At 70.9% G+C, this 110,151-nt stretch carries 122 protein-coding genes (2 of these 122 cut by a window edge); 32 read left to right on the plus strand and 90 right to left on the minus strand.

Features of this window, described 5'->3' with window-relative positions; all coding sequences use genetic code 11:
* Positions 1 to 1,206: the 3' portion of a serine/threonine-protein kinase gene (locus QRX60_RS07400; protein WP_286000055.1), read on the plus strand. 417 nt of this gene lie to the left of the window's left edge; the window shows 1,206 of its 1,623 coding nt (coding positions 418-1,623); its start codon lies beyond the left edge, outside the window; the stop codon is at positions 1,204 to 1,206.
* A gap of 16 nt (positions 1,207 to 1,222) precedes the next feature.
* Positions 1,223 to 2,311: a serine/threonine-protein kinase gene (locus tag QRX60_RS07405; RefSeq protein WP_286000056.1), complete on the plus strand. Its 1,089-nt coding sequence runs from the start codon at positions 1,223 to 1,225 to the stop codon at positions 2,309 to 2,311.
* Here the strand turns inward: QRX60_RS07405 and QRX60_RS07410 are convergent.
* Entirely contained in the window at positions 2,308 to 3,210 is a 903-nt protein-coding gene (locus QRX60_RS07410) for a LysR family transcriptional regulator (RefSeq protein WP_286000057.1), read from the minus strand. The genes QRX60_RS07405 and QRX60_RS07410 overlap by 4 nt on opposite strands.
* A 104-nt stretch (positions 3,211 to 3,314) precedes the next feature.
* On the opposite strand from QRX60_RS07410, the gene QRX60_RS07415 reads away from it, so the two are divergent.
* Entirely contained in the window at positions 3,315 to 4,283 is a 969-nt protein-coding gene (locus tag QRX60_RS07415; protein ID WP_286000058.1) for a DMT family transporter, read from the plus strand.
* 3 nt (positions 4,284 to 4,286) lie between these two features.
* Here the strand turns inward: QRX60_RS07415 and QRX60_RS07420 are convergent, their stop codons facing one another.
* Entirely contained in the window at positions 4,287 to 4,955 is a 669-nt protein-coding gene (locus tag QRX60_RS07420; RefSeq protein ID WP_286000059.1) for a response regulator, read from the minus strand.
* 40 nt (positions 4,956 to 4,995) lie between these two features.
* Positions 4,996 to 6,297 (minus strand): ATP-binding protein, encoded by a 1,302-nt coding sequence (locus tag QRX60_RS07425; protein ID WP_408630216.1) that lies wholly within the window; start codon positions 6,295 to 6,297, stop codon positions 4,996 to 4,998.
* Between the two features lie 125 nt (positions 6,298 to 6,422).
* Here QRX60_RS07425 and QRX60_RS07430 point away from each other — a divergent pair, with 125 nt between their 5' ends.
* Positions 6,423 to 7,706 carry a PspC domain-containing protein gene (locus QRX60_RS07430; protein WP_286000061.1) on the plus strand — a complete coding sequence of 428 codons (1,284 nt, stop codon included), beginning with the start codon at positions 6,423 to 6,425 and terminating at the stop codon, positions 7,704 to 7,706.
* Positions 7,699 to 7,941 (plus strand): hypothetical protein, encoded by a 243-nt coding sequence (locus tag QRX60_RS07435; RefSeq protein WP_286000062.1) that lies wholly within the window; start codon positions 7,699 to 7,701, stop codon positions 7,939 to 7,941. The genes QRX60_RS07430 and QRX60_RS07435 overlap by 8 nt, the downstream gene beginning before the upstream one ends.
* A 70-nt stretch (positions 7,942 to 8,011) precedes the next feature.
* On the opposite strand, the gene guaA is transcribed toward QRX60_RS07435, so the two are convergent.
* Complete coding sequence (gene guaA, locus QRX60_RS07440; RefSeq protein ID WP_286000063.1) at positions 8,012 to 9,568, minus strand: glutamine-hydrolyzing GMP synthase; 1,557 nt, start codon at positions 9,566 to 9,568, stop codon at positions 8,012 to 8,014.
* A 126-nt stretch (positions 9,569 to 9,694) separates the two neighbouring features.
* Here guaA and QRX60_RS07445 point away from each other — a divergent pair, with 126 nt between their 5' ends.
* A complete protein-coding gene (locus tag QRX60_RS07445) occupies positions 9,695 to 10,240 on the plus strand; it encodes a DinB family protein (RefSeq protein ID WP_286000064.1) in 546 nt (181 codons plus the stop codon).
* 98 nt (positions 10,241 to 10,338) lie between these two features.
* Positions 10,339 to 10,809 (plus strand): hypothetical protein, encoded by a 471-nt coding sequence (locus QRX60_RS07450; protein ID WP_286000065.1) that lies wholly within the window; start codon positions 10,339 to 10,341, stop codon positions 10,807 to 10,809.
* Positions 10,810 to 10,840: 31 nt separating this feature from the next.
* Here the strand turns inward: QRX60_RS07450 and QRX60_RS07455 are convergent, their stop codons facing one another.
* Positions 10,841 to 11,449, minus strand: a complete 609-nt coding sequence (locus QRX60_RS07455; RefSeq protein WP_286000066.1) for a rhomboid family intramembrane serine protease — start codon at positions 11,447 to 11,449, stop codon at positions 10,841 to 10,843.
* Positions 11,450 to 11,523: 74 nt separating this feature from the next.
* Between QRX60_RS07455 and QRX60_RS07460 the strand changes: the two genes are divergently transcribed.
* Positions 11,524 to 12,558 (plus strand): zinc-dependent alcohol dehydrogenase family protein, encoded by a 1,035-nt coding sequence (locus QRX60_RS07460; RefSeq protein ID WP_286000067.1) that lies wholly within the window; start codon positions 11,524 to 11,526, stop codon positions 12,556 to 12,558.
* Between the two features lie 55 nt (positions 12,559 to 12,613).
* Positions 12,614 to 14,059, plus strand: a complete 1,446-nt coding sequence (locus QRX60_RS07465) for an aldehyde dehydrogenase family protein (protein ID WP_286000068.1) — start codon at positions 12,614 to 12,616, stop codon at positions 14,057 to 14,059.
* Here the strand turns inward: QRX60_RS07465 and QRX60_RS07470 are convergent.
* The 3 genes from QRX60_RS07470 to QRX60_RS07480 all read right to left on the minus strand — a co-directional run bounded on the left by QRX60_RS07470 (position 14,056) and on the right by QRX60_RS07480 (position 18,117).
* Positions 14,056 to 15,570, minus strand: a complete 1,515-nt coding sequence (locus QRX60_RS07470) for an FAD-binding oxidoreductase (RefSeq protein WP_286000069.1) — start codon at positions 15,568 to 15,570, stop codon at positions 14,056 to 14,058. The genes QRX60_RS07465 and QRX60_RS07470 overlap by 4 nt on opposite strands.
* A gap of 119 nt (positions 15,571 to 15,689) precedes the next feature.
* Entirely contained in the window at positions 15,690 to 16,400 is a 711-nt protein-coding gene (locus QRX60_RS07475; protein ID WP_286000070.1) for a maleylpyruvate isomerase family mycothiol-dependent enzyme, read from the minus strand.
* A gap of 10 nt (positions 16,401 to 16,410) precedes the next feature.
* Complete coding sequence (locus QRX60_RS07480) at positions 16,411 to 18,117, minus strand: GMC family oxidoreductase (RefSeq protein ID WP_286000071.1); 1,707 nt, start codon at positions 18,115 to 18,117, stop codon at positions 16,411 to 16,413.
* 164 nt (positions 18,118 to 18,281) lie between these two features.
* Here QRX60_RS07480 and QRX60_RS07485 point away from each other — a divergent pair, with 164 nt between their 5' ends.
* Positions 18,282 to 18,482 carry a DUF397 domain-containing protein gene (locus QRX60_RS07485; RefSeq protein ID WP_286000072.1) on the plus strand — a complete coding sequence of 67 codons (201 nt, stop codon included), beginning with the start codon at positions 18,282 to 18,284 and terminating at the stop codon, positions 18,480 to 18,482.
* On the opposite strand, the gene QRX60_RS07490 is transcribed toward QRX60_RS07485, so the two are convergent.
* The 3 genes from QRX60_RS07490 to guaB form a co-directional block, all read right to left on the minus strand.
* Positions 18,466 to 19,599: a GuaB3 family IMP dehydrogenase-related protein gene (locus tag QRX60_RS07490; RefSeq protein ID WP_286000073.1), complete on the minus strand. Its 1,134-nt coding sequence runs from the start codon at positions 19,597 to 19,599 to the stop codon at positions 18,466 to 18,468. The genes QRX60_RS07485 and QRX60_RS07490 overlap by 17 nt on opposite strands.
* A gap of 204 nt (positions 19,600 to 19,803) precedes the next feature.
* Entirely contained in the window at positions 19,804 to 20,331 is a 528-nt protein-coding gene (locus QRX60_RS07495) for a hypothetical protein (RefSeq protein WP_286000074.1), read from the minus strand.
* A gap of 186 nt (positions 20,332 to 20,517) precedes the next feature.
* Entirely contained in the window at positions 20,518 to 22,029 is a 1,512-nt protein-coding gene (guaB, locus tag QRX60_RS07500) for an IMP dehydrogenase (protein ID WP_286000075.1), read from the minus strand.
* Positions 22,030 to 22,158: 129 nt separating this feature from the next.
* On the opposite strand from guaB, the gene QRX60_RS07505 reads away from it, so the two are divergent.
* Entirely contained in the window at positions 22,159 to 22,554 is a 396-nt protein-coding gene (locus tag QRX60_RS07505) for a DUF5319 domain-containing protein (RefSeq protein WP_286003524.1), read from the plus strand.
* Between the two features lie 60 nt (positions 22,555 to 22,614).
* Here QRX60_RS07505 and QRX60_RS07510 read toward each other — a convergent pair whose 3' ends face one another.
* From QRX60_RS07510 to QRX60_RS07530, 5 genes are all read right to left on the minus strand, one after another.
* A complete protein-coding gene (locus QRX60_RS07510; protein ID WP_286000076.1) occupies positions 22,615 to 23,547 on the minus strand; it encodes an anti-sigma-D factor RsdA in 933 nt (310 codons plus the stop codon).
* Positions 23,548 to 24,120 (minus strand): sigma-70 family RNA polymerase sigma factor, encoded by a 573-nt coding sequence (locus QRX60_RS07515; protein WP_026468912.1) that lies wholly within the window; start codon positions 24,118 to 24,120, stop codon positions 23,548 to 23,550.
* 394 nt (positions 24,121 to 24,514) lie between these two features.
* A complete protein-coding gene (locus tag QRX60_RS07520; protein ID WP_003073605.1) occupies positions 24,515 to 25,111 on the minus strand; it encodes a response regulator transcription factor in 597 nt (198 codons plus the stop codon).
* Between the two features lie 131 nt (positions 25,112 to 25,242).
* Positions 25,243 to 26,100, minus strand: coding sequence for a hypothetical protein (locus tag QRX60_RS07525; RefSeq protein ID WP_286000077.1), 858 nt, complete (start codon positions 26,098 to 26,100; stop codon positions 25,243 to 25,245).
* A gap of 64 nt (positions 26,101 to 26,164) precedes the next feature.
* Complete coding sequence (locus QRX60_RS07530; RefSeq protein WP_286000078.1) at positions 26,165 to 27,109, minus strand: MerR family transcriptional regulator; 945 nt, start codon at positions 27,107 to 27,109, stop codon at positions 26,165 to 26,167.
* Between the two features lie 209 nt (positions 27,110 to 27,318).
* On the opposite strand from QRX60_RS07530, the gene QRX60_RS07535 reads away from it, so the two are divergent.
* The gene (locus QRX60_RS07535) at positions 27,319 to 27,621 is read left to right on the plus strand and encodes a WhiB family transcriptional regulator (protein WP_043792619.1); all 303 of its coding nucleotides are present in this window, start codon (positions 27,319 to 27,321) and stop codon (positions 27,619 to 27,621) included.
* 114 nt (positions 27,622 to 27,735) lie between these two features.
* Here QRX60_RS07535 and groL read toward each other — a convergent pair whose 3' ends face one another.
* Together groL and groES are read right to left on the minus strand one after the other, a co-directional pair.
* On the minus strand, positions 27,736 to 29,349 hold the full coding sequence (gene groL, locus QRX60_RS07540; RefSeq protein WP_286000079.1) for a chaperonin GroEL: 1,614 nt from the start codon (positions 29,347 to 29,349) through the stop codon (positions 27,736 to 27,738).
* 97 nt (positions 29,350 to 29,446) lie between these two features.
* Entirely contained in the window at positions 29,447 to 29,740 is a 294-nt protein-coding gene (gene groES / locus QRX60_RS07545; protein ID WP_004559922.1) for a co-chaperone GroES, read from the minus strand.
* A gap of 250 nt (positions 29,741 to 29,990) precedes the next feature.
* On the opposite strand from groES, the gene QRX60_RS07550 reads away from it, so the two are divergent.
* Positions 29,991 to 31,865 carry an N-acetylmuramoyl-L-alanine amidase gene (locus QRX60_RS07550; protein ID WP_286000080.1) on the plus strand — a complete coding sequence of 625 codons (1,875 nt, stop codon included), beginning with the start codon at positions 29,991 to 29,993 and terminating at the stop codon, positions 31,863 to 31,865.
* A gap of 22 nt (positions 31,866 to 31,887) precedes the next feature.
* On the opposite strand, the gene QRX60_RS07555 is transcribed toward QRX60_RS07550, so the two are convergent.
* Together QRX60_RS07555 and xrtP are read right to left on the minus strand one after the other, a co-directional pair.
* A complete protein-coding gene (locus tag QRX60_RS07555) occupies positions 31,888 to 33,264 on the minus strand; it encodes a glycosyltransferase family 2 protein (protein WP_286000081.1) in 1,377 nt (458 codons plus the stop codon).
* Positions 33,261 to 33,770, minus strand: a complete 510-nt coding sequence (gene xrtP / locus QRX60_RS07560) for an exosortase P (protein ID WP_286003525.1) — start codon at positions 33,768 to 33,770, stop codon at positions 33,261 to 33,263. Before xrtP ends, QRX60_RS07555 begins: the two co-directional genes overlap by 4 nt.
* Before the next feature lie 360 nt (positions 33,771 to 34,130).
* Here xrtP and QRX60_RS07565 point away from each other — a divergent pair, with 360 nt between their 5' ends.
* From QRX60_RS07565 to wecB, 3 genes are all read left to right on the plus strand, one after another.
* Positions 34,131 to 34,895 carry a choice-of-anchor P family protein gene (locus QRX60_RS07565; protein WP_286000082.1) on the plus strand — a complete coding sequence of 255 codons (765 nt, stop codon included), beginning with the start codon at positions 34,131 to 34,133 and terminating at the stop codon, positions 34,893 to 34,895.
* An 11-nt stretch (positions 34,896 to 34,906) separates the two neighbouring features.
* Positions 34,907 to 35,086, plus strand: a complete 180-nt coding sequence (locus QRX60_RS07570; RefSeq protein ID WP_286000083.1) for an LPXTG cell wall anchor domain-containing protein — start codon at positions 34,907 to 34,909, stop codon at positions 35,084 to 35,086.
* A 93-nt stretch (positions 35,087 to 35,179) separates the two neighbouring features.
* Positions 35,180 to 36,331 (plus strand): non-hydrolyzing UDP-N-acetylglucosamine 2-epimerase, encoded by a 1,152-nt coding sequence (gene wecB, locus QRX60_RS07575; RefSeq protein WP_286003526.1) that lies wholly within the window; start codon positions 35,180 to 35,182, stop codon positions 36,329 to 36,331.
* Positions 36,332 to 36,408: 77 nt separating this feature from the next.
* On the opposite strand, the gene tsaD is transcribed toward wecB, so the two are convergent.
* Genes tsaD through tsaB form a run of 3 tightly spaced genes read right to left on the minus strand, consistent with a single transcriptional unit; the run spans position 36,409 to position 38,596 of the window.
* Positions 36,409 to 37,455: a tRNA (adenosine(37)-N6)-threonylcarbamoyltransferase complex transferase subunit TsaD gene (tsaD, locus tag QRX60_RS07580; protein ID WP_286000084.1), complete on the minus strand. Its 1,047-nt coding sequence runs from the start codon at positions 37,453 to 37,455 to the stop codon at positions 36,409 to 36,411.
* Positions 37,455 to 37,934: a ribosomal protein S18-alanine N-acetyltransferase gene (rimI, locus tag QRX60_RS07585; RefSeq protein ID WP_286000085.1), complete on the minus strand. Its 480-nt coding sequence runs from the start codon at positions 37,932 to 37,934 to the stop codon at positions 37,455 to 37,457. The genes tsaD and rimI overlap by 1 nt, the downstream gene beginning before the upstream one ends.
* Positions 37,931 to 38,596: a tRNA (adenosine(37)-N6)-threonylcarbamoyltransferase complex dimerization subunit type 1 TsaB gene (tsaB, locus tag QRX60_RS07590; protein ID WP_286000086.1), complete on the minus strand. Its 666-nt coding sequence runs from the start codon at positions 38,594 to 38,596 to the stop codon at positions 37,931 to 37,933. The genes rimI and tsaB overlap by 4 nt, the downstream gene beginning before the upstream one ends.
* Positions 38,597 to 38,797: 201 nt before the next feature.
* On the opposite strand from tsaB, the gene QRX60_RS07595 reads away from it, so the two are divergent.
* On the plus strand, positions 38,798 to 40,225 hold the full coding sequence (locus QRX60_RS07595) for an acyl-CoA synthetase (protein WP_286000087.1): 1,428 nt from the start codon (positions 38,798 to 38,800) through the stop codon (positions 40,223 to 40,225).
* Positions 40,215 to 41,543 (plus strand): carboxyl transferase domain-containing protein, encoded by a 1,329-nt coding sequence (locus QRX60_RS07600; RefSeq protein ID WP_286000088.1) that lies wholly within the window; start codon positions 40,215 to 40,217, stop codon positions 41,541 to 41,543. The genes QRX60_RS07595 and QRX60_RS07600 overlap by 11 nt, the downstream gene beginning before the upstream one ends.
* Positions 41,544 to 41,575: 32 nt before the next feature.
* On the opposite strand, the gene tsaE is transcribed toward QRX60_RS07600, so the two are convergent.
* The 8 genes from tsaE to glmS form a co-directional block, all read right to left on the minus strand.
* Positions 41,576 to 42,034 carry a tRNA (adenosine(37)-N6)-threonylcarbamoyltransferase complex ATPase subunit type 1 TsaE gene (tsaE, locus tag QRX60_RS07605; protein ID WP_408630217.1) on the minus strand — a complete coding sequence of 153 codons (459 nt, stop codon included), beginning with the start codon at positions 42,032 to 42,034 and terminating at the stop codon, positions 41,576 to 41,578.
* A gap of 2 nt (positions 42,035 to 42,036) precedes the next feature.
* Positions 42,037 to 43,134: an alpha/beta fold hydrolase gene (locus tag QRX60_RS07610; protein WP_286000090.1), complete on the minus strand. Its 1,098-nt coding sequence runs from the start codon at positions 43,132 to 43,134 to the stop codon at positions 42,037 to 42,039.
* Positions 43,131 to 44,246 (minus strand): alanine racemase, encoded by a 1,116-nt coding sequence (alr, locus tag QRX60_RS07615; RefSeq protein WP_286000091.1) that lies wholly within the window; start codon positions 44,244 to 44,246, stop codon positions 43,131 to 43,133. Before alr ends, QRX60_RS07610 begins: the two co-directional genes overlap by 4 nt.
* A gap of 29 nt (positions 44,247 to 44,275) precedes the next feature.
* Complete coding sequence (locus tag QRX60_RS07620; RefSeq protein WP_286000092.1) at positions 44,276 to 45,367, minus strand: ABC transporter ATP-binding protein; 1,092 nt, start codon at positions 45,365 to 45,367, stop codon at positions 44,276 to 44,278.
* Positions 45,368 to 45,370: 3 nt separating this feature from the next.
* Entirely contained in the window at positions 45,371 to 46,801 is a 1,431-nt protein-coding gene (gene xylB / locus QRX60_RS07625) for a xylulokinase (RefSeq protein WP_286000093.1), read from the minus strand.
* Entirely contained in the window at positions 46,791 to 47,624 is an 834-nt protein-coding gene (locus QRX60_RS07630) for a DeoR/GlpR family DNA-binding transcription regulator (RefSeq protein WP_286000094.1), read from the minus strand. The genes xylB and QRX60_RS07630 overlap by 11 nt, the downstream gene beginning before the upstream one ends.
* Before the next feature lie 150 nt (positions 47,625 to 47,774).
* Positions 47,775 to 49,220, minus strand: a complete 1,446-nt coding sequence (locus QRX60_RS07635; protein WP_286000095.1) for an NAD(P)H-hydrate dehydratase — start codon at positions 49,218 to 49,220, stop codon at positions 47,775 to 47,777.
* 17 nt (positions 49,221 to 49,237) lie between these two features.
* Positions 49,238 to 51,100: a glutamine--fructose-6-phosphate transaminase (isomerizing) gene (glmS, locus tag QRX60_RS07640; protein ID WP_286000096.1), complete on the minus strand. Its 1,863-nt coding sequence runs from the start codon at positions 51,098 to 51,100 to the stop codon at positions 49,238 to 49,240.
* Between the two features lie 614 nt (positions 51,101 to 51,714).
* Here glmS and QRX60_RS07645 point away from each other — a divergent pair.
* On the plus strand, positions 51,715 to 52,539 hold the full coding sequence (locus QRX60_RS07645; protein ID WP_286000097.1) for a dienelactone hydrolase family protein: 825 nt from the start codon (positions 51,715 to 51,717) through the stop codon (positions 52,537 to 52,539).
* 42 nt (positions 52,540 to 52,581) lie between these two features.
* Here the strand turns inward: QRX60_RS07645 and QRX60_RS07650 are convergent, their stop codons facing one another.
* The 5 genes from QRX60_RS07650 to QRX60_RS07670 all read right to left on the minus strand — a co-directional run bounded on the left by QRX60_RS07650 (position 52,582) and on the right by QRX60_RS07670 (position 57,867).
* The gene (locus QRX60_RS07650; RefSeq protein ID WP_286000098.1) at positions 52,582 to 53,049 is read right to left on the minus strand and encodes a hypothetical protein; all 468 of its coding nucleotides are present in this window, start codon (positions 53,047 to 53,049) and stop codon (positions 52,582 to 52,584) included.
* A gap of 19 nt (positions 53,050 to 53,068) precedes the next feature.
* Complete coding sequence (locus QRX60_RS07655) at positions 53,069 to 55,615, minus strand: WXG100 family type VII secretion target (protein WP_286000099.1); 2,547 nt, start codon at positions 55,613 to 55,615, stop codon at positions 53,069 to 53,071.
* Positions 55,615 to 55,893, minus strand: coding sequence for a hypothetical protein (locus QRX60_RS07660; RefSeq protein WP_286000100.1), 279 nt, complete (start codon positions 55,891 to 55,893; stop codon positions 55,615 to 55,617). The genes QRX60_RS07655 and QRX60_RS07660 overlap by 1 nt, the downstream gene beginning before the upstream one ends.
* Positions 55,894 to 56,069: 176 nt before the next feature.
* Positions 56,070 to 56,333: an acyl carrier protein gene (locus QRX60_RS07665; protein WP_286000101.1), complete on the minus strand. Its 264-nt coding sequence runs from the start codon at positions 56,331 to 56,333 to the stop codon at positions 56,070 to 56,072.
* Positions 56,326 to 57,867, minus strand: coding sequence for a fatty acyl-AMP ligase (locus tag QRX60_RS07670; protein WP_286000102.1), 1,542 nt, complete (start codon positions 57,865 to 57,867; stop codon positions 56,326 to 56,328). Before QRX60_RS07670 ends, QRX60_RS07665 begins: the two co-directional genes overlap by 8 nt.
* A 30-nt stretch (positions 57,868 to 57,897) precedes the next feature.
* Between QRX60_RS07670 and QRX60_RS07675 the strand changes: the two genes are divergently transcribed.
* A complete protein-coding gene (locus QRX60_RS07675; RefSeq protein WP_286000103.1) occupies positions 57,898 to 58,776 on the plus strand; it encodes a cytochrome P450 family protein in 879 nt (292 codons plus the stop codon).
* Between the two features lie 35 nt (positions 58,777 to 58,811).
* On the opposite strand, the gene glmM is transcribed toward QRX60_RS07675, so the two are convergent.
* The 3 genes from glmM to rplM form a co-directional block, all read right to left on the minus strand.
* The gene (gene glmM, locus QRX60_RS07680) at positions 58,812 to 60,146 is read right to left on the minus strand and encodes a phosphoglucosamine mutase (RefSeq protein ID WP_286000104.1); all 1,335 of its coding nucleotides are present in this window, start codon (positions 60,144 to 60,146) and stop codon (positions 58,812 to 58,814) included.
* A gap of 187 nt (positions 60,147 to 60,333) precedes the next feature.
* Positions 60,334 to 60,891, minus strand: coding sequence for a 30S ribosomal protein S9 (gene rpsI, locus QRX60_RS07685; protein ID WP_286000105.1), 558 nt, complete (start codon positions 60,889 to 60,891; stop codon positions 60,334 to 60,336).
* Positions 60,892 to 60,905: 14 nt separating this feature from the next.
* A complete protein-coding gene (gene rplM / locus QRX60_RS07690) occupies positions 60,906 to 61,358 on the minus strand; it encodes a 50S ribosomal protein L13 (RefSeq protein WP_284745421.1) in 453 nt (150 codons plus the stop codon).
* Between the two features lie 275 nt (positions 61,359 to 61,633).
* Here rplM and QRX60_RS07695 point away from each other — a divergent pair, with 275 nt between their 5' ends.
* Together QRX60_RS07695 and QRX60_RS07700 are read left to right on the plus strand one after the other, a co-directional pair.
* A complete protein-coding gene (locus QRX60_RS07695; protein WP_286000106.1) occupies positions 61,634 to 62,527 on the plus strand; it encodes a hypothetical protein in 894 nt (297 codons plus the stop codon).
* Between the two features lie 29 nt (positions 62,528 to 62,556).
* A complete protein-coding gene (locus tag QRX60_RS07700) occupies positions 62,557 to 63,276 on the plus strand; it encodes a DUF4333 domain-containing protein (protein WP_286000107.1) in 720 nt (239 codons plus the stop codon).
* A 79-nt stretch (positions 63,277 to 63,355) separates the two neighbouring features.
* Here the strand turns inward: QRX60_RS07700 and QRX60_RS07705 are convergent, their stop codons facing one another.
* The 5 genes from QRX60_RS07705 to eccCa form a co-directional block, all read right to left on the minus strand.
* Positions 63,356 to 63,649 carry a WXG100 family type VII secretion target gene (locus QRX60_RS07705; RefSeq protein WP_286000108.1) on the minus strand — a complete coding sequence of 98 codons (294 nt, stop codon included), beginning with the start codon at positions 63,647 to 63,649 and terminating at the stop codon, positions 63,356 to 63,358.
* 62 nt (positions 63,650 to 63,711) lie between these two features.
* Entirely contained in the window at positions 63,712 to 64,035 is a 324-nt protein-coding gene (locus QRX60_RS07710) for a WXG100 family type VII secretion target (RefSeq protein WP_286000109.1), read from the minus strand.
* A 251-nt stretch (positions 64,036 to 64,286) separates the two neighbouring features.
* Complete coding sequence (locus QRX60_RS07715; RefSeq protein ID WP_286000110.1) at positions 64,287 to 64,643, minus strand: hypothetical protein; 357 nt, start codon at positions 64,641 to 64,643, stop codon at positions 64,287 to 64,289.
* Between the two features lie 76 nt (positions 64,644 to 64,719).
* Positions 64,720 to 66,735, minus strand: a complete 2,016-nt coding sequence (locus tag QRX60_RS07720) for a type VII secretion-associated protein (protein WP_286000111.1) — start codon at positions 66,733 to 66,735, stop codon at positions 64,720 to 64,722.
* Positions 66,736 to 66,847: 112 nt separating this feature from the next.
* Positions 66,848 to 70,858, minus strand: a complete 4,011-nt coding sequence (gene eccCa / locus QRX60_RS07725; protein ID WP_286000112.1) for a type VII secretion protein EccCa — start codon at positions 70,856 to 70,858, stop codon at positions 66,848 to 66,850.
* A gap of 808 nt (positions 70,859 to 71,666) precedes the next feature.
* Here eccCa and eccD point away from each other — a divergent pair.
* The gene (gene eccD, locus QRX60_RS07730) at positions 71,667 to 73,031 is read left to right on the plus strand and encodes a type VII secretion integral membrane protein EccD (RefSeq protein ID WP_286000113.1); all 1,365 of its coding nucleotides are present in this window, start codon (positions 71,667 to 71,669) and stop codon (positions 73,029 to 73,031) included.
* A gap of 20 nt (positions 73,032 to 73,051) precedes the next feature.
* Positions 73,052 to 74,698, plus strand: coding sequence for a S8 family serine peptidase (locus QRX60_RS07735; protein ID WP_286000114.1), 1,647 nt, complete (start codon positions 73,052 to 73,054; stop codon positions 74,696 to 74,698).
* A 15-nt stretch (positions 74,699 to 74,713) separates the two neighbouring features.
* On the opposite strand, the gene QRX60_RS07740 is transcribed toward QRX60_RS07735, so the two are convergent.
* The 3 genes from QRX60_RS07740 to eccB form a co-directional block, all read right to left on the minus strand.
* Positions 74,714 to 75,832 carry a WXG100 family type VII secretion target gene (locus tag QRX60_RS07740; protein ID WP_286003527.1) on the minus strand — a complete coding sequence of 373 codons (1,119 nt, stop codon included), beginning with the start codon at positions 75,830 to 75,832 and terminating at the stop codon, positions 74,714 to 74,716.
* Positions 75,832 to 76,149: a hypothetical protein gene (locus QRX60_RS07745; protein ID WP_286000115.1), complete on the minus strand. Its 318-nt coding sequence runs from the start codon at positions 76,147 to 76,149 to the stop codon at positions 75,832 to 75,834. Before QRX60_RS07745 ends, QRX60_RS07740 begins: the two co-directional genes overlap by 1 nt.
* Positions 76,150 to 76,215: 66 nt before the next feature.
* Entirely contained in the window at positions 76,216 to 77,793 is a 1,578-nt protein-coding gene (eccB, locus tag QRX60_RS07750) for a type VII secretion protein EccB (protein WP_408630218.1), read from the minus strand.
* Positions 77,794 to 78,104: 311 nt separating this feature from the next.
* Between eccB and QRX60_RS07755 the strand changes: the two genes are divergently transcribed.
* From QRX60_RS07755 to QRX60_RS07765, 3 genes are read left to right on the plus strand one after another with little or no spacing between them, the layout of a single operon-like run.
* Positions 78,105 to 78,503, plus strand: coding sequence for a hypothetical protein (locus QRX60_RS07755; protein ID WP_286000117.1), 399 nt, complete (start codon positions 78,105 to 78,107; stop codon positions 78,501 to 78,503).
* The gene (gene eccE, locus QRX60_RS07760; RefSeq protein WP_286000118.1) at positions 78,467 to 79,702 is read left to right on the plus strand and encodes a type VII secretion protein EccE; all 1,236 of its coding nucleotides are present in this window, start codon (positions 78,467 to 78,469) and stop codon (positions 79,700 to 79,702) included. Before QRX60_RS07755 ends, eccE begins: the two co-directional genes overlap by 37 nt.
* Positions 79,699 to 80,418, plus strand: a complete 720-nt coding sequence (locus QRX60_RS07765) for a hypothetical protein (RefSeq protein ID WP_284745407.1) — start codon at positions 79,699 to 79,701, stop codon at positions 80,416 to 80,418. The genes eccE and QRX60_RS07765 overlap by 4 nt, the downstream gene beginning before the upstream one ends.
* Before the next feature lie 54 nt (positions 80,419 to 80,472).
* Here the strand turns inward: QRX60_RS07765 and QRX60_RS07770 are convergent, their stop codons facing one another.
* The 42 genes from QRX60_RS07770 to QRX60_RS07975 all read right to left on the minus strand — a co-directional run bounded on the left by QRX60_RS07770 (position 80,473) and on the right by QRX60_RS07975 (position 106,780).
* Positions 80,473 to 80,820, minus strand: coding sequence for a DUF6355 family natural product biosynthesis protein (locus QRX60_RS07770; protein WP_286000119.1), 348 nt, complete (start codon positions 80,818 to 80,820; stop codon positions 80,473 to 80,475).
* A gap of 70 nt (positions 80,821 to 80,890) precedes the next feature.
* Positions 80,891 to 81,721 (minus strand): tRNA pseudouridine(38-40) synthase TruA, encoded by an 831-nt coding sequence (gene truA, locus QRX60_RS07775; protein ID WP_286003528.1) that lies wholly within the window; start codon positions 81,719 to 81,721, stop codon positions 80,891 to 80,893.
* 65 nt (positions 81,722 to 81,786) lie between these two features.
* On the minus strand, positions 81,787 to 82,461 hold the full coding sequence (gene rplQ / locus QRX60_RS07780; protein ID WP_286000120.1) for a 50S ribosomal protein L17, sunset domain variant: 675 nt from the start codon (positions 82,459 to 82,461) through the stop codon (positions 81,787 to 81,789).
* Positions 82,462 to 82,502: 41 nt separating this feature from the next.
* On the minus strand, positions 82,503 to 83,573 hold the full coding sequence (locus QRX60_RS07785) for a DNA-directed RNA polymerase subunit alpha (RefSeq protein WP_004558887.1): 1,071 nt from the start codon (positions 83,571 to 83,573) through the stop codon (positions 82,503 to 82,505).
* Positions 83,574 to 83,676: 103 nt separating this feature from the next.
* Positions 83,677 to 84,282 carry a 30S ribosomal protein S4 gene (gene rpsD, locus QRX60_RS07790; protein ID WP_286000121.1) on the minus strand — a complete coding sequence of 202 codons (606 nt, stop codon included), beginning with the start codon at positions 84,280 to 84,282 and terminating at the stop codon, positions 83,677 to 83,679.
* A 23-nt stretch (positions 84,283 to 84,305) separates the two neighbouring features.
* On the minus strand, positions 84,306 to 84,713 hold the full coding sequence (rpsK, locus tag QRX60_RS07795) for a 30S ribosomal protein S11 (RefSeq protein ID WP_004558885.1): 408 nt from the start codon (positions 84,711 to 84,713) through the stop codon (positions 84,306 to 84,308).
* Between the two features lie 18 nt (positions 84,714 to 84,731).
* Complete coding sequence (locus tag QRX60_RS07800) at positions 84,732 to 84,917, minus strand: hypothetical protein (protein ID WP_086681363.1); 186 nt, start codon at positions 84,915 to 84,917, stop codon at positions 84,732 to 84,734.
* Entirely contained in the window at positions 84,914 to 85,294 is a 381-nt protein-coding gene (rpsM, locus tag QRX60_RS07805) for a 30S ribosomal protein S13 (protein WP_034285908.1), read from the minus strand. Before rpsM ends, QRX60_RS07800 begins: the two co-directional genes overlap by 4 nt.
* A 206-nt stretch (positions 85,295 to 85,500) precedes the next feature.
* Positions 85,501 to 85,614, minus strand: coding sequence for a 50S ribosomal protein L36 (gene rpmJ, locus QRX60_RS07810; protein WP_004558882.1), 114 nt, complete (start codon positions 85,612 to 85,614; stop codon positions 85,501 to 85,503).
* Positions 85,615 to 85,651: 37 nt separating this feature from the next.
* The gene (gene infA / locus QRX60_RS07815; RefSeq protein ID WP_004558881.1) at positions 85,652 to 85,873 is read right to left on the minus strand and encodes a translation initiation factor IF-1; all 222 of its coding nucleotides are present in this window, start codon (positions 85,871 to 85,873) and stop codon (positions 85,652 to 85,654) included.
* A gap of 280 nt (positions 85,874 to 86,153) precedes the next feature.
* Entirely contained in the window at positions 86,154 to 86,930 is a 777-nt protein-coding gene (gene map / locus QRX60_RS07820; RefSeq protein ID WP_286003529.1) for a type I methionyl aminopeptidase, read from the minus strand.
* Between the two features lie 44 nt (positions 86,931 to 86,974).
* Entirely contained in the window at positions 86,975 to 87,529 is a 555-nt protein-coding gene (locus QRX60_RS07825) for an adenylate kinase (RefSeq protein ID WP_286000122.1), read from the minus strand.
* Complete coding sequence (gene secY, locus QRX60_RS07830; protein WP_286000123.1) at positions 87,526 to 88,833, minus strand: preprotein translocase subunit SecY; 1,308 nt, start codon at positions 88,831 to 88,833, stop codon at positions 87,526 to 87,528. The genes QRX60_RS07825 and secY overlap by 4 nt, the downstream gene beginning before the upstream one ends.
* 256 nt (positions 88,834 to 89,089) lie before the next feature.
* A complete protein-coding gene (locus tag QRX60_RS07835) occupies positions 89,090 to 89,713 on the minus strand; it encodes a LysE family translocator (protein WP_408630262.1) in 624 nt (207 codons plus the stop codon).
* Between the two features lie 52 nt (positions 89,714 to 89,765).
* A complete protein-coding gene (locus tag QRX60_RS07840) occupies positions 89,766 to 90,872 on the minus strand; it encodes a hypothetical protein (protein ID WP_286000125.1) in 1,107 nt (368 codons plus the stop codon).
* 57 nt (positions 90,873 to 90,929) lie between these two features.
* Positions 90,930 to 91,547 carry a hypothetical protein gene (locus tag QRX60_RS07845; RefSeq protein WP_286000126.1) on the minus strand — a complete coding sequence of 206 codons (618 nt, stop codon included), beginning with the start codon at positions 91,545 to 91,547 and terminating at the stop codon, positions 90,930 to 90,932.
* Positions 91,548 to 91,646: 99 nt separating this feature from the next.
* Positions 91,647 to 92,093, minus strand: coding sequence for a 50S ribosomal protein L15 (gene rplO / locus QRX60_RS07850; RefSeq protein WP_286000127.1), 447 nt, complete (start codon positions 92,091 to 92,093; stop codon positions 91,647 to 91,649).
* Positions 92,090 to 92,275 (minus strand): 50S ribosomal protein L30, encoded by a 186-nt coding sequence (rpmD, locus tag QRX60_RS07855; protein WP_286000128.1) that lies wholly within the window; start codon positions 92,273 to 92,275, stop codon positions 92,090 to 92,092. The genes rplO and rpmD overlap by 4 nt, the downstream gene beginning before the upstream one ends.
* 1 nt (position 92,276) lies before the next feature.
* Entirely contained in the window at positions 92,277 to 92,924 is a 648-nt protein-coding gene (gene rpsE / locus QRX60_RS07860; RefSeq protein ID WP_155548876.1) for a 30S ribosomal protein S5, read from the minus strand.
* A 34-nt stretch (positions 92,925 to 92,958) separates the two neighbouring features.
* Positions 92,959 to 93,357 (minus strand): 50S ribosomal protein L18, encoded by a 399-nt coding sequence (gene rplR / locus QRX60_RS07865; RefSeq protein WP_167379724.1) that lies wholly within the window; start codon positions 93,355 to 93,357, stop codon positions 92,959 to 92,961.
* A 2-nt stretch (positions 93,358 to 93,359) separates the two neighbouring features.
* Entirely contained in the window at positions 93,360 to 93,899 is a 540-nt protein-coding gene (gene rplF, locus QRX60_RS07870; protein ID WP_286000129.1) for a 50S ribosomal protein L6, read from the minus strand.
* Positions 93,900 to 93,915: 16 nt separating this feature from the next.
* Positions 93,916 to 94,314 (minus strand): 30S ribosomal protein S8, encoded by a 399-nt coding sequence (rpsH, locus tag QRX60_RS07875; RefSeq protein ID WP_004558871.1) that lies wholly within the window; start codon positions 94,312 to 94,314, stop codon positions 93,916 to 93,918.
* A gap of 190 nt (positions 94,315 to 94,504) precedes the next feature.
* Entirely contained in the window at positions 94,505 to 94,690 is a 186-nt protein-coding gene (locus tag QRX60_RS07880) for a type Z 30S ribosomal protein S14 (RefSeq protein WP_004558870.1), read from the minus strand.
* Positions 94,691 to 94,694: 4 nt separating this feature from the next.
* Positions 94,695 to 95,258 carry a 50S ribosomal protein L5 gene (gene rplE, locus QRX60_RS07885; protein ID WP_155548872.1) on the minus strand — a complete coding sequence of 188 codons (564 nt, stop codon included), beginning with the start codon at positions 95,256 to 95,258 and terminating at the stop codon, positions 94,695 to 94,697.
* A complete protein-coding gene (gene rplX / locus QRX60_RS07890; protein ID WP_086675498.1) occupies positions 95,258 to 95,572 on the minus strand; it encodes a 50S ribosomal protein L24 in 315 nt (104 codons plus the stop codon). The genes rplE and rplX overlap by 1 nt, the downstream gene beginning before the upstream one ends.
* Positions 95,572 to 95,940, minus strand: coding sequence for a 50S ribosomal protein L14 (rplN, locus tag QRX60_RS07895; RefSeq protein WP_004558867.1), 369 nt, complete (start codon positions 95,938 to 95,940; stop codon positions 95,572 to 95,574). The genes rplX and rplN overlap by 1 nt, the downstream gene beginning before the upstream one ends.
* Positions 95,941 to 96,030: 90 nt before the next feature.
* Entirely contained in the window at positions 96,031 to 96,309 is a 279-nt protein-coding gene (gene rpsQ, locus QRX60_RS07900; RefSeq protein WP_285456195.1) for a 30S ribosomal protein S17, read from the minus strand.
* Positions 96,306 to 96,554: a 50S ribosomal protein L29 gene (gene rpmC, locus QRX60_RS07905; protein WP_247060522.1), complete on the minus strand. Its 249-nt coding sequence runs from the start codon at positions 96,552 to 96,554 to the stop codon at positions 96,306 to 96,308. The genes rpsQ and rpmC overlap by 4 nt, the downstream gene beginning before the upstream one ends.
* A complete protein-coding gene (gene rplP / locus QRX60_RS07910; protein ID WP_004558864.1) occupies positions 96,554 to 96,973 on the minus strand; it encodes a 50S ribosomal protein L16 in 420 nt (139 codons plus the stop codon). The genes rpmC and rplP overlap by 1 nt, the downstream gene beginning before the upstream one ends.
* 3 nt (positions 96,974 to 96,976) lie before the next feature.
* Positions 96,977 to 97,804 carry a 30S ribosomal protein S3 gene (rpsC, locus tag QRX60_RS07915; RefSeq protein WP_086842942.1) on the minus strand — a complete coding sequence of 276 codons (828 nt, stop codon included), beginning with the start codon at positions 97,802 to 97,804 and terminating at the stop codon, positions 96,977 to 96,979.
* Positions 97,804 to 98,220 carry a 50S ribosomal protein L22 gene (gene rplV, locus QRX60_RS07920; protein ID WP_125306112.1) on the minus strand — a complete coding sequence of 139 codons (417 nt, stop codon included), beginning with the start codon at positions 98,218 to 98,220 and terminating at the stop codon, positions 97,804 to 97,806. The genes rpsC and rplV overlap by 1 nt, the downstream gene beginning before the upstream one ends.
* 31 nt (positions 98,221 to 98,251) lie before the next feature.
* Complete coding sequence (gene rpsS / locus QRX60_RS07925) at positions 98,252 to 98,533, minus strand: 30S ribosomal protein S19 (RefSeq protein WP_003102083.1); 282 nt, start codon at positions 98,531 to 98,533, stop codon at positions 98,252 to 98,254.
* 18 nt (positions 98,534 to 98,551) lie between these two features.
* Entirely contained in the window at positions 98,552 to 99,388 is an 837-nt protein-coding gene (gene rplB, locus QRX60_RS07930) for a 50S ribosomal protein L2 (protein WP_086675502.1), read from the minus strand.
* 15 nt (positions 99,389 to 99,403) lie between these two features.
* Positions 99,404 to 99,715, minus strand: a complete 312-nt coding sequence (gene rplW, locus QRX60_RS07935) for a 50S ribosomal protein L23 (protein WP_003102087.1) — start codon at positions 99,713 to 99,715, stop codon at positions 99,404 to 99,406.
* The gene (rplD, locus tag QRX60_RS07940) at positions 99,712 to 100,401 is read right to left on the minus strand and encodes a 50S ribosomal protein L4 (RefSeq protein WP_286000130.1); all 690 of its coding nucleotides are present in this window, start codon (positions 100,399 to 100,401) and stop codon (positions 99,712 to 99,714) included. Before rplD ends, rplW begins: the two co-directional genes overlap by 4 nt.
* A complete protein-coding gene (gene rplC / locus QRX60_RS07945; RefSeq protein ID WP_286000131.1) occupies positions 100,398 to 101,054 on the minus strand; it encodes a 50S ribosomal protein L3 in 657 nt (218 codons plus the stop codon). Before rplC ends, rplD begins: the two co-directional genes overlap by 4 nt.
* Positions 101,055 to 101,085: 31 nt before the next feature.
* Positions 101,086 to 101,391, minus strand: a complete 306-nt coding sequence (rpsJ, locus tag QRX60_RS07950; RefSeq protein ID WP_003102098.1) for a 30S ribosomal protein S10 — start codon at positions 101,389 to 101,391, stop codon at positions 101,086 to 101,088.
* A gap of 408 nt (positions 101,392 to 101,799) precedes the next feature.
* Positions 101,800 to 102,993: an elongation factor Tu gene (tuf, locus tag QRX60_RS07955; protein ID WP_286000132.1), complete on the minus strand. Its 1,194-nt coding sequence runs from the start codon at positions 102,991 to 102,993 to the stop codon at positions 101,800 to 101,802.
* Between the two features lie 129 nt (positions 102,994 to 103,122).
* On the minus strand, positions 103,123 to 105,222 hold the full coding sequence (gene fusA, locus QRX60_RS07960) for an elongation factor G (RefSeq protein WP_286000133.1): 2,100 nt from the start codon (positions 105,220 to 105,222) through the stop codon (positions 103,123 to 103,125).
* A gap of 63 nt (positions 105,223 to 105,285) precedes the next feature.
* Entirely contained in the window at positions 105,286 to 105,756 is a 471-nt protein-coding gene (gene rpsG / locus QRX60_RS07965) for a 30S ribosomal protein S7 (RefSeq protein ID WP_003102106.1), read from the minus strand.
* Positions 105,756 to 106,130 carry a 30S ribosomal protein S12 gene (gene rpsL / locus QRX60_RS07970; RefSeq protein WP_003102113.1) on the minus strand — a complete coding sequence of 125 codons (375 nt, stop codon included), beginning with the start codon at positions 106,128 to 106,130 and terminating at the stop codon, positions 105,756 to 105,758. The genes rpsG and rpsL overlap by 1 nt, the downstream gene beginning before the upstream one ends.
* Before the next feature lie 494 nt (positions 106,131 to 106,624).
* Positions 106,625 to 106,780: a hypothetical protein gene (locus QRX60_RS07975; protein WP_286000134.1), complete on the minus strand. Its 156-nt coding sequence runs from the start codon at positions 106,778 to 106,780 to the stop codon at positions 106,625 to 106,627.
* 165 nt (positions 106,781 to 106,945) lie between these two features.
* Here QRX60_RS07975 and QRX60_RS07980 point away from each other — a divergent pair, with 165 nt between their 5' ends.
* From QRX60_RS07980 to QRX60_RS07995, 4 genes are read left to right on the plus strand one after another with little or no spacing between them, the layout of a single operon-like run.
* A complete protein-coding gene (locus tag QRX60_RS07980; RefSeq protein ID WP_286000135.1) occupies positions 106,946 to 107,500 on the plus strand; it encodes a YbaB/EbfC family nucleoid-associated protein in 555 nt (184 codons plus the stop codon).
* Positions 107,500 to 107,841, plus strand: coding sequence for a hypothetical protein (locus tag QRX60_RS07985; protein ID WP_286000136.1), 342 nt, complete (start codon positions 107,500 to 107,502; stop codon positions 107,839 to 107,841). The genes QRX60_RS07980 and QRX60_RS07985 overlap by 1 nt, the downstream gene beginning before the upstream one ends.
* A 10-nt stretch (positions 107,842 to 107,851) precedes the next feature.
* Positions 107,852 to 109,042 carry a hypothetical protein gene (locus QRX60_RS07990; protein ID WP_286000137.1) on the plus strand — a complete coding sequence of 397 codons (1,191 nt, stop codon included), beginning with the start codon at positions 107,852 to 107,854 and terminating at the stop codon, positions 109,040 to 109,042.
* Positions 109,042 to 109,668 carry a hypothetical protein gene (locus tag QRX60_RS07995; protein WP_286000138.1) on the plus strand — a complete coding sequence of 209 codons (627 nt, stop codon included), beginning with the start codon at positions 109,042 to 109,044 and terminating at the stop codon, positions 109,666 to 109,668. Before QRX60_RS07990 ends, QRX60_RS07995 begins: the two co-directional genes overlap by 1 nt.
* Here the strand turns inward: QRX60_RS07995 and QRX60_RS08000 are convergent.
* A complete protein-coding gene (locus tag QRX60_RS08000; protein ID WP_284745377.1) occupies positions 109,649 to 109,870 on the minus strand; it encodes a hypothetical protein in 222 nt (73 codons plus the stop codon). The genes QRX60_RS07995 and QRX60_RS08000 overlap by 20 nt on opposite strands.
* Positions 109,871 to 109,928: 58 nt before the next feature.
* On the opposite strand from QRX60_RS08000, the gene QRX60_RS08005 reads away from it, so the two are divergent.
* A protein-coding gene (locus QRX60_RS08005; RefSeq protein ID WP_332845829.1) for a GNAT family N-acetyltransferase crosses the window boundary here: on the plus strand, positions 109,929 to 110,151 show its 5' end (the start). Its footprint extends 257 nt past the window's final position; only the first 223 of its 480 coding nucleotides appear in the window; its start codon is at positions 109,929 to 109,931; its stop codon lies beyond the right edge, outside the window.

The following is a 110,151-nucleotide window of genomic DNA, read 5'->3' on the forward strand; positions in this document are numbered from 1 at the left end:
GACATCAAGCCGGGCAACATCCTGCTCGGCGGCAACGGCGTCGTGAAGATCACCGACTTCGGCATCTCCCGCGCCAAGGACGACGTCACGGTCACCAAGACCGGGATGATCGCCGGCACCCCCGCCTACCTGGCCCCCGAGGTCGCCATCGGCGGCGAGCCCGGGCCGGAGTCCGACGTCTTCTCCCTCGGGTCGACGCTCTACGCGGCGTGCGAGGGCCAGCCGCCGTTCGGGCTGTCGGAAAACACGCTGAGCCTGCTGCACGCGGTCGCGGCCGGGCAGATCAACCCGCCGCGCCAGTCCGGCCCGCTGGCCAGCGTGCTGGCGGTGCTGCTGCACCCGGAGATCGAGCACCGGCCGACCGCCGAAGAGTGCGAAGAGCTGCTGGCGGCCGTCGCCCGGGGTGAGCTGCCGCTCGGCGGCCCGTCGGACGAGACCATGATGGCGCCGTCCGCGGGCGTGCTGGGCGCGGCGGCCGTCGCGGACCCGAACGCGACCCAGATGTTCGACGAGGTCCCCGCGGGCCACTCCGGCAGCCTGCTCGACGGCCAGGCGCCGACGCAGGCCGTGCCGTACTACGACGAGGACGACTACCCGGAAGGCACCGGCTACCCGGAGGACGACTACGACGGGTACGGCCACTACCGCGAGGACGACCAGCAGTACGCGGCCGGGGGCGTGCCGCCCGGCTTGGCCGCGACCCGCGCGGTGCCGGTGCCGCCGCACGAGCAGGGCCCGTACGCGGACGACCGGTACGACGACTACGACGACGAGCCGGCCTCGCCGCCCCCGCCGCGGCGCCCGCAGACCAGCCCGGCCGACGATGACGACGAGAAGCCCGGCGCCTGGAAGCGCCCGGCGATCATCGGCGGCATCGTGGTCGTGGGCCTGGTCGCGCTGGTCGTCTGGCTGCTGAGCCCGAACAACCCGGAAGCGCCGGCGGCGCCGATCTCGAGCACCAAGCCGACCCCGGTTGCGACGTCGGAGTCGCAGCCGTCGACGACGGAGGAGCCGACCAGCACGGCGGACGTGCCGCCGCCGGTGGAAGAGACGACCTCGTCAAAGCGCACGACTTCGCGGCAAACCGAGCCGGAAAAGACCACAACGCCGTCCAAGACGACCTCGTCGAAGCCGACGACCTCGGCATCGGAGCCGACCTCGCCGAGCAGTGAAACCTCCGTACCGACCTCTCCTCCGGCTGGCTGACGATCGAGGATCAGATTTGAGTTCCGAAGGCACCATCGTCGGTGGCCGGTTCCGGCTGGACCAGCCGATCGGCCGCGGCCGCGCGGGCATCGTGTGGCTGGCGTTCGACACGCGGCTGTTCCGCACCGTCGCGATGAAGCGGATGTACCTGCCCGTCGGCGCCGGCGACCGCGCCGAGCAGGCGCGCGCGGGCGCCATGCAGGAGGGCAAGGACGCGGCCCGGATCGAGCACCCCAGCGCGATCAAGGTGTTCGACGTGCTGCCCGACGGCCAGGACGTCTGGCTGGTGATGGAGTACATCCCGTCGCGCAGCATGGCGACGTTCCTCGCCGAGCACGGCCGGCTCACCCCCGACCAGGCGGCGCAGCTCGGGATCCAGCTCGGCAACGCGCTCACCGCGATCCACGCGGCCGGCTTCGTGCACCGCACGCTCGAGCCGGGCACGGTCCTGCTGGCCGACGACGGCGGCGTGAAGCTCACCGACATCGGCATCAGCGGCGGCGGGCCCCACGCGGCGTACGTCGCGCCGGAGGTCGCGCGGGGACTGCCGCCGACGCCGGCCGCGGACGTCTTCTCCCTGGGCGCGACGCTGTACACGTCCGTCGAGGGCGTGCCGCCCTTCGGGGACGACGGGCAGTCGTCCGAGCGGCCGGCGCAGAACGCGGGCGTGCTGACCGCGGCGCTGCGCAAGATGCTGCGGACCGACCCGACGACGCGGCCGACGATGGCGGACACCGTCCGCTCACTGAGCGCGATCACCGAAGGCCGCGAAACGGCGTTCATCCCGCCGACCGCGCCCGGGCTCCAGCCGCCCCCGCCCCCGCCGTTCAACCCGGGGCTGGCGGCCGCGGGACCGCCGATGCCGCCGTCGGGACCGCAGTTCCAGCAGCAGCTCCCGGTCGCCGCGCCCGGCTACTCCTCGGCGGAGGAGACGCAACGGATGCAGCCGGTACCGCAGCCGACGCAGTACGTGCCGGGACCGCAGCCGCAGGCACAAGCACAGGCGTGGAACCTGCCGGTGTCGAAGAAGACGCTGATCACCGTGGCCGCGATCCTCGGGGCCGTGCTGATCGGCATCCTCGTCTCGGAGCTCTTCTTCGTCTAGGCGACCTTGGCGGTCGCCGCGCGCATGGCTTCGAGCAGCGTGTGGACGGCCGGGTGGCCCCACGCCCGGGACGCGACCGCCGCGTGGATCGCGCGGACCGGCTCCGGGTTGCGGATCTTGCGGACGACGACGCCGGGGTGCTGCGCACCGAGCCCGAGCTCCGGGATCAGGCCGACGCCGATGCCGGCGGCGACGAACCCCTGCGCCGTCTGGTAGTCCTCGGACTCGACCACGACGTTCGGCGCGAACCCGGCGGACGCGCAGGCGCTTTCGAGGATGTCGCGGCAGATGCCCGGCAGGCCGTCGACGCCGACCCACGGCTCCTCGGCGAACTCCGTCAGGTCGAGCACGCGCTTGCGGGCCAGCGGGTGGGTCTTCGGCAGCACGGCCCGGTACGGGTCGTCGAGCAGGTGGACGAGCTCGACGCCCTTGCGGGGCGGCCTCTTGCGCGGGAAGACGGTGATCGCGACGTCGGCGTCGCCGGATTCGACGTCCGTCATGGGGTCGTCCGGCTCGACCAGCTTGAGGTCCAGGCGGACGCCGGGGTGCTCGCGGCGGACCGCGGCGATGGCGGGCGGGACCAGGGACGCGCCGGCCGTCGCGAAGTAGCGGATGGCGACGCGGCCGATGCGGCCTTCCTTGAGCTCGGTCAGCGCCGCCTCGGCCTTCGCGAGCTCGGTGCTCAGCGTCTCGGCGTGCTCGGACAGCAGCGCGCCCGCCGGCGTCGGCCGGACCCCGCGGCCGACGCGTTCGAGCAGTTCGATGCCGGCTTCGCGCTCCAGCGCCGACAGCTGCTGGCTGATCGCGGACGGCGTGTAGCCGAGGTTGCGGGCCGCGGCGGTGATCGACCCGCTGGTGATCACGGCGCGCAGGACCTGCATGCGGCGGACGTCGAGCATGCCCTTGATCGTACAGCTGGGCTTAAGCGTCCCTGCAGTTAATTTCGCTTGTCCTTACGTCTCGGCGGGGCGAAGCTGGCGCTTGATCGGAGAAGGAGGACTGGGTGGGCGAGACGAAGACCCTGCTGAGGATCGGCGCACTGGCGTTGATGTGGGGCTCGAGCTTCTTCTGGATCAAGCTGGGGCTGGGGATGTTCTCGCCGGTGCAGCTGGTGCTGGCGCGGCTCGTGCTCGGCGCGGCGATGCTGCTGGTGCTGTGCCGGCTGCAGCGGGCCCGCCTGCCCCGCGACCGGCGGATGTGGGGTCACCTCGCCGTCGCGGCGTTCTTCCACAACGCGCTGCCGTTCCTGCTGTTCGCGATCGGCGAGACGACCGTCGACTCGGGGATCACCGGGGTGCTGAACTCGACGACGCCGCTGTGGGTGCTGCTCGCGGCGCCGATGATGGGGACGTCGTCGCGGATGACCGGGACGCGGCTGGCGGGGCTGCTCGTGGGTCTCGGCGGGATCCTGCTGATCTTCGCGCCGTGGCAGGCGTCGGGGCTGCTGAGCTGGGGCGCGCTGGCGTGCCTCGCGGCGGCGGCGAGCTACGGCTTCGCGTTCGTCTACGAGGGCAAGTACCTGTCGTCTTCGACGTCTTCGCCGTACGCGATCTCCGCCGGGCAGATGGTGCTGGCCAGCGGGATGCTGGTGCTGGCGCTGCCGGCGGGCGGGTTCACTCCGGTGCACGTCTCCGCCGGGCCGCTGCTGGCGGTCCTGGTGCTGGGCATCGGGTCGACGGGCATCGCGTTCGCGCTGAACTACCAGCTCCTGGCGAGCGAGGGCGCGGTCGCGGCGTCGGTGGTCGGGTACCTGCTGCCGGTGGTCTCGGTGCTGCTGGGCGCGGTGTTCCTGGGCGAGCACCTGAACCTGCGGGTGATCGCGGGCATGGTGGTCGTCCTCGGCGGGGTCGCGCTGACCCGCCTCCCGAAGCCGGGGCGAGTGGCCGTGGAAGTGCCCGGTGACCAAGCGGATGGGCTTGGTGACGACACCACCGGGCGCGCGCCGCGGCCGCTCGCTCCTCTGGCGGACTGAGGGTCAGACGAGGCGGCGGTCGGAGGCCCAGCGGGAGAGCTCGTAGCGGTTCGAGAGCTGGGTCTTCCGCAGGACGCTCGACACGTGCGTCTCGACGGTCTTCACCGAGATGAACAGCTCCGACGCGATCTCCTTGTACGCGTACCCGCGCGCGAGCAGGCGCAGGACGTCGCGCTCTCGGGGAGTCAGCAGGTCCAGCTCCGGGTCGCTGATCGGCGCCGAGCCCGGGCGGTCGGCGAACGCGTCCAGGACGAAGCCCGCCAGGCGCGGGGAGAACACCGCGTCGCCGTCCGCGACGCGGACCACCGCGCGGACCAGCTCCTTCGACGAGATCGTCTTCGTCACGTACCCGCGGGCGCCCGCGCGGATGACCGCGATGACGTCCTCCGCCGCGTCGGAGACCGACAGCGCCAGGAACACCACGTCCGGCAGCTCCGGACGGACGCGGCGCAGCACCTCGGCGCCGCCGCCGTCGGGCATGTGGACGTCGAGCAGCACCACCTGGGGCTTGGTCCGCGCGATCCCGGCGACCGCTTCGGCCACCGAGCCGGCCTCGCCGACTACGCGGACTTCGTCGGTGATCGAGTCGAGCTCGGTGCGGACCCCGGCGCGGAACAGCGCGTGGTCGTCGACGAGGAACACCTTGACCGGTTCTCGCTGGCTGTCCGTCACGACTCTCCCTCGCTAGCCCTGAGCCCCGAGCATAGCCGCCTCACGCGGCCCCCTTGCCCGCTTTCACCGGCATGGCGAGCTGCACTTCGGTGCCCTCCCCCGGCGCGGTGCGCACCTTGCACGTGCCGCCGTGCCGGGTCATCCGGCCGCGGATCGAGTCGGCGAGCCCGTGGCGGTCGTCGGGGACGAGGTCCGGGTCGAAGCCCTTGCCGCGGTCGCGGACGAACACCGTCACCGACGTCGGCTCGACCTCGGCGAAGACGCTGACCTCCTCGACACCGGCGTGCTTGGCGGCGTTGACGATCGCCTCCCGCGCGGCCTGGACCAGCGCCACCAGCGAGTCGTCCAGCTCGGCGTCGCCGACGACGACCTGGCCGACGGAGATCGCGAACGTGTCCTCGACCTCGCCGCACGCCGTCGCGAGCGCTTCGGACAGCTGCCCGGTCGTCGCGGTTTCCTCGTCCATCTCGGCCGGCTTGCCGTAGCCGTTCGGGCCGTAGAGCCAGCCGCGCAGCTCGCGTTCCTGGCTGCGGGCCAGCCGAGCGACCTCGCGCGGCTGCTCGCTCTGCTTCTGGATCAGCGCGAGCGTCTGCAGGACGGAGTCGTGCAGGTGCGCGGCGATCTCGGCGCGTTCGTCGGTGCGGATGCGGGCCTTGCGCTCGTCGGAGAGGTCCCGGACCAGCCGCAGCCAGAACGGGATGGTCAGGACGGCGACGCCGATGAGCGTCGCGATGACGGCGATCAGGGCGAACTGGACCTGGTCGAGGCTGCCGCTGCGGAGCGCGACGACGCCGATGCCGGTGATCACCAGCGCGACGCCGGCGACGATCCGGATCGCCGCCGACCAGCCGCCCCCGCCGAGGAACGCCCCCGCGAAGCCGTCCTTGGCGCCGACCCGCCAGCGGCGGCGCTGCGATTCGTCGGCCTCGCGCCAGACGACCGCGAGACCGATCATCGCGACGGCGAGCGGCACGGCGACCCAGCCGCTGATGAACCCGGTGAGCGTGCCGCTGGCGACGGCCAGGCCGACGCCGAGCGCGATCAGGCCGAACGCCTGCTGGCGCTCCTTCGACGTGGGTGCCTTCGCGGTCTCTTCGGTCTGCTGCTGGACGAACACCCAGAGGAGCCCGTAGGCGAGCAGGCCGGCTCCGTTGAGGGCGGCGAGCAGCGCGAAGGCCGTCCGCACCCAGACGACGGGCACCCCGAGGTGATCGGCGAGCCCACCGGCGACCCCGGCGATCGCCCGTCCGGACCGGCGCCGGAACATCTTGGGCTTGTCCGGGATGGCCACCTGGTCGGTGGCGACGTGGTCGAGGGCTTCCTGCACGTGGTCCATGGTCACACGCAGGGGCGTGGGGTTCCATCGGGGAAGTCCCTGATCCGGCCCCGGGCCGGGAACCCCTCTCCGGGAAACCTCAGGGACCATCCCGGATGTCCGCCGATCCCGCGTGCCGCATGCTCTTCGGTATGAGTGGTGCGAGTGAGACACGGGCACCGAAGCCGAATCCGTTGAACGGCTTCGAGGAGACCGTGAAGGACTTCTGGGTCAGCCGGCCCCGGCGGCCGCACGCCGGGCGGAAGGTGGCCGGCGTGGCCGCCGCCATCGGGTACCGGTACGGGATCGATCCCGTCGTCGTGCGGATCGCCCTCGTGGTCGCCACGATCTTCGGTGGCTTCGGCGTTCCCTTCTACCTGCTGGGGTGGCTCTTCCTGCCGGGCGAGAGCGACGAGGTGTCCGGCTTCGAAGGCCTGATCGGGCGCGGCCGGTCGTCGGTGTCGCCCGCCTTCGCCGTCGTTCTCAGCGTGCTCACCGTCATCAGCATCGGGGGCAGCTTCAGCGGCTCGTGGTTCGACGGTGGCGGCCTGATCAGCTTCGCCCTCATCGCCATCGCGCTCTACCTGCTGCACCGCAACCGCGGCCAGGAGAACCGGCCCACCCCGGTCGTCTCGCGAGCGCACTCGACCGCCTTCACCGGGAACGGAGCCTTCACCATGACCGACACCGCGACCGCGGCCGCGGAGGCGAAGCCGGGGTGGGACCCGCTCGCCGCCGACCCGGCCGGCTGGGACCTGCCCGAGCCGCCGTCCGCGCAGCCGCCGTCTCCGGCGCCGCCGGCGTACCGGCGGCCCGAGCGGCGCCGCAACTCCAAGGTCGGCTCGGTGACCTTCGCGCTGGCCGTGCTGACGGCCGGCGGGGGTGTGCTGGCGAACCTCAACGGTTTCGACTGGTTCTCCGCGCAGCACATCATCGGGCTGGTGCTCGGGGTGGTCGGGATCGGCCTGGTCACCGGGGCGTTCGCCCGCGGCGGACGCGGCCTGATCGGGCTCGCCGTCCCGCTGGCGATCGCCGGGATGGTCCTGACGACCGTGCCGTTCGAGAACTTCGACTTCCGCGGCGGGACGGGCGACCTCAAGGTGACCCCGCACTCCGTGACCGACGTGCAGCCGCTCTACCAGCACGCCGCGGGCAACATCGACCTCGACCTGACCGAGCTGCCGGCCGGCTCCCCGATCACCACGAACGTGGTCAACGGCGCGGGCGACACCAAGGTCATCGTGCCGGACACGGCGGACGTCACCTACGACTGCCACACCGGTGCCGGCTCGACGGAGTGCTTCGACCGCTCCACCGACGGCATCAGCCAGGACGCGCTGACCGGGACCGACTACGGCACCGACGGCCCCGGCGGCCAGAAGATCACCCTGCACGTGAAGAACAGCGTGGGCAACGTGGAGGTGCGCCGTGGCTGACCAGAACCCCTACGCCTACGACAACGCGACGGAAACCCAGCCGCCCGCGAAGCGCGGCGTGGACGTCTTCACCCTGATCGTCGGGGTCGCGACGCTGCTCGTGTCGGCCTACGTCCTCTCGGACGGCGCGAGCTGGCTGCCGCAGTTCGACTTCCGCTGGGTGATCGCCGGCGGCGCGGTGTTCGTGGGGCTGCTGCTCCTCGGCGCGTCCTTCGGCAGCAAACGCCGCCGCTGAACCGAGAACACCACTCACTCTCGAGGCCCTGGATCCCACGCCGGGGCCTCGAGTCCTGTCTACGGGGAGGTCACTCCCACTCGATGGTGCCCGGCGGCTTGGACGTCACGTCCAGGACCACCCGGTTGACCTCCGCCACCTCGTTGGTGATGCGCGTGGAGATCCGCTCGAGGACGTCGTAGGGCAGCCGCGTCCAGTCCGCGGTCATCGCGTCTTCGGACGACACCGGGCGCAGGACCACCGGGTGGCCGTACGTGCGGCCGTCACCCTGGACGCCGACGCTGCGGACGTCCGCCAGGAGCACCACCGGGCACTGCCAGATGCTGCGGTCCAGCCCGGCCGCCGTCAGCTCCTCACGCGCGATCAGGTCGGCCGCGCGCAGGGTTTCCAGGCGCTCGGCGTCGACCGCGCCGATGATGCGGATGCCCAGGCCGGGGCCGGGGAACGGCTGGCGCTGCACGATCGTCTCGGGCAGGCCCAGCTCCGTGCCGACCTTGCGGACCTCGTCCTTGAACAGCAGCCGCAGCGGCTCGACCAGCTCGAACTGCAGGTCGTCCGGCAGGCCGCCGACGTTGTGGTGGCTCTTGATGTTGGCCGTGCCCTGGCCGCCGCCGGACTCGACGACATCCGGGTAGAGCGTGCCCTGGACCAGGAACTTGTAGTCGCCCTGGGCCTTGAGGTCGCGCTCGGCCTGCTCGAAGACGCGGATGAACTCGCGGCCGATGATCTTGCGCTTCTGCTCCGGGTCGGTGACGCCGGCGAGCGCGTCGAGGAACCGCTCGCGGGCGTCGATGGTGACCAGGTTGACGCCGGTGGCGGCGACGAAGTCGCGCTCGACCTGGGTGCGCTCGCCCGCGCGCAGCAGGCCGTGGTCGACGAACACGCAGGTCAGCCGGTCGCCGATGGCGCGCTGCACGAGCGCGGCCGCGACGGCGGAGTCGACGCCGCCCGACAGGCCGCAGATCGCGCGGCCGTCGCCGATCTGGTCGCTGATCCGCTGGATCTGCTCCTCGACGATCGAGGACGTCGTCCACTGCGGCTTGATGCCGGCGATGTCGTGCAGGAACCGGCGCAGCACCTCCTGGCCGTGCGGCGAGTGCGCGACCTCCGGGTGGTACTGGACACCGGCGAAGCGACGCTCGACGTCCTCGAAGCCGGCGACCTCGGCGCCGTCGGAGGAGGCGGTGACGACCGAGCCCTCCGGGGCCTTGGTGACGCTGTCGTTGTGGCTCATCCAGGCGGGCTGGTGCGCGGGCAGGCCGGCGTGGAGGACACCGCCGTCACCCGTCACGCGGACCTCGGTGCGGCCGAACTCGCGGACGCCGGTCGGCTCGACCACGCCGCCGAGCGCGCTGGCGAGCAGCTGGTGGCCGTAGCAGATGCCGAAGATCGGTACGCCCGCTTCGGTGAGCTTCGGGTCCATGCCCGGGGCGCCTTCGGCGTACACGCTCGAGGGGCCGCCGGAGAGGATGATCGCCGCGGGGTTCTTCGCGAGGATCTCTTCGGTGGACGCGTTGTGCGGCACGACCTCCGAGTAGATCTGTGCCTCCCGGACGCGCCGGGCGATCAGCTGCGCGTACTGCGCCCCGAAGTCCACGACGAGAACCGGACCGGTGGGACTGGGCACCTGACGACCTCCTGGCGACGCGGGGGATTCCCCTCCATCGTCCCAGGTGGGCCGGGTCACCCCGGTCCCGGCCCCGGTTGCGAACGAGGACAGCAGCTGTCCGCGAGGGGTTCTACGGTTCGGAGCATGGCTGTGAACTGGACGAAGGAACTGACCGAACAGCTCGACTTCCACTGGCGGGTGCACACGCGCCCGAAGCTCGAGGGCCTCACCGACGAGGAGTACCTGTGGGAGCCGGTCGCGGGCTGCTGGACCGTGCGCCCGCGGAAGTCCGACGACGAACCCGGCACGGGCCCGTTCACCATCGACTTCGCCTACCCCGAGCCGGTACCGCCGCCGGTGACGACGATCGCGTGGCGGCTCAACCACGTCCTCGTCGGCGTGCTGGGCATGCGCTCGGCGTCCCACTTCGGCGGCCCGGCGATGACGTACGGCGACTACCCGTACCCGGGGACGGCCGCCGAGGCGCTGGCCCTGCTGGACGAGTACTACGCCCGGTGGATCGAGGGGGTGAAGTCGCTCGACGAGGAAGCGCTCGCGCGGCCGTGCGGGCCGGCGGAGGGCCCGTACGCGCAGGAGTCGATGGCGACGCTGGTGCTGCACATCAGCCGGGAGATGATCCACCACTGCGCCGAGGTCCTGCTGCTGCGCGACCTCTACCGCAACCGCTGACCGAAGATCCTTGTAACACCGAGTCACCACCGGCCCGATTCACCCAGCATCGAGGGCGGCTCCGACCGGGGGCCCGCCGCCGCCGAGGGGACTCGCGCATGCTGTACCGACTCCGCCCGCCCGGCCGTGTGACCTGGTGTGACGTGCCCGGGTACGCGGTCTGCCGCGCCGACGACCAGCCGCCGCCCGACTGGGAACGGCTGTCGTGGGTGCCCGCCGAAACGCGCGCGTTCAGCAACGACCTGCTGCGGATCGCCGTCCGGCTCGGCGTGCGGTCGGGCAGCGGGATCGTCCTCGACGCCCGGCACACCGACGACCTGGGCCGGGCGGACCAGCTGCGCTGCGACCGGATCGCCGCCGCCCAGGCCCGGGCCGAACTGCGCAGCGGCGCGGGTGGGCAGCCGGTGGGGGTGCTCGGCCCGGACACCCGGTGGGAAGACCGGGAGTGGGAGCGCATCGAGGAAACGGCTCGCCGAGCCGAAGCGGATCTCGCCGAGATCCTCGCGCTGCCCGTGCAGCCGCACCTGGTCGCGCACTGGCGGCAGCTCGGCGGCCGGTACCCGGACTGAAAACCAACCGTCGTGAGTGAGAAACAGTGTTCTAACCCTGTTTCTCACTCACGACCGGGCGCGGCAGGAGCAGGAAGCCGAGCGCCATCCCGAGCAGGCACGGGAGGCCGTGGTTGTCGTGGACGACCGTGTCGGCCACGGACAGCACCGGCGCCGCGAACGCCATGATCCGGAACTGCACCGGCAGCACCACGCCGTAGCGGCGGGACGCCACCGTGACCACCACCGCCAGCGCGCCGATCAGGCCCACCACGCACATCGAGTTGCCCGCGCCGACCGGGTTGAGCCAGACGTAGCTCATGAACTGGCCGAACAGGCCGCAGCCGAAGTAGATCAGCAGCCACCGCGCGTGGCCGAACACGCGCTCCGCGAGCGTGCCGAACACGGCCAGCCAGACCAGGTTCGAGACCAGGCCGAACGTCCAGCCGTCCTGGAAGAACATGCCCGTCACCAGGCGGTACCACTCGCCGGCGTCGATGCGGGCCGCGTCGCGGACGACCGCGTCGTAGAGCGGCGGGTGGACCAGCTGCGCGATCCCGCACGCCAGCGTCACCAGGAACACCGAGGCCGTGACGAGCGGGAGCCGCGGCCCGGTCGCGAGGGCCCCGAACGGGTTGCGGGATGCGGTGCGCGTGGTCATGGACGAAAATCTAGGCGCGACAGCGCCGCCGCACCCCCGACGTTTGTCACGTTCCGCCCAGGAAAGGCCCTTGCATGCGAGCGACAGTGATCTACGGTGCCGGCGACGTCCGGGTCGAGACGGTTCCCGACCCGAAGCTGCGGGAGCCGACCGACGTCGTCCTGCGGGTCGTGCGGTCCTGCATCTGCGGCAGTGACCTCTGGCCGTACGCCGACATGAAGCCCAGTGAGCGCGGGCGCCGGATCGGGCACGAGTTCCTCGGCGTCGTCGAGGAGACCGGTGCCGACGTCACGACCGTCAAGAAGGGCGACCTCGCCGTCGCGCCGTTCGTCTGGTCCGACAACACCTGCGAGTTCTGCCGCGAAGGCCTCCAGACGTCCTGCCTGCACGGCGGGGGCTGGGGTGCGAAGGACGTCGACGGCGGCCAGGGCGAGGCCGTGCGCGTGCCGCAGGCCGACGGGACCCTCGTCAAGCTCCCGCACACCGAGGACGACGACCTGCTCGCGTCGCTGCTGACGCTGTCGGACGTCTTCTCCACCGGCCACCACGCCGCGGTGAAGGCGCGCGTGAGCGAAGGCCAGAACGTCACCGTCATCGGCGATGGGGCCGTCGGGCTCTCCGCCGTCCTCGCGGCGAAGCGCCTCGGCGCCGACCGGGTCGTCCTCATGGGCCGCCACCGGGCGCGGACCGACCTCGGCCGCGAGTTCGGCGCGACCGACGTCGTCGCCGAGCGGGGCGAAGAGGGTGTCGAGAAGGTGCGCGAGCTGACGAACGGCCGGGGGACGCACGCCGTCCTCGAGTGCGTCGGCACGAAGGGCGCCTTCGAGATGGGGCTCGGGGCCGTGCGCGCGGGCGGCGCGGTCAGCCGCGTCGGCCTGCCGCAGTACGAGGACGGGCCGATCGGCGTGGGCGTGTTCCGCCGCAACGTCACCGTCACCGGCGGGGTCGCCCCGGCGCGGCACTACATCCCGGAGCTGCTGCCGGACGTCCTCGAGGGCAAGTACCGGCCCGGCCGGGTCTTCGACCGGACCATCGACGTCGAGGGCGTGCCGGACGGCTACCGCGCCATGGCGGACCGCGAGGTGCTGAAGGTGCTCATCAAGCCGTGACCCGTCCGGGTGGGGGTCCCCCGGCTGGACACCTCCCCGGATTACGTTGGTACGCATGGACATGATCACCCCCGAGCCGCGCCCCGCCTGGATCGCCGGCCGCCCGGAGCCGGGCGCCACCACCTTCGTCGTGCACCACCCGTACGACGGCAGCGAGGTCGCCACGGTCGCCGTGCCCGGGCCGGAGCAGGTCGAGCGCGCGGTCAGCGCCGCGGTTTCGGTCGCCAAGGAGCTCCGCAGCTCCCCCGCGCACGTCCGTGCCGGCGCGCTCGACCACGTCTCGCGTGTGCTCGCCGGGCGCGCCGAGGAGATCGCCGAGGTGATCACGGCCGAGAACGGCAAGCCGCTCAAGTGGGCCGAGGCCGAGGTCAAGCGCGCGGTGTCGGTGTTCCGCATCGCCGCCGAGGAGGCCCGCCGGTTCACCGGCGACGTCCAGCGGCTCGACACGGACGCGGCGGGCGAGGCCCGGCTGGCGCTGACCCGCCGCGTGCCACGGGGGCCGGTGCTCGGCATCGCGCCGTTCAACTTCCCGCTCAACCTGGTGGCCCACAAGGTCGCGCCGTCGCTCGCGATCGGCGCGCCGATCATCGTCAAGCCGGCCCCGCGGACGCCGTTGTCGGCGCTGATCCTCGGCGAGATCCTGGCCGAGACGGACCTGCCGGAGGGGTCGTTCTCCGTGCTGCCGCTGGGAAACGAGGAGACGAAGGCGCTCGTCGCCGACCCGCGGCTGCCCGTCGTGTCGTTCACCGGCTCGGGTCCGGTCGGCTGGTCGCTCAAGGACGCCGCGCCGCGCAAGCACGTCGTGCTGGAGCTCGGCGGCAACGCGGCGGCCGTCGTGCTGCGCGACTGGCCCGACCCGGAAGGCGCCGCGCACCGCATCGCCACCTTCGGCAACTACCAGGCGGGGCAGTCGTGCATCGCCGTGCAGCGCGTGATCGTGGACTCGGCGGTCGCGGACGAGTTCGTGCCCGCGCTGGTGGAGGCCGTCGAATCGCAGCGGACGGGCGACCCGTACGACCGCAACACCGACGTCGGCCCGGTGGTCGACGAAGCCGCCGCCGAGCGGATCGTGGCTTGGGTCGACGAAGCGGTGAAGGCGGGCGCGAAGCTGCTCACCGGCGGCACCCGCGACGGCGCGACCGTGGCTCCGACCCTGCTCACCGACGTCCCGCCGGACACGAAGGCCTGGGCCGAGGAGATCTTCGGCCCGGTGCTCGCGGTGTCCGTTGTGGACGGTGTGGACGAGGCCTTCCGGTCGGTCAACGAATCCGCGTACGGCCTGCAGGCCGGCGTCTTCACCACCGACGTCCAGCTCGCGTTCCACGCGTCGGCGGAGCTGGAGGTCGGCGGCGTGATCATCGGCGACGTCCCGTCCTACCGCGCCGACCAGATGCCCTACGGCGGCGTCAAGGGCTCCGGCGTCGGCCGCGAAGGCGTGCTGGCCGCCATGCACGACCTGACCGAAGAGCGCGTCACGGTCTTCACCGGCATCGACCTCTAGGCGACGACGGCCTGCCCGAACCGGAAGACGTTGTAGGGGTCGTACTTCTTCGCGACGTCCTGCAGCCGCTTGGCGTTGTCGCCGTAGTAGGCGGCCTTCCAGTCGGGCAGGGCCGGGTCGATGTAGTTGACGTACCCGCCGCCCGCGCCGGCCGCCGCGAGCCCCGCGACGACGTCGGCGACCGAATCCGCGACCTTCGCCCGGGTCTTCGCCGTCGCGGGCGCGTAGATCTGCACGCTGGCCAGCGCGTCGCGGTGCCAGAACGCTGTCGCGTCCTTCGCCGGCTCGCCGACCTTCCCGCCGAGGCCGTCGATGAGCAGGTCCATCCCCGCCCGGCCGTCGGCGAGGGCGACGACCTTCGCCGGGTCGACCGGGCTCGTGATGATCCGCGACGACGCGACGAACGACTGCCGGGCCGAACTGCCGGAGAAGTAGTTCATCGCGCCGAGGTAGTCGAGGGCCTTCACCGTGCGCTGGGTCGGCCGCGCGCCGGCGTTGGCGGTGAGGTTGTTCAGCAGCGTGTTCAGCCCGGAGGGCGGCCCGACGTAGCAGCCGCCGACGCGGCACTGGACCGGCGAGCCCCCGGAGAGCACGATGTTCGCCCACAGCTCCGGCGGCATCGCGGCGATCCACTGCTGCCACGCACCGAGCACGCCGGCCGCGGAACCGGCCGGGAAGTGCAGCGAGAACACCGTCAGGTTCGGCGCCGGATCGGTGTCGAAGGTGAACTCGGTGACGATGCCGAAGTTGCCGCCGCCCCCGCCGCGCAGTGCCCAGAACAGGTCCGGCTCGGAGCTCGCGGACGCCGTCACCAGCTTGCCGTCGGCCGTGACGACCTGCGCGGAGCTCAGGTGGTCACACGTCAGGCCGTACTTGCGGGCGAGCACGCCGATGCCGCCGCCGAGGGTCAGCCCGGCGATCCCGACCGTCGGGCAGGAGCCCGCGGGCAACGCACGCCCGGCTTGCGCCAGCCCGGCGTAGACGTCCTTCAGCTTCGCGCCGGCGCCGATCACGGCCTGGGTGCCCTGGACGTCCACTTTGTTCAGCGCGGACACGTCGACGACGAGCCCGCTCTCGGGGACCGAGTAGCCGGCGTAGCAGTGGCCGCCGCTGCGCGCGGCGAGCGTCACCCGCCCCGCGGCACCCTGGACGCAGGTCTGCACGTCCTGGGCGCTCTTCGCCGTGGCCACGGCGATCGGGTTGTTGCCGTCGAAGAGCGGGTTGAAGGCGCGCTTGGCGGTGGCGTAGCCGTCGCCGCCCGGGCGCACCAGGCCGCCGGCCAGCTTGGCGCGCAGGTCGTCCCAGTTCGGCGGTCCGGTGGGCGGCCGGGAGACCGACGGCGAGGACGTGGTCGGCGGCGGCTCGCTCGTCGAAGCGGCGGGCGTCGTGGGACCGCCCGGCCCGCAGGCGGCGGCGACGGCGCCGGCCGCCGAGACGCCCGCGACGCGGAGGAACGTCCTTCGGTCCAGGTGGTCGTGGACGTGCGGCTGTCCGCCGGGTCGCCCGGTCACCGGGCCGGCCTGCTCACGCTGTCCACATCGGACTCCTCGCTGCCGGGGAGGCCCAGTTTAGGGCCGGACCGGGGGTGTCCGCGCCCCTGATCGGTACACGGAGGACGGTCGTGGTCAGTTCACGACCAGGCCGGGATCCGCGGCACGTCGCCGTCGAGGCTCTCGCCGTCGGAGCGCCCGCTCAGCCAGGCCAGGAGCTGCCCGCTCGTGCCGGTGACCGTGGCGCCCGGGGCGGCGCCCATCGTCCACGCGAAGTCGCCGGCCACCAGGCGAAGTGCGGGGAGGTGCGCACTCCGGGAGGTGATCGCGTGCTGGACGACGTCCTCGGCGAGCGGGCCGAGCAGGCCCAGGACGCGGTCGAGGTCGTAGCCCCGGTCGAGGTCGGCGAGGTGGATGGTCAGCTCCGACACCCGCATCCGCGCGACGACGGCCCCGCTGACGGGCGCGCCCTGCCGGTTGCGGGCCTCCCGCGCCCAGGCGTCGTCCGGCAGGCCGGCGGCGTACTCCTCGAAGCGCGCCGCCGAAGCGACGAAGTCGGCGAGGATGTCGGCGGCCCCGCGCTGGGCCCCGGCCTCGATGTCGGTTTCGCGGGCCTCGGGGCTGGCGTACATCGGCGTCTCGGTGCCGGTGTTCGCCCAGATCAGGAGGTTGCGCAGCCCGTCGGCGTTCCGGGCGACGTGCGCCAGGACGTGGGCGCGCGACCACCCGGGCAGCGCACTGGGCGCGCGCAGTTCGGGTTCGCCGAGGCCACCGATGGCCCGCGTCCATTCGTCGTCGAGCTTCCGTACCCCGTCGAGCAGCGCGTGCGCCTTCTCGGATGCCGTCGTCACGGCCCCGAGTCTAGGACCGCCGCAGTGCCGCCGGGGCGTCCGCCGGGACCGCGGGGTTCTTCGGTGCCACCGGCTCCAGCCGGACGTACGGCGACTCCTGCGCGGGCCGCAGATCCGCCTCGCCCTTGTTCGGCCAGAGCGAGAACGCCCGCTCGGCCTGGGCCGTGATCGTCAGCGACGGGTTCACGCCGAGGTTGGCCGAGATCGCCGCGCCGTCGACCACCGACAGACCCGGGTAGCCGAACACCCGGTGGTACGGGTCGATGACCCCCTCCTCGGCCGTCGCGCCGATCGGGACGCCGCCGATGAAGTGGGCGGTCAGCGGGATGTCGAAGATCTCACCCCACGTGCCGCCCGCGATGCCGCCGATGCGGTCCGCCGTGCGCTCGTTCGCCTCGTGGCCGGCCGGGATGAAGCTCGGGTTCGGCTCGCCGTGGCCCTGCTTCGACGTGTACTTGCGGCGCCCGAACAGACCGCGCTTGGTGTACGTCGTGATCGAGTTGTCGAGGCTCTGCATCACCAGCAGGATCACCGTGCGCTCGCTCCAGCGGTAGCCGTTGAGCAGCTTCGCCGCCTGGACCGGGTGCTTGAACATGAACGTGACGGCCTGCCGCCAGCGGGGCACCGGCGAGGCACCGTCGGTCGCGATCGTCTGCAGCAGGCTCATCGCGTTGCTGCCCTTGCCGTACCGCACCGGCTCGATGTGGGTGTTCTCGTCCGGGTGGATCGACGACGTGATCGCGACGCCGCGGCTGAAGTTCCGGCTCTCGTCGACCTCGGTGCGGGCCGCGCCGATGATCGCCTCGGAGTTCGTCCGGGTCAGCTCGCCGAGCCGGCGGGACAGCTTCGGCAGCGTGCCGGTGTCCTTCAGCTTGTGCAGCAGGTTCTGCGTGCCCCACGTGCCGGCGGCGAAGACGACCTTCTCGGCGGTGATCGTGGTCCGGAAGCGCTTCGACGTCGTCCCGGTCTTCTTCAGGTCGACCTCGTAGCCGCCGTCGACCGGCCGCACGGACGTCACCGTCGTCAGCGGGATGACCTGCGCGCCGTCCTGCTCCGCGAGGTAGAGGTAGTTCTTGACCAGCGTGTTCTTCGCGCCGACGCGGCAGCCGGTCATGCACGCGCCGCACTCGGTGCAGCCGGTGCGCGCGGGCCCGGCGCCCCCGAAGAACGGGTCCGCGGCCCGCTCCCCCGGCTTGCCGAAGTAGACGCCGACCGGCGTCGGGTGGAACGACTCGGCGACGCCCATGTCCTTCGCGACGTCGCGCATCACGACGTCCGAGGGCGTGATCGTCGGGTTCGTGACCACGCCGAGCATCCGGCTCGCCTGGTCGTAGTGCGGCGCGAGCTCGGCTTCCCAGTCGGTGATGTGCGACCACTGCCGGTCGGCGTAGAACGGCTTGAGCGGCCGGTACAGCGTGTTCGCGTAGACCAGCGACCCACCGCCGACGCCGGCGCCGGCCAGGACCATGACGTCGTTGAGCATGTGGATGCGCTGGATCCCGTAGCAGCCGACCTGCGGCGCCCAGAGGTAGCGCTTGAAGTCCCACGACGTCTTCGCGAACTCGTCGTCGGCGAACCTTCGTCCCGCCTCGACGACGGCTACCCGGTAGCCCTTCTCCGTGAGCCGCAGCGCCGCCACGCTGCCGCCGAACCCCGACCCCACCACGACGACGTCGTAGTCGGGGCCACCCGCACTGGTGGTGTTACTGGCAGTCACACCTTGAGCGTAACCCGGGCTTCCCGTCCTGACCAGAGGTAAGTTACTGACCAGTCACCGTTCAGGCGCATCCCTGGTGGCTTCAGTGGGTATTCATCTAGTTGCTCGATGTTCACGTCGGCGATTCACCGTTCGGCGGGACACGATTTCCGGGAGGGACCAAAATGGGCCCCCAGCAGCTCACCGGTTGGCACAAGTCGAGCCACAGCCACTTCGAGGAGAACGCCTGCGTCGAGATCGGCACCGCTCCGGGCATCGTCGGGGTGCGGGACACCAAGCAGGCGGCGCTCGCCGCCCGCCCGGTGCTCGTCTACTCCGAAATCGCCTTCGGAGCGTTCCTCGCGTACGTCACCGGCGGACGGTGAGCCCCACCCGCTGGAACTCCTTGAGGTCCGAGTAGCCCGTCTTCGCCATCGCGCGGCGGAGCGCTCCGAAGAGGTTCACCACGCCTTCCGCGTCGGACGACGGCCCGAACAGCAGGGTCTTGAGGTCGACGGCGTAGTCCGGCCCCGCGGCCACGCGCGAGCGCGGCAGCGACGGGTGCGCGGCCGCCGCCGTCCAGTACAGGCCCTGGCCGGGCGCGTCCGACGCGGCGGCCAGCGGGGAGCCCAGCATGACGGCGTCCGCGCCGCACGCGATGGCCTTCGCGATGTCGCCCGACACCGTCATGCCTCCGTCGGCGAGCACGTGCACGTAGCGGCCGCCGGTCTCGTCGAGGTAGTCGCGGCGGGCGGCCGCGGCGTCGATGATCGCGGTGGCCATCGGGACGCCGATGCCGAGGACGCGGTCGGTGCTGGTCACGCCGGGCGTGTAGCCGTGACCGACGATGACACCCGCCGCCCCGGTGCGCATGAGGTGCATCGCCGTGCGGTAGTCGCTGACGCCGCCGGCGATCACCGGCACGTCGAGGCGGCCGATGAAGTCCTTGAGGTTCAGCGGCTCGGCGTCGCGCACCACGTGCTCGGCGGAGATGATCGTGCCCTGCACGACGAGGATCTCGACGCCGGCCGAGATCAGGTCCGGGGTCAGCTCGGCGGCGTGCTGCGGGCTGACCCGCGCCGCGACCGTGACGCCGGACTCGCGGACCGTCTTGATCGCCTCGGTCAGCAGGTCGAGCCGGATCGGCGCGGCGTGCAGCTCCTGCAGCACCCGCCCGACCGCGGTCGGGTCCTCGAGGTCCTCGGCCGCGCGGACCAGCTGGAAGATGGCGTCCTCGACGTTCGCGTGCCGCGCCCAGAGCCCTTCGGCGTTGAGCACGCCCAGGCCACCCAGCTCGCCGACGGCGACCGCGGTGCCGGGCGAGACGATCGCGTCGGTCGGGTGCGTGACGAGCGGCAGGTCGAAGCGGTAAGCGTCGATCTGCCAGGAGGTGGACACCACCGAAGACGACCGGGTCCGCCGCGACGGCACGATCTCGACGTCGTCGAGGTCATAAGCCCGCCGCGCGGTGCGGCCCATCCCGATCTCGACCAGGTCCCGCACGTGAAGCCTCCTCCGACGACGACAATCTGCCGTGCCCCATTGTCGCTAGTCCGCGTGGGTGACCCGCGCACGGGGGTTGGAACAGCGCTTTCCCCGGCGTCCGTGCCACCCCGGCGGCGGCAGACCTGCACGGCCTGGACCTCCCGCCCGACGGCCGAGATCTCGATCCCGACCTCGGTACCCCCGCGAGATGTCGAGCCGGGGTCACACCCGCACGAACACGACGACCGGCGCGAGCAGGGCACCCAGGGCCAGTGCCAGCCAGGTCGCCACCGGTGGGTAGACGTTCAGCCGGACCGCGCCGAAGTAGACCGCGCCCAGGGCGAGCAGGGCCGCGCAGATCAGCAGCACCGGCCGCACCACGCCCGGCCGCAGGTCGATCACGCCGCCGCCGGCGCGGAGGTAGGCGATGCTGCCGTCCGCCGTCGAGACGTCGAGCGCGACCGGCTGCCCGGCGGGCAGATCGAGGTCGGGGCCGACGGCGGTGACGCGGTAGAGCCGGTTCCCCGCGTCGACCGCGATGGTGTGGCTCACCGCGTCTTCGTCACCACCGACCGGGAGCGCTCCCTGCTCGTGGGACACGATGTGCCCTTCGACGCGGTAGGTGGGCGCGTCCCGGCCGGCCAGCACCTGGCACATCAGGCAGACGATCCCGCCGAGGAACAGGGACACGAGCGCGACGGCCGTGAAGAACACCTTGCGCAGCACGCGCGTGAAGCGGCTGACCGTCATGCCGTTCAGTGCACACTAAAGTGGCCACGCAAGGCGATAGGCCGATTACCGTAAGCACTGTGGGTCACGGTGACTCAGCGGGAAACCCGCACTTCGGACCGGTCCGAGGTGCGTGTTCCACTGCTTCCGGTAGCCGAAGGGCCTATCGCGTCATGGCACAGTGAGGGCCTCGACGGACACCCCGGACTAACGCGTCGTGTAGTTGGGGGCCTCGACAGTCATCGTGATGTCGTGCGGGTGGCTCTCCTTGAGGCCGGCCGCGGTGATCCGGACCAGCTGGGCCTCCTGCAGCTCGGCGATCGTGTTCGCGCCGGCGTAGCCCATGCCCGAGCGCAGGCCGCCGACGAGCTGGTGCACGACGTTGGCCAGCGGCCCGCGGAACGGGATCCGGCCCTCGATGCCCTCGGGGACCAGCTTGTCCTCGCTCAGCACGTCGTCCTGGGCGTAGCGGTCCTTCGAGTACGACTTCGCCTGGCCACGCGACTGCATCGCGCCGAGCGAGCCCATGCCGCGGTAGACCTTGAACTGCTTGCCGTTGACCAGGATCAGGTCGCCGGGCGACTCGGCGGTGCCGGCCAGCAGGCTGCCGAGCATCACCGTGGACGCGCCGGACGCGATCGCCTTGGCGATGTCGCCGGAGTACTGGATGCCGCCGTCGCCGATCACCGGGACGCCCGCCGGGCGGCACGCCTGGTCGGCCTCGTAGATCGCGGAGATCTGCGGGACGCCGACGCCCGCGACGATCCGGGTGGTGCAGATGGAGCCCGGGCCGACGCCGACCTTGACCCCGTCCGCGCCCGCGTCGACCAGCGCCTGCGCGCCCGCCCGGGTCGCGACGTTGCCGCCGACGATGTCGACCGCGTCGCCGAGCTCCTTCTTCAGCAGCGAGACGGTGTCGACGACCGCGCGGGAGTGCCCGTGCGCGGTGTCGACCATCAGGACGTCGACGCCCGCGTCGGCCAGCGCCATCGCGCGCTTGTGGCCGTCCGGGCCGACGCCGACCGCGGCGCCGACGATCAGGCGGCCGTCCGGATCCTTCGTCGCCTTCGGGTACTGCTCGGTCTTCACGAAGTCCTTGACCGTGATCAGCCCGCGCAGCTTGCCCGCGCCGTCGACGATCGGGAGCTTCTCGATCTTGTGCCGGCGAAGGAGGCCGAGCGCGGCGTCCGCGGAGACGCCGACCTGCGCGGTGACCAGCGGCGCCTTCGTCATGACCTCGGACACCGGGCGGCTGTGGTCGACCTCGAACCGCATGTCGCGGTTGGTGATGATGCCCACCAGCGCCCCGGACGCGTCGGTCACCGGCACGCCGGAGATGCGGAACTTCGCGCACAGCGCGTCGACCTCGGCCAGCGTCGCGTCCGGTGCGCAGGTGACCGGGTCGGTGACCATGCCGGCCTCCGACCGCTTGACGACCTCGACGGCGGCGGCCTGCTCGTCGATCGGCAGGTTGCGCTGGAGCACGCCGATGCCGCCCTGACGCGCCATGGCGATCGCCATCCGGGCCTCGGTGACGGTGTCCATCGCGGCCGAGACCAGCGGGATGCCGAGGGTGATGTTCCGGGTCAGCCGGGAGCTGGTGTCCACCGCGCTGGGCACGACGTCCGATTCGGCCGGCAGCAGCAGCACGTCGTCGAAGGTCAGGCCGAGCATGGCGAACTTGGCCGGAACGGGGGCGGTGATGCCGTCGCTGGTCATAGCGGGTGAAGGGCCTTCCTGGCGCGGGATGAGCGGGGTCGCTGTGGCGACTCGGAGCCTTCCCCTCATGATATCCGCCGCATGGCCCCGCCCCGGGCGGTGGGCGAGCCGCCGCGACCGCCCGGTACCGTGCAGGCCGTGGCGCATGATGTATTGCCTCCAGACCCGTTCGCGGACGACCCGGACGACCCGGCTCGCGCATTCGGGGACCCCGAGGAACGGCTGGACGAGCCGATCAGCGACTCCGAACGCACCGAACTGCTGGCCGACCTCTCGGATCTGGCCGTTTACCAGGCGCTCCTCGAGCCCCGCGGAGTCCGCGGGATCGTCGTCGACTGCGGCGAGTGCGACGAACCGCACTACCACGACTGGCACCTGCTGCGGGCCAGCCTGGAGCAGCTGCTGGCCGACGGACGGATGCGCCCGCACGAGCCGGCCTACGACCCGAACCCCGGCGACTACGTGAGCTGGGACTACTGCCGGGGCTTCGCCGACGGCGTGACGGCCAACGAAAGCGCGTACTGATCGCAGGAAAAAGCCCTGGTGAGCTTGCTCACCAGGGCTTTTTCGCGTCTTGGGGTGCTCCTACTGGCCGGCGCCGACGCTCTGCTGACCGGCGGACTCGCTGCGTCCCGTGTTCGTGCCGGGGTCGTTGCCGCTCGCGGCCGTGCTGGTCGGCGGCGGCTCGGTGGTCGGCGGGGGCGGCGTGGTGGTCGGCGGGGGCGTCGGGGTCGGCGTGCCGGTGCCCGGCAGGCTGGTGGTGCCGCTGCCGCTGCCCGGGATGGACGTCGCCGAGCCGGCCGGCGGCACCTGCGTCGACGAGGCTCCGGGCGGGACCTGCGGCGAAGTGGTCTGGGTCGGGCCCTGGACCGGCGCGTCCGGGTTCTTCAGCTGCGCGGCGAGCTGCCGGTGCTGCTCCATCAACTGGTCACGGTTGTCCTCGTCGCTGACCTGCGACAGGGCGGCCTGGGCGGCGTCGAGGGCTTCGCGAGCGGCGTCGAGGTTGCCGCCGGCGATGGCCAGGTTCGCCTTCTCGAGGTCGAGCTTCGCGTTCGCGGCGGCCTCGACCGAGCGGGTGTGATCGGAGTACAGGACCTTCGCCAGGCCCCACAGGGTGTCGCCGGGTTGTGCGGAGCGCGCGGCCAGCCCGGTGCCGGTGAACGCGATCGCCAGCACGGCGGCGGCGACGGCGACCGGGACGAGCAGCCTGCGGCGGCGTCCGCTCGAAGCGTGTTGTTTCGCGAGACTCGCGGTGGTGACGGTCCGCACGGCGGTGTCGACGTCGACCAGCTCGGCCAGTGGCTCACTGTCGATGTCTCTTCGCCACGCCACCAGCAACGCGTTGAGCTCCTGGTCGCCGAGACCGTCGGCCAGCGCCGGGTCGGATCCACCGAGAGCGTCGAGCAGCGCGTCGTCCGCTTGGACCGCCGACAGGTCGGCGGCGAACTCCGCCTCCGACGACGACAATCCACTACCGAAGACGTCGTCCGGCTCGTAACCCTTCTCGTGACCGGTCACTCAGATCACCTCCTCCGCGGCCAGGACCTTTCTCAGCCGCGCGAGGGCGCGGTGCTGGGCGACGCGGACGGCGCCGGGGGTCGACCCCACGGCGTCCGCGGTCTCTTCCGCCGACAGTCCGACGACCACCCTCAGCACCACGATCTCCCGCTGCTTGTCCGGCAGCACCTGCAACAACTGGGACATCCGCTCGTTCAGCTCACCTTGCAGCGCCCGCTGCTCGGGCCCGACCCCGCCCTCGACCTCGTCGGGGATCTCGGCCACCGGTTCGGCCCGGTTGCGCGCCGCGGCGCGGTGCGCGTCGGCCACCTTGTGCTGGGCGATCCCGTAGACGAAGGCCAGGAACGGACGGCCTTGATCGCGGTACGAGGGCAATGCCGTTAGCACCGCGAGACACACCTCCTGCGCAACGTCGTCCGCCGAAGCGAACGATCGCTCCTGCCTGCCAACCCGAGCGCGGCAATACCGCACTACCAGTGGACGGATAGCAGCCAGCAGCCGCTCCACCGCCTGGGGATCTCCCTCGACAGCAGCGGCGACCGGTTCATCCAGTCCATCCCCCACATTGGCCATCGCAGACAACAGTCCCAGTGTTACGCGTAGGTGTGCAAAGAACCCGGCCCGTGGTCGCCTCCACCGCACGCCGGTGACCGCTACCGTACCTTCGGCCCGCTTCGGACCGGCGCGCGCGGTGTTCCCCGGCGCGCCGCACCGTCCGGCGGCGAGAAAATACGGATTATCGTGCAGACCCGTGGTCGACATCGCCGATTCAACGAGCGAACGGCGTCACGGGTACGAGATCCGTCGGAGGGACGGGTGCCGGGGCGGGGGTCCGCCCCGGGGGCTGCCCAGGAGGGCGCCGGAGTGTGATGGGGACCACACAGGTACGGGCCAGGGCGGTGCGCCCTGGCCCGTCGTCACCTGTATTCCGGCCGTGTCAGGATCGAGGAGAAGCCGCGGGGACGGGTCAGCTGACCAGGCCGCGACGGAAGCCGTGCGCCACGGCCTGCGCGCGGTCGCGCACGCCGAGCTTGCGGAACAGCCGCCGGGCGTGGGTCTTGACCGTGTCCTCGGACAGGTACAGCTCGCGGCCGATCTGGCCGTTGCTCTTGCCCTGGCTCATCCCACGGAGCACCTGAAGCTCGCGCTCGGTCAGCTGGACGCCCGGGTCGGACGGCTGACGGGGCGCGGGCACCGAGGTGCTCGCCAGGGTGTGCGCCAGTGCGGCGACCAGCTCCGGCCGGGACGCGTCCCAGCGGAGGTAGCCACGGGCACCGCCGGCGATCGCGGCGGCGATGCTGCCCGCGTCGTCCGGGGCGCCGAAGACGATGACGTTCGCCTGGGGGTTCGCGGAGACGAGCCGTCGAGTGGCTTCGACACCTGTCGGAACCGCGCGTTGCGTTCCGACCAGCACGACATCGACGGGCTGACGGGAGTACCGGGCCAGCAGCTCGTCACCGTGCGCTACGCAGTCGATGCGACTGACCCCAGGGACCGCGGACATCACTCGGGTGAGCCCTTCACGGACACTGCGTCGGTCGTCGCAGATCAAGACCGTCGTCACGGGGTTTCCTTCCTGCAGCCGGGTGACATTCCACTTCCCCTATCGGACGCTTTAGCCCGAACCTTGACACGATCCGGTGGCTTTTTTTGAAGTTTCTTAGCCCGGATGCCGGAACACCCCATTCCGACGGCTCAACCACCCGGGACGGGGACCCATGGTGATTCGCCCGCGATCCTCCTCCCGCAAGGATCTGCGCTTCGTAACACTGCGTGCAACACCTCTGCCACTCTGAATCGATACTCCTCGGCGTGTCCTGGGCGCAGATCGGCCATGACGAGGGCAGCCGGCCACAAAAGTGAAAGCAGTTCGCATTTCTCGGCCGTCGCCATTGCGTTTCCGACAAGAGCGTCCGAAATCTCCCGGTGATCGGGAGCCCCGGCGGCCCGCAGGGCCACGGCCAGCACGATCCCGGATTTCACCGCGTGCCGCCGCGCACCGCGCGCCCGGGCCGTTTCGAATGCGCGCTCGGCGTGCGGGACGGCGGCGGCGCCCTGACCTGCGGCGAGCTCGATCTCGGCGCCGACCCAGCCGCCGCGGACGCGGGTTCGCCACCGAGCGTCCTCCTCGCCGGCCCGGGCCGCGAGCCTGCGGGCGGCCCGGAGCCGCCCGAGGGCGAGGTTGTCGGCGGCCAGGCCGAGGAGGGCGTCGGCCCTGGCGCCTGCGGCGTCGAGGCCGTCGGGGTCGGGATCGCCGCCGTCGAGGTGGGCCGCCTTCGCGAAGGCCTCGCCGTCGAGGGCCCGAGCTTCGCGGTGACCTCCCAGCTGCCGCCGGTGCGCGGCGAGGGTGCTGGCGGCCAGGGAAGCGAGGAGTGGGTCGGTCCCGGCCCTGAGAACCTCCAGGAGAGCCGCGGCGGCGGCGTAGCGCCCCTGGGCGCCGAGGACGATCGCAGCGAGCAGCCGCGCCCTGGGGGTGCCGGCGCCGCGCGTGACGGCGGGATCGGGCAGCGGGTCGCTCCCGAACGCGGCGGCCCGGAGGGCGGGTTCGTGCACCCGTCCTTTCTAGCGGGTCCCACCGACAGAATCATGATCGAACCCGGCGGCGCGCGGGATCGGCTCAGCGGCGCCCGCCGACCAGGACGTGCTCGATCCGGTCCGCGGCTCCCGGCAGGTCGGTCAGCAGCTCCACCTTGTCCGGCAACCCCGCCGGGTCCCACCCCGGCCCGCACGCGAACAGCCGGCTCCGCTGCCGCCCTCGCGAGACCCGCGCGAACAACCGCGTGTCCGCCACCCCGCGCCGGTGCGCCCACAGCACGACGGCCGCCGGCGCGCTCCGGCGCACCGCCACCGCCAAGACCTCCGCCGGCAGCGGCACCCCGAACAGCTGGGCCCCGATCCGCCGGCCGGCCAGCGAGGCCGCCAGCGCGTACATCGGCATCGAGTCGCGCTCCTCCGGGACGCACCCCAGCAGCACCGGGCGCGTGTTGCGCGGCTCGTCGAGCACCGGGGTCGCGCGGACCAGCGCCGCGAACACGCACTCCGCCAGCAGGTACTCGACCTCCGCGCCCGCACTCGCGCCGCGCCAGCGGGCGCCCAGCGCCGACAGCACCGGCTCGATCACGCCGGCCCACGCCGGGAGCACGCCGAGCTCGCCGATCGTGTCCGCGAGCATGCGCTGGACCGCGCCGACGTCCATCGCGAGCGCCGCCGTGCTCAGGCGGCGGGCCAGGCGGGAGCGGACCTCGAGGCCGTCGTCGGCGACACCGGCCCCGGGCGGTTCCTCGGGCTCCTCCGGCTGGGGCGGGCCCGACCGCGGCATCTGCTCGAGGGCGTAGCGCGCGGCCTCGGCCGTCGACGCGCCGCTCAGCAACGCGCGCTGCATCAGTTCGAGCCGGCCGATGTCGGAGCTGCCGTAGCGGCGGTGCCGGCCGTCGGTGTGCCGGCTGGGGCCGAGCCCGTAGCGGCGGTCCCAGGTTCGGAGGGTGGACGGGGCGACCCCGAGCCGGCGGGCGACCGAGGCCACCGGCAGGGTGGGTTCTTCGGTGCCCGACCCAGCTCCCACGAGGCTCAATATCCAGGCACTCAGCGGAGTCGGCAACCGGAGGCGAAACCCCTGCTCACACATCCGGGGGATGCCTAACGGCTGAATCGAACCGAATCGCTTGAACAACTATTGGCGCGCTTCTAACGTTACCGCCGTTGCACCGAATGGAGTATCGGCACCACAGCAGAGCAGCTAGCGGCATCGACCGATTGACGGAGGCGGTCAGGATGGCAGACACGCGCAGGCTCCCAGGACCCAACGCCGACATGTGGGACTGGCAGCTCGAAGGGTCGTGCCGGGGGATGGACAGCGCGTCCTTCTTTCACCCGGACGGCGAGCGCGGCCCGGCGCGGGCACGGCGGGAGGCCAGGGCTAAGGCGGTCTGCCTGAGCTGCCCCGTCCTGGAGATGTGCCGCAGTCACGCACTGGCGGTGCACGAGCCCTACGGGATCTGGGGCGGGCTTTCGGAGTCCGAACGCGAGCACCTCATCAAGTCCGACAAACGCGCGCTCAGCATGTCCGGCGGCTGAGCGGCCACAGACATCGGAGGGCGGCACCGGGTGGGGTGCCGCCCTCCGTGCTTTCGGACGCGGAACGGGGCGGCACCCCTTGAGGGATGCCGCCCCGCTTCGTGGGAAAACGCGTCAGTGCGAGTGGCCGTGGCCCGCCGCGGCGGGCTCCTCCTCGACCGGCTTCTCGACCACGGAGGACTCCGTGGTCAGCACCAGCCGGGCGATGGAGGCGGCGTTCGCCACCGCGGACCGGGTCACCTTGACCGGGTCGACGATGCCGGCGGCCAGCAGGTCGGTGAGCTCGCCGGTGGCGGCGTTGAAGCCCTGCCCCCAGCTCTGCTCGCGCACCTTGTTGACGATGACCGCGCCCTCGTGGCCCGCGTTGGTCGCGATCCAGAACAGCGGGGCGGACAGCGCGTCGCGCACGATCTTGACGCCGGTGGCCTCGTCACCTTCGAGGCCGAGGCCGCCGTCGAGCTCCTTGACCGCGTGCACCAGCGCGGAACCGCCACCGGGCAGGATGCCCTCCTCGACGGCCGCCTTGGTCGAAGCCACGGCGTCCTCGATGCGGTGCTTGCGCTCGTTCAGCTCGGTCTCGGTGGCCGCGCCGACCTTGATGACCGCGACGCCGCCGCCGAGCTTCGCGAGCCGCTCCTGCAGCTTCTCGCGGTCCCAGTCGGAGTCGGTCGTCTCGATCTCCTTGCGGATCTGCGCGACCCGGCCGGCGATGGCGTCCTTCGTGCCGGCGCCGTCGACGATCGTGGTGTCGTCCTTGGTGACGACGATCCGGCGGGCCTTGCCCAGCGCGCCGAGGTCGACGTCGGCCAGCTTGCGGCCGATCTCCGCGGAGATGACCTCGCCGCCGGTGACGATCGCGAGGTCGTCCAGGAACGCCTTGCGGCGGTCACCGAAGAACGGCGCCTTGACCGCGACCGCGGTGATCGTCTTGCGCAGCGAGTTCACCACGAGGGTGGACAGCGCTTCGCCGTCGACGTCCTCGGCGATGATGAGCAGCGGCTTCTTGGCCTCGACGACCTTCTCGAGCACCGGCAGCAGCTCGGCCAGCGACGAGACCTTCTCGCGGACGAGCAGGATGTAGGCGTCCTCGAGGATCGCCTTCTGCTCTTCCGGGTTGGTCGCGAAGTGCGCCGAGAGGAAGCCCTTGTCGAACTGGACACCCTCGGTGATCACCAGCTCGGTCGCCAGGGTCGACGACTCCTCGATGGTGATGACGCCGTCTTCGCCGACCTTCTCGACGGCTTCACCGAGCAGGGCGCCGATGTTGGCGTCACGCGAGGTGACGGTGCCGACCTGGGCGATGTTCTCGCGGCCCTTGACCGGGGTGGCCTTGGCCTTGAGGACCTCGATGACCTTCTCCGCGGCGGCCTCGATGCCGCGGCCGATCGAGGTCGGGTTGGCGCCGGCCGCGACGTTGCGCAGGCCGACCTTCACCAGCGACTGCGCGAGCACGGTCGCGGTCGTGGTGCCGTCACCGGCGACGTCGTTGGTCTTGGTGGCGACGCTCTTGGCGAGCTGGGCACCGAGGTTCTCGAAGGGGTCGTCGAGCTCGATCTCCCGGGCGACGGTCACGCCGTCGAGGGTGATGGTCGGGCCGCCGAACTTCTTGTCGAGCACGACGTGGCGACCGCGCGGGCCGAGGGTGACCTTGACCGCGTCGGCGAGCTTGTTCACCCCGCGCTCGAGCGCGCGACGAGCGTCCTCGTCGAAACTGATCTGCTTGGGCATAGCGTGTTCCGCTTACCTTTCGGTGGGTCCAGAACGCAAGAACGCCCCGCTCCCCGGCTTGTGCGGGGCCCGGGGCGTCATGCGCTGCGAGCGGACGTCAGTTGATGACGGCCAGCACGTCGCGGGCGGACAGGATGAGGTAGTCCTCACCGTTGTACTTGACCTCGGTGCCGCCGTACTTGGAGTAGATGACGACGTCGCCGACGTTCACGTCCAGCGGGACGCGGTTGCCCTTGTCGTCGATCCGGCCCGGGCCCACGGCCAGAACCTTGCCCTCCTGGGGCTTCTCCTTGGCGGTGTCGGGGATGACGAGGCCGGAAGCGGTCGTCTCCTCGGCCTCGCTCGTCTGGACAACGATCTTGTCCTCGAGCGGCTTGATGTTCACGCTCACCGGGTTGACCTCCACGGTCGTCGAAAGCGTTGGCAGGATGTGGTTACGGCTCTACCACCCCCGCCGTCGCGGGTGCCGGGGCTGTCGGGCCGTGCGATTAGCACTCTAGCCACGGGAGTGCCAGCCGTGCAACCAGGGTCCACCCGAAGGTTCACGTCCCTCGCTCTTCGGCAGGTCGGACGCGACTCTTACCCCCGGCGTGAGTTTCTGGTTAGGTTCTCACCGTCTGGCACCTGAACCCTGGGGGTTTATGCCCATGTCGTCCCGTTCCCTCCCGAGATCCGCGGCACTCCTCGCCGCCGTCACACTCGTGAGCGGTCTTGCCGCCGCTCCCGCCCAAGCCGCCACCACCAGCCAACGGCAACAAGACTTCGCCGCCGCCGCGACCGAGTTCGGCGTCCCGGAGAACGTCCTGCTCGGCGTCTCCTACCTGGAGTCCCGGTGGGACTCCAACGCCGGGACGCCCAGCACGTCCGCCGGCTACGGCCCGATGCACCTCACCGACCTGCGCGAAGCCGGTGTCGCCGGCAGTCACCACGACGAAGGCAGCGAGGACCCGCGCGGCGACGACGCCCGCCCCGCGCTGCACCCGCAGGCCGGGCCCGCCGCTCCGCCGCAGGGGCTGCAGACCGTCGACGAGGCCGCGCAGCTCACCGGCCAGAACGCCGAGACCCTCCGCACCGACTCCACCGAGAACATCCGGGGCGGGGCCGCCCTGCTCGCGAAGTACCACGCCGGGCAGACCGGCTGGTACGACGCCGTCGCGCGGTACAGCGGGTCCACCGGCGATGCCGCGCGGACCTTCGCCGACGAGGTCTTCGAGACGATCAAGAGCGGCATGACCCGCACCACCGACGACGGCCAGCAGGTCACCCTCGCCGCGTCGCCCGATCTGAAGACCCCGGAGCACGCGCAGAACCCGGCGGGTGTCGAGTGCCCGCGGACCGTCACCTGCGAGTCCGTCCCGGCTCCCTACCAGGAACTGCCGAACGACGACTACGGCAACCACGACCTCGCCAACCGGCCGGTCAGCCAGAAGATCGACCACATCGTCATCCACGACACCGAGGGCTACTGGGACAGCGTCCTCAAGCTCGCCCAGGACCCGACGTACGTGAGCTGGCACTACACCATCCGCTCCAGCGACGGCCTGATCGCGCAGCACGTGCCGACCAAGGACGTCGCCTGGCACGCCGGCAACTGGTACGTCAACGCGAAGTCCATCGGCATCGAGCACGAGGGCTTCGCCGCCAAGGGCACCTGGTACACCGAAGCGATGTACCGCTCGAGCGCGAAGCTCGTCGGCTACCTCGCGCGCAAGTACGGCATCCCGCTCGACCGGGCGCACATCATCGGCCACGACAACGTGCCGGGCACGGTCCCGTCGACCATCGCGGGCATGCACTGGGACCCGGGCCCCTACTGGGACTGGTCGCACTACTTCGACCTGCTGGGCGCGCCGCTCGGCGGGTTCGGGCTGCCCGGCTCGTCGCTCGTGACCATCGACCCGGACTTCGCGAAGAACCAGCCGATCTTCACCGGCTGCGACACCGCCGGGACCCCTTGCGCGGCACGGGGTTCCGAGGCCGTGGTGCTGCACTCGGAACCGAATGACGCCGCTCCCCTGCTGAAGGACGCCGGCCTGCACCCGGACGGCTCGCCGTCCACGATGGCCGTCTCCGACGTCGGCAGCCGGGCCGCGACCGGGCAGCAGTACGCCGTCGCCGACGTCCGCGGCGACTGGACGGCGATCTGGTACCTCGGGCAGAAGGGCTGGTTCCACAACCCGCGCAACGCCCGGGTCGCGAAGCCCGCGATCGGCTGGGTCGTGACGCCGAAGCCCGGCCTCGCGACGGTGCCGGTGTACGGCCGCGCCTACCCCGAGCCCGAGGCCTACCCGGCGAACGTGACCGTGCAGGCCATCACGCCGCTGCCGTACACGCTGGCCGCCGGGCAGAAGTACTCCTCGGCCGGGACGGTCGGCTCGGAGTACTACTCGGCGACCACGTTCGACGTGGCCGACCACGTGGTCGTCAAGGGCAAGCTGAAGTACGTGCAGATCCAGTTCGGGCACCGGATCGCGTTCGTCAAGGCGGACGACGTCCGGATCGCCCCGGCGTTCTAGACCGGTCCGGCGGGGGTCGCGCTCACGCGTCGAGCGCGACCTTCGCCCCGGCCGCCTGCTCGGTGTTGCGGCGCGTCTTCGCCCAGCCGTTGCGGCCGCGCACCAAGCGGAACAGCGCGCGCCACGACGTCACGTAGAACGTGTAGATGTACGCGGCGTACGCGAAACCCATCCCGATCCCCCGCAGGATGTTCTTGCTGCGCAGGCACTTCAGCTGGTAGATCGGCCCCCAGACGAGGAACGGCAGCAGCCCGAACGAGCCGTAGATGGCGAAGAGGATCCACGCGCCGCCGGTGAACCACGTCCACATCTGCGCCGGGTCGCCCGCGGTGCTCGCCACCAGCAGGATGAACGGGATCGGGTACAGCAGCGAGCCGAGCAGCTGCAGCCACGGCTGGGCCAGGTAGTACATCATCTCCGCGGCGCCGAGCGTGCTGACGTGCGGCGAATCCCAGATCCGCCGCAGGTAGCGGGCGCACTGCATGGTGCCCTGGCCCCAGCGTGTGCGCTGCACCAGGAAGCGCCGCAGGCTGTACAGACCTTCCTGCGCCACATGGGAATCCGGCGTGAACCCGGTGCGCCAGCCCTCGGTCAGCAGGTGGACGCCGAGCTCGAAGTCCTCCAGCAGGGAGCCGCGCCAAGGCTCTTCATCCGGGCCGGCGATCGAGTCGAGCGCGGTGAGCCGGGTGAACTGGCCGTTGCCGCCCATGGAGATCGTGCCGGTGAAACCGCGGGACGTCTGGATCGCCGCGATCGCCGTGCGGAACTCCAGGTCCTGCAGCTGCGCGAGCTTCAGGCCGAACCAGCGCCCCACGGAGTTGCGGGACGGCGGCGGCGTCTCGACGTTGCTCATCCGGACGTCCAGCTGGACGGCGCCGATCTCCGCGTCGCCGAAGAGGTGGTCCGCCGCGCAGACCTCCAGGCAGTTCGGGGCCGGGCGGCCGTCGGCGTCGACCACCACCACGACCACGTCGTCGCGGGTCGCCTCCGGGCCCATCCAGTCGTTCAGGGCCCGGTAGGCGGCGTTGAGGGCGTCGCCCTTGCCGGTGCGGGCTTCGGGCCTCACCCGCGGCACGAGGTGCAGGTACGGGTCGTAGCCGCCGTGGCGCCGCCACAGCATCCGGACGACCCGCGCGGTGCGGTCGTCGGAGTCGTCGTCGACGACCCAGACGTGCGCCTTGCGGAACGTCGTGCGCAGGTAGCGGATGGTCTCGCGGATGACGGACTCTTCGTCGCGGCACGGCACGAAGAAGTGCCACGTGAAGTCCGCCGGGTCACCGACCGGGCCGGGTTTGCGGCGCAGGTACGGCACGACGATGACGACGACGTACACCAGGAACGCCACGCTCATCGTCAGCGCGAACGCCTGGGTGATCGCCAGCAGGACCTTGACGCTCATGCCTTCTTCTTCCGCGTCGCGAGCCAGACGTACAGGACGAGCGAGACGGCGCCGCCGAACACGCTGACCATCGAGCCGAGCAGCGTGTGGCCCCAGTAGTAGCCCTCGTCGGTGCCGAACCAGTGGACGAGCCCGACGATCGTGAGAATGCGCAGCTGGTTCACCAGCACGACGACGAGCGCGGAAATTCCGAGCGAAAAGAACAACCGGCGCGCATTCGCGGGCCGGAAGTACAGCATGACCATCGTCACAACGAGCAGCGGAAGCAAAAGGAACGCCGAAGAACATTCCGGCGTCATTCTCAACCCGAATGGAGCAGCACCGCTCAACCCAAAGTAAACGGACTCGCGATCGGGCGCGACATAAACACCCGATGTAGTGATGACGTCGAGGATGGCGCCGGCGAGGCGCACTTCCAGTTCGCGGTAGAACCGCTCGGCCAGCACGACCGCGGCTCCCGCGGCGGCCAGCACGCCGAGCGCGATGACCAGCGGAAACCGTGCCATGCCTGAGTTCGGAGCGCTCGCTACGGCCACGACGATCCTCTCGGTGCGGATTCTTCGATCAAGCTGCGGACCCCGGGCGAGCGTAAGTCATGACCACCCCGCCGTTCCACCCGGAGGTGTGGTTTGGGCGACCATTCGGCAGAATCGGCGGCGAACTTGCTAGGCCGACCGGGTGATGTCATGACGACCAGCGGAAACGACGTCACGGAATACCCGATCCGGTGATTCGGGAAATTTGGTGTGCTATTCGGGCCGCTCTTCGCGATAGTCGATTCGCGTGCCGAGTCGAGGCAAGCCGGTCGATCCGCGCCGCCGTCACGCGAACTCCAGGGAAACCCAGCGAATTCGGAGGACCAGTTGATGAAAAGCTCCCTCGCGCGCCGCGGCGGCCTGCTCGCCGCGGTCGTGGCGAGCTTCGTGCTCGCCGGCGCGGCGCCCGCTTCGGCCGCGCCCGGCGACGGCTCCGCGTACGGCGTGAACGTCGACGTGACCCTGCTCGGCCAGCCGGCCGTCCAGGCGGGTCCGCTCGCGGCCGCGAACACCGCGGGCCCGACGAGCAACAGCACGGCGAAGGTGAACCTGACGGGGATCCTGACCACCGGCGTGATCAACACCGAGGCCAAGCGGGACGACAACTCCGGCGCGGTGACGGCGAAGGCGAGCACGGCCGACGTCGGCCTGCCGCTGCTCAAGGCCCTCGGGAAGGTCGGCGTCAAGGCCGTCGAGGCGGTCTGCACGGCGACCCAGGAAGGCGTCAAGGGCAGCACCACGCTGGTCGGCGCGGACCTCGGGAGCGCGGGCGACGTCGACTCGAACCCGGCGCCGAACACCCAGGTCAAGGTCGGGCTCGCCGGCATCAACATCGCGACGGTCATCCTCAACGAGCAGATCAAGAACAAGGACGGCAGCCTCACGGTCAACGCCCTCCACGTGAAACTGCTCGGCGGGGTCGTCGGCGGGCTCGGCTCGGGTGACGTCATCGTGTCGTCGGCGACCTGCGGCCCGGCCGCGCCGCCGATGCCGCTGGCGTCCGGCGCGGGCCTGTGGATCGGGCTCGGCCTGCTCGGCGCCGTCGCGCTGCCGGTCGGGACGCGCATCTACCGCCGTCGCTCCGCGCAGGTCTGAGCGAGGCCCGGATGTACAAGATGCCGGGTGCGGGCGTCGGCGTGGCCGGTGGCGGGGTGGGCACCCTCGCCGCCACCGGGGCCGACGTCGGGTGGTGGCTGGCCGTCGGCGTGCTCCTGGTCCTGCTCGGGACCGTCGCGCTGATCGCCGTCCACCGCCGCAACCGCCGCCTCTCCCGGGCGCGGAGCTGAGAGAAGGGCCGTCGGCGTGCGCCCCTCGCACGCCGGCGGCCCACGGCGGAAATTTCTTGCACACTGGACGATGTGGAAAAGGGGCACCGCGGGGTGGACGTGATGTTGCTGGCCGGGACGCGGCCGGAAGCGCTGAAACTCGCGCCGCTGGCACTGGCGCTGGACGCGCACCCGGCACTGCGGCCGATCCTGGTCCACAGCGGGCAGCACGCGGGCATGGTCGAGCAGGCACTGGCGCCGTTCGGCCTGGTCGCGGACGCGTGGCTGGACGTGCCGCCGCGCGTCACCGGCGGCCAGGCGGAGCTCGTCGCGGGCCTGCTGCCCGCGCTCGACGACGTGCTGCGCCGGTTCTCCCCGGCCGCGCTGGTCGTCCAGGGCGACACCACGACGACGCTGGCCGGCGCGCTGGCCGCGTTCTGGCTGGGCATCCCGGTGGTGCACCTCGAAGCCGGGCTGCGCACGCACGACCTCACGGCGCCGTTCCCGGAGGAGGGCGCCCGGCAGATGGTGTCCCGGCTGGCGGCGCTGCACCTGGCGCCGACCCTCGGCGCGGCGGCGGAGTTGCGGGCGGAAGGCGTTGCGCGGCAACGCATCGCGGTCACCGGCAACACGGTCGTCGACGCGGTGCTGGAGATCGCGGCGCGCGACCTGCCGGCCCGCGACACGGCGCTGGCGCTGCTGGAGATGGAGATCGCGGAGGCGGGCGAGCGGCTGGTGCTCGTGACGTCGCACCGGCGCGAGTCGTGGGGCGAGCCGCTGGAGCGGACGCTGGCCGCGGTGCAGCTGATCGTGGCCGAGCACCCGGACGTGCAGGTGCTGTTCCCGGCACACCCGAACCCGCAGGTCCGCGACCAGGTGGAGGCGGCGTTGGGCGGCCTGCCGCGGGTGACGGTGACCGACCCGCTGGAGTACCCGGACCTGGTCCGCGCGCTGCGGCTGGCGTCGCTGGTGCTGACGGATTCGGGCGGTATCCAGGAGGAGGCCCCGACGTTCGGCACGCCGGTGCTGGTCCTGCGCGACGTCACCGAGCGGGTGGAGGTCGTGGAGGCGGGGTGCGCGTGGCTGGTGGGCACGGACACCGAGCGGATCGCGGACACGGCGGCGCGGTTGCTGAGCGGTTCGCTGCAGCCGGCCCAGGTCGGAAACCCTTACGGCGAAGGGAATGCGGCCGTGCTGGCCGTCGCGGCGATCGAGGAAATGCTCGGGGTGGGGTCCCCGGCCCACAAGCACGCCGCGGCTTCCTGAGGCCGGCCGCAACGACGTGAATGACTCATTCCTGTCGTCTGGTGACAGGAATGAGTCATTCACGTCACCAGGGCGGGCTAGAGCGAGACCACGTTCACCGGCAGGGCCGGGTTGGCGCTGAAGTCCAGCGGAGCCGTCGGGCGCTTGGCCGCCACCACGTGCGCTCCCAGCGCCGCGATCATCGCGCCGTTGTCCGTGCACAGCCGCGGCCGCGGCACCCGCAGCTCGATCCCCGCCGCCTCGCACCGCTCCGCCGCCAACGCGGACAGCCGCGAGTTCGCCGCCACGCCACCCGAAATCACGATGGTGCCGATCCCCTGCTCCTTGGCCGCGCGGATCGCCTTCATGGTCAGCACGTCCGCGACCGCCTCCTGGAACGACGCCGCGACGTCGTCCACCGGGATCTCCTCGCCCCGGCGAGCCGCGCCTTCGACCCAGCGCGCCACCGACGTCTTCAAGCCGGAAAACGAGAAGTCGTTCTTCGCGTCGCGTGGACCCGTCATGCCGCGGGGGAACGCGATCGCCGCCGGGTTGCCGTTCTTCGCCGCCTTGTCGATCGGCGGGCCGCCCGGGTACGGCAGGCCGAGCACGCGCGCCACCTTGTCGTACGCCTCGCCGGCCGCGTCGTCCACAGTGGACCCCAGCTCGGTGATCTCCGACGCGATGTCGTCGACGCGCAGCAGCTGCGTGTGCCCGCCCGAAACCAGCAGCGCGAGACACGGCGCCGGCAGCGGCCCGTGCTGCAGCGTGTCCACCGCGATGTGCCCGGCCAGGTGGTTGACGCCGTAGAGCGGCACGTCCAGCGCCGTCGCGTACGCCTTCGCCGCGGAGACGCCGACGAGCAGCGCACCCGCGAGGCCCGGCCCGGCCGTCACGGCGATCGCGTCCACATCGGACAGCGAAAGCCCGGCTTTCTCGAACGCGCGCACAGTCGTCGGGACCATCGCTTCGAGGTGGGCCCGGCTGGCGACCTCGGGTACCACCCCGCCGAAGCGGGCGTGCTGCTCGACGCTCGAGGCGACCTCGTCGGCGAGCAGCTCGACCGTGCCGTCGTCGTGCAGGCGGACCAGGCCGACGCCGGTCTCGTCGCACGAGCTCTCGATGCCCATGATGATGCGTGACATCAGCCTGCCACCTCGTCTCGCGTCCGCGCCGGGCGGACCATCGTGTAGGCGTCGGCGCCGGAGGGCTGGTAGTAGCGCTTCCGGATGCCGAGCCGTTCGAAGCCGTGGCTCTCGTACAGCGCGAGAGCCGACTCGTTGTCGGTGCGGACCTCGAGGAACACCGGCGCCTCGAACTCGTCGGCCCGGACGAGCAGGGCGCGCAGCAGCGCCTTGCCGATGCCCTGGCGCTGGTGCTCGGGCGCGACGCCGATGGTGTGCACGGTCGCCTCGTACTCGCCGCGGCGGCGCCCGACGACGGCCAGCCCGGCGTACCCGAGCAGTTCGTCGCTTTCGTCCGGCCGGGCGGCGAGGTAGAAGTTGCCCGCGTCCAGCTCGGAGTGGAAGGCGCGGGAGCTCCACGGGTCGTCGCCGGGGAAGAGGATCTGCTCGATCTCGACGCACCGGGCGATGTCCCGGCGGCGCAGCGGCCCGAGTCTCACGGCGCGGTCACCCGTTTCGGCGCGGCAGGCTCGGCGGCGTCGGGACGGCGCAGGTACAGGGGCGTCAGCGGCGCGGGCGTTTCCTTCGCCAGCAACGCACTCCGAGCGGCCTCCACCAGCCCGGCGGGCGACGGGAAGCGCGGCTCGATCGGCCGGACGTCGAGCGCGGCGGCGTACAGCACCGCACCGTCGCCGGCCGCGACCTTGATGTCCGTCTCCAGCTCGGCCGGGCGCCGGACGTGCGGGCCGTCGGTGCGGTTCCCGGCGGCGTCGTAGGCGGCCCAGTAGACCTCGCGGCGGCGGGCGTCGGTGAGGACGAGGAAAGCGCTGTCGCCCGCGGCGACGTCGGCGGCCAGCGCGTCGAGGCTGCAGACCGGGTACACCGGCAGGCCGAGCGCGTGCCCGAGGGCGGCGGCGGTGGCCATCCCGGCGCGCAGGCCGGTGAAGGGGCCGGGACCGACGCCGACGACGATCGCGTCGAGGTCCTTCAGGGACACTCCGGCGGTTTCGGCGGCGGCCAGCGCGTGCGGCATGATCAGCTCGCCGTGGGCGCGGGGGTCGACCGTGACGCGGTCGCCGCGCGTCTCGACCCCGTCGCCGTCCAGCGTGACCACACCCGCGGTGACCGCCGGGGTCGAGGTATCGATCGCCAGTACCAACACGGTAAGCAAGCCTACGACCAGGGTCTTCGGCCGCTTGCTGCAGGGGACTGATCCGCACGGGCCAGCGCCGTTTGTCACCGAGCCGACCGCAGCCACGGCGGAAAACCTCGCCTCGCGCTGATCGGTTGCGGAACGTGTCCGCCTACTTTTCGGCCGACTTGGTAACGTGCCAAGGGCGTCCGACACTGGGAGGTCCCCGCGGTGCCCGACCCGTTGTTCCCCACTCTCGCGTCAGCTTCGGGCAAAGAAGCCCTCCGGTTCGGCGACCAGGCCTTGACCCACGAGGAGCTCGCCGCGGTCGCCGGCGGTCTCGCGGCCGGGCTCCCCCGCGGCCGCGTCGCGGTCTGGGCGACCCCGACCCTCCACACGAGCGTCGCCGTCGTCGCCGCGCTGCTGGCCGGCGTCCCCGCCGTGCCGCTCAACCCGAAGATCGGCGAGCGTGAGCTGGCACACATCCTCGCCGACAGCGAACCGCAGCTGGTGCTGGCCGAACCGGGCGTCGAGCTGCCCGAAGGCCTGGCCGCGCTGCCCCGCCGCGACATCCCGCTGACCGGCGAAGCCACGCCGCCCGCGGAAGAGCCGGACGCCGAGACGCCCGCCCTGATCGTCTACACCTCGGGCACCACCGGGCCGCCGAAGGGCGTCGTCCTCCCCCGCCGCTCGATCGCGACGACGCTCGACGCACTCGAGGACGCCTGGGGCTGGACCGCGGACGACGTCCTCGTGCACGCGCTCCCGCTGTTCCACGTGCACGGCCTGATCCTCGGCATCCTCGGCCCGCTGCGCCGCGGCGGGTCGGTGCGCCACCTCGGCCGGTTCTCGACCGAGGGCGTCGCGCGTGCGCTGTCGGCCGGCGCGACCATGCTCTTCGGCGTCCCGACGATGTACCACCGGATCGCCGGCGAGGTCGGCACGGACGCGGCCCTGGCCGATGCGCTGCGCGGTGCGCGGCTGCTGGTCTCCGGGTCGGCCGCCCTGCCGGTGCACGACCACCAGCGGATCACCGCGGCGACCGGCCAGCAGGTCGTCGAGCGCTACGGGATGACCGAGACGCTGATGAACACGAGCGTCCGCGCGGACGGCGAGCGCAAGCCCGGCACGGTCGGCGTCCCGTTGCGCGGGGTGGAAGTCAGGCTGGTCGGCGAAGCCGGCGAGACGATCGACGACGTCGAGACCGTCGGCGAGATCCAGGTGCGCGGGGCCAACCTGTTCACCGAGTACCTCAACCGCCCGGACGCGACGGCGGCCGCGTTCGACCGCGGCTGGTTCCGCACCGGCGACATGGCCACCCGCGACAGCGACGGGTACGTGAAGATCGTCGGGCGCAAGGCGACCGACCTGATCAAGAGCGGCGGCTACAAGATCGGTGCGGGCGAGATCGAGAACGCGCTGCTCGACCACCCCGGCGTCGCGGAGGCGGCCGTCACCGGCGAACCGGACGACGACCTCGGCGAGCGGATCGTCGCGTGGATCGTGCCCAGCGGCGACCGGCCACCGGCCGACGAGCTCGCCGACCACGTCGCCAAGCTGCTCGCGCCGCACAAGCGCCCGCGGGTCGTCCGGTACCTGGACGCGTTGCCGCGCAACGACATGGGCAAGGTCATGAAGCGGGCGCTCGGTGACGACTAGGCAGCCCGCGCGTGAGGTCGTCGGCGCGATCTCGAACGGCTTCGAGGAGTTCCCCACCCCGCTGCGTGACGAGCCGGCCGACGGCCCGATCGGCTGGCCCGGCTACCGCGAAGCACGCTCCGCCGCGGAAGAGCGCACCGGCGAGAAGGAATCGGTCGTCTGCGGGACGGCGAAGATCGGCGACGTCGAGGCCGTGCTGATCGCGTTCGAGTTCGGGTTCCTCGGCGGGTCGCTCGGGCAGCGGACCGGCGACCGGATCGAGGCGGCGTTCGCGCACGCCCGCGACGCGCGCCTGCCGGTGGTGTCGCTGATTTCGACCGGCGGCAGCCGGATGCAGCAGGGCATGCGTGCGCTGATGCAGCTCCAGCGGGTGGCCCGGGCAGCGGCGCTGACGCGCGCTTCGGGCATCCCGCAGATCTCGGTGCTGCGCGACCCGACGACCGGCGGCGGCTGGGCGACGCTCGGCGCGGGTGCCGACGTCATCCTCGCGCTGCCGGAGGCGCAGGTCGGCTTCGCCGGCTCGCGGGTGCGGCCGGCCGGTTCGCCGGAGGCGTACACGGCGGAGGCCAAGTACGAGTGGGGTCAGGTCGACGCGATCGTCGCGCCGGAGGACCTCGGGGTGACGCTCGAGCGGTGGCTGCGGCTGCTGACGGCGCACTCGTCGGCGGCGGCTCCCCCGCCTTCCGCCCTGCGGCAGGTTTCGTTGCCCGACAAGGGCTGGGAAGCGGTGCAGGCCGCGCGTTCACCGCGTCGGCCGCGGGCCGTCGAGTACCTCGACGCGTACTTCGACTGGCGGGAAGACGTCAGCGGCGACCGCAGCGGCGGCGTCGACGAAGGGGTCTCGTGCGGCTTCGGCTGGCGCGACGGCCGGACGATCGCCTACGCGGCCCAGTGCGGCACACCGACGTTGCCCGCGGGCTTCCGGACGGCGGCCAGGCTGGTCAAGCTGGCTTCGCGGCTGGGCATCCCGGTGCTGACCCTGGTCGACACCCCGGGCGCGGCGAACGACGCGGCCGCGGAACAGGCGGGCGCGGGCGGCGCGATCGCGGCGTTGTTCGAGGCGGTCGCGACGGCGTCGATCCCGGTGACGACCCTGGTGATCGGCGAAGGCGGCTCAGGCGGGGCACTGGCGTTCGCGGCGGCGGGGTCGACGTGGGTGACCCCGGACGCGTACTTCTCGGTGACGTCCCCCGAGGCCGCGGCGGCGATCCTCAAGCGCCCGGCCTCGGAGGTCCCGGAGCTGGCCAACCAGCTGCACCTGCGCCCCCAGGACCTCGTGGACCTCGGCGTGGCGCGGGCCGTGGTCAAACCCTCGTGAGTGGTTAGGGCGGTTAGAACCGCCCTAACCACTCACGAGGTCTTGGCGAGCTCCGGAGTGCGGTCGGCCCATGAGCCGTGCGGTTCGAGGGTGACCTCGCGGACGTCGTCCTCGCGGCGGTCCAGCCGGACCACCAAGTAGTCGGCCGACAGGCGCTCCGCCGAGCCCTCGCCCCACTCGACGACGATCGCCGAGCGTTCCAGGTCCGTGTCCAGGTCGAGGTCGTCCAGCTGGGACAGGTCGCCGCCCAGGCGGTAGGCGTCCACGTGCACCAGGGGCACTCCCGGCGCGCCCGCCGGGTGGACGCGGGCCAGGACGAACGTCGGTGAGCTGACGCGGCCGCCCACGCCGAGGCCGTCCGCGATGCCGCGGGTCAGCGTCGTCTTGCCCGCGCCCAGCGGGCCGGCCAGGAGCACCAGGTCGCCCGCGCGCAGCACGCGGCCGAGCGCGCGTCCGAAGGCCATGGTCTCTTCGGGTGTGGGAAACACCATGCTCAACGCTGCCACCACCAGGTTCGCCGGGACGAGTTTTCGCCGTCCACACCGGAACAGCGTTGCAGGAGATCGATCAGATGACTGTTCACCAGCTCGGGCTGTTCGAGCTGCACCATGTGGCCGGCGCCGCGGACGCGCACCAGCTCCGCGTCGGGCAGCTCGGCCGCGATCCGCTCGGCGTGCGAGAACGGCGTGAACCGGTCCGAGTCGCCGCCGATGACCAGCACTTCCGCGTGCTTCAGCCCGGCCAGCGCGGCGTACCGGTTGTGGCTGCCGAGCGTGTCGACGAAGTTGACGAGCCCGCGGACCGGCGTCACCTCGAGCATCTCGAGCATGAAGTCGACGAGCCTCGGTGCGACGTCGCGGCTGCCGAACGCCAGCCGGCGCACGGCCTGCCGGGTCAGCTGGCCGCCCGCGGCACGGACGAACTCCACCAGCCCCGGCTGCCAGCCCGCGAGACCGCCGGCGGCGCGCGTCAGCGGGTTGTACTTCGAGAGCAGTGAACGCGGCAACCCGCGTGCGCCCACTTCGCCCGCCGCGGTCGCGATGAACGCGACGCCCTCGACACGCTCTTCGAACAGCTCCGGGAACTCGGCGGCCAGTTCCATGATCACCATGCCGCCCATCGAGTGCCCCATCAGCACGATGGGCCCGTCCGGCACCACGGACCGCAGCACGACGTCGAGGTCGCGCGCCAGCTGCTCGATCGTCGACGTCTCCGCGGAAGCCGCGCCGGAAAGGCCGTGGCCGCGGTGGTCGTAGTACACCTGACGCACGCGAGGCAGGCGAAGCGACGCGAGGTCGCGACGCTGGAAGTGCCAGCAGCGCCGCGAAAGCGCGAAGCCGTGTACCCCCACGACAGTCAGTACCGGTTTGCCGCCGTCCTCCGGGTCGATCTCCTCGACCGAAAGCGGCGTGCCGTCTTCGGCCGCGACCGTGGAGGTACGGTCCGGCTTCAGCTCCCCCAGCGGCTCGTCCACGTACGGATCCTCACTGTGCCGCCGCTGCTGCGCGGCGACGATAGCGGCGGCGGCGGTCCCGGTGGCGATGGCCCCGACCCCGCCGACGATGGCCAGCAGCCGACGTGAAGGTGTCACGAGCGCGCCCCCAGATACCGGCGCCGCACCCGCGGGCGGTACATCGAGGTGACGATCTCGTAGTCGATCGTGCCCAGCTTGTCGGCCCATTCCCGGGCCGTCGGCTCGCCGTGCGTCCCCGCTCCGAACAGGACGACTTCGTCGCCGACAGCGGGTTCGTCGTCGCCGCAGTCGACGACCAGCTGGTCCATGCAGACGCGTCCGGCGACCGGCCGCCGCCGCCCGCCGAGCCAGACGTCCATCCGCCCGGACAGCGACCGCGGGACGCCGTCGGCGTACCCGGCCGGCACGAGCGCCAGGTTCGTGTCGCGCGAGGCCGTCCAGGTGTGCCCGTAGGACACCGATTCGCCGGCTTCGATGCGCTTGACCAGCGCGACCGCGGACCGGAACGTCATGGCCGGGCGCAGGTCTTCGGCCTGCGGCACCGGGTTGAGCCCGTACATCGCGATACCGGGGCGGACGACGTCGAAGTGCAGGTCCGGCCGCGTCAACAGGGCCGCCGAGTTCGCGAGGTGCCGCATCGGGTCGAGCCCGGCGGCGCGGGCGACGTCGTAGGCCTCGGCGAACCGCTTCGCCTGGAGGTCGGTCGAGGGGTGGTCCGGCTCGTCCGCGCACGCGAGGTGGGACCAGATCGCGACGACTTCGACCCGCGGTTCGGCGGCCGCCGCTTCGACCAGCTCGGCCCAGCGGGCGGGCGGGCAGCCGTTGCGCGAGAGCCCGGTGTCGATTTTGAGGTGCACACGCGCTCGGGTACCCGCCGGCGCGGCGGACGCGATGCGGCGTAGCTCACCCAGGGAGCTGGCCGCCAGGTCGACGCCGTCCTCGATGCCCGGCGTGAAGTCGACGTCCGGGGTGTCCAGCCAGCTGAACAGCCGGGTCGTGATCCCGGCTTCGCGCAGGGCGAGGGCCTCGCCGAGCGAGCAGGTGCCGAGCCAGCCCGCCCCGGCCTCGACCGCGGCGCGCGCCACCGGCAGCGCGCCGTGGCCGTAGGCGTCGGCCTTCACCACGGCCATCACCTGGGCGCCGGGCGCGCGGGCGCCCAGCAAGGTGAGGTTGTGGCGGATCGCGTCGAGGTCCACGTCAACCTGGGCGCGAGGGAAACTGGAGGTCATGACGCCCTCCAGTTTCCCATGAACCGCGGTCAGGGCAGGCGCAACCCGGACGTGGCGGAGAACACGTGCAGCTCGTCCGGGCGGATCCGCAGGTGCAGCGTGTCGCCCATGGCCGGCGGCGTGCGCGGGTCGACCCGGACGACGACGTTGGGCCGGGTGTCGCCGGCGTCGGTCTGGGCGAGCTTGCCGTAGACGAAGGCGTCCGAGCCGAGCTCCTCGACCAGGTCCACCTTGATCGGCAGGGTGCCGTCTTCGCCGTTGGCGACCTCGAGGGCCTCCGGCCGGAAGCCGAGGGTCACGGTGTCGCCGTCGGCCGCGGCGATGGTCTCGCGGGTCAGCGGCACGCGCGCGCCGCCCACCTCGGCGCCGTCGGCCGTGAGCTTCGCGGTCGCGAGGTTCATCGCCGGCGAGCCGATGAAGCCGGCGACGAAAGCGTTTGCGGGCTTGTCGTACAGGGCGCGCGGGGTGTCGCACTGCTGCAGCAGGCCGTCCGAGAGCACGGCGACGCGGTCACCCATCGTCATGGCCTCGACCTGGTCGTGCGTGACGTACACGGTGGTGACGCCGAGGCGGCGCTGCAGCGCGGCGATCTGCGTACGCGTCGACACGCGCAGCTTCGCGTCGAGGTTCGACAGCGGCTCGTCCATGAGGAAGACCTGCGGCTCGCGCACGATCGCGCGACCCATCGCGACGCGCTGGCGCTGACCGCCGGAGAGCGCCTTCGGCTTGCGGTCGAGGTACTCCTCGATGTCGAGCAGCTTCGCGGCCTCCAGGACCTTCTGCTTGATCTCGGACGCGGGGCGGCCGGCGATCTTCAGCGCGAAGCCCATGTTCTGCGCGACCGTCATGTGCGGGTACAGCGCGTAGTTCTGGAACACCATCGCGATGTCGCGCGAACGCGGCGGCAGCTGGGTGACGTCGCGGTCGCCGATCCAGACGGCGCCGTCGTCGATGTCCTCGAGGCCGGCGAGCATGCGCAGGCTGGTCGACTTGCCGCAGCCGGACGGGCCGACCAGCACCAGGAACTCGCCGTCGGCGATCTCCAGGTCCAGCGCGTCGACCGCGGGGCGCTCCGAACCCGGGTAGCGCCGGGTCGCCTTGTCGTAGGTGATGGAAGCCATCGGTCAGTCCTCTCCGAGATTCCGCCGGACCCCGTGCGCCGCTTCGCGGGCTTCGAGGTGGCGCTGCTGGATCCGGTGGCCCTCGGCGCGCTGCGCCTCGGTCGGCTCGTCCAGCTCGAGCCGCGCTTTGGTGTTTTCCTGCCAGGACGGGGGTTCCGCACTGGACGTCAGGGCCCAGGCCGCCTGCCGCGCCGCCCCGATGGCGACGTACTCGGCGACTTCGGGCAGCTGCACGGGCACGCCGAACACCAGCGGCGCGACCGCGCGGACGGCGGCCGACTGCGCGCCCCCGCCGATCAGCAGCACGCGGCGGACGTCGAGACCGTGCGCGCGCACCGCGTCGAGACCGGCGGCCAGGCCGCAGAGCATGCCTTCGACGGCGCTGCGCGCGAGGTTCTCCGGGGTCATGTTCGCCCGGGTCAGCCCGGCCAGGGAGCCGGTGGCCCCGGGCAGGTTCGGGGTGCGTTCGCCGTCGAGGTAGGGCAGGAAGGTCAGGCCGCCGGCGCCCGGCTTGCCGGCCAGGGCGAGGCGGTCGAACTCCGAGAGCGTCGCGCCGAGCATGGCGGCCGTCGCGGTGAGGACGCGGGCGGCGTTGAGCGTGCAGGCGAGCGGCAGGAACCGGCCGGTGGCGTCGGCGAACCCGGCGACCTCGCCGGACGCGTCGGCCGCGCCGTGTTCGGCGACGCCGAACACGGTGCCGCTGGTGCCGAGCGACACGACGACGTCGCCCGGCTGCAGTTCGAGCGCGAGCGCGGCGGCCATGTTGTCACCGGTGCCGGCCGAGACGAGCATGCCGTCCGGGGTGTGGCCGGCGGTGTCGGCCGGGCCGAGCACGGTCGGCAGCTCCGGCGTCCGGCCGCCGAAGGCGTGGGCCAGGACGTCGAGGCGGTAGGCGTTGTCGGACGGCGAGAAGTAGCCGGTGCCCGACGCGTCGCCGCGGTCGGTGACCGGGGCGCCGCCGGTGAGCTTCCAGGTCAGCCAGTCGTGCGGCAGCATCACGCGGGCGACGCGGTCGGCGAGTTCGGGTTCGTGGTCGGCCAGCCAGCGCAGCTTCGTGACCGTGAAGCTGGCGACCGGGACCGAGCCGACGGACTTCGCCCAGACCGAGGGCCCGCCGAGCTCGTCGATGAGGTCGAGCGCCGACTGCGCGGAGCGGGTGTCGTTCCACAGCAGCGCCGGACGGACGACCTCGTCGTTCTCGTCGATGGTGACCATGCCGTGCTGCTGGCCGCCGACGCCGATGGCCTTGACGTCGTCGAGCAGGCCCTTGGTGGCTTCCTGGAAGGCGTCCCACCAGGCAGTGGGGTCGACCTCGGTGCCCTCGGGATGCGGTGCGCGGCCGGTGCGGACGATCTCACCGGTGCGCGCGTCGCACACGACGACCTTGGTCGACTGGGTGGACGAGTCGATGCCGGCGACCAGCTCAGCTGTCATAGGGCTGCCCCTCTGCGACGTGTTCGACGATCTCGATCGTGGTGCCTGCGTTGAGTGCGGCCTCGATCTCCTCGGTGGGCGTGGCCTGGCCGGTGATCAGCAGGTCGTAGTCGCCGACCTCGCCGTGCGCGTAGGTGGCGGTCCGGCCGAACTTCGAGTGGTCGACGACGAGGACGGCGTGGTTCGCGACCTTGAGGGCCGCCTTCTTGAGCTCGGCGTAGTCGCGGTCGGGGTGGAAGAGCCGCCCGACGGCGACGGCGGTGACCGACACGAACGAGATGTCGGCACGGATCGTGTCGAGCAGGTTCAGGACTTCCGGGCCCGCGCAGGAGTCGTACTCGGGCGAGTAGCGGCCGCCCGCCAGGACGACGTCGGTTTTCGCGCCGAGCAGGCGGGCGGCGTGCAGCGAGTTGGTGACGACGGTGAGGGCGTCGATCTCGGCCAGGCGCTTGACCAGCGGGAGGAGGGTCGTGGAGTCGTCGACGAAGACGGTCTGGCCGGGCTGGACGTGCCGCGCGGCGGCGTCGCCGAGGGCGTCCTTCTCGTCGTGGTGGAGGGTGTCGCGGAAGCGGGCGGCGGTCTCGATGGTGAGGGCCGGGTAGGCCTCGACCTTGCCGCGGAGCTTGCGCAGGAGGCGGCGCTCGGCGAGGTCGTCGAGGTCGCGGTGCATGGTCATGAGGCTGACCCGGAACCTCGTCGTCAGGTCGTCGATGCGGACTTCGCCCTGCTCGATGACGTGGTCGAGGATGTCCTGCCGCCGCTGTTCGACGACGGCATCGGACGGCCGGGTCTTCCGGTCTCCGGATGCTGTGCCGCCGCTCACCCGGCATTCTTACCAGATTTATCGCCCAGAGTTAACAGAGAACTCGATAACTCTTCCCGCCCCCGCCCGCCCAAGCCGTCACTTTCCCCGAGAAAGTGTTCCGGAGAGGTCGCCTCCGGAACACTTTCTCGGGGAAAGTGACGCTTCTGGTCAGGGCGTGAGGGAGCGGATCGCGCGGATTGCCTCCGGGATCGCGTGGACCAGGCCTGAGGCCGACGTCGGGGCGTTCTGGGCCGCGATCGCCCCCGCCAGCGAGTGCACGTGGGCCGCCGCCGCGGCCGCCAGCCAGGGGTCCAGGCCCGCTGCGAGGAGAGAGCCGACCAGGCCGGACAGGACGTCGCCCGACCCCGCCGTCGCCAGCCAGGCTCCCCGGGGCGTGTTCACCGCGACCCGGCCGTCCGGGGCCGCGATCACCGTGACGTGCCCCTTCAGCAGCACCACCGCGTCGTACTTCTTCGCCGCTTCGCGCGCCGCCGTCACGCGGTCCGCGCCCGGCTTCCGGCCCATCAGCCGCTCGTACTCCCCCGCGTGCGGGGTCAGCACCAGCGGTGTGTCCGGGTCACGCGCGTCCAGGACCTCCGGGGACTTCGCGATGATCGTCGTCGCGTCGGCGTCCGCGCACACCGGGACGCCCTGGCCCAGCACGTGGCGCAGCACGTCACGCCCGTCGGAACCCGTGCCGATGCCCGGGCCGACCGCCCACGCCTGGACGCGGCCCGCGTCCGCGACCGTGCCCGTCGCGATGATCTCCGGCCACTGCGACCGGACGACGTCGGCCGCGTGACCCGCGTAGCGCACCATGCCGGCCGTCGCGCGGACCGCCGAGCCGGCCGCCAGCACCGCCGCGCCCGGGTACGTCGCCGAGCCCGCCGCGATCCCGACCACGCCTTGGCTGTACTTGTCGTCCTCCGGCCCGGGCACCGGCCAGGCCGCCGCGACGTCCACGATGTCGAGCCGCCGCAGCGACGGCTCCCCCAGCTCGGGCCCCAGCCCGATGTCGACCAGCACGACCTCGCCGCACCACGACGGCGCGAGCGCGTGCACCGGCTTGAGCCCGCCGAACGTGACCGTGCGAGCCGCCTTCACCGCGGGGCCGTCGACCGCGCCCGTGTCCGGGTCGACGCCGCTGGGCAGGTCGACCGCCACGATCGGCGCCTCGACCAGCTCGACGAGCCGCGCGGCGTCCGGCCGCAAGGACCCGCTGGCGGAGATGCCGACGATCCCGTCGACCACGACATCGGCCCGTTCGATCCACTGTGGACCGTCCGCGGCGGGCACCGCCCGGCCACCGGCCCGGCGCAGCGCCGCGAGTCCCTTGGCGTGCGCCCTCTCGGGCTTCAGCAGGATCGCCGTCACGGCGACACCGCGACGGCGCAGGAACGCCCCGGCCCACAGCGCGTCACCGCCGTTGTCACCGGAGCCTACGAGCAGCACCGCCCGGCGGCCGGACACGCCACCGGTGTGGTCTTCGAGGAAGTCCGCGAGCTGCACCGAGAGCCCGAACGACGCCCGCCGCATCAGCTCGCCCTCGGGCGTGACGGCGAACAGCCGCCCCTCCGCCTCGCGAATCCGTTCCGTGGTCCAGATTCCCTGCACGGCGGGGCCTCCCGCAACTATTCGACGGTGACGGACTTCGCCAGGTTACGCGGCTTGTCGACGTCGTACCCGCGAGTGCGGGCGATCTCCGCGGCCAGCACCTGCAGCGGCACCGTGGACACCAGCGGCTGCAGCAGCGTCGGCACCGCGGGGACCTCGATGAGCTCGTCCGCGAACGGCCGGACCGTCTCGTCGCCCTCTTCGGCGATCACGATCGTGCGAGCGCCGCGGGCCTGGATCTCGCTGATGTTCGACACCAGCTTCGAGTGCAGCACCGCGCGGCCCTTGGGCGACGGCATCACGACGACGACCGGCAGGCCCTCTTCGATCAGCGCGATCGGGCCGTGCTTGAGCTCGCCGGCCGCGAAGCCCTCGGCGTGCATGTACGCGAGTTCCTTGAGCTTCAGCGCGCCCTCGAGCGCGACCGGGAACCCGACGTGGCGGCCGAGGAACAGCACCGCGCGCGAGTCGGCGATGCGCCGGCCCAGGTCACGCGTCTGCTCCACAGTGGACAGTACCTTCTGGACGGCCGCGGGCATGGCCTCCAGCTCGGCGAACTCGCGCGCGACCTCGTCCGGGTACTTGGTGCCGCGCGCCTGCGCCAGAGCCAGGCCGACCAGGTAGTTGGCCGCGATCTGGGCGAGGAACGCCTTGGTCGACGCGACGCCGATCTCGGGCCCGGCGTGGGTGTAGAGGACGGCGTCGGACTCGCGCGGGATCTGCGCGCCGTTGGTGTTGCAGACGGCCAGGACGCGCGCCTTCTGCTCGCGGGCGTGGCGGACGGCTTCGAGCGTGTCCGCCGTCTCGCCGGACTGCGAGACGGCGACGACCAGCGTCGCGCGGTCGAGCACCGGGTCGCGGTAGCGGAACTCGCTGGCCAGCTCGACCTCGACCGGCAGCCGCGTCCAGTGCTCGATGGCGTACTTGGCGACCAGGCCGGAGTGGTAGGCCGAACCGCAGGCGACGACGAAGACCTTGTCGACGTCGCGCAGGTCCTGGTCGGAGATGCGCTGCTCGTCGAGGATGATCCGGCCGCCGTCGAAGTGCCCGCGCAGGGTGTTCGCGAGCGCCTCGGGCTGCTCCTCGATCTCCTTGAGCATGAAGTACTCGTGGCCGCCCTTCTCGGCGGCGCTCAGGTCCCAGTCGACGGTGAACGGCTTCGCCTGGGCGGCGTCGCCGTGGAAGTCGGTGACCTCGTAGCCCTCGCGGGTGATGACGACGAGCTGGTCCTGCCCGAGCTCGACGGCCTCGCGGGTGTGCTCGATGAACGCGGCGACGTCGGAAGCGACGAAGTGCTCACCCTCCCCGACCCCGACGACCAGCGGCGACGACCGGCGCGCCGCGACGATGGTGTCCGGCTGGTCGGCATGGGTCACGACCAGGGTAAAGGCGCCTTCGAGGCGGCGGCAGACGGCGGCGACGCTGGCCGCGAGGTCGCCCTTGGTGTCGCCTTCGGTGTAGGCGCGGGCGACCAGGTGCGCGGCGGTCTCGCTGTCGGTGTCGCTGGCCATCTCGATGCCGTCGGCCTCGAGCTCGGCGCGGAGGGCGGCGAAGTTCTCGATGATGCCGTTGTGCACGACGGCGACGCGCTGGGAGGCATCGCGGTGCGGGTGCGAGTTGCGGTCGACGGGCGCGCCGTGGGTGGCCCAGCGGGTGTGGCCCATGCCGGCGGTGCCGCCGAAGCTGTCGCGGCCGACCTTGTCGAGCTCGGCTTCCAGATTGGCGAGCCGGCCCGCCTTGCGCTCGACGGTCAGTGCTCCGGCACCGTCGAGGACCGCGACCCCGGCCGAGTCGTACCCGCGGTACTCCATCCGCCGGAGCCCGCCGAGGACGACGTCCAGAGCCGGGCGGTGCCCGACATATCCCACGATTCCACACACGCGCACCAGCCTAACGAGGGACGTTCAGCGGGTTGACGGGGTCCGGAAACCGGCTTTGACCTGCGTGAATATAGGGGTTGGTGGTCCGGACCAATACGGCTTTGGGGCGCACGTGGGTGAGGGCGCGGGTTCACCCGGGAGGGCCCGGCAACCGGGCGCCCCAAAGTGGCGTTGGGTGCGCTGGACGCACCCAATGTGGCGTTCGGTGCATCCGGGCTCGCGCTGTCGCCAACCTGCCAGCACCCCAATGTGGCGTTCGGTGCGCCCCACGCACCCAATGTGGCGTTCGGTGCGTTCAGGCGCGCGCTGTTGCCAACCTGCCAGCACCCCAAGGCGGCCTTGGTTGCGTCCAACGCACCCAAGGCGGCCTTCGGTGCGTTCAGCGCACCGAAGGCCGCATTGGGGCGCACGGGCGGTCGCAGCGCGCCCGAGCCACTCACCCGACCATGGGCAGCGGCGCGCGGGCGGTGAGCGCGGGCCGGGCTCGATCACCGCGGGCCGGGCCGCGGGACGGGCGGACCGCCTCGCCGCGGAACGGCTCCGGCTCACCCGGCCCCGCGGCGCGCCGGGCGGCGGGCGCGCCTCCGTACCGTCCGCACAGTAGGGTTCCGGCCATGGCCAGCAAGCCCAAGCAGCTGCTCGCGGAGTTGACGCACCCGGGTCCGCACGAGGTCCTGCGGGGCAACCTCGCCCTGGTCGGACTGCCCGGCGTGGTGTTCACGCCGCGCGCCGGGCTCGGGTTGCCGGCCGTTGCCTTCGGGCACGGATGGCTGCAGCCGCCCGATCGGTACCGGCAGCTGCTGCACCACCTCGCCAGCTGGGGCATCGTCGCCGCCGCGCCCGCGACCCAGCGCGGCCCGCTTCCGTCGCACCGGTTGCTCGCCGCCGACCTGATGACCACCCTCGACGTCGTCACGACCGTGCGGCTCGGGCCGGACGGCATCAGCGTCGACCCGGCCAAGCTCGGGCTCGCCGGGCACTCGACCGGTGGTGGCTCCGCCGTCCTCGCCGCGGCTCAGGACGCGCTGGCCGAAAACCCGCGGATCAAAGCCGTCGCGACGATCACCGCCGCCCAGACGCTCCCGCCGGCCACCGAGTCGGCGAAGGCCATCACCGTCCCCGGCCTGCACCTCGCCGCCGAGGAGGACCTGGTCGCCCCGAAGATCGGGCACGCCGAGGCGATCACGAACGCCTGGGGCGGCGAAGACGTCCAGCTGCGCATCCTCGGCAAGGCGACGCACCTGGGCGTCACCGAGGGCCGCCACTGGTCGCAGCTGATCATGCACGGCAAGCCGAACCGCAAGACGCAGCAGCTCACGCGCGCGCTGTTCACGGCCTTCTTCCTGACGCACCTGACGGGCACGGACAAGTACCGGCCCCTGCTGGAAGCCGACATCAAGCGCGCCACCATCGAGCGCGAAGAAGAACCCGCCCACTGACACGAGAAGGACCCGGCCGGAGCCGGGCCCTTCCTCGAAAACTCAGACCAGCCAGCTGGTGCTGGAGAAGTCGTCCTCGTCTTCCACCGGACGCGCGTGCCGCCCCCGCTTCGGCGGCTCCGGCGCGGCGGGAGCGGGAGGCGCCGGGGGTTCCGGCTGGGGCGCCACCGCCGCGGGCACCGGGGTGCCGTAGCTCGGCGTCGGGTAGGGCGTGCGGCCGGTGTCCGCTTCCTCGTCCTCGACGCCGAACTCCATCAGGGACTCGCGGCCCTTGTCGGCCAGCGTCTTCTCCGTCGCCCAGCCGCCCGCGCTCTGCTTGCGCTTGTTGAGCTCGTCCATGTGCTCGGCGTACTTCTGCGCGGCGGCGAGCTCGTTCTTCAGCCCCTCGCGGGCCTGCGTCTCGGCCTCCGCGACCCGGCGTTCGCGCAGGCCCCGCTGCTCGTCCTGCTCCCGAGCCGCGGCGTCCATCGTCGAGATCGCCGCGCGGTACCGGTCTTCGGCGCTGCTCATCGGCCCTCCTCAGCCCTGGTCACCGGTCGTACCGGATCGAACGGTCGCCCTCGTCGTCCAGCGATCCGCTGATCCGGCCCTTGGCGCCGCTCGTTTCGAAGACGCCGCCCTCGATGCGGTACTGGCTGGGCCCGCGCTGCTGATCGCCGCCACCGCCGCCACCCGGCGCGCCGCCCATGCCGCCCATCATGCCCATGCCGCCCATGCCGCTCATCCCGCCGGACGAGCTCGCCGCGGCCTGGTGCGCGCCCGGGTCGACCGGGGTCGCGCCGAGCCCGCTGCCGTCGGACATCGGCATCGACGCGTCGATGCCCGTCTGCGCACCGGGGTCCAGCGACACGGCGCCGGCGAAGTCCGGGGATCCGCCGCCGGTCACGGCGGACCCGAAGTCGCTCGCCCCGGCCGTGGTCGTCGCGTCGCCGCCACCACCGGCCACTCCGGCGTCACCGCCGCCGACCCCGGCATCGGCCGTGGCCATCGCCGGCTCGGCGCCGACACTGCCGCCGAAGTCGCCGGAGAAGTCCTGGCCACCCGGGGTGGTGAACCCGCCCCCGCCCGAAGCGGCCGCCGCGCCCTGGGTGAAGCCCGGGTCCGGGTTGTCCGGCGCCGGGTCCTTCGTCAGCGGCGACTCGGCGTCCTTGTCGTGCTGGATCGCGGAGCTGCTGCCGTCGGTCGCCGACGCGGGGTCGGTCTTGAGGTCGCCGGCCTTGGGGTCGTCCTTCTCGTCGAGCGTGTACGTCGTCGGCTCGCCCTTGCCGTCGTCGACGGTCACGATCGTCGGGCCGTCCGGCCCCTCCGGCCGCTCGGCCGTGATCTCGAGGTTGCCGTCCTTGATGTGGATCTTGCCGTCGGGACCCGGCTTGTAGCTGCCGTCGGCCGACGGCTGCCCGTCCTTGCCGGCCTGCTGCGAGCCCTGCGGGCCGAAGCTGCTGTCGCCGTCCTTGGCGCCGTCCTTGCCGTCCTTGCCGGCCTCGGCCTTGTCGTCGTCACCCCAGTCGAGGTGGTAGTCCTTCTTGTTGCCGTGGCCGTCGTCCACGGAGATGTCCTGCTTGCCCTCCTTGTCGGGCTCGGACATCTCGATCGTGTTGTCGCCCTTCTTGACCGACACCGTGTCGGTGTCGTCGGTGTCCTTGATGGCTTCACCGGTCGTCGGGTCGATCGGGTACGGCTTGCCGGTGGCCGGGTCGACCTCGAGGGGCTGGCCGGTGATCGGGTTCTTCCCGTCCTCGGGCTTCGCCGGGTCGTCGGTCTTGGGCGGCTCGGCCGCCGACGGCGTCGTGCTGCCGCCCCCGCCCGTGCTGCCGCCGCCACCGGTGCTGCCCCCGCCGCCGGTGGACCCGCCGCCGCCGTTCGAGCCGCCGCCCGTGTCGCCGCCGTTCCCGTTGTGCGTGTCGCCGCCGCCCTTGTCGCCCCCGCCGTCGTTCTTGGCCTCGGTGAGCTGGTTGCGGTAGCCGTCCATGAACCGCTCGAGCGCGCCGAACTGCTGGTCGATGGTGTCCTTGGCGGACTTGCAGGAGCCGTTGAAGGCGTTGATCAGGCTCTGGTACTCGGTCGCGAACGCGCCGTCACGCCAGTAGCGGCAGACGTTGCGGCCGTACTCCTTGTTCTCGTCGTTGAAGCCGCAGTCGTCGTTCTGCAGCCGCTCGGCGAGGTTCGTCTGGTTGCCGTTCTTCGCGTTGACCGCGTCGACCCAGCCGGCGACCTTCATGAAGTCGTCGAACTCCTCGGTGTCGCCGTTGGCGATCTTGAGGACGTCCCGGGCCATGGTGATGTCGGCTTGGGCGACCGTCGTGCGGTGCAGCTGCAGGACCTCGTCGACCTTCTTCTTGACGGCGTCGTAGACGTGCGTCACGGTCTGCGGGATCAGCTTCGCGGCGCCGTCGATCTGCTGCGAAAGCTCCTTGGCGTGCGGCTTGATCGCCTCGTCGTACTTGATCTCCGCCGCGTTCGCACCCTTGCCCTTCCACTCCCCGAAGAGGGTCTGGAGCTCGGTGTCGCTCTTCGTGAGCGTGTCCTCGACGACCTTGTGCGCCTTGGAAAGGTCGTCGGCCTCGGTGAGGAACTTCTGGAACTGGATGCCGCGGTTCTCGTGGAACTTGTCCTTGATGTCCTTCTGCGAGTCGATGTGGCCGGACCCGCCCTTGATCTTGTTCCAGATCTCGTCGGTCCACTGGACCAGGAAGTCGACCGTGACGTTGCCCTGGTCGAGCATTTCGTCGGAGCTCTTCGCGCCGGCCCCCAACGTCGGCGTCGCGATTCCGTCGAGGTTCTTCTTGGCGGTGTTCTTGCGGTCGGTCTGGGCCTGCTGCTCCTTGCCCTTGGCCGCCGATTCCTGCTGTGCTTCCTTGAGCGCGTTGTCGACGTCCTCGTCCGAACCGGACGGCGCCAGCGGGGTCGTCAGCCAGTTCCGGTCGGAATACCCGTCGATGTACTCCTTGGCGTACTTTTCTTCTTCGTCGTTGAAGTTCCAGGTCGCCTTGTCGTACGCCTCCATGAGCGCGGACTTCTTTTCCATGGAGACGTTCGGGTCGTCGAGGACCTTCTTGATTTCCGCCCAGTCGGCCATTACTTGCTCCCCGCCGCGTTCGCCTGCGCGCCGGCGTTCGATTCCTGCGCGGAATACTTGGAGCCGGCCGTGCCGATCCCGCTGCCGAGGTTCATCAACGCGTTCGACAGCCCGGTCATGCCCGCGCCGATCTCGTCGATCCCGGACTTGTACTTGCCGTAGCCGTCACCGTGGACACGGCCGAAGTCCGCCTGCGCGATTTCGGTCGGCGCGACCTTCTTGGCCTCGGCGGCCGGGTCGTCCGCGACGTCGTTGAGGCGGACCTGCGCCCGCGTCATCGCCTCAGAACTCGCTTCGTAACCGTTTGGCATGGTCGGCTTGCCCCCTTCGATCCACAGCCCCTGTTCCGGGTGTCAAGACTGTGACGCACCCGGACGCCGATCGGTGCCGTCGCAGATGCACACAGAGTCTAGCGTTCGGCCGAGCGGCCGACCTGGGCTTTGCCCAACTGCACTCACCCGGTGGGTGGCTGCGCGGCCAGTGCCTCGGAAATGACTTCGGCGACGCCGCGGACGTCCACCAGCCGGTCGAGCTCGTCAAGGTCGACGGAGACGCCGTACCGCACCTCGACCCGGGCGAGCAGCTGGACGCGCTGGCGGGACGTCATGCCGATGTCGTCGAACGGCGTCGTGTCCGTCAACCGCTCGAGCGGGAGCTGCAGCGCGGTGCAGACGATCTTCCTGATCTCGTCGGCGTGGGCGGCGGCCGGGTCAGTCATGGCGCCCATTCTCGCCCCACCAGCGATCGCGGGCCGCGGCGCGGGACACCTTGCCGCTGGAGGTCCGCGGCACCGCACCCGGCGGCACCAGCCACAGGGCGCGCAACGGCAGGTCGTGGCCCGCGGACACGGCCCGCCGCACGGCCGTCTCGACGCCGTCGCGGCCGGTGCAGCCGACGACGACGGCCACTCCCTCACCGTGGCCGTCCCGCACCGCGAACGCGGCGACGCGGCCGGCCCGGACGCTCGGGTGCGCCGCTTCGACCGTGGCTTCGATGTCCTGCGGGTAGTGGTTGCGGCCGTCGACGATGATCAGGTCCTTGAGCCGGCCGGTGACGTACAGCAGGCCGTCGTGGACGAACCCGAGGTCGCCGGTGCGGAGCCAGCCGTCCTCGGTGAAGGTGTCGCCGCGGTCCGGCCGGCCCCAGTAGCCGTCGGCGACGTTGGGGCCGGACACCCAGATCTCTTTGTCGACAATGCGGAGGCGCTGGCCGTACGGCCGCCCCACGGACACCAGCTCGCCGCGGTCGAACGTCGTCACGGTGGCACCCTCGTCGCCCGCGCTCGTGACGAACACCGTCGCTTCGGCCAGCCCGTAACACGGCTTGTGCGCCGCGCGCGGCAGCCCGAACGGCGCGAAAGCCCGCTCGAACGCCTCGACGGTGGCCGCGCGGACCGGCTCGCTGCCGTTGAGCACGGAGTTGACGTGCGAGAGGTCGACGTCCTCCAGCTCCCCCGCGGCCTCGGCGGCCAGGTCGAAGGCGAAGTTCGGCGCGGCGGTGATCGCGCCGGGGTGCTCGGCCAGCAGCCGGATCCAGCGCAACGGGTCGCGGACGAACTCCATCGGCGTGAAGAACACCGAGTGCGCGCCGAGGAAGACGGGCGTGCCGACGAGCAGCACGAGCCCCATGTCGTGGAAGAACGGCACCCAGCCGGCGAGGTGGGTGGACGCGTCGGCGTGGTAGCACCGCGTGGTCTGCCAGCAGGCGGCCACCAGCGCGCGGTGCGAGATCACCGCGCCGGCCGGGCGGCGCGTCGAGCCCGACGTGTACTGCAGGTACGCGGGGTCGGTCATCGCCACCTCGGCGGGCGGCTCGGCGTCGTCGGGCCCGATGTCCTCGATCGCGAGCGCGGCCACCGGCGGGACCTTGTCGAGGAGGTCCTTCGAGGTCAGGCAGGCCGCCGGGGCGGCGTCCGCGAAGGCCGATTCGATCCGGGCGCGGCCGGTCCGGCCGACTGGGACGGACAGCGGCACCGCGACGCGGCCCGCGTAGAGCGTGCCGAGGAAGGCCACGACGTACCCGAGGTCCTGGCGGGCCACGATCGCCACGCGGTCGCCCGGCCGGGTGAAGCGGCGCAGCTCACGCGCGACGCCGCGGACGCGGTCGAGCACCTGGGGCCAGGTCAGGGTCCGGTCGGCGGGACCCGGGAAGGTGCGGCACGTGAACGCGGGACGGTCTTCGGCGGCGTTGCGGAGCAGGTGGTCCGTGAACGGCGTGGTCAGGACGTCTTCCGGGACATCTGCGGGCGGCACGGGCTCATCCTGCCCTACCGTGGGCAGGCGATGGACGAGTTCGAACGGCACGGGATCGGCGTGGTCTCCGGCCGCGACGCGTGCGTGCACGCCCTGCGTTCCCCCGGCCTGACGTCCGACCCCGGCGGCGGCTCGCCCAGCGTGCTGCTGCGCGACGGCGACGGCCACGCGCGGGTGCGCGGGGTGCTGCGGGAGATCATCGCCGGGCTGGAGCCGCTCCCGGACTCCGTGCGCGCGGCGATCGAAGCCGTCGTGGGCGGGCTGGGGACGTCGTTCGACCTCGTGCGCGACTTCGCGCGGCCGGTCGCGGGCGCGGTGACGTCGGCGGTGCTGGGCGTGCCCCTCGACGACGTCTTCCTGGACCACCTGGAGAAGACGACGGCGAACCTCGACGTCTTCGGCGGCACCGACCGGGCGGGGCAGGCGTCGGCGTTCCGGCTGGCGGTGCAGCTGAGCCGGACGCCGGCCGGGCCGGGCGGTCTGACGGCGTTGCGGGCAGCCCACGCGGCCGGCCGGCTCGACGACGACGAGCTGATGCTGAACCCGGTGGTGCTGGCGCACGCCGCCTACGAGAACTCGCTGAACTTCCTGGCCTGCGCCGGGCTGGAGCTGGCTTCGTCGCCCACGCCGAAAAGCGTGCGCGAGCTGGTGACGTCGATCTGCCCGGCCCGGTACGTCCTGCGCTTCGGCCCGGACGGCCCGCTGGCGGTGTCGCTCACCGACGGGCTCCCGTTCGGCCTGGGCAGCCACGCGTGCCCCGGGTCGGGAGTCGCGCTGGCCGAGGGCGAGGTCGCGCTCGGCGCGTTGGCGAAGCTCCTCGACGGCGGCTGCCAAGTCCAGGACGTGCGGTGGAAGAGCCACCCGGTGTTCCACGGCTTGGCCTCGGCGCAGGTTGTCGTGAGTGTTTAGGGCGGTTCTAACCGCCCTAAACACTCACGACGGGGTTACGAGACCGCTGAGACGACGCCGGCCAGGCGGTCGGCCGCGGCCTGGGCCGTGGCCTGCGCCGGGGCCTCCACCATCACGCGGACCAGCTGCTCGGTGCCGGACGGGCGCAGCAGCACCCGGCCCTCCTCGCCCAGCTCGGCCTCGACCTCGCCGACGGCGTCGCGGACCTCGCTGGAGTCCGCCACCGCCGCCTTGTCCGCGACCGGGACGTTCACCAGGACCTGCGGCAGCCGGTTCATCACGGCCGCCAGGTCTTCGAGGGACTTGCCCGTCTCGGCCATGCGGCTCATCAGGCGCAGCGCCGTGAGCAGGCCGTCGCCGGTGGTGGCGTGCGCCGGCAGCACGACGTGGCCGGACTGCTCGCCGCCGAGGGCGAAGCCGCTCGCGCGCAGCTCCTCGAGGACGTAGCGGTCGCCCACCGCCGTCGTGACGACGGAGATGCCGTGGGCCTTCATGGCCAGGTGCAGCCCGAGGTTGCTCATCACGGTCGCGACCAGCGTGTCCTTGACCAGCTCGCCGGACTCGGCGAACGCGAGCGCCAGCACCGCCATGATCTGGTCGCCGTCCACCAGCTCACCGGCGGAGTCGACGGCCACGCAGCGGTCGGCGTCGCCGTCGTGGGCGATGCCCAGGTCGGCGCCGTGCGCGACGACCGCCTCGCGCAGCTTGTCGGGGTGGTTCGAGCCGCAGTGCTCGTTGATGTTGACGCCGTCCGGCTCCGCGTACAGCGCGACGACCTCGGCGCCGGCGCGGCGGTAGACCTCGGGGGCGGCGGCCGACGACGCGCCGTTCGCGCAGTCGACGACGACCTTCAGCCCCGCGAGCGAGTGCGGCGTGGCACTGAGCAGGTGGGTGGCGTAGCGGTCGAGGGCGTCGTCGACGTCGTGGACACGGCCCACGCCGGCGCCGGTCGGGCGGACCGCGTCGCCGGACAGGCCGGCTTCGATCTCGTCCTCGATGCCGTCGGGGAGCTTGTGCCCGCCCGCGGCGAAGAGCTTGATGCCGTTGTCGGGCATCGGGTTGTGCGACGCGGAGATCATCACGCCGAGGTCGGCCTCGAGCGAGCCGACCAGGTAGGCGACGGCCGGCGTCGGCAGCACGCCTACGCGGAGCACGTCGGCCCCCGCGGAGGTCAGGCCCGCCACGACGGCGGCTTCGAGCATCTCGCCGCTGGCGCGCGGGTCGCGGCCGACGACCGCGACCGGCCGGTGCGAGCGGTCGTGCGCGGCCAGCACGCGGGCGGCGCTGGCGGCCAGCGCCAGCGCGAGCTCGGGCGTCAGCTCGGCGTTGGCCAGGCCACGGACCCCGTCGGTACCGAACAGGCGTGCCATCGATCGACCTCCTCAGTGCGGTTACGACAGCGCAACCAACCACGACAACCTAGCGGCCCGTCCGGCCGCGCTTCCCCCACCCCGATGTCGTTCCGGACCCCGGAACCGACACAGGTCCCCCTGAAAAACGCCGGAGCGCCCATCCGTGGACGGATGGGCGCTCCGGTGGGTTGCGCCAGAGGCGCGATCAGCGCTTGCTGTACTGCGGGGCCTTGCGGGCCTTCTTGAGGCCGTACTTCTTCCGCTCCGTGGCGCGCGCGTCACGGGTCAGGAAGCCGGCCTTCTTGAGGGCCGGACGGTCATCGGCGTCGACCTCGACGAGCGCACGGGCGATCGCCAGGCGCAGCGCACCGGCCTGGCCGGAGACGCCGCCGCCGTGGAGGTTGGCGAAGATGTCGAAGGAGTCCGGCTTCTCGACCGTGACCAGCGGCTCACGGATGAGCTGCTGGTGCACCTTGTTCGGGAAGTACTCCTCGAGGGTGCGGCCGTTGAGCTTGAACACCCCGGTGCCCGGGACGACGCGCACGCGGACGACGGCTTCCTTGCGGCGGCCGACGGTCTGCGCGTTGCCGCCGGCGGCCCGCGAGGGGCGCGGCGCGGCAGCGGACTCGCTGGTCGCGACGGGCGTCTCGCTGGTCGCGACCGGGGTCTCGCTGGTGGCGACAGGGGTCTCGCTGGTCGCGACGGCGCCGGTCTCGGTCGCCTCGGTCGTGACCTCGGCGGTCTCGGTCTCGGTGCTGGTCACAGACTGTTCCTCACTCACTGCGCGACCTGCGCGATCTTGGTGATCTCGCGCACCTGCGGCTGCTGCGCGGTGTGCGGGTGCTGCGGGCCGGCGTAGACCTTCAGCTTCTTCGCCTGGGCGCGGCCGAGCTTGTTCTTCGGCAGCATGCCCTTGACGACCTTCTCGAGAAGGTGTTCCGGCTTGGTGTCGAGCAGCTCGCCGAACGAGCGCTTCCGCAGACCGCCCGGGTAACCGCTGTGCCGGTACGCGAACTTCTGCTCGCGCTTGTTTCCGGTGAGCGCGACCTTCTCGGCGTTGACGATGATGACGAAGTCACCGGTGTCCACGTGCGGGGCGTAGGTCGGCTTGTGCTTGCCGCGCAGCAGCGTGGCGACCTCGGTCGCGAGCCGGCCGAGCACGACATCCTCGGCGTCGATCACGTGCCAGGCACGAGTGACGTCGCCGGGCTTGGGGCTGTACGTGGGCAAGGGTCTACCTCGTCGTCAACATTGCGTGTGGGTTCTGTGCGGGCCTAGCGCGCTGATGCGCCGCAACGCACAACGACATATGAAGATACCCCCACGTCCACCGCCGCTGTGCATCGGGGTGGGTTGGCACGATCGTACTAGGCTCCGACCGGCCCGGGCGCAGCCTGACCCTACCGGGTTTTCCCGCCGAAGTGCCTGCACGCGCGGCCCCGACACGCGAGGATGAGACGATCCGGGCGCCCCGGTACCGGGGCGGGAGTCGAGCAGGGGACGCGATGAGGAAACGACCGACGGCGATCTTCGTCCTGGGCGCCCTCCTGGCCCTGGTCAGCGCCTGCGGCCAGGCGAAGGCGGGCACCGCGCTGCCGAAGGGCGACGACGCGGCGGACTACGTCGGCGGCAAGTTCGAGCAGGTCATCGGCAAGCTCGGGGACGCCATCACCGACACGCGCGACGTGACCAACTCGCTGGACGCCTACTTCAAGTTCGACGACAAGTGGATCCACAGCACCGTGACGTCGGCCCGCACCGGCAGCCCGGAGAGCCGGGCGGTGCGGCACCGGTCGCAGAAGAACCCCGACGAGATCATCGACACGTACACCCCGGCGGACGGCGCGGTCGAGTACACCTACCTCGGCCCGATGTACGTCCAGAAGGGCGTCTCGCCGACGGCGTGGGTCTCGATGCCGAAGCCGGAGGCCGGCCTGGTCCAGCCGTGCGTCTGGGGCGGGGTGCTGACGCCGTGCCGGATGGCGGACTCGACCGTCGACGCCTACCGGGCCGACAAGCGCGCGGTCCGCGGAGCGAAGAGCCTCGGCGACGGGAAGACCGCGCTGACCGTCAACGTGCCGTTCGAGATCTTCGTCAAGAACAAGGTCGAGATCCTGCCGAAGAGCATCACCGACCAGGTCGGGCCGGAGCTGAAGAAGGCCATGGTGCCGACCACGATCACGCTGAACCCCGACGGCAGCCTGGTCTCGTTCGTGATGGACGCCAAGTTCTCCGGCGACGGCCACAACCTGGAGCTCAAGTACGACTTCCGGTTCACCGGCAAGGCCAGCCTGCAGGACATGCCGAAGCTGCCGGACGCGTCGCAGATCACCGTGCTGCCCGACCGGGCCGCGATGAACGACTTCTACCGCCGGCTCGGCGAAGCGCAGGGCAGCTGAACCGTGTCCCCGATCCGAGGTGAGCTCCGATGACCCAGCCGCCCGACCCGCAGCAGCCGCAGTGGTGGCAGCCGCCGGCGAACCCGCCTCAGCAGCCGGGCACCTGGCACCCCGAACAGCAGGCGACCGGCCCGCACGCCGGGCAGTGGCAGCAGAACGCGGAACCCGGCACGGCCTCCGGTTCCTACACCGGCCAGTGGAACCAGGCGCAGCAGCCCGGCACGAGCGGGTCGTTCTCGGGGCCGTGGCAGCCGGGACAGCCGGCCACCGGCCCGTGGCAGCCGCCGTCCCAGCCGACGCCCCAGCAGCCGGGTACGCCCGGTGGTGGCTGGCCCGCACCCTCCCCGCAGCAGCACCAGCAGGCGTACGGCGGCGGGTTCCAGCCCACGCAGTACGGCGGCCTCGGCGCGTTCGCCGCGGAGCCGGAGAAGAAGCCGAAGTCGAAGAAGCCGTTGCTGATCGGCGGCGCCGTCGTGCTGGTGCTCGTGGCCGGCGGGGTGAGCGCGTGGCTCCTGGGCGCGTTCCGCGGGAACGTGCTGGAGCAACAGTCCCTTGAGGACGGTGTGGTCAAGGTCCTCAACGAGAACTACGGCGAGCCGGACGTGAAGAACGCGCAGTGCCCGGCGAACGAAGCCGCCGAGAACGGCACGACGTTCGACTGCACGGTGAAGATCGGCGGGCAGGACAAGAAGGTGACCGTGCGGGTGCTCAACGACCGGCCCGAGTACGAGGTCGGCGCGCCGCACTGAGTTTTCCCTTGCCGCACAAAGAAAAACGGCGGGCCCCGCACCGGAGTGCGGGCCCGCCGTGGTTTCCGGGACTACCGGCTCAGAACAGGCCTTCGACGGCGCTGTCGGTCTGCTGGTAACCGTCGGCGATCTGCGGCAGGGCGGCGGCGATCTGCGCCAGAACCTGCTTCAGGTCCTCGAACTTCTGGTCCCAGGTGCGCTGGGCCTGGTCGTACTGCTCCTTCGCGGAACCGGTCCACGTGGTGATCAGCGGCTTGAGGTCGTCCTTGAGGCGGTCGAACGCCTGCTGCAGCTCCCCACCCGTCTGCTGGCAGTCGTCCGCGGCAGCGCGGATGGTGGCGTAATTGACGACAATGCCGGCGTCACTGGGCATGATGCGCTCCTTCTGTGCTGAGAAAGTTCAGGTGGATGAAAGGAAAAGTTTCGGTGTGACGCTCAGCCGAGCGCGTCGAAACCACGGTTGACCGCGCCCAGGATCTCCTGCTGCTGCTGCTCGGAGCGCTCGTACTTCGAGCCCGCCTCGCGGAGCAGTTCCGCGATCTTCTGGAGGGCCTGGTTCATCTGACGAGCGTCGTCGTCGAAGCGCATCATGACGTGGTCGAAGGCCTTCTGGGCCTCGCCCTGCCAGCCGGCGCGGGTGGCCTCGATGCGGTCGCGCAGCGTGGACAGGTTGGCGTCCATGCCCGCACGAACCTCGGTGACCTTGCCCTCGGCGTCGGTGAACTGAGCAACTGTCCCTGTGAACCCGGATCCAGCCATGTTGGAACCCCCTTCTAAAGAGTGGTTGTCCGTACCAAGCTTGTTCGTTGTACGGCCCTACGACGCAGACATTGCCACGTCCGGTTCCCCCTTGTCGTGCTTTGCCGGCAAGTAGTTGCTTGCGTGAACGCTCGCGCCGGGAACCGATCGCCGCGCGTATTCCTCGAGCGCCCCGGCACGGCGACGCGTCACCCGAAAAAGTGTTCTCCACCAGCGTGGTTAGCACACGCACAGCGATCGCCGTCCGGCACTCAGCCGTCGCGTTTCATGATTCGCATCTGGGAAAAGTCTTCGTCCTCGTCACCCGTTCGAGGGGCACGAGCGGAGGATTGCGAACGCGAAGGAACCGAATCGGCCGGATCCGGAACCACCTGGACCGGCAACCCGCGCGCGCGGCGGAACCGTTCGGCGGCGGCGCGCAGCGTGCCGGGAGTCGGATCGCCGGACTTCGCGCCGCGACCGCTGCGCTTCAGCAGTTCGACGTTTTCGCTGTGGTGGCGCCGGCTGCGCGCCTTCGCGTTCCCGGCGACGCGCCGAGCGTGCGTCACCGCGTCTTCGCCGGCGCGCCGGAAGGCCGACGCGGCGCTTTCGAACTCCTCGGACGGCACCGCGTGCCCTCCTCTCTTCAGAACCTTATTCAGCCGTCGGCCGACCCGTAGCGCCGACCTGACCAGAACAAGGTTCTCAGTTGAGGATCTCGACCGTGCGCACGGCCTGCGTGCAGGCGGCGGCGACCCGGTCGCGCAGCTGCGCCGTGGCGTACTGGCAGCCGACGTGGACCCGGATCCGGCCCTTCGCCACGACGTACCAGTCGACCTGGAGGTCGGGGCGGTCCTTCTTGATCTCGTGGTAGCCGATCACGGTCTTGCCCGCGTAGGACAGAGCCGGGTTGAACGCACCGTAGTGGTCGGGATCGTGCTCCGCACCGCTCTTGAGCTCGTCCACCAGCTTCTGCCGGTCCGCCGTCGCGTCGTAGTCCATCACGAACTCCTGGGCGACCAGGAGGTCGTTGCCCTCGCGGGACTCCTGCGGGTGGATGACGACCTGCCGCTGGGCGACCCGGTCGTCGGTCTGCACCCAGTCCTCGGGCGAGACGAACTTGAAGTCGTACTGCGAGAGCGTCCGGCCGACCTCGGCCTGGCTCCCGGAGTCGCTGAACACGACGATCCCGGTGACGACGAGCGCGGCCACCACGACCACGGCCCCGGCCACGATCCCCCAGAGCTTGCCGCGGCTCTTCTTCTCCGGCGACGCACCGGCTCCGCCGGGGCGGCTGCCGGGCGGGGCGGACTGGCCGGCGGGCGGGGTCCACGGCGGCCGGGCCACCGGCTGCCCGTGGGGCGGTGACGGCGGCGGGGCCGCGCGGTTCGGGAACCCGTTGGCGACGGGCGGTACGGGCGAGCGCAGCGGCGCCGGGCGCTGGCCCGCGTCGCCGGGGCGCGGGGCGACGTCGCCGGGGCGGACGACCTCCGTGCGCTGCGCCGCCGGGTTGAGGGCGCCGCCCGGCACCGCGCCCATCCGGGCCATCGCCTCACCGGGCAGCGCTCCCGTGCGGTCCGGGTCCACCAGCACCGCGCGCAGCGCGCCGCGCGCGACGACCGTCTCGGGCTGGTCGAGGCTCGTGGGGACGACGCCGGTGCGTTCGTGCACCAGCCGCGAGATCATCGGGATCCGGCTCGACCCGCCGACGAGGAAGATCGCCGTGAGCTGCTTCGGCCGCAGGCCGGCGTCACCGATCGCCGCGACCGTCAGCTCCACCGCGCGCCCCAGCGGCGCCGTGATGAGCCGTTCCAGGTCTTCGCGCGTGACGTGCGCGTCGGCGAACGGCGGCGGCATCGGCACGTCGGTGTAGGCGTGCCGCGACAGCGTTTCCTTGGCTCCTCGCACGTCCTGGCGCAGCACGCGGCGGCGGCGCCGGTCGACCAGCTCACGGCCTTCCACGAGCTGGCGCCACGCGTCCTGGTCCGCGCCGGCCACGAGCGAGCCGACGTGCTCCAGCAGCGCCTGGTCGATGTCCGCGCCGCCGAAGGCCGGGTCGCCCCGGGTGGCGAGCACCTGGAAGCCGCCGCGCTGCGGACGGCCGGCGCGGTCGCGCGCGGCGTCCGGCGGCAGCCGCCGCACGACGCTGACGTCGACCGTGCCACCGCCGAGGTCCAGCACCGCCAGCGCGTCGCCGGGACGGCCGCTGAACTCGACGGTGCGGTCGTTCGTCACGTCCTGCGGCGCGAACGTCGCCGCGTGGTAGACCGCCGCCGCGACCGGCTCGGGCACCAGCGCGACCTCGCGCGCCAGCCCGCCCGCCGCCTGCCGCAGCAGCCGGGTGCGGATGGCGCCCCAGTCCGCGGGGTGGGTCAGCACCAGCAGATCGACCTCGGCCTCGCCGGCGAGGCGGCGCGCCTCGGCGACCGCGCGGCCCAGCACGGCGTGCACGACGTCGGTGACGCGCAGGACGCTGTCGCCGAGCAGCAGCTCGCCTTCGTCGATCCGGCGCTTCGGGTTCGGCTCGTACCGCGACGGGTCGACGGCCGCCTGCCGCTCGGCCTCCTGGCCGACGAACAGCGTGCCGTCCGCCGCCGCGAACACCGCCGAGGACATCAGCGGCTGGCCGTCGATCACCACGACCTGCGGATCGCGCCCGTTCACCGAGGCGACGACGCAGGTGCTCGACGTCCCGAAGTCCACCGCAACCCGGACCGTCACCAGCAGCTCCCGCAGTACTTGTCGCGTTCCCCCGCGCCCGGCCGGCCGAACCGGCGAGGCGCACCCTCGGGGAGGAACCTACCCCGTCGTCGAGTGCGCCCCGTCGTCGTGCTCAGTCCGGCTGGATCCACGACACCTGGATCAGCTGCTTGCCCGCCTTGCGGGTCAGCAGGTTGCCCCGGCCCGGCGGCATCGCGCTGGCCTTGATGTTGCCGACCAGCGCACCCTCGTCCCGCGAGCCGTTCATGACCATGCCCGGCGCCGCGATCTCCTTGAGCTTGCCGATGATCGGGTCGTACATCGCCTTGCTCGCACCACCGGTGCGGCGGACGACGATCAGGTGCAGGCCGACGTCCTTGGCCTGCGGCAGGAAGTCCGACAGCTTCCGCAGCGGGTTGTTCGAGGAGGTGGCCACCAGGTCGTAGTCGTCGACCAGGATGAACAGCTCCGGTCCCTTCCACCACGACCGCGTCTTCAGCTGCTCCTGGGTGACGTCCGGGCCCGGCAGGCGCCGCGTCATCGAGTTGAAGACGTCGCCGACCATGCTCTCCAGCTGCGCCGACGACACCGCGTACCCGAGCAGCGAGTCGCCCTGGACGAACCCGAGCATCGTGCGCCGGTAGTCGACCAGCAGGATCAGCGCCTCCTTGGCGGTGAACCGCTCGGAGATACCGCGGGCGATCTGCCGCAGCAGGTTCGTCTTGCCCGACTCGCCGTCGGCGAAGGCGTAGAAGTGCGGCTCGGCGTTGAAGTCCAGGTAGATCGGCTGCAGGTCCTCTTCGTTGACCCCGATCGGGATCAGCTTGGAGTCGCGGTGCGCGTCGAGCTTCAGCACGTCCTCGTAGGTGATCATCTCCGGCAGCAGGCGGACCTGCGGCGCGACGCGGCCGCGCCACGCGGCCTTGATCTTCGCCACCGCGTCGGCCACGCCGGCCGCGATCGTCTCCGGGTCGCTGGAGCCGTCGATCCGCGGCAGGCCGCCGAGCATGTGCAGCTTCTCGCGGGTCAGGCCGCGGCCCGGGCGCCCGGTCGGGATGTTGACCGCGACGCGGCGGTCGATGTCGGACTCGGTCGGGTCACCGAGGCGCAGCTCGAACCGGGTGCCGATCATGTCCTTGATCGCCGGGCGGATGTCGGCCCACCGGTTGGCGGCGATGATGACGTGCACGCCGTAGGACAGACCCTGCGTGGCCAGCCGGGTGATCGTGGTTTCGAGCTCTTCGAAGTCGTCCCGCAGGGCGCGCCAGTTGTCGACGATGAGGAACGCGTCGCCGAACGGGTCCTGGTCCGCCCGGATCTCGCCGCGGCGCTTGCGGTTGCGGAACTCGGTCATCGAGTCGATGCCCATCGCCCCGAACCGGCCTTCCCGCTCGGTGAGCAGGGTGGTCAGCTCGGCCACGATCCGCCGCGCCTTGTCCGGCTCGCGCCGCGCGACCGCGACCCCGCCGACGTGCGGCAGGTCGGCCAGCCCGGCCAGGGTGCCACCACCGAGGTCGAGGCAGTAGAACTGCGCCTCTTCCGGCGTGTGGGTCAGCGCCATCGACATGATCAGCGTCCGCAGCATCGTCGACTTGCCCGACTGCGGCCCGCCGACGATCACACCGTGGCCCGCCGCACCGGAGAAGTCGGCCCACAGCGGGTCACGCCGCTGCTCGTACGGCCGGTCGATGATGCCCAGCGGCACCTGCAGCCGCCCGTTGCCGAAGAAGCCGACCGGGGACAGGCCGCGGTCGTCGGTCGGGTTCAGGTTCGGCAGCAGCGTGTCGAGGGAGTTCGGGTCCTTCAGCGGCGGCAGCCACACCTCGTGCGCCGGCGGGCCCTGCCCGATCAGCCGAGAGACGATGACGTCCAGTTCGGACGGCTCGACCGCTTCTTCGGACTGCGGCTGCGCGGCGACCGGGGCTTCGATCTGCTCCGGTTCCGGCTCCTTCGGCAGCTCGACGAAGTCCGGGACGAACAGCTGCGGCCGCTTGTCCGCGCGGACCACCGTCGCCGCCGGGCCCGCCGCCTGGATGCCGGCCGGGCGGTAGGGGCCCGAGACGTAGGAGGCCTTGAACCGCACCAGCGTCGAGGTGTCGTACTTGAGGTAACCGCCACCGGGGACCGACGGCAGCTCGAACGCGTCCGGCACGCCGATCGCGGCGCGGGATTCCGCCGCCGAGAACGTCTTCAGGCCGATCCGGTACGACAGGTGCGAGTCCAGGCCGCGCAGCTTGCCCTCTTCCAGGCGCTGGGAGGCGAGCAGCATGTGCATCTGCAGCGACCGGCCCAGCCGGCCGATCGCGACGAACAGGTCGATGAAGTCCGGCTTCGCCGCCAGCAGCTCGGAGAACTCGTCACAGACGATGAACAGCGCGGGCAGCGGGTCGAGGTCGGCGCCGTTCTCACGGGCTTTCTCGTACTCCCAGACGTTCTTGAAGTTACCGCCGTTCTTCAGCGCTTCCTGCCGGCGGTTCATCTCCCCCGCCAGCGCGTCCTTCATGCGGTCGACCAGCGTGACCTCGTCCGCGAGGTTGGTGATGACCGCGGAGACGTGCGGCGCCTTGTCCAGCCCGAGGAACGTCGCACCACCCTTGAAGTCGACCAGGACGAAGTTGAGCGTGCTGGAGGAGTGCGTGGCGAGCATGCCCAGCACCAGCGTGCGCAGGAACTCCGACTTGCCGGAACCGGTCGCGCCGATGCACAGGCCGTGCGGGCCCATGCCTTCGGCGGCGGCTTCCTTGATGTCCAGCTCGACCGGCTGGCCGTATTCGCCGACGCCGAACGGCACGCGGTAGCGGTCGCGGATCGGGCGGGGCCGCCACGCCTGCTGCACGTCGAAGGTCATCGGGTCGCCCGGGATGCCGAGCAGCTCCAGCAGCGACGGGTTGGACAGCAGCGGCTCTTCGTCGCCGACGTCCTGCCCGGCCGCGCCACCGACGCGGTACGGCGAAATGAGCCGGGCCAGCGACTCGGTCTCGACCAGGCTCAGGGTGTCCGGCCGGCCGAACCACTCGACGCCGCCGGCGCTGCGCGCGCCCAGCCTGTCGGGTTCCACGACCAGGCGCAGGCCGCGGCGGGCGGCGAGGTTGCCGATGGAGTCCGACAGGTCGACCAGCGTGACGCCGACCAGGCCCTCTTCGAGGATGATCTGCTCTTCGCGGGTGACCTCGGCGTCGTCGATGATGATCACGACGTGCGGCTGGTCCGGCGCGGGCGTGGCGTTGCGGGAGAAGCGCTGGCGGTCACGCAGCTCTTCGTCCAGCCAGTTTTCGATCTGGGCCAGCGAACCGGCCATCATCCGCAGCTGGCCGATGCCGTCGGCCAGCGTCGGGTGCTGGGCGTGCGGGAGCCACTTCGCCCACTCCCACTCCTCCTTCGCCCGGCCCGCGGTGGCGACCGCGATCAGCACGTCGTCCGGGCTGTGGAAGGTGACCATCTGCGCGAGCATCGCGCGGGTCAGGCCGCGGGTCAGCGCCCGGTCGCCCTGCATGCTCACCGCGGCGAACCCGCGCAGGGTGATCTGGGTCGGCAGGTCCGGCACGATCGAGTGCGCGCGCACGAACCGGCGCAGCGCGAGGGTGGCGATCGGCTCCAGCTCGTCGACCGGCCCGGTCTGCGGCGGGACCAGCCGCGTCGCGAGGCGGTGCGAGCTGCGCCCGACGCGCAGGTGCAGGAAGTCCTGGTCGTTCTGGCGACGCTCCCACATGCGGCGGCTGGCGGCCAGCGACCAGAGGGACTGGGGGTCGGGGTGCACCCACTCGAGCGCGGCACGCTGGTCGACCATCGCCTCGCGGGCGCGGTCGCGCATCTGGCCCAGGTAGCGGAGGTAGTCCTTGCGGTCCTCGTCCATCTCGGCGCGCTTGGCGCCGCCGCCCTTGCCGCCACCGCCCGCCATCATCCCGAGCGTCCCGACGACCATCATGCCGCCCATGGCCATCATCATCGGGTTCCGGTTGCTGGCCTGGAACATGAAGACCATCATCCCGAGCGACGCGACGATCATGACGACCGGAAGCGCCTTCATGACGATGTTGCCGGGGATGACGCGGGGCACCTCGGGCGGTGGCTCGAGGTGCACCTCACCGCCCGGCGGGCGCGGTGCCGCCAGCCGCGGCGACTTCTTGAACTGCAGCGTGCTCATCGAAGGACCCCTCATTCAAACTCGACGATGGCGGCCACCGCTTGGTGCGCAAGGTGCGCGAACAACCTATCGAACGCCGCGGGGTAATTCCGGCGGATGCCGGAACCACCTCGTGAGCTTTGCCCCATCCTCGTTCGCGAGTGTACGACCCGGCACCGACAGTAATGATCGAATCGGGTCCGGACACAGTCGGTGGGATTCCGCGAAACACCCTCTACCTGCGGTCTCGGCCGTGCCAATCCTGGAAAGTCCAAGATCGACACCTCCGGGAGGGACCGTGACGAGGACGGGCAAGGCTCTGGCGCCGGCGGGGGGTCACCGTGGCGGCGCTGCTGACCACGACGGCCACGGAAGCGTCCGCCACCGGCACGACCGCGGCCGCGTGCCGCTCGACTCCTTCCGAACTGGTCGGCGGGCAGTGGCAGAGCCTCTACTCCTGCGCCGATGTCGTCGGCTACATCGGCGGGTCCGCACCCGGTACGCACGTCTACTCGGATCGTGCCGACCACGGCCCCAACCCGGACCGCTGGGCGGGCCACATCGGCGAGCGGGTGGGCGTCGACAGCACCAGCGGGGCATCGAGCCCGGTGACCGCTGGTGGCGGGTGTGCCGTCACGACGAGGGCAGTCCGTACTACTGCACCCCCTGGTACCACCAGTAGCCGACGACCCGCGCGCCACCTGTCATTGCCGGTGAATTTCGGACGTTCGATGATGTCGGCACCGGGGTTCGGTATAAGTTCCCCCGGGAGCAGTCTCGATCGAGCGGGGGCAGTGCAGTGGCTACGGGCACGACAGTATTCAGCAGGGTGACGGTCGTCGCGCCCTCGACGCGGATCGACGTGGCACTGCCCGCCGACGTCGCGGTGGCCGATCTCCTGCCGATGCTGCTGGACATGGCCAAGGAGTCGTCGCCGGACGGCGGGGCCCGCCACGGTGGCTGGGCGCTGGCGAAACTCGGGGACGCCCCGCTCGACCCGAGCCGCACCCTGGCCTCGCTCGGCGTCGTCGACGGTGAGCTGCTCCAGCTGCGCAAGCGCAACGAGAACCCGCCGCCGCCGCTGTACGACGACGTCGTCGACGCCATCGCGGAGTCCTCCCCCGACAGCTTCCGCCCCTGGACCAAGGAGACGGCGAACCGCTTCGGGCACGTCGCGGGCGGGCTGGCGCTGGTCGCCGCCGCGATCGCGCTGTTCATGAGCGGCTCGCTCTACGGCGGCAACGCGCTCGGCGCGGCCATCGCCGGCGGCATCGGCGCGATCGCCTGCGTCGCGGTCGGCGCCACGCTCGCCAAGGCCTACCAGGCCGAGGCGACCGGGGTCCTGATCGCCGCGGCCGGCGGACTGCCACTGGCGTTCGTCAGCGGCTTCTACATCGTGCCCGGGCTGTCGATGCGGGCGAACCTGCTGCTCGGCGCGGTCCTCGTGATCATCGTCGCGTCGGTCTGCATCATGGTCATCGGCGCGGGCATCACGACGTTCATCGCCGCGGCCACCGCGGGCACCTTCGGTGCGCTGGCGTTCCTCTTCGGCACGCTCGTCGCGCACCCGGCGGCCGGGATCGCGGCCGGCACGGTCGCGGTCGCCCTCGCCTGCATCTCGATCCTGCCGCGCGCCACGATCTGGCTCGCGAAGCTGCCGCTGCCGCACGTCCCCAGCAACGCCGAAGAGCTGAAGGAAGACTCCGGCTTCCCCGACTACCGGGCGATCGAGCGCCGCACCGCGGTCGCGCACAACTACATGACCGGCCTGATGATCGGCTGCGGCGCCACGGTCGCGGTGTCCGCGGTCATCGCCGCCACCGCGCCCGGCGCGTTCGGGATCATCCTGGGCGTCGTCGCGAGCCTCGTCCTCCTGCTGCGCGCCCGCGCGTACGCGAACGGCAGCCAGGCGATCGCCCTGCTCACCACGGGCCTCGTCTCGGCGACCGGCATCGCGGCGGGGTGGCTGGTCTCGGCGAGCCCGCAGAACCGCCTGCTCTACGTCTTCGGCGCGCTGATCCTCCTGGCCGCGGGCGCGCTCGTGGTCGGCGTGATCTTCCCGAACCAGCGCTTCTCGCCGCCGCTGCGGCGCACGGTGGAGATCATCGAGGCGATCTGCATCGCGTCGGTGCTCCCGCTCGCCCTGGGTGTGATGGACCTGTACACCACCCTGCGGCACCTGAACTTCAAGTGACCGGATCGGGTGAATCTCGGATGGCAGTAGGACGGCGTTTCGGCGCCACCCGGCGGACCACGACCGCGGTGCTGACCGGCACGATCGGCATCCTGTCCTCCCTGGCCGTCGCGGTGCCGGTCTGGGCGCAGCAGGCACCCGCGGACGGCTACTTCGCGACACCGCCCCCGGTGGACATGGGCAAGTTGCTCCCGGATTCGCGCCAGCCGGACAAGAAGTACAAGCCGAGCAAGGCCTGCGTCCAGCGCAGCACCCTCGGCCAGAACATCATCCTGAAGAGCCGGCCGTGGGGGCAGGAGTACCTGCAGATCTCGAAGGCGCAGGAGATCGTCAGGGCGGCCACCGGCGGCAGCGCCGGCGGCGGGGTCAAGGTGGCGGTGATCGACACCGGCGTGACCCGGCACCCGTGGTTCCAGGACCGGCTCAAGTCCGGCGGGGAGTACGTCGCGAAGCCGACGAACGGCCAGCCGGACGGGCTCGAAGACTGCGACGGCCACGGCACCGAGGTCGCCGGGATCATCGCGGCCAAGCCGGACAACCCCGAAGTGGGGTTCGTCGGCGTCGCCCCGGACGCGACGATCGTGTCCTACCGCCAGCTGAGCGAGAACTACGAGCCCGACACCTCGACGTCGACGCCGCCGGCGAGCAACACCGCCGGGGGCAGCCCCTCGTCGAGCACCACGCCGCCCACCGGGTCGGGGTCTGCGCTCCCGCCGAGCGGCGGCGGTGGCACCGGCTCCGGCTCCGGCTCCGGCTCCGGTGACGGCGACCAGACGTCGCCCGGGCAGTCGAACGGCGGACGTCAGCTGGAGAAAGCCGGCACCGCGGGCACGCTGAAGACGCTGGCCGAGATCATCCGCGGCATCGCCGACCGCAGGGAAGCCGACGTCATCAACATGTCGGTCGACAACTGCCGCACCGCCACCGGCAACATCACCGAAGGCGAGCAACAGGTCCAGGCCGCCGTGCACTACGCGGCGCAGGCGGGCATCGTGGTCGTCGCCGCCGCGGGCAACGCGACCGACACCTGCCCGCAGAACGACCAGCCGGACGCGAAGAAGCCGAAGACGATCGTGACGCCGCCGTGGTTCGCCGACGACGTGCTGTCCGTGGGGGCGATCGACGAGTTCGGCAGCGTGGCCTCGTTCAGCGTCCACGGCCCGTGGGTCGGCGTCGCGGCGCCCGGAACGAAGATCATCTCGCTCGACCCGGCCGAAGGCTCCAACAGCCTGGCGAACCTCACGTTCGAAAGCGGCGACAAGGCCAGCGAAATCCAGGGAACGAGCTTCGCCGCACCGTACGTGGCGGGCCTCGCGGCCTTGGTCAAGGCCAAGTACCCGAACCTCACCGCCAAGGGCATCATCAACCGCATCAAGGAGACCGCCCAGCACCCGGCGGCTCCCGGCGGACGCGACAACTTCGTCGGCTACGGCGTCATCGACCCGGTCGCCGCGCTGACGCAGAGCCTGCCGTCGGAAGTGGGGAACCAGGCGCCGATCCCGCCCCCGCAGCTGGCTCAGCTCCCGCCGGCGAACGACCGCAGCTCGACCCCGATGATCGTCGCACTGGCCGGTACCGGTGGTGGTCTCGTCGCGCTGCTGATCACGCTGTTCGTGATGCGCACGATCCGCCGCAACCGGCCCGCGGAAACCGCTTCCCGCCGCTGACCCGGCCGGCCGGCGTCACCGCTCGGGTGGCGCCGGCGGCTTCTTCTGCTGCGGCTGGGGCTTTTCCTCCTCGCCGATCACCGGGGGCGCCACCAAACCCGGCTCTCCCAGCAGTTCCGACGACTTCACGATCGGCCGGTTCTTCGACGGGCGGCGGTTCTGGCCGCCTCCGCCGAAGGCGCCGAAGCCCATCATCGGCATCATCGGGACGCCCGACGCGCTGTGGTTCGCCGAGCTGTCCTGGGACGGTGCCGGCTGCGGTGCCGCGTCGGCGGGCCGGGCGGCGTCCGGCGTGCCCGCGCCGGTGTGCTTCGGCTCCGCCGGGTCGCCGCTCGCCGACGACGGCGTGGTCGACTGGCCGTCCGAAGACGACGGCGTCGTCGATTCGCCGTCGGCGGGGGCGCCGGTCAAGACGTCGTCGTGCAGCTTGAACCGCTCCTCCGGGTACCGGTGCGCGATCTCGATGCTCCGGGCGGTCGCGTCGGGGTCGTCCACGCCGTCGCAAAGCCGGTCGAACGCCTCGAGGACGTCCCGCGCGGTCTCGTAGAGCGCCTTCGCGGACTCCTGCGTCTCCCGCAGCTGTGCCCGCGCCCGTTTGGTGCCGCCGCTCGGCAGCGTCATCGTCTCGGAGATCAGGTCCGCGGCGTCGACCAGCACTTCGGCGAGGTCGACGACGACGTGGCGGAGGGTGGTCACCAGCTCGTCGAGCGCACCGGCGAGGACGGTGAACGCCTCCTGGAGGTCACCGCCCGCGGCCCCGATCTCCCGCATGTACGCGACGAACGAGTCGGCGTCCCGGCCCGCCCAGCCGGCGTCGAGACGGCCGAGCCGGTCGTCGAGCCGCGCGGACACCTCGGCCGCGGCAGCGGCGGCCTGGCGCAGCCGCCCGGCTTCGGCGCCGAGGTCTCCCCAGCGGCCGATCAGCGGGCGGAAGTACGTCTCGACGGGATCGATCAGCCCGAGCTGGTGTGCGACGTCGGTGAGGTACGCCAGGTACGGCTCGGCCGTGGCGGCGATCTCGTCGCCTTCCGCGTCCGGGCCGAAAGCCACCGCGGGGGCGGTGGACACCGGAGCGGCGGCCTTGGCCAGCGGGTGCGGGATGGACTCCGTGGAGCCTTCCGGTTCGGCGAACATCATCCGACCCTGCCCGCGCGCTTGATCAGCTCCGCCGCCTCGGCGTCCTGCCCGCTGTGGCGGACCGTGACCTGCCGCAGCGCCTCCGCGGCCGACTTCAGCGCTTCGGCACCGTCGGCCAGCTGGCGTCGCAGCGCGCCGACCGCGCGGCCGTACGACTCACCGAGCCCGATCTGCGCCCCCAGCGGGCCATAGGACTCGCCGGAGACCTCTTCGCCCCCCACGACGGCCGCCGCGGCGTGCAGGTCGTCAGCGGCCTCCTCAGCCGTCCGGGCGTACTCGGCGACGACCACGCCGTCCATCCTCAAGCCGGCCATGGCACCTCTCCGCTCACCAGAAGATCCTTCGGGCGTGTGACGTCCGCCGCCGCCCGATGGTTCCGGTCAGCCGCCCGCCTGCGGGGTCTGGCTCGGGAACGCGCCGGCGTTCGGGTCGATCGGCACCGAGTCGAACTGCTTGAGCACGTCCTGGGTGTTCAGCGAAGCGCCGGTCGGCAGCAGGCCGATGATCGACTCGGGCGCGGGCTGCCGGTTGGTCAGGCCGATCGCGTCCGCGGTCGCGGCGTCCGGGACGCTGTAGCGGATGCCGCGGTCGGAGATCAGCTGGATCGCGCCCTTGCCGAAGCTGGCCTGGCCGGTCGCGGACTGGACCACCGCGCCGAAGCCGGGCTGGAGGTAGAACCCGTTGATCGGCACGCGGTTCGGGCCCGGCGTGGTGACCTTCGTCGTCGCGAACTTCGCGCCGTGGCTGTTCTGGCCCGGCAGCTGGGTGTCGATGTAGACCGAGGTGTGGCCGTCGCGGTTCGCGCCGTCACCGACGACGGACCAGCCGAGGCAGGCGACCGCCGAGTTCTTCGTCGCGTCGAGGACCGTCGGGACCGAACGCGGGAACGAGTCGACCGGGATGTAGTCGGGGTCGCCGGACCGCAGCACGCGGATGCCGGACAGCTTGTCGAGCCCGAGGGTCCGCAGCTCGCTCGCGCTGCCGTGCTTCGCGACGCGCATGACGTCGGCGACCGCCTGCGACACCTGCTGGATGCCGGTCGTGGTGATGGCCCAGTACTGCGGCTGCTCACCGGTGGGCTGGGTGGAGAAGACGTCGCCCGCCGCGAGCCCGTCGAGGTCGGCCGGGGCCGGGCCGTCCGGGATCTGCGGCGGGGTCAGGCGCGACACCTCGGGGATCGCGTTCAGCAGGCCCTGCGTGATCTTCCGCGGTTTCTGGTTCAGCAGCTGCAGGGCGGTCGAGACCGAGTTGTGCGAGTCGCTGGTGTCGATCTCGGCGCGGACGGTGTTGGCGTTCGGGCGGTTCTGCGTGCTCGGCAGGCGGTAGATCAGGTAGGTCTTGCCGTTGTCCGCCGCCGCCAGCAGCGCTTCCTTCTCCCCCAGCTCGGTGCCGAGGCCGCTCGGGGCGACGCCGCCGAAGACGGAGGTCTCGGTCTTGCCGATGTCCGGGTTCGGCTGCGTCGGGTCCAGCAGAACCTGGTCGCACACCGCCCAATTGGGGGAAATCCGCTGGGATTCCGTCGGGATCAGCTGCGGCCCGTCCGGAATACCGGTCAGCTTTCCGCGCGGAATGTCCTTCAGCTGGTCGTCGGAAACGACCGTGGGATTCTTCACACTCGTGGTGCTCGCCGCGGCCGGGGCCGCCGGCGCGGCGCCGGGGTTGTTGCCCGTGCTCGTCTGCTTCTGCTGGGCCAGCAGGAGAAGCCGCGCCGACGCGAGGTTGAACGTCGGGACGAGCGTCTTCGGGTTCCCCATCACCACGTAGACCGTGCCGGACTGCTCACCGATCACGATGTTGCCGGCCTCGGGGACCGACGGAGCCGGGCTGAGCAGCCCCCAGACGACGAACACGATCATGCCGAGGGCGCCGAGCACCACCCCCACGATCGTGGCCCTCGTGTGGGTGCGCATCGGGTCGTGCAGCATCACGGCGTCGCGCCGGACCAGCGCCGACTGCATCCGGCGCAGGACGAACTGATACGCCTGGACCTGAGACTTAGTCGTGGGTGTTGATGGCATTCTCGACCTACAGCTCTCCCCGTCGCGGTACGGTTCCGCAGGATAGCCGTACGGGGACCGTCTGGTGTGGGGTTTCTACCAACTCCGGCTAGGGTCGGACTCCCCGGGACCCGGCTTCCGGGTACGCAGCAAGCACCGAGGGGAAGAGAAAGCGCGGATGTCCGTCACCACTCCTCCACGTCCGCCTGGCCCGCCCGGGCCCCCGCCTCCCGGCCGCCCGCCGGGCCCGCCGCCGCGGCCGGGGAGACCCGGTGGACCGGGTGGGCCGGGAGCCGTGCCGGGCGGACCCGGTGGCGTTCCCGGCGGACCCGGTGGTGGCCCTGGCGGACCCGGTGGACCCAGTGGTCCCGGCATGCCCCCGCGCGGTCCCGGTGGCCCCGGCCCCGGTCCCGGTGGACCCGGTGGACGCCCCGGCGGCCCTGGAGGCCCAGGCGGTGGCGGACCGGGTGGACCCGGTGGGCCTGGTGGCCCCGGTGGCGGCGGTCCCGGTGGACCCGGCGGCCCCGGTGGCGGCGGTCCCGGTGGACCCGGCGGCCCCGGTGGCGGTGGCCCCGGCGGTCCCCAGGGACCCGACGACAGCGGCCCCTCCACTCCCCCGCCCGGCGCGGTGCGGATGGCGCCCCCCGCGCGGCGCCGGTCCTCGGGTGTGAACCTCGGCCCGCTCCCCGTGGCGAACCTCGTCGTGCTCGAGGTCGGTCTCGCGATCGGGCTCGTGCTGCTCGCCATCGACATGTCGATGAAGTACATCGCGATCGGCGTCGTCGGCTTCGCCCTCATCGTCGCGCTGCTGCGCTGGCGCGGTCGCTGGTTCACCCAGTGGATCGGGCTGACGCTGCGCTACTCCTTCCGTTCGCACGACCGCGTCGCGGAGCCGCTGCCGCCGAGCACGGTCGAGGAGCTGGCCGCCGAAGAGACCACCGTGACCGGCCCGGACGACGCCCGGGTGAACCTGCTCCGCATCGCCGTGCCGGACCTCGTGGTCGCGCACGGCGTCGACCACGAACGCCAGCAGGTCGGGCTCGCCTGGAACGACGGCACCTGGACGGCGGTGCTGCTCGTCGAACCGACACCGGCGCTGATCACCCAGGCCGGTGGCGCGCCGAGCCTGCCGCTGTCGGCGCTCGCCCCGTGCCTCGAAGACCGCGGTGTGGTCCTCGACTCCATCCAGATGATCTGGCACTGCTACCCGGGCAGCGCGGCGCTGCCGTCGGACTCGCCGGCGCTGAGCTCCTACATGGAGGTGCTCGGCCCGCTGCCCGCGGCGGCGCGGCGGACGACGTGGGTGGCGATCCGGCTGGACCCGAAGCGGTGCCCGGCGGCGATCCGGGAGCGCGGCGGCGGCGTCGTCGGCGCCCACCGCGCGCTGATCGGAGCGCTTTCGCGGGTGCGCAACGCGCTGGAATCGCAGGGCGTGCCGACGCGGCCGCTCGACCCGGACGAGCTGCTGCGCGCCAGCATTTCGGCCGCGGAGCTCACGTCCGTCGCCGGCTCGCCGAGCAAGGTGACGCTGCAGGAGCGGTGGTCCGGCGTGACCGCGGCCGGCATCGGCCACGCGAGCTACGCGATCACCGGCTGGCCGAAGGGCAAGATCGCCGGCAGCCTGAACGCGCTGACGAGCGTCCGCGCGCTGTCGGCGACGCTCGCGATGTCGATTTCCCCCGCGTCCGACGAGGGCAAGATCGGCCTGCGCGGCGTGGTCCGGCTGAGCGCGCGCAACCCGCGTGAGCTCGACGCCGCCGACCAGCGGCTGCAGGGCCTGTCCGAGCGGCTGGACGTGCACCTGACGCCGCTGCGCGGGCTGCAGGTCTCCGCGTTCGCCGCGACGCTGCCGATCGGAGGCACAGCATGAGTTCCCGCGTCCGTGATGCCGGGCAGAACACCGGGGTGGCGCCGGAGTTCACCGTGGACCCCGCGATGCTCGACGCGGTCAGCCCCTCCGGCGACCGGGGCGGCATCGTGCTCGGTTCGGGCCTCAAGGGTGAGCCGCTGACGATCTCGGCGCTGCGTTCGACGCCGACGCGCATCGTGCTGGTGGGCGGGCTGTACCTCGCCCGCCAGGTGGCGATGCGCGCGATGGCGGTCGGTGCGTGGGTCGTGGTCGCGACCGGGCGCCCGACCGAGTGGCAGGTGCTGTCCCGGGCGGCCGGCAGCCGCGACGGCCGCCCGTCGCCGCTGGTGCAGATCAGGCGGTTGTCGCCGGTCGAGCTGCCGCGGCCGTCCGAAGACGCGCCGCTGCTGGTCGTGACCGACGGCGGCCCGACCCCGCAGGACCTGTTCCCGCCGCGGTCGCCCTGGCAGACGACGGTGTACGTGCTGCCCTACCTGCACCCCCAGGCGGGCGTGACGGCGAACGCGGCGGACCTGGTGCTGATGCAGCGCCTCCCGGCCGGGCAGGCCGAGCTGGCGGGCCGCATCTGGAACCTGCCGCCGCAGATGATGCGCCAGCTCACGATGTTGAAGGACGACCAGGTGGTGGCCCTGGGCCGCAACCTGTGGCGGCCGCTGCGGCTGGTGACGACGGGCAAGGAGCAGCAGCTCCTGGGCCCGGTGCGCCGCGGCGACTGAGTCGCTTCCGGACGAGCGAAAGCGGGTGGTTCCCTTCTGGAGCCACCCGCTTTTCTACGCGTCCGGCTGGGACGCGCTGCAGATCCAGTTGCCGGAGGCGTTCTTCAGCAACCGCGGCGGCGTGTTCACGAAGTAGGCGTTGACCTGGCGATGTGGGCCATCGTGCCAGAGCGTTTGCTCATCCCAGGGGCCGTAACAGTCGGTGTAGTGGCTGCCGTTGTCCCAGTCCACGTGGATCAGCGCGAACGTATTGGCGCAGTGCCGATAGTGCGCGTCCATGCCCTGCGAGCTGTACCCGCACGGGAAATCGACCGGGGCCGCCGAAACGGTCGCGGGGGCGGCCAGCGCGACCCCCAAGGTGACAGCGACCCCCAGGACGGCCCGGCGCAGATTCGTCGACATGATCCCCTCCCGTGATCGATGAGCAAGATCATTCAAGGGTTTCCTACGCACGCTGCCGGCGCACCCGGTTTCACTCGATCCGCTGACGGACGTTCCTCGTCTGCTCCGCCCGGGCCGCCAGCTCGGCGTCCGGCGGGTAGTCCACCGCGGTCAGGGTGAGGCCGTGCGCGGGGGCCACCGCGCTGTCACGAACGCCACTGGCCAGCACTTCCGCCGGCCAGGCACGCCCGCGCCGGCCGTCGCCCACCAGGAGCATGGCCCCGACCAGGCTGCGGACCATCGAATGGCAGAACGCGTCGGCCGACACCGCCACCTCCAGCAGGTGCTCGTCCACCCGCCGCCACTCCAGGCGCTGCAGCTCGCGGATCGTCGTGCCCGTGTCGCGCTGCTTGCAGTACGCCGCGAAGTCGTGCAGCCCCAGCAGGGACGACGCCGCCTCGTTCATCGCATCCGTCGACAGTGGACGGTTCCAGGCCAGCGTGTCGTGGCGGCGCAACGGGTCCACGCCCCACGGGGCATCGGACACCCGGTAGCGGTAGTGGCGGCGCACCGCCGAGAACCGCGCGTCGAACCCCTCAGGGGCGAGCCGGGCGCCCAGCACCCGGACGTCGCCGGGCAGGAGGCGGTTCCACCGGCCCGCCATGCGGGTCAGGTCGGGAATGCCCTCCGGAGAGACCGGGATCCGCCCGGAAGGAGCTGACAGCGGCACGACGTCGACGTGCACCACCTGGCCCGTCGCGTGCACCCCGGCGTCCGTGCGGCCCGCGACCACCACGGACTTGGGCACCGACGCCCCCGGCGGCTGCCGGTGCAACGCCTCTTCCAGGACACCCTGCACCGTGCGGCGCGACGGCTGACGGGCCCAGCCCGAGAAGTCCGTGCCGTCGTAGGAGACGTCCAGGCGCAGACGAACGAGCCCGCCCTCCCCAGCGGGGGTGGCGGGCTCGTCCGGTACGGCTTCCGTCGTCAGGACTCGTCGTCCTGCTGCGACGGCGGCAGCGAGAAGCCAGCGGCTTCGGCAGCCTCGGCGGAGGCGAACCACACCTCGGCCTTGGTCTGCTCGTAGTACGGGCTTTCCTCGGTGTGGTAGTACTTCGACTCGTCGTTGCCCTTGATCGGGAAGCCCTCGGGCTGCGTCCCGTCCTCGAGCGCGGCGTGGCTGCCCTCGCCGTAGGGAGCCTCCGAAGCGGCTTCCTCGGTGGCGGGCGCCTCGACGGCGGCGGCCTTCTTCTCGTCCTTGGCGAACTTGGTCTTGCGCGCGCGCTCGGCCTCGCTCGTCACGGTCTTCTCGGGCACCAGTTCGATGACCGCCATCTTGGCGTTGTCGCCCTTGCGCGGCATCGTCTTGGTGATGCGGGTGTAGCCACCGTCGCGCTCCGCGAAGTGCGGACCGATCTCGGCGAACAGCTTGTGGACGACGTCCTTGTCACGGACGACGCGCTGCACCTGACGGCGGTTGTGCAGGTCGCCCCGCTTCGCCTTGGTGATCAGCTTCTCGGCCAGCGGGCGGACCCGCTTCGCCTTCGCCTCGGTCGTCGTGATCTTGCCGTGCTCGAACAGCTGCGTGGCCAAGTTGGCCAGGATCAGCCGCTCGTGCGCGGACGACCCGCCGAGCCGGGCTCCCTTGGTAGGGGTGGGCATTGGTTCTCCTAGTTCAGCTCACAGCGTCCAGGCACACGGCCTCAGAGCTGCTCGGTCTCTGCGTAGTCCTGGCCATCGTCGTGGCCGTCCGAAATCCCGTCGGCGATGCCACCGACACCCTCCGACCAGCCTTCACCGTCGTAGCTGGCGGCAGCCGCGGTCGGGTCGAACCCGGGCGGGCTGTCCTTCAGCGCGAGGCCGAGGCCGACGAGCTTGAGCTTGACCTCGTCGATCGACTTGGCGCCGAAGTTGCGGATGTCGAGCAGATCCGCCTCGCTGCGCGAGACCAGCTCGCCCACCGTGTGGATGCCCTCGCGCTTGAGGCAGTTGTACGACCGGACGGTGAGGTCCAGGTCCTCGATCGGCATCGCGTAGGCGGCGATGGTGTCCGCCTCCTGCGGCGACGGGCCGATCTCGATGCCCTCGGCGTCGACGTTCAGCTCGCGGGCGAGACCGAACAGCTCCACCAGCGTCTTGCCGGCCGACGCGACCGCGTCGCGCGGCGTGATCGACGGCTTGGTCTCGACGTCCAGGATCAGCTTGTCGAAGTCGGTGCGCTGCTCGACACGGGTGGCCTCGACCTTGTACGTCACCTTGAGCACCGGCGAGTAGATCGAGTCGACCGGGATCCGGCCGATCTCCGCGCCCGCCTGCTTGTTCTGCAGGGCCGGAACGTAACCGCGGCCGCGCTCGACGACGAGCTCGATCTCGAGCTTGCCCTTGCCGTTCAGCGACGCGATGTGCAGGTCCGGGTTGTGCACGGTGACACCCGCCGGCGGCACGATGTCGGCCGCCGTGACCTCACCGGGGCCCTGCTTGCGCAGGTACATGGTGACCGGCTCGTCCTCTTCCGAGGACACCACGAGCTCCTTGAGGTTCAGGATGATGTCGGTGACGTCTTCCTTCACCCCGGGAACGGTGGTGAACTCGTGCAGCACGCCGTCGATGCGGATGCTCGTCACGGCCGCGCCCGGGATGGACGACAGCAGCGTACGACGCAGCGAGTTGCCGAGCGTGTAGCCGAAGCCGGGCTCCAGCGGTTCGATGGTGAACCGGGAGCGGGTCTCGTTGACCGTCTCTTCGCCGAGAGCCGGCCGCTGGGAAATCAGCATTTCTTCCTAATTCCTTTCCAGACGACGCCCGCCATATGACGTCGAAGGGATGGCGCGGCGGCGGCGCACCTGTCGCGCCGCCGCCTTGTCCGACGGTGCCGGACTACTTCGAGTAGAGCTCGACGATCAGCTGTTCCTGAACCGGAACGTCGATCTGCGCACGCTCCGGCAGCTGGTGGACCAGCACGCGGAGGTTGGACTGGACGACCTGCAGCCACGCCGGGATCGGGCGGTCGCCGTAGGACTCCTTGGCCACGACGAAGGGCAGCATCGAGAACGACTTCGGCCGCACGTCGATGATGTCCCACTTCGAGACCTGGAACGACGGGACGTTGACCTTGACGCCGTTGACCAGGAAGTGGCCGTGGCTCACCAGCTGACGCGCCTGACGGCGGGTGCGGGCGATGCCGGCGCGGTAGATCACGTTGTCCAGGCGGGACTCGAGGATCTGGAGCAGGTTCTCACCGGTCTTGCCCGGACGCCGGACGGCTTCCTTGTAGTACCGGACGAACTGACGCTCGAGAACGCCGTAGGTGTAGCGAGCCTTCTGCTTCTCCTGCGACTGCAGGAGGTACTCGGACTCCTTGATGCGCCCGCGGCCGTGCTGGCCCGGCGGGTAGGGGCGACGCTCGAAAGCCTGGTCGCCGCCGATGAGGTCAACCTTGAGGCGACGCGAAATACGCGTCGCGGGGCCGGTGTAACGAGCCATTTCTTCTTACTCCTCCCCGTTCCTCAGACCCGGCGCCGCTTGGGCGGGCGGCAGCCGTTGTGAGGCTGCGGGGTCACGTCCTGGATGGTGCCGACCTCGAGGCCGGCCGCCTGCAGCGAGCGGATCGCCGTCTCGCGGCCCGAACCCGGGCCCTTCACGAAGACGTCGACCTTCTTCATGCCGTGCTCGGCGGCCTTGCGGGCAGCGTTCTCGGCGGCCATCTGCGCGGCGAACGGGGTGGACTTGCGCGAGCCCTTGAAGCCCACGTGACCACTCGACGCCCACGCGATCACGGCACCGGTCGGGTCCGTGATCGAGACGATGGTGTTGTTGAAGGTGCTCTTGATGTGCGCGTGACCGTGCGCGACATTCTTCTTTTCCTTGCGGCGGACCTTCTTGGCCCCCGCCGCAGTACGAGACTTCGGTGGCATGTTCTGAGGGTTCTCCTGTTAGCGCGCGTTCTCTTGGTGAGCGGCGACCGCTTCGGCCTGTCCGCGCCGGATGATCGAACCGGCGTCGGTGTACAGGTTGCGGAGCGCCATCGGGCGGGCGTAGAGCGCCTTGGGCGAAACGCAAGCCGTGCCGCGGCGCTGGACGCCGCCCATCTGCACGACCTTCTTGCCCTGGACGCTCACTTCTTGCCAGCCTTCTTCTTGCCGGCGACCGTCTTCTTCGGACCCTTGCGGGTACGGGCGTTGGTCTTCGTGCGCTGACCGCGGACGGGAAGTCCGCGACGCCACCGAAGGCCCTCGTAGCACCCGATCTCGATCTTCCGACGGATGTCGGCGTTCACCTCGCGGCGAAGGTCACCCTCGACCTTGAAGTTCTCTTCGATGTAGACACGCAGTTTCGCGAGGTCGTCATCGCTGAGGTCTTTGACGCGGGTGTCCGCGTTGAGCTCGGCAGCCTTGATGAGCTGCTTCGAGCGGGTACGGCCGATGCCGTAGATGTACGTAAGCGCGATCTCCAACCGCTTTTCGCGGGGGAGGTCTACGCCAGCGAGTCGTGCCATTGGCGTTGATGCTCCTTCATAGGTTTCCTCTTCAGGTCTGCTCCCCGTCCGGTTCCGGGACCGACTCGCCTGTCGTGCCCTCGGCTTGCGCTTCGGGTGTCCCGGCCCCGGCCTGAAGTCCGGGGGTGAACCGGGCCACTCGCGTGGCCCGGCAGGTGCGGGGAGGGTGTGTAGCCGTCAATCCACTCTGGTTCGAGTGCGAGTGATCAGCCCTGCCGCTGCTTGTGCCGCAGGTTCTCGCAGATCACCATGATCCGGCCGTGACGGCGGATCACCTTGCACTTGTCGCAGATCTTCTTGACGCTCGGCTGGACCTTCACGTCTTCTGCTCTCCTGCTTCTGAGCTGCTCTTCGTGATCACTTGTAGCGGTAGACGATGCGACCACGAGAGAGGTCGTAGGGCGAGAGCTCCACGACAACCCTGTCCTCCGGCAGGATGCGGATGTAGTGCTGCCGCATCTTGCCGCTGATGTGTGCCAGGACCTTGTGGCCGTTCTCCAACTCGACGCGGAACATCGCGTTGGGGAGCGGCTCGACTACGCGGCCTTCGACCTCGATGGCCCCGTCTTTCTTCGCCATGTCCTCCGCATTTCCTGTCGCATACAGCCTTGTCGGCACTGTCTGTCGCCACACCTGTGATCAACTGCGAGCACTAGTGCTGGTTGGGTGGTGCGTCGGCACACTCGTGCCCGAGTCCCAAGACCGTGAATTCACGAGCGCGCAGGATCCGGGCGCGATAAGTGCGCCGACTTGACAGTGTACGCAACCCGTGTCGCGACCCCCAAACTGGGGGTAACCATGCTAGGAGAACGCGCAGGTGCACGTGACCTCGATCACCACGGACGGGTGAATGCGCAGGTCAGGCGTCCTCGGGAGCGGTGAGCACCCAGGGGCCTTCTTCGGTGATCGCCACCGTGTGCTCCCAGTGGGCCGCGCGGGAGCCGTCGGCCGTGACCACGGTCCAGCCGTCGTCCAGCTCGCGGGTCTCGCCCCCGCCGCCGGTCAGCATCGGCTCGATCGCCAGGGCCATGCCGGCCTTCAGCCGCGGGCCCTTGCCCGGCTTGCCGATGTTCGGCAGGAACGGGTCCATGTGCATCTGGCGCCCGATGCCGTGGCCGCCGTACTCGACGATCATGCCGTACTCGACGCCGTCGTCGCGGCCCGCGCGTTCGGCGGCCGACTGGACGGCGTAGGAGATGTCGGTCAACCGGCCGCCGGCGCGGACCGCCTCGATGCCGGCCCACATCGCCGCTTCGGTCGCCGCGGACAGTGCCAGGTCGGCGTCGGAGACGGCGCCGATCGCCAGTGTGACGGCGGAGTCGCCGTGCCAGCCGTCGAGGATCGCGCCGCAGTCGACGGAGATGATGTCGCCGTCGGCCAGCACCTGGGTCTTCGCCGGGATGCCGTGGACGATCTGCTCGTTCACCGACGCGCAGATCGACGCCGGGAAGCCGTGGTAGCCCTTGAAGGACGGCACCGCGCCGGCGTCCCGGATCGTCTGCTCGGCCAGCTCGTCGAGCTCGGCCGTGCTGACGCCCGGTTTCGCGGCGGTGCGGACCGCCGCGAGCGTGCGGGCGACGACGAGCCCCGCAGCCCGCATCGCCTGCAGCTCGTCCGGGGTCTTGACCTCGATCATGCGCCCACGGCCGAGCACTTGCAGAACACGCAATCCTCCGAGGTTCACGTGCGGTCGCGCAGCGCTTTCAGCACCCGGCCGGAGATCTCCTCGACGCTGCCGACGCCGTCGACGGTCACCAGGATGTCGGCGTAGTACTCCAGCAGCGGCGCGGTGTCCGACACGTAGATCTGCTGACGGCGGCGGATGACCTCTTCGGTGTCGTCCGCGCGGCCGCGGGACATGAGGCGCCCGACGACGACGTCCTCCGGCACCTGCAGCTGGATCACGGCGTCGAGCGAGACGTCGGCGTCGCCGAGGATCTCGCCGAGGACCTCGGCCTGCTTGGTGTTGCGGGGAAAGCCGTCGAGCAGGAAGCCCACCTTCGCGTCCGGCTCCGCCAGCCGCTCGCGGACCATTTCGTTCGTCACCGAGTCGGGCACGAGCTCGCCCGAGTCCAGGTAGCGCTTGGCCTCCTGGCCCAGCGGAGTCTCCTGGCCGACGTGCGCGCGGAACAGCTCACCCGTGGAGATGTGCGGGATGCGCAGCTGCTCCGACAGGGCCACCGCCTGCGTACCTTTGCCCGCGCCGGGCGGACCCACGAGAACCAGCCGCGTCACTTCAAGAACCCTTCGTAGTTGCGCTGCATCAGCTGGCTTTCGATCTGCTTCACGGTGTCGAGCCCGACACCGACCATGATCAGCACAGCCGTGCCACCGAACGGGAAGTTCTGGTTGTTCCCGCTACCGGTCACCGACAGGAAGAAGTTCGGAAGGATCGCGATGATGCCCAGGTACAGCGAACCCGGAAGGGTGATCCGGCCGAGCACGAAGCTCAGGTACTCCGCGGTCGGGCGCCCCGGGCGGATGCCCGGGATGAACCCGCCGAACTTCTTCATCTCTTCCGCACGCTCGTCCACGTTGAACGTGATCGTGATGTAGAAGTAGGTGAAGAAGATGATCAGGCCGAAGTACAGCGCGATGTGCACCCAGCTGGACTGGTTCACGATGTAGTTCTTGATGAAGACCTGCCAGCCGGAGTTGCTGTTCTGGTCGCCGACGAGGCGGCTGATCAGATCCGGCAGGTACAGCAGGGAAGACGCGAAGATGACCGGGATGACGCCGGCCTGGTTCACCTTGATCGGCAGGTAGGTCGACGTGCCGCCGTACATCCGGCGGCCGATCATGCGCTTGGCGTACTGCACCGGGATCCGGCGCTGCCCCTGCTCGACGAAGATGACGCTGGCGATGATCACCAGGCCGAAGATGCAGATCATCGTCAGCGCGATGCCACCACCGTTGCTGAGGATGTTGCCGCCCTCGACCGGGATGCGCGCGGCGATGTTCAGGAAGATCAGGACGGACATTCCGTTGCCGACGCCGCGCTCGGTGATCAGCTCACCCAGCCACATCATGACGGCGGTGCCCGCGGTCATGGTGATGACGATGATGGCCAGCGAGTAGACGCTGTTGTCCGGGATGATCGGCGAGTCGCAGTCGGGGAAGAGCTGCTTGCGGTCCGCGAGCGCGACCACGCCGGTGGCCTGCAGGATCGCCAGCGCGACCGTCAGGTACCGGGTGTACTGGGTCAGCTTGCCCTGGCCGGACTGGCCTTCCTTCTTCAGCTCCTCGAACCGCGGGATGACCACGGTCAGCAGCTGGATGATGATGCTCGCCGTGATGTACGGCATGATGCCGGTCGAGAAGAGCGACAGCTGCAGCAGCGCACCACCGCTGAACAGGTTCAGCAGCTGGTAGACGCCTTCCTGCTGCGCCTGGGAGCTACAGGCCTGGACCGCCCCGTAGGAGATCCCGGGTGCCGGAATGGTCGCACCGATTCGGTAGACCGCGACGATGGCTAGCGTGAACAGGATCTTCTTGCGTAGATCCGGCGTCGCGAGAGCCGAGCGGAAGGCGCTGAACACGCGGGGGACCTCCTCGGCGTCGTCGGCCGTCCTCAACCGACGATCGGCTTGGCCGGCACGGTGGCCGGCGGGAACACACAGCACTACTGGCACGCAAGCCAGGAACGCTTCGGGGCACACTCGTCCCGAAGCGTGTCGCCGACTCTAACAGCTTCACAGGGCGTGTCCGCAGTCCGTGTGCGTTTTCCGTACCAAGGTTGCTCCGGCGGGTTGATCCACATCGCCGGGATGCCCGTATTCCTTGACAGATTGTCGATCAAGAGGTCGAAGTCGCGAGCACCCCGGCCAGGCCGACGAGGACGACGCCGGTGCCGCGGTCGACGTTGCGCCGGGCCCGCCGCGTCAGCTCGAACGACTTCACCGCGGCCCCGACGCCGACGTACACCGAGCCGGCCAGGAACTCGGCCAGCAGGTAGACGGCGCCCAGCAGCGCGATCTGGGCCGGAAAGGGCCCGTGACCTGCGTCGATGAACTGCGGGACGAACGCGGTGAAGATGAGGATCGCCTTCGGGTTGGTGATCGCGACGCCGAACTCCTTGCGCGCGACGCGCCACGCCGTCGCCGGTTCGGCCTTCGCCGCGGGGGTGCCGGGTTCGTCGTCCTTGCGCCGGATGGTGGACCACAGGATCCGCACGCCGAGGTAGAGCAGGTAGGCGGCGCCGGCCCACTTGATGATCGTGAGGGCGGTCTCGGACGCGGCCAGCAGCTGCCCGAGCCCGGCCGCCACGGCGGTGATCAACAGGGTGAACGCGGTCAGCCTGCCGCCCAGCCCGGCGAGGCCGCGGCGAACACCGTGCGTCATCCCGTGGTGGAGCCCGAGCAGGTTGTTCGCCCCTGGCGTAAGCGCGATGAGCACGGACGCCCCGAAGAAGACCAGCAGCCACGACACGACGACCACCTCCACCCCCACCGTAGCGGCGCCGGCGAGCGGGTTATCCGGGTTCTTCCGGGGGCAGCACCGTGATGGCGACGCCGGTGGGCGGAGTGGGGGTGTCGGCGTAGGCGAGAGCCGGGTCGGCCCAGTCGCCGGTCCGCCGCCAGGCGGGCAGGTAGGCCAGCACGGCCGCGACGGCGGCCAGGACCGTACCCCCGATCAGCAGCCACATGCCGGCCGCGACGACGACTTCGACGTCCAACCCGTCCGCCAGGACGGACCACCCGAGTCCGCTCATGCCGACGGTGGTGACCACGCCCGCGGTGAAGAGCGCGCCGGCGGCGATCAGCCACCGGCCGAGGCCGCGATCCGGCCGCGAGAGGGCCGTGAAAGCGGCGGCGACCAGCACGATGACGGCGAGGATCACCGGGATCCCGACCGGTGAGGACGCCTGCTCGGAGGCTTCCTGCCCGGGGACCTCGATGCGGCTGCCCCAGGCGGTCTGGGTGAAGGTGAGCTGGGCTTCCAAGAACCGCTGCCGGACGTTGACGGCCTGCTGGACCCGGAAGAGCGGGAGGAAGCAGCCTCCGGCGGTCATGAGAGCGGCGACGGCGGTGACGACGGGCGGGAGGAACCGCAGGAACCCGGTGGGGGCCGGGGCGGACGCCTCGGTGGCCGGGATCGGTGCAGGCCCGGCCGGCGGCGGAGGGGTGACGGCGCCGGGCAGTTCGGCGACCGGGAACGGCAGCTGCTCGGCCGGGTGGGTGGCTTGCGTGGCCTGAGCCGGGAACGAGGCCGGTGTGGGAAATGCGAGCGGGTCGGCCGGGGCCGAGGCGGCCACCGGGAAATCCAGTGGGTCGGCGGCTGTCGGGAAAGCCAGCGGATCTGCACTCGGCGCCGGAGACGGGAAAGCCAGCGGCCCAGCAGGCGCCCCGGCGGCCGCCGCCGGGAAGACCAGCTGTTCCGCACTCGGCGAGGCCGATGTGGGGAAAGCGAGCGGGTCAGCGGCCGTCGCCCCGGCCTCCGCCGGGAAGCTGAGCGGCTCCCCCGCGCCCGGCTCCACGCCCGCCGGCTTCGGGGCCTCGACCGGGAAGCTCAGCGGCGACTCCGCGGCCTCGGACGGCGGGCCCGGCCGCTCGGGCGGCTCCTGCGACGGTCTGTCCACCCTGTGATCCTCCGTCCGGATCCGCGCCGCGGCAAGGAAGGCGGGGAATCTGTCCGGTCAGTCGTCGTCCGGTGGCAGCACCGTGATCGCGACGCCCGACGGCGGCGTCGTGGTGTCCGCGAACGCGACGGCGGGATCCGCCCACTCCGGGCGGCCCGCGGCCGGCCGGCGGAGGCTCAGCACCGCCGCCGCGACGGCGACCAGGACCGCGGCCATGAGCAGCCACATGCCGGCCAGGATCGTCGTTTTCGTCAGGGCGGGGCCGTCGTCCAGCAGGCGGCGGGCGCCCTGCATCCCGATCGTGCAGACCGCGCCGGCGAGGAAGGCCGCTCCCCCGAACGCCGTCCGGCTCGCGGCCGCGCCCGGGTGGCGGGTCGCGGCCTGGCGCACGCCGAGGACCAGCGCGGCCAGGAGGATCGCGCTCGCCAGCACCAGCGGGAGCCCGAGCGGCGCGGACGGCGAGCTGGTCTCCGGCTGGCCGGGGAACGTGAAGTCGACCCGCCAGGCGCCCACGACCGAACGCGCGACCCCGGCCGTCTCCCAGCCCACCAGCTGGTCGGTGCGGAAGAACGGCAGGAAGGTGCCGGCGACCGTCAGCGCGAGAGCGAGCGCGACGAGCGCGGGCGTCAGGAAGGCACCACCACGGCGAGCCGGCGGTTCAGGAGTCGGGTCCACCTCGCCGATCCTTCCGCCGGGCCGAGGCGACCACAAGCGAACCCCGGGAACGCCGAAGGCCCGCCTGGCGAACCAGACGGGCCTTCGGACGGAACCGGCTCAGTTGGTGGTGGCGGAGCCACCGGCCGCTTCGAGCTTCTCCTTGGCGGAGCCGGAGAAGCCGTCGGCGGTCACGTCGAGCTTGACGCCGTTGACGTCACCGTTGCCGAGCACCTTGACGAGCTTGCCCTTGCGGACGAGGCCCGCGGCGGCGAGCTCCTCGGCGCCGACCTTGCCACCGTCCGGGAAGACGCGGGCGATGTCGCCCACGTTCACCGGCTGGTACTCGGTGCGGAAGCGGTTCTTGAAGCCGCGAAGCTTCGGGAGCCGCATGTGGATGGGCATCTGCCCACCCTCGAACCCGGCGGGCACGTTCTTCCGGGCCTTGGTGCCCTTCGTACCGCGACCGGCCGTCTTGCCCTTCGAACCCTCACCACGACCGACGCGCATCTTCTCGCGCTTCGCGCCCGGAGCCGGGCGGAGGTGGTGGATCTTGATGGCCGTCATGCCTGGACCTCCTCGACCTCCACCAGGTGGCGGACGGTGTGGATCAGGCCGCGCACCTGGGGGGTGTCTTCACGCACGACGCTCTGGCGGATCTTGCGCAGCCCGAGGGTGCGCAGCGACTCGCGGTGAGCGTGCTTCGTGCCGATCTTGCTCTTGACCTGGGTGACCTTGAGCTCAGCCATGTCAGACCCCCTGGCCCGCGCGCTGGCGCAGCATCCGGGCCGGCGCGACGTCCTCGAGCGGGAGACCGCGGCGGGCCGCGACCTCTTCGGGACGCTGCAGGCCCTTCAGGGCCGCCACGGTCGCGTGCACGATGTTGATCGCGTTGTCGGAGCCGAGCGACTTCGACAGCACGTCGTGGACACCCGCGCACTCCAGCACCGCGCGCACCGGGCCACCGGCGATGACGCCGGTACCGGCGGACGCCGGACGGAGCAGCACGACACCGGCGGCCTCCTCACCCTGGATCGGGTGGGGGATGGTGCCGCCGACGCGGGGAACGCGGAAGAAGTTCTTCTTCGCTTCCTCGACGCCCTTGGCGATCGCCGCGGGAACTTCCTTGGCCTTGCCGTAGCCGACGCCGACCTGACCGTCACCGTCACCGACGACGACGAGGGCGGTGAAGCTGAAGCGACGACCGCCCTTGACGACCTTGGCGACGCGGTTGATCGTCACGACCTTCTCGAGGTGCGGGGTCTTGTCCTGGCCGGCCCCGCCACGGCCGCTGTCGCGCCGGTCCCGGCCGCCACCGCGACGGTCATTGCGGTCGTTGCCGCCCTGCCCGCCGGGTCCGCCCTGTCCGCCGCCGAATTGCCGTGTACGTCCCGGCATCAGGCATTCCTTCCGTTAACAAGCTTCTGCATCGTCAGAACTCCAACCCCGCCTCACGGGCGGCGTCGGCGAGCGCGGCGATGCGGCCGTGGTAGGCGTTGCCCCCACGGTCGAACACCACAGCCGAGATCCCGGCGTTCTTCGCGCGAGCGGCGACGAGTTCCCCGACCTTGGCGGCCTTGGCCTTCTTGTCGCCGTCGAGCGCCCGGACATCCGCCTCGAGGGTGGACGCCGACGCCAGCGTGTGGCCGGCGAGGTCGTCGATGACCTGCACGGCGATGTGCCGCGAGGACCGCTTGACGACCAAGCGCGGACGCTGGTCCGTGCCCGAGACCTTCTTGCGGAGGCGGAAGTGCCGACGGGCCTTCGCGACGCGGCGGCGGGTCGAGATGTCCTTGCCCACCGGCTTGCGCTTCGTAGTCGTGTCGCTCATGATCACTTACCCGTCTTTCCGACCTTGCGGCGGATCTTCTCACCCTCGTACCGCAGGCCCTTGCCCTTGTACGGGTCCGGGCGCCGCAGCCGGCGGATGACCGCCGAGATCTGGCCGACCTTCTGCTTGTCGATGCCGGAGACCGAGAACCGGGTGGGGCTCTCCACCTTGAAGGTGATGCCCTCCGGAGCCTCGATCTTCACCGGGTGGCTGTAGCCCAGGGCGAACTCGAGGTCCGAGCCCTTGGCCTGCACGCGGTAACCGACACCGTGGATCTCGAGCTTCTTCTCGTAGCCCGAGGTCACACCCACGACCAGGTTGTTCACCAGGGTACGGGTGAGGCCGTGCAGGGCCTTGCTGGTGCGCTCGTCGTCCGGGCGCTTGACCAGCAGAGTGCCGTCGTCGTCGCGCTCGACCGTGATCGGCTCGGCGATGGTGTGTTCGAGGGTCCCCTTGGGGCCCTTGACGCTGATGTGCTGACCGTCGATGGTCACCTCGACCCCGGAGGGGACGGCGACCGGCAGCTTTCCGATGCGTGACATGTCTGTGCCCCCTTCCTTACCAGACGTAGGCGAGGACTTCGCCGCCCACGCTGTTGCGCTTGGCCTGCCGGTCGGTCTGGAGGCCACCGGACGTCGAGATGATCGCGATGCCCAGGCCGCCGAGAACGGACGGCAGTTCGGTCGATTTTGCGTAGACCCGCAGACCGGGCTTGGAGACGCGCCGGAGGCCGGCGATGCTCCGCTCGCGGTTGGGGCCGTACTTGAGCTCGACGACGAGGTTCTTGTGCTTCTCGCCCGGCTCGTCGTGGTAGCCCGCGATGTAGCCCTCGCGCTTGAGGATCTCGGCGATGTTCGCCTTGAGCTTCGAGTGCGGGAGCTTGACCTCGTCGTGGTACGCCGAGTTCGCGTTACGCAGACGCGTCAAGAAGTCTGCGATGGGGTCGGTCATCGTCATGGTGACCTGTCAACCTTTCTCGCCCTGGTTCCCCGCCCGCCGGAGCGGGCGGGGCCTGTGGCGAAGTGGAGTTTGCTGCATCTAATGTTTGCCAATCCGACCGGCAGTCACGGCGGAAGGTGCCGGTGAGCCCGGAGGCTTCCGGAAACGTACCGCCTTCTTTCGCGGCCGAATTGGCAAAGGGACGCTCTTACCAGCTGGACTTGCGGACGCCGGGCAGCTCGCCCGCGTGTGCCATCTCGCGAAGGCAGATCCGGCAGAGCCCGAACTTGCGGAACACGGCGTGCGGGCGGCCGCACCGCTGGCAGCGGGTGTAGGCACGCACGGCGAACTTCGGCTTCTTCGCGGCCTTGTGGACCAGTGCTTTCTTGGCCATCGGCTCAGTTCTCCTTGAACGGGAAGCCGAGCTTGCGCAGCAGCGCCCGGCCCTCGTCGTCGTTCGTGGCGGTCGTGACGACGGTGACGTCCATGCCGCGCGGGCGGTCGATGGAGTCAGGGTCGATCTCGTGGAACATCGACTGCTCGTTGAGACCGAAGGTGTAGTTGCCGTGGCCGTCGAACTGCTTGGGCGAAAGCCCGCGGAAGTCGCGGATACGCGGCAGCGCGATGGTCAGCAGCCGGTCGAGGAACTCCCACATCCGGTCGCCACGCAGCGTGACGCGCGCACCGATCGGCTGACCCTCGCGCAGCTTGAACTGCGCGATGGACTTGCGGGCCTTCCGGACCTCGGGCTTCTGGCCGGTGATCAGGGAGAGGTCCTTGACCGCACCCTCGATCAGCTTGCTGTCACGGGCGGCGTCACCGACGCCCATGTTCACGACGACCTTCACCACGCCCGGGATCTGGTGGACGTTGGCGAAGGAGAACTCCGCCTGCAGCTGGCCCTTGATCTCTTCGCGGTAGCGCACCTTGAGGCGCGGCGCGACCTTCTCTGCGGTGGTCATCAGATGTCCTTACCGTTCCGGCGCGAGATCCGGACCTTCTTGCCGTCCTCGCCGATGCGGTAACCCACCCGGGACGGCTTGCCGTCCGAGTCGACGACCATCACGTTGGAGACGTGGATCGGGGCCTCCTGCGTGACGATGCCACCGGACTGCGCACCGCGCTGGGTCTGGGTGATCCGCGTGTGCTTCTTGATCCGGTTCACGCCTTCGACCAGCACGCGGTCGCGCTCCGGGTAAGCCTGGATGACCTTGCCCTTGGCGCCCTTGTCCTTGCCGGCGATGACGACGACCGTGTCGCCCTTCTTCACCTTCATCACAGCACCTCCGGCGCGAGCGAAATGATCTTCATGAACTTTCGGTCGCGCAGCTCGCGGCCCACCGGGCCGAAGATGCGGGTGCCCCGGGGCTCGTTGTCGTTCTTGATGAGCACGGCGGCGTTCTCGTCGAACCGGATGTAGGAACCGTCCGGACGACGACGCTCCTTGACCGTGCGGACGATGACGGCCTTGACGACATCGCCCTTCTTCACCCCGGCAGCCGGGATGGCGTCCTTCACGGTGGCGACGATGATGTCGCCGATGCCGGCGTAGCGCCGCCCGGAACCACCGAGAACGCGGATGCAGAGGATTTCCTTCGCACCCGTGTTGTCGGCTACCCGAAGCCGCGACTCCTGCTGGATCACGTCAACTCCTGTATGTCGCGCCGGTTCTCGCCCGCTTGTGAGTTTTCACATGGCGAGCCTTGCGGAACTAAAGACTCCTGAGAGCCCTGCTTACTTGGCCTTCTCCACGATCTGCACCAGGCGCCACCGCTTCGTCGCCGACAGCGGGCGGGTCTCCATCAGGGTGACCCGGTCGCCCACGCCCGCCTCGTTGTTCTCGTCGTGCACCTTCACCTTGGAGGTGGTGCGGACGACCTTCGAGTAGCGGGGGTGCTTCTTGCGGTCCTCGAGCTCGACCACGATCGTCTTGTTCATCTTGTCCGAGACGACGTAGCCCTCGCGGACCTTGCGGTCGTTCCGGGCCGGCGTCTCGGTGGTGGGCTCGCTCATGCGGCACCTTCACTCTCGGCGTCGGGGGCAACGGACAGGCCGAGTTCGCGCTCGCGCATGACCGTGTAGATCCGCGCGATGTCCGTGCGGACGGTGCGCAGACGGCGGTTGTTGTCGAGCTGCCCGGTCGCCATCTGGAAGCGGAGGTTGAAGAGCTCCTCCTTGTATTCCTTGAGACGCAGGACGAGCTCTTCCGCGGTGAGCTCACGCAGCTCCGATGCCAGAGCGGCACCTGCCTTCGCCATCAGAACTCACCACCTTCACGGGTCACGATGCGGCACTTCATGGGCAGCTTGTGGATCGCGCGACGGAGCGCCTCGCGGGCGGTCTCCTCGTTCGGGAACGAGATCTCGAACATCACGCGGCCCGGCTTCACGTTGGCGATCCACCACTCGGGCGAACCCTTACCGGAACCCATGCGGGTTTCGGCCGGCTTCTTGGTCAGCGGGCGGTCCGGGTAGATGGTCGTCCACACCTTGCCACCACGCTTGATGTGACGGGTCATGGCGATACGAGCGGACTCGATCTGCCGGTTCGTCACGTAGCTGTGCTCAAGCGCCTGGATGCCGTACTCGCCGAAGCTGACCTTCGTGCCACCCTTGGCGGCGCCGTGGCGCTTCGGGGAGTGCTGCTTCCGGTGCTTGACCCTGCGCGGGATGAGCACGTCTCAGCCCTCCGTCTTTTCTGCGGTCTCGGTGGCCGGGGCCGCCTCGGTCGTGGCGGCCGCGGCGGCGCGACCGGCTTCGGTCGAGGTGGCGGTCGTGCCCGACGCGCCGGAACGACGCGGGCGGGACGGCCGGTCGCTGCGGTCACGGTCGCGACGCGGCGCGCGCTCGGCGGCGTCACGGGCCTCGCGAGCCTTCAGGCCACCGACGAGCTCACCCTTGTAGATCCACACCTTGACGCCGATGCGGCCGAACGTCGTCTTGGCCTCGAAGAAGCCGTAGTCGATGTCGGCGCGCAGCGTGTGCAGCGGGACCCGGCCATCGCGGTAGTGCTCGGAGCGGGACATCTCGGCACCGCCGAGACGACCGCCGCACTGCACGCGGATGCCCTTGACCTGCGGCGAGCGCATGGAGGTCTGGATCGCCTTCCGCATCGCGCGGCGGAACGCCACGCGGTTGGAGAGCTGCTCCGCGACCGCCTGGGCGACCAGCTGGGCGTCGGCCTCGGGGTTCTTGACCTCGAGGATGTTCAGCTGGACCTGCTTCTTGGTCAGCTTCTCCAGCGCGCCGCGGATCCGGTCGGCCTCCGCGCCGCGGCGGCCGATGACGATGCCCGGCCGGGCGGTGTGGATGTCGACGCGGACGCGGTCACGGGTGCGCTCGATCTCGACCTTGGAGATGCCGGCGCGCTCCATGCCCGTCGCCAGCAGCTTGCGGATCTTGACGTCCTCGGCCACGTACTCGGCGTACTGCTTGTCGGCGTACCAGCGCGACTTCCAGTCCGTGGTGATACCCAGGCGGAAACCGTGCGGGTTGATCTTCTGGCCCACTACCGGCCACCTGCCTTCTTCTTGCTCTGAGCCTTCTGCGCGACGGCCGGACGCGACTCCACCTCGACGGTGATGTGGCTGGTCCGCTTGCGGATCCGGTACGCACGGCCCTGGGCCCGCGGGCGGATCCGCTTGAGGGTGGGGCCCTCGTCGGCGTATGCGTTCTTGACCCAGAGCGTCTCCGGGTCCAGCTGAAGGTTGTTCTCGGCGTTGGCCACGGCGCTGGCGAGCACCTTCGCGACCGGCTCGCTGGCCGCCTGCGGGGCGAACCGGAGCACGGCCAAGGCGTCGGCGGCGCTACGTCCCTTGATGAGCTCGATCACCCGGCGCACCTTGGTCGGCGAGTCCCGGACGAAGCGAGCCCGCGCGTAAGCCGTAGGCAGGGCCTCGACCGTCGCGTCGTTCTGGGCGTTCATCGCTACTTCCCTTGTCTTGTTTCGTGCCCGCTCAGCGGCGGCGCGACTTGCGGTCGTCCTTGATGTGGCCCTTGAAGGTCCGCGTCGGGGCGAACTCGCCCAGCTTGTGACCCACCATGGCCTCGGTGACGAACACCGGGACGTGCTTGCGGCCGTCGTGCACGGCGATCGTGTGACCCAGGAAGTCCGGGATGATCGTCGAGCGGCGCGACCAGGTCTTGATGACCGTCTTCTTGCCCGATTCGTTCAGCGCGTCCACCTTCTTGAGCAGGTGGTCGTCCACGAAGGGGCCTTTCTTAAGGCTACGTGGCATGTTCTTCTACCTCCCTGCTCAGCGCTTGTTCTTGCCGGTACGCCGGCGGCGGACGATGAGGGCGTCGCTCGGCTTGCGCCGGCGCGTGCGACCCTCGGGCTTACCGTTCGGGTTGACCGGGTGGCGACCACCGGAGGTCTTACCCTCACCACCACCGTGCGGGTGGTCGACCGGGTTCATGACGACACCACGGACCGTGGGGCGCTTGCCGCGCCAGCGGTTGCGGCCGGCCTTGCCCCAGTTGATGTTGGCGTGCTCGGAGTTGCCGACCTCGCCGACCGTGGCGCGGTTGCGCACGTCCACGTTGCGGATCTCGCCCGAGGGGAGACGCAGCTGGGCGTACGGACCGTCCTTGGCGACGAGCTGCACCTTCGCGCCCGCGGACCGCGCCATCTTCGCGCCGCCACCGGGGCGGAGCTCGATCGCGTGGATCACGGTGCCGACCGGGATGTTGCGCAGCGGCAGGTTGTTGCCCGGCTTGATGTCGGCCCGGGGGCCGTTCTCGACGGTGTCGCCCTGCTTCAGCTTCTCCGGCGCGATGATGTAGCGCTTCTCGCCGTCGGCGTAGTGCAGCAGCGCGATGCGAGCGGACCGGTTGGGGTCGTACTCGATGTGCGCGACCTTGGCGGGGATGCCGTCCTTGTCGTTGCGACGGAAGTCGATGACTCGGTACGCGCGCTTGTGGCCGCCACCCTTGTGCCGGGTGGTGATCTTGCCGGACGAGTTGCGACCGCCCGAACCGCTCAGCGGACGAAGCAGCGACTTCTCCGGAGTGGAGCGGGTGATCTCGGCGAAGTCCGAGACGCTCGAACCGCGACGACCCGGGGTCGTCGGCTTGTACTTGCGGATGCCCATTGTCAGCTCAGTCCTTTACGCGGTGGGTCCGCCGAAGATCTCGATCGCCTTGCTCTCGGGCGAAAGAGTCACGATGGCGCGCTTGGTGTCCTTGCGCTTGCCGAAGCCCGCGCGAGTCCGCTTCCGCTTGCCCTGGCGGTTGGCCGTGTTGACGCTGACCACCTTGACGCCGAACACCTTCTCGACCGCGATCTTGATCTGGGTCTTGTTGGCGTCCGGGCGGACGATGAACGTGTACTTGTGGTCCTCGAGCAGCCCGTAGGACTTCTCGGAGATGACCGGCGCGAGCAGGATGTCGCGGGGGTCCGGAATGGCGACCGAACTCACTTCTCGTCACTCCCTTCCGTGACCTCGCCCGACCGCGCCGAAGCCTTGCCGGCCTTGCCGCGGGCGGGGCCGGCGACGAACACGTCGTACGCGGCCTTGGTGAACACGACGTCGTCGTTGACCAGCACGTCGTAGGTGTTGAGCTGGTCGGCCCAGAGGAGGTGCACCTCGGGCAGGTTCCGCAGGGAGACCCAGCTCAGCTCGTCGTCCCGGTGCAGCACCACGAGCACGCGCTTCGCGGCCGTGACGGCGGCGAGGGCGGTCTTGGCGGCCTTGGTCGACGGCTTCTCGCCGGTCACCAGCTCGGTGACGACGTGCAGCTGGCCGGCGCGGGCCCGGTCGGAGAGGGCGCCACGCAGGGCGGCGGCCTTCATCTTCTTCGGGGTGCGCTGGGAGTAGTCGCGCGGCGTGGGGCCGTGGACGACGCCACCGCCGACGAACTGCGGCGCGCGGGTCGAACCCTGGCGGGCACGGCCGGTGCCCTTCTGCCGGTACGGCTTCTTGCCGCCACCGGAGACCTCACCACGGGTCTTCGTGTCGTGCGTGCCCTGGCGCGCGGCGGCCTGCTGGGCCACCACCACCTGGTGCATCAGCGCGACATTGGCCTGCACGTCGAAGATCTCCTCCGGGAGGTCCACGGTGCCGTCGGCTTTACCGGCCGGGGTCTTCAGCTCGACGCTTGTCATTCGGAGTTACCACCCTTCGCGGCGCTGCGCACGAACAGCAGGCCGCCCTTGGGACCGGGCACGGCGCCCTTGATCAGCAGCAGGCCGTCCTCGGCACGCACGGCGTGCACGGTCAGGTTCTGCGTGGTGACCCGGTCGTTGCCCATCCGGCCCGCCATGCGCAGGCCCTTGAAGACGCGGCCGGGGGTGGCGCAGCCACCGATCGAACCCGGCTTGCGGTGCACGGCCTGGGCACCGTGGCTCGCGCCCTGGCCCTTGAAACCGTGGCGCTTCATGACACCGGCGTAGCCCTTGCCCTTGCTGGTACCGGTCACGTCGACCTCGACGCCGGCGGCGAACACCTCGGCGGTGATCTCCTGGCCGACCTCGTAGGTCTCGGCGTCGGTGGTACGCAGCTCCGCGAGGAAGCGCCGCGGGGTCACGCCCGCCTTTTCGTAGTGGCCGGTGCGCGGCTTGTTCACCTTGCGCGGGTCGACCGCGCCGAACGCCAGCTGCACGGCCTTGTAGCCGTCCTTCTCCTGCGTCCGAACCTGGGTCACCACGTTCGGACCGGCCTTCACGACGGTGACCGGGACAACCCGGTTCTGCTCGTCGAAGACCTGGGTCATGCCGAGCTTGGTGCCCAGGATGCCCTTCATCTGCCTGTCAGACATGAGTCTCTTATCTCCGCCGCTCGCCCAACGCTTACTGGATGTTGACGTCGACGCTCGCCGGCAGGTCGATGCGCATGAGCGCGTCGACCGTCTTCGGCGTCGGGTCGAGGATGTCGATCAGACGCTTGTGCGTGCGCATCTCGAAGTGCTCGCGCGAGTCCTTGTACTTGTGCGGCGAGCGGATGACGCAGTAAACGTTCTTCTCGGTGGGCAGCGGCACCGGCCCGACAACACGGGCGCCGGTGCGCGTGACCGTCTCCACGATCTTGCGCGCCGAGGTGTCGATCGCCTCGTGGTCGTAGGCCTTGAGCCGGATGCGGATCTTCTGTCCCGCCATGGTGGCTGCTCGTTCCTTGTCGTCTCGTGCCGCTATCTCACAAACCCGGCCGGGTGTTGCCACCCAGGCCCTGGGTTTCCGCAGTTCAACGGCCCTGTCCCCGGTCCACGCGGTCGGGCGTGTCGCGCCCGACGCACAGACGGATCCCGCGGGATCGTCGTCTTGCCTGGTCTTCCTCAACGTGAGGAGGCTCTGAGCCGGCACCGCCTTTTCAAGCACTGCCGTCTCACTGCCTTTGCCCGCTCGCCTCACCCGAAGGAAGAGCTCGGCGGACCGTGGCCACTCGCGCCAGGGCGGCCGGACCCCCGAAGGAATCGGCCGCCCCAGGACGAGCAACCTGAATAGTGTCGCACACGTGATTTGACGCCCCTGACCCGGGGGTGTATTGCCCCCGGGTCGGGCGCCGAATCACTTGATGATCTTGGTGACCTGACCCGCACCGACGGTGCGGCCACCCTCGCGGATGGCGAAGCGCAGGTTCACGTCCATGGCGACCGGCTGGATCAGCTGCACCGAGATGTCGGTGTTGTCGCCCGGCATGACCATCTCGGTGCCCTCGGGGAGGGTCACGACGCCGGTCACGTCGGTGGTGCGGAAGTAGAACTGCGGGCGGTAGTTGTTGAAGAACGGGGTGTGACGGCCACCCTCGTCCTTCGACAGGATGTAGACCCGGCCCTCGAAGTCGGTGTGCGGGGTGGTGGTGCCCGGCTTCACGACGACCTGGCCGCGCTCGACGTCCTCGCGCTTGATGCCGCGGACGAGGAGGCCGACGTTGTCGCCCGCCTGGCCCTGGTCGAGCAGCTTGCGGAACATCTCGACACCGGTGACGGTGGTCTTGGTCGACTTCTCCTTGATGCCGACGATCTCGACCTCTTCGTTCACGTTGATCACGCCACGCTCGACGCGACCGGTGACGACGGTGCCGCGACCGGTGATCGTGAAGACGTCCTCGATCGGCATGAGGAACGGCTTGTCGAGCTCACGCACCGGGTCCGGCACGTTGTCGTCGACGGCGGTCATCAGCTCGAGAACGGCCTCGGACCACTTCTCGTCGCCCTCGAGGGCCTTGAGGCCCGAGACGCGCACGACGGGGGCGTCGTCGCCGGGGAACTCCTGCGAGGACAGCAGCTCGCGGACCTCGAGCTCGACGAGCTCCAGGATCTCCTCGTCGTCGACCATGTCGGCCTTGTTCAGCGCGACCACGATGTAGGGCACGCCGACCTGGCGGGCGAGCAGCACGTGCTCACGGGTCTGCGGCATCGGGCCGTCGGTCGCGGCGACCACCAGGATCGCGCCGTCCATCTGGGCGGCACCGGTGATCATGTTCTTGATGTAGTCCGCGTGACCGGGGGCGTCGACGTGCGCGTAGTGACGCTTCTCGGTCTGGTACTCGACGTGCGAGATGTTGATCGTGATGCCGCGCTGCTTCTCTTCCGGCGCGTTGTCGATCTGGTCGAACGCCCGGGACTCGTTGAGCTCCGGGTACTTGTCGTGCAGAACCTTGGTGATCGCCGCGGTCAGCGTGGTCTTGCCGTGGTCGACGTGACCGATGGTCCCGATGTTGACGTGCGGCTTGCTCCGCTCGAACTTCGCCTTCGCCACTGGAATGTCCTCCTGGACTGATTTCGCTTTGTGCTCGGGGGCCGGCGTGGCTGCCGACCCCCGAATGTTCCTTCGTCGGTGCTGCGGACGTTCAGGAGAGTCCCTTAATGCCCGCGCGCGGTGGGGGAGTTACTCCCCCGTCGCCTTCGCGATGATTTCCTTCGCGACGTTCGCGGGAACCTCGGCGTAGGAGTCGAACACCATGGAGTAGTTCGCCCGGCCCTGGGTGCGGGACCGCAGGTCGCCGACGTAGCCGAACATCTCCGACAGCGGGACCAGCGCCTTCACGACGCGGGTGCCCGCCCGCTCCTCCATGGCCTGGATCTGACCACGGCGGGAGTTGAGGTCACCGATGACGTCACCCATGTAGTCCTCGGGCGTGGTCACCTCGACCGCCATCATCGGCTCCAGGATCACCGGGCCGGCCTTCTTCGCGGCTTCCTTCATCGCCATGGAACCGGCGATCTTGAACGCCATCTCCGAAGAGTCGACCTCGTGGTACGCACCGTCCAACAGGGTGAACTTCAACCCGACGAGCGGGTAGCCGGCCAGGACGCCGTACTGCATCGCGTCCTGCGCGCCCGCGTCGACCGACGGGATGTACTCCCGCGGCACGCGACCACCGGTCACCTTGTTGTCGAACTCGTAGAGCGCGCCGTCGGTGCGCTCGAGCGGCTCCAGCTTCACGATGACCTTCGCGAACTGGCCGGAACCACCGGTCTGCTTCTTGTGGACGTAGTCGAGCTTCTCGACCGTCTTCTTGATCGTCTCGCGGTAGGCGACCTGCGGCTTGCCGATGTTCGCCTCGACCTTGTAGTCGGACTTCATCCGGTTCACCAGCACCTCGAGGTGCAGCTCGCCCATGCCCGCGATGATCGTCTGGCCGGTGTCCTCGTCCAGCTTGACCTGGAACGTCGGGTCCTCTTCGGCCAGCTTCTGGATCGCCAGGGACAGCTTCTCCTGGTCGGCCTTCGTCTTCGGCTCGATCGCGACCCGGATGACCGGCTCGGGGAACGTCATCGACTCCAGCACGATCGGGTTCTGCGGGTCCGCCAGGGTGTCACCCGTGGTGGTGTCCTTCAGCCCGATGACCGCGTAGATGTGGCCGACCTGGGCGTCGTCCACCGGGTTCTCCTTGTTGGAGTGCATCTGGAAGATCTTCCCGATGCGCTCCTTGCGCTCCTTGGTCGCGTTGATGACCTGAGCGCCGGCGGCGACCTTGCCCGAGTACACCCGGATGTAGGTCAGCTTGCCGAAGAACGGGTGCGCGGCGATCTTGAACGCGAGCGCGGCGAACGGCTCGTCGACCGACGCCTTGCGGGACGCCACGGTCTCGCCGTCGGGCAGCAGGCCCTCGACGGCCGGGACGTCCAACGGGGTCGGCAGGTAGTCGATGACCGCGTCGAGCATGGGCTGCACGCCCTTGTTCTTGAACGCGGAACCGGCCAGCACCGGGAAGACCTGGCTGGTGATGGTGAGCTTGCGGATGCCGGCCTTGATCTCGGCCTCCGTCAGCTCCTCACCCTCGAGGAACTTCTCCATCAGCGCGTCGTCCGCCTCGGCGACGGTCTCGACGAGCTTCTCGCGGTACTCCGCGGCCTTCTCGGCCAGGTCGGCCGGGATGTCCTCGACGGAGTAGTCCTCGCCCTTCTGGACCTCGCCGCGCCAGGTCAGCGCCTTCATGCGGACCAGGTCGACGACACCTTCGAACTCGTTCTCGGCGCCGATCGGCAGCTGGATGACCAGCGGCCGGACACCGAGGCGGTCGACGATGGTCTTCACCGTGTAGTAGAAGTCCGCGCCGAGCTTGTCCATCTTGTTGACGAAGCAGATGCGCGGGACGTCGTACTTGTCCGCCTGCCGCCAGACCTGCTCGGACTGCGGCTCGACGCCTTCCTTGCCGTCGAACACCGCGACCGCACCGTCGAGCACCCGGAGGTTGCGCTCCACCTCGACGGTGAAGTCGACGTGGCCCGGGGTGTCGATGATGTTGATCTGGTGGTCGTCCCAGAAGGTGGTGGTCGCAGCCGAGGTGATGGTGATACCCCGCTTCTGCTCCTCCTCCATCCAGTCCATGGTGGCGGCGCCGTCGTGGACCTCACCGATCTTGTAGTTGACCCCGGTGTAGAACAGGATCCGCTCGGTGGTGGTGGTCTTGCCGGCGTCGATGTGGGCCATGATGCCGATGTTGCGGACCTTGTTCAGGTCGGTCAGCACTTCACGTGCCACGAGAGTGTTCCCCTGTTCTCAAGCTTGGGGCCCGGCATGGCTTGGTCGACAGCCGGGCGGTCATCACCAGCGGTAGTGCGCGAAGGCCCGGTTGGACTCGGCCATCTTGTGCGTGTCCTCGCGGCGCTTCACGCTGGCACCGAGGCCGTTGGAAGCGTCGAGGAGCTCGTTCTGCAGGCGCTCGATCATCGTCTTCTCGCGGCGGGCCTGCGAGAAGGAGACCAGCCAGCGCAGCGCGAGGGTGGTGGAGCGGCCCGGCTTGACCTCGATCGGCACCTGGTAGGTGGCGCCACCGACGCGGCGGCTCTTCACCTCGATGGTGGGCTTCACGTTGTCGAGGGCGCGCTTCAGCGTGACGACCGGGTCGGTGCCCGTCTTCTCGCGAGCGCCTTCGAGCGCGCCGTACACGATGCGCTCGGCCAGGGACCGCTTCCCGTCCTTCAGCACCTTGTTCACCAGCTGGGTGACCAGCGGGGAGGCGTAGACGGGGTCGGAGATCAGCGGCCGCTTCGGGGCCGGACCCTTGCGGGGCATTAGCTCTTCTCCTTCTTCGCGCCGTACCGGCTGCGCGCCTGCTTGCGGTTCTTGACACCCTGCGTGTCGAGCGAACCGCGGATGATCTTGTAACGGACACCCGGAAGGTCCTTCACACGACCACCACGCACGAGCACCATCGAGTGCTCCTGCAGGTTGTGGCCCTCACCGGGGATGTAGGCGGTGACCTCGATGCCGCTGGTCAGCTTCACACGCGCGACCTTGCGAAGCGCCGAGTTCGGCTTCTTGGGGGTCGTGGTGTACACGCGAGTGCACACGCCACGCCGCTGCGGGCTCCCCTTGAGGGCCGCGGTCTTCTGCTTGGCAGCCTTGTCCTGGCGGCCCTTGCGGACCAGCTGCTGGATCGTGGGCAATGGACCAGCTTCCTGTCGTGATCTGCTTCTTCGTGTCTTCACCGGCCCCCGCGGTCGGGCGTGTCGGCCCGCGTCACGGTCTCGCGACCGGTAACTTCCCGGAGGGATTTTCCGTCGGAACCCCGACCTGCCGAAGCCGGTGACCGGGTGCCTGAGCACCCCGCCCATGCGCACGGCACGCGGAGCGGCCCGACGCCTGCCGGGCACGGTCTCCAAAGATACCCGCCCGGGTCCGGGCGGAGCGCGGCGGGGGGTCCGAAGGTCGGCGAACCTCCAGCCTACCTCCGAACGGCACCGGGCCGCGGGATGTTCCCGCAGTCCGGTCACGCCGGGGCGGACGCACGCGGTGCGGCCTCCGCAGGCCTCCCGTACAACACCCCCGGCCTCGGGAATGTTCCGCGGCCGGGGCGCGCCCGGGTGACGTCCTGAACGACTCGTCCCGGTCGCCGGAGGACCTGAACGAGCCGGTCAAGACGAGCGATCGGACCGGTGGATCAGTCCTCGTCGGGCTTCGCGTGGTCAGGCTTGCCCGGGTTCGGGTCGCGCGAGAGGTCGATGAGCGGGTGCACGCCCGCCCCTTCGGGCGCCGCGTGGCTGCCGGTCGACTTCGGCTCTTCGTCGGGCCGCTCGGCCCCTTCGCTGCTGCTCATCACGCACTCCTAGCGCTCTTCCCCTGCTTCCCCTTGCGGCCGGAAACCTACCCATTACCCGGTCGGGTGATGCAGCGGGATCGGATCGGGCGTTCCGTGCGTCACACCGCAGCCGAGGGGCCACGATGGGTGGCGAGCACCGGGCGATCGGGGAGGAACAGGGACATGTCGGCCGAGTTCGACCAGCTGCAAGCCGAGTTCGAGCGGTTCGAGGCGAGCATCCGGACCGTCGACGACCGGTTCGCCGGTGTCGGCGCGATGCGGCAGGAGCTGACCGGGCTGCGGGCGAGCGCGTCCTCACCGGACGGCGGCGTGACCGTGGTCACCGGCCCCGGCGGCGCGGTCCTCGACGTCGAGTTCACCGACGCGGCGCTCGCGAAGGGCCCGCAGGCGCTGTCCGCCGCGCTCATGGCAACCCTGCGCGAAGCCGTCGGCGAGGCGGCCCGCCGGCAGGCGGTGCTCGTCGAGGAGCACCTGGGCGACAGCCTCGGCCTGGTCGACCAGGTCCTCGAAACCCAGGCCGTCGCGTTCGGAACCACCGTCGAGGACCTGCGGTCGAAGCTGGCGGAAGGAACGCCGGAGCCGCCGGACCCCGCCGAGGACTTCTCCGAGGAGCGGGTCCTGCGCCAGGCCGACGCGCCGCCCCCGCCACCGGCACCGCCCGCAGGCGGGTCCGCCGGCGACACCTTCCTGCGTTCCCTGTTCGACGAGGAGGACTGATGCCCGACGGCGCCGGCGGTTACCAGGTGGAGGTCGACGCGCTGCGCAAGTACGTCGGCGAGCTCGGCAAGTACAAGGACCAGGGCGCGAAGTTCACCGAGAAGGTCGGCCAGGCCGACGTCGGCGACAAGTCGTGGGGCGTGGTGGGCCTGTTCACCAAGCACGGGTACGACGAAACGCTGCACGAGCTGCGCGACCTGCTGGCGTCGATGGCCGAAGGCCTGACGTCGGCGCAGGGCAAGTTCGCCGACGCGGCGAACGTCTACCAGGGCACCGAAGACGACCACAAGGCCTTCTTCGGGCAGGTCGAGGTCCTGCTCGACGGCCCGAAGCAGCCCTGAGGGGGGCACGATGGCGGAGTTCCAGGACGTCGCGAGCGGCGTCAGCGTGAAGAGCGACGACCCGGCCACGGTGCTCGGGGTGAACGTCGACAACGCGGTCAAGGCGACCCCGTTCGCGGGCAGCGCCGTGACCGTCGGCAAGGACGTCGTCTCCGTGTACCAGGCGGTCACCGCGCCCCACCCCGACGGCGTCGACATCGCGCTCGGGGTGGCCACGATCGCGACCGACACGACGTCCTTCATCCAGTCGAGCGCGAGCACCATCACCGACATCGCCACCGACCCGCTCGGCTGGCTCGTCGGGCAGGGGCTGAACTTCCTGATCAGCGCCGTCCAGCCGATCCAGGACGCGATCCACTTCGTCAGCGGCGACGGGCCCGCGCTCGCCACCGCGGCCGGCAACTTCGGCGCCATCGCGACCGGTCTGGACCAGCTGGCGAAGAACTTCGCCGAGGTCGCGGACACGTCGCTGGCGGCGTGGAAGGGCGACGCCGGCGACGCGGCGCGCAAGTCGCTCGGCGAGTTCGCCCACGGCATCGGCGGCGTCTCCGCGAAGTCCGGCGACATGGCGCAGATGCTGCAGCTGAGCAGCATGCTGATGAGCTTCGTCGAGGACCTGATCAAGGCGATCCTCACCGAGCTGGTCACCTGGCTGATCATGATCTGGATCCCGGCGCTGGCGGCCGCGGTGCCCACCTGCGGGGCGTCGGTCGCCACCGCGGGCACGGCGTCGGAGGTCAAGCTCGGCACGACTGCCGCGAAGACGACGCAGAAGGTCTCGAAGGTCCGCGAGCTGTTGCAGAAGATCCTCGACTGGCTGCAGAAGATGAAGGCCAAGCTGGCGGCGACGAAGCTGGGCAAGGTGTTCACCGAGGGCAAGACCGCGGAGAAGCTGACGGAGATCGCCCAGGGCAACGCGGGCAAGAGCATGGTCGACAAGCTCAAGGGCGCCGAGGGCATGATCGGCAAGCGGGCCGGGAAGAACGCCCTGTCCGAGATCGCGAAGAAGGGCGGCGAGGCGGCCGCCAAGGGCGTCTTCGGGTTCAACCCGGCCAAGCCCGGCGACAACCCGGCGAAGACGCTGAACGACCACCTCGGGAAGCTCACCAGCCACGTCAAGAACGCCAAGAAGGCGAGCGACTACGGCGAGACCGGCCGGCACCGATCCGACGAAGAGACGCGCGAGGACCTGGACTTCTGATGGCAGGCGTGGTGGCGGTCGTGCTGATCGCGGCGGTGTTCGCGGTGGTGGCGGCGATCTGGTGGCGGTCGCACACCAAGTTCGTCGAAAGCCGCAAGGAGCACTGGTTCAAGGCCTTCGCGGCCGAGCGCGGCGGCACCTTCGACAGCGGCGTCCCCAGCGACGCGCGGGCAGTGCCGACCTTCGGGGTGCTCCACCCGGGCGGCCGCCCGCTGGCCGGGAGCACCCACACGACGTGGGTCGAGTTCCGCCACCGCGACCGGGCGGTGATCGCCGTCGACGCCCAGGAGCCGTACCGGCACTTCGACGACCACACCTACTTCCGCGACATCCACGTCACCCAGGTGCAGGTGCCGCCCTGCCCGGAACTGCGGATCGTGCCGGGGAAGGCACCGTCGATGCCGACGCTGCCGCCGGACTCGCCACTCGAGGGCGAGCTGACCCGGTGGCTGGCCGCGAACCCCCGGTTCGCCCAGCGGGACGTCGTCGTGGAGCACGGCTCGGCGCGGACCCGGGGTCAGGGCTGCGCGACGCGGCAGAACATCGTGGCCGAGGCCGAGTACCTGGCCGACCTGGCCGGACAGCTGCCCGCGGCGTTGTGGAGCGTCACCGACGGCGCGTCGTGAGGTGCGTCAAGCCCGCCGACAGCGCGAACACCAGGCCCAGGCCCACGATGTAGGGCCCCGCCAGCAGGGCGAACCCCGCGCCGATGTTGGCGTCGGCCTGCTCGTCGGACCGGAAGCCGATCGCCCCCACCGACAGCAGGATCGCTCCCACCGTGATCAGCAGGACGGCCACCACTGTCAGGCGCTTCGTGATCGTCGTCATACCTTCATGGTGCCCGGGGCCCGGGCAATTCGCTGGACAGCGTCCCCAGGATGAGGACGTGAACTGGAAGATCACCCAGATCGACGTCGCTCACCCGGACGCCGTCGCGATCATGCGCGAGTACATGGACGAAGTCGCTTCGCGCTACTACGGGCGGCCGATCACCGAAGCCGAGTTGACGCGGTACGTCGCCGAGGAACCCGGGGCCGACCTGGTGCCGCCCACCGGGGCGTTCCTCGTCGGATACCGCGACGACGACGTCGCGGGCTGCGCCGGCACCC

The sequence above is a fragment of the Amycolatopsis mongoliensis genome, assembly GCF_030285665.1.
Taxonomy (GTDB): domain Bacteria; phylum Actinomycetota; class Actinomycetes; order Mycobacteriales; family Pseudonocardiaceae; genus Amycolatopsis; species Amycolatopsis mongoliensis.

Bases quoted from the DNA above. Each gene is read 5' to 3' on its own strand.
- guaB (WP_286000075.1), bottom strand. From the start codon at position 22,029: ATGACCAGCGACGGCATCACCGCCCCCGTTCCGGCCAAGTTCGCCATG.
- rplE (WP_155548872.1), bottom strand. From the start codon at position 95,258: ATGACCACCGCAGAGAAGGTCGCGCCGCGCCTCAAGGTGCGCTACCGC.
- rplQ (WP_286000120.1), bottom strand. From the start codon at position 82,461: ATGCCCACCCCTACCAAGGGAGCCCGGCTCGGCGGGTCGTCCGCGCAC.
- QRX60_RS07705 (WP_286000108.1), bottom strand. From the start codon at position 63,649: ATGCCCAGTGACGCCGGCATTGTCGTCAATTACGCCACCATCCGCGCT.
- eccCa (WP_286000112.1), bottom strand. From the start codon at position 70,858: ATGAGCACGCTGCAGTTCAAGAAGTCGCCGCGGCTGGCGGCACCGCGC.
- QRX60_RS07785 (WP_004558887.1), bottom strand. From the start codon at position 83,573: ATGCTGATTTCCCAGCGGCCGGCTCTCGGCGAAGAGACGGTCAACGAG.
- QRX60_RS07980 (WP_286000135.1), top strand. From the start codon at position 106,946: ATGTCGGCCGAGTTCGACCAGCTGCAAGCCGAGTTCGAGCGGTTCGAG.
- rplV (WP_125306112.1), bottom strand. From the start codon at position 98,220: ATGAACGCCCAGAACGACGCGACGGTCGAGGCCCTGCCTACGGCTTAC.
- QRX60_RS07995 (WP_286000138.1), top strand. From the start codon at position 109,042: ATGGCAGGCGTGGTGGCGGTCGTGCTGATCGCGGCGGTGTTCGCGGTG.
- QRX60_RS07570 (WP_286000083.1), top strand. From the start codon at position 34,907: ATGTACAAGATGCCGGGTGCGGGCGTCGGCGTGGCCGGTGGCGGGGTG.
- QRX60_RS07550 (WP_286000080.1), top strand. From the start codon at position 29,991: ATGCCCATGTCGTCCCGTTCCCTCCCGAGATCCGCGGCACTCCTCGCC.
- QRX60_RS07555 (WP_286000081.1), bottom strand. From the start codon at position 33,264: ATGAGCGTCAAGGTCCTGCTGGCGATCACCCAGGCGTTCGCGCTGACG.
- rpsE (WP_155548876.1), bottom strand. From the start codon at position 92,924: ATGCCGGGACGTACACGGCAATTCGGCGGCGGACAGGGCGGACCCGGC.
- map (WP_286003529.1), bottom strand. From the start codon at position 86,930: ATGATCGAGGTCAAGACCCCGGACGAGCTGCAGGCGATGCGGGCTGCG.
- QRX60_RS07515 (WP_026468912.1), bottom strand. From the start codon at position 24,120: ATGGCCAATGTGGGGGATGGACTGGATGAACCGGTCGCCGCTGCTGTC.
- rpsG (WP_003102106.1), bottom strand. From the start codon at position 105,756: ATGCCCCGCAAGGGTCCGGCCCCGAAGCGGCCGCTGATCTCCGACCCC.
- infA (WP_004558881.1), bottom strand. From the start codon at position 85,873: ATGGCGAAGAAAGACGGGGCCATCGAGGTCGAAGGCCGCGTAGTCGAG.
- rpsD (WP_286000121.1), bottom strand. From the start codon at position 84,282: ATGGCTCGTTACACCGGCCCCGCGACGCGTATTTCGCGTCGCCTCAAG.
- QRX60_RS07535 (WP_043792619.1), top strand. From the start codon at position 27,319: ATGGCAGACACGCGCAGGCTCCCAGGACCCAACGCCGACATGTGGGAC.
- rplO (WP_286000127.1), bottom strand. From the start codon at position 92,093: ATGACGGCCATCAAGATCCACCACCTCCGCCCGGCTCCGGGCGCGAAG.
- rpmD (WP_286000128.1), bottom strand. From the start codon at position 92,275: ATGGCTGAGCTCAAGGTCACCCAGGTCAAGAGCAAGATCGGCACGAAG.
- QRX60_RS07465 (WP_286000068.1), top strand. From the start codon at position 12,614: ATGGACATGATCACCCCCGAGCCGCGCCCCGCCTGGATCGCCGGCCGC.
- QRX60_RS07675 (WP_286000103.1), top strand. From the start codon at position 57,898: ATGGACGAGTTCGAACGGCACGGGATCGGCGTGGTCTCCGGCCGCGAC.
- rpmC (WP_247060522.1), bottom strand. From the start codon at position 96,554: ATGGCGAAGGCAGGTGCCGCTCTGGCATCGGAGCTGCGTGAGCTCACC.
- xrtP (WP_286003525.1), bottom strand. From the start codon at position 33,770: ATGGCACGGTTTCCGCTGGTCATCGCGCTCGGCGTGCTGGCCGCCGCG.
- QRX60_RS07975 (WP_286000134.1), bottom strand. From the start codon at position 106,780: ATGAGCAGCAGCGAAGGGGCCGAGCGGCCCGACGAAGAGCCGAAGTCG.
- rpsK (WP_004558885.1), bottom strand. From the start codon at position 84,713: ATGCCACCGAAGTCTCGTACTGCGGCGGGGGCCAAGAAGGTCCGCCGC.
- eccE (WP_286000118.1), top strand. From the start codon at position 78,467: ATGGCGCCCCCCGCGCGGCGCCGGTCCTCGGGTGTGAACCTCGGCCCG.
- QRX60_RS07700 (WP_286000107.1), top strand. From the start codon at position 62,557: ATGACCCAGCCGCCCGACCCGCAGCAGCCGCAGTGGTGGCAGCCGCCG.
- QRX60_RS07410 (WP_286000057.1), bottom strand. From the start codon at position 3,210: ATGCTCGACGTCCGCCGCATGCAGGTCCTGCGCGCCGTGATCACCAGC.
- QRX60_RS07650 (WP_286000098.1), bottom strand. From the start codon at position 53,049: ATGAGCAGCGCCGAAGACCGGTACCGCGCGGCGATCTCGACGATGGAC.
- tsaE (WP_408630217.1), bottom strand. From the start codon at position 42,034: ATGGTGTTTCCCACACCCGAAGAGACCATGGCCTTCGGACGCGCGCTC.
- QRX60_RS07445 (WP_286000064.1), top strand. From the start codon at position 9,695: ATGGCTGTGAACTGGACGAAGGAACTGACCGAACAGCTCGACTTCCAC.
- QRX60_RS07485 (WP_286000072.1), top strand. From the start codon at position 18,282: ATGGGCCCCCAGCAGCTCACCGGTTGGCACAAGTCGAGCCACAGCCAC.
- QRX60_RS07990 (WP_286000137.1), top strand. From the start codon at position 107,852: ATGGCGGAGTTCCAGGACGTCGCGAGCGGCGTCAGCGTGAAGAGCGAC.
- QRX60_RS07985 (WP_286000136.1), top strand. From the start codon at position 107,500: ATGCCCGACGGCGCCGGCGGTTACCAGGTGGAGGTCGACGCGCTGCGC.
- QRX60_RS07455 (WP_286000066.1), bottom strand. From the start codon at position 11,449: ATGACCACGCGCACCGCATCCCGCAACCCGTTCGGGGCCCTCGCGACC.
- QRX60_RS07740 (WP_286003527.1), bottom strand. From the start codon at position 75,832: ATGTTCGCCGAACCGGAAGGCTCCACGGAGTCCATCCCGCACCCGCTG.
- QRX60_RS07765 (WP_284745407.1), top strand. From the start codon at position 79,699: ATGAGTTCCCGCGTCCGTGATGCCGGGCAGAACACCGGGGTGGCGCCG.
- rplD (WP_286000130.1), bottom strand. From the start codon at position 100,401: ATGACAAGCGTCGAGCTGAAGACCCCGGCCGGTAAAGCCGACGGCACC.
- QRX60_RS07495 (WP_286000074.1), bottom strand. From the start codon at position 20,331: ATGACGGTCAGCCGCTTCACGCGCGTGCTGCGCAAGGTGTTCTTCACG.
- QRX60_RS07735 (WP_286000114.1), top strand. From the start codon at position 73,052: ATGGCAGTAGGACGGCGTTTCGGCGCCACCCGGCGGACCACGACCGCG.
- QRX60_RS07565 (WP_286000082.1), top strand. From the start codon at position 34,131: ATGAAAAGCTCCCTCGCGCGCCGCGGCGGCCTGCTCGCCGCGGTCGTG.
- QRX60_RS07745 (WP_286000115.1), bottom strand. From the start codon at position 76,149: ATGGCCGGCTTGAGGATGGACGGCGTGGTCGTCGCCGAGTACGCCCGG.
- QRX60_RS07620 (WP_286000092.1), bottom strand. From the start codon at position 45,367: ATGGCTTCCATCACCTACGACAAGGCGACCCGGCGCTACCCGGGTTCG.
- xylB (WP_286000093.1), bottom strand. From the start codon at position 46,801: ATGACAGCTGAGCTGGTCGCCGGCATCGACTCGTCCACCCAGTCGACC.
- rpsS (WP_003102083.1), bottom strand. From the start codon at position 98,533: ATGCCACGTAGCCTTAAGAAAGGCCCCTTCGTGGACGACCACCTGCTC.
- glmM (WP_286000104.1), bottom strand. From the start codon at position 60,146: ATGGCACGCCTGTTCGGTACCGACGGGGTCCGTGGCCTGGCCAACGCC.
- alr (WP_286000091.1), bottom strand. From the start codon at position 44,246: ATGACCTCCAGTTTCCCTCGCGCCCAGGTTGACGTGGACCTCGACGCG.
- rpsQ (WP_285456195.1), bottom strand. From the start codon at position 96,309: ATGAGCGAGCCCACCACCGAGACGCCGGCCCGGAACGACCGCAAGGTC.
- QRX60_RS07655 (WP_286000099.1), bottom strand. From the start codon at position 55,615: ATGGCCGACTGGGCGGAAATCAAGAAGGTCCTCGACGACCCGAACGTC.
- rplR (WP_167379724.1), bottom strand. From the start codon at position 93,357: ATGAGCGACACGACTACGAAGCGCAAGCCGGTGGGCAAGGACATCTCG.
- QRX60_RS07695 (WP_286000106.1), top strand. From the start codon at position 61,634: ATGAGGAAACGACCGACGGCGATCTTCGTCCTGGGCGCCCTCCTGGCC.
- QRX60_RS07450 (WP_286000065.1), top strand. From the start codon at position 10,339: ATGCTGTACCGACTCCGCCCGCCCGGCCGTGTGACCTGGTGTGACGTG.
- rpsM (WP_034285908.1), bottom strand. From the start codon at position 85,294: ATGGCACGACTCGCTGGCGTAGACCTCCCCCGCGAAAAGCGGTTGGAG.
- groL (WP_286000079.1), bottom strand. From the start codon at position 29,349: ATGCCCAAGCAGATCAGTTTCGACGAGGACGCTCGTCGCGCGCTCGAG.
- rpsH (WP_004558871.1), bottom strand. From the start codon at position 94,314: ATGACGATGACCGACCCCATCGCAGACTTCTTGACGCGTCTGCGTAAC.
- tsaD (WP_286000084.1), bottom strand. From the start codon at position 37,455: ATGTCACGCATCATCATGGGCATCGAGAGCTCGTGCGACGAGACCGGC.
- QRX60_RS07770 (WP_286000119.1), bottom strand. From the start codon at position 80,820: ATGTCGACGAATCTGCGCCGGGCCGTCCTGGGGGTCGCTGTCACCTTG.
- QRX60_RS07660 (WP_286000100.1), bottom strand. From the start codon at position 55,893: ATGACGCGGGCGCAGGTCCGCCTCAACGACGTCGCGGACGACCCGGCC.
- rplF (WP_286000129.1), bottom strand. From the start codon at position 93,899: ATGTCACGCATCGGAAAGCTGCCGGTCGCCGTCCCCTCCGGGGTCGAG.
- QRX60_RS07430 (WP_286000061.1), top strand. From the start codon at position 6,423: ATGAGTGGTGCGAGTGAGACACGGGCACCGAAGCCGAATCCGTTGAAC.
- eccB (WP_408630218.1), bottom strand. From the start codon at position 77,793: ATGCAGTCGGCGCTGGTCCGGCGCGACGCCGTGATGCTGCACGACCCG.
- QRX60_RS07880 (WP_004558870.1), bottom strand. From the start codon at position 94,690: ATGGCCAAGAAAGCACTGGTCCACAAGGCCGCGAAGAAGCCGAAGTTC.
- rplX (WP_086675498.1), bottom strand. From the start codon at position 95,572: ATGAAGGTGAAGAAGGGCGACACGGTCGTCGTCATCGCCGGCAAGGAC.
- QRX60_RS07665 (WP_286000101.1), bottom strand. From the start codon at position 56,333: ATGACTGACCCGGCCGCCGCCCACGCCGACGAGATCAGGAAGATCGTC.
- QRX60_RS07460 (WP_286000067.1), top strand. From the start codon at position 11,524: ATGCGAGCGACAGTGATCTACGGTGCCGGCGACGTCCGGGTCGAGACG.
- QRX60_RS07710 (WP_286000109.1), bottom strand. From the start codon at position 64,035: ATGGCTGGATCCGGGTTCACAGGGACAGTTGCTCAGTTCACCGACGCC.
- rplB (WP_086675502.1), bottom strand. From the start codon at position 99,388: ATGGGCATCCGCAAGTACAAGCCGACGACCCCGGGTCGTCGCGGTTCG.
- QRX60_RS08000 (WP_284745377.1), bottom strand. From the start codon at position 109,870: ATGACGACGATCACGAAGCGCCTGACAGTGGTGGCCGTCCTGCTGATC.
- rpsJ (WP_003102098.1), bottom strand. From the start codon at position 101,391: ATGGCGGGACAGAAGATCCGCATCCGGCTCAAGGCCTACGACCACGAG.
- rplC (WP_286000131.1), bottom strand. From the start codon at position 101,054: ATGTCTGACAGGCAGATGAAGGGCATCCTGGGCACCAAGCTCGGCATG.
- QRX60_RS07645 (WP_286000097.1), top strand. From the start codon at position 51,715: ATGGCCAGCAAGCCCAAGCAGCTGCTCGCGGAGTTGACGCACCCGGGT.